This is a genomic window from Streptomyces sp. NBC_01481, from assembly GCF_026339995.1.
Lineage (GTDB): Bacteria > Actinomycetota > Actinomycetes > Streptomycetales > Streptomycetaceae > Streptomyces.
On record NZ_JAPEPT010000004.1, the window covers coordinates 746976 to 860546 of the forward strand.

100 protein-coding genes and 21 pseudogenes (1 of these 121 cut by a window edge) are annotated in these 113571 nt (G+C 68.6%); 74 read left to right on the forward strand and 47 right to left on the reverse strand.

The window, feature by feature from the left end; translation table 11 throughout:
* Positions 1-812, reverse strand: the 5' portion of a protein-coding gene (locus OOK40_RS25085) for an FAD-binding oxidoreductase (protein WP_266486109.1). 793 nt of this gene lie to the left of the window's left edge; the window shows 812 of its 1605 coding nt (coding positions 1-812); its start codon is at positions 810-812; its stop codon lies beyond the left edge, outside the window.
* A 65-nt stretch (positions 813-877) separates the two neighbouring features.
* Between OOK40_RS25085 and OOK40_RS25090 the strand changes: the two genes are divergently transcribed.
* Both OOK40_RS25090 and OOK40_RS25095 read left to right on the forward strand, forming a co-directional pair.
* A complete protein-coding gene (locus tag OOK40_RS25090) occupies positions 878-1516 on the forward strand; it encodes a TetR/AcrR family transcriptional regulator (RefSeq protein WP_266486111.1) in 639 nt (212 codons plus the stop codon).
* A gap of 139 nt (positions 1517-1655) precedes the next feature.
* Positions 1656-2072 (forward strand): annotated as a pseudogene (locus tag OOK40_RS25095) (SRPBCC family protein).
* 120 nt (positions 2073-2192) lie between these two features.
* Here OOK40_RS25095 and OOK40_RS25100 read toward each other — a convergent pair.
* Complete coding sequence (locus tag OOK40_RS25100; protein ID WP_266486113.1) at positions 2193-2591, reverse strand: DUF6221 family protein; 399 nt, start codon at positions 2589-2591, stop codon at positions 2193-2195.
* A gap of 149 nt (positions 2592-2740) precedes the next feature.
* Here OOK40_RS25100 and OOK40_RS35475 point away from each other — a divergent pair.
* A pseudogene (locus OOK40_RS35475) lies at positions 2741-2842 on the forward strand (transposase); the annotation flags it as partial.
* A 155-nt stretch (positions 2843-2997) separates the two neighbouring features.
* On the opposite strand, the gene OOK40_RS25105 reads toward OOK40_RS35475, so the two are convergent.
* Positions 2998-3588: a flavodoxin family protein gene (locus OOK40_RS25105; protein WP_266486115.1), complete on the reverse strand. Its 591-nt coding sequence runs from the start codon at positions 3586-3588 to the stop codon at positions 2998-3000.
* 110 nt (positions 3589-3698) lie between these two features.
* Between OOK40_RS25105 and OOK40_RS25110 the strand changes: the two genes are divergently transcribed.
* From OOK40_RS25110 to OOK40_RS25130, 5 genes and pseudogenes are all read left to right on the forward strand, one after another.
* On the forward strand, positions 3699-4133 hold the full coding sequence (locus OOK40_RS25110; protein WP_266486118.1) for a helix-turn-helix domain-containing protein: 435 nt from the start codon (positions 3699-3701) through the stop codon (positions 4131-4133).
* Positions 4134-4210: 77 nt separating this feature from the next.
* Positions 4211-4645, forward strand: coding sequence for a VOC family protein (locus OOK40_RS25115; protein ID WP_266486120.1), 435 nt, complete (start codon positions 4211-4213; stop codon positions 4643-4645).
* Between the two features lie 124 nt (positions 4646-4769).
* Positions 4770-4991 (forward strand): hypothetical protein, encoded by a 222-nt coding sequence (locus tag OOK40_RS25120; RefSeq protein WP_266486122.1) that lies wholly within the window; start codon positions 4770-4772, stop codon positions 4989-4991.
* A gap of 265 nt (positions 4992-5256) precedes the next feature.
* Positions 5257-5495: pseudogene (locus OOK40_RS25125) on the forward strand (hypothetical protein); the annotation flags it as partial.
* Between the two features lie 115 nt (positions 5496-5610).
* Complete coding sequence (locus tag OOK40_RS25130; RefSeq protein ID WP_266486603.1) at positions 5611-7143, forward strand: M28 family metallopeptidase; 1533 nt, start codon at positions 5611-5613, stop codon at positions 7141-7143.
* A gap of 382 nt (positions 7144-7525) precedes the next feature.
* Here OOK40_RS25130 and OOK40_RS25135 read toward each other — a convergent pair whose 3' ends face one another.
* Positions 7526-9106, reverse strand: coding sequence for an alpha/beta fold hydrolase (locus tag OOK40_RS25135; protein ID WP_266486125.1), 1581 nt, complete (start codon positions 9104-9106; stop codon positions 7526-7528).
* A 611-nt stretch (positions 9107-9717) separates the two neighbouring features.
* Here OOK40_RS25135 and OOK40_RS25140 point away from each other — a divergent pair.
* Positions 9718-11073: a flavin monoamine oxidase family protein gene (locus tag OOK40_RS25140; protein ID WP_266486128.1), complete on the forward strand. Its 1356-nt coding sequence runs from the start codon at positions 9718-9720 to the stop codon at positions 11071-11073.
* A 63-nt stretch (positions 11074-11136) separates the two neighbouring features.
* Here the strand turns inward: OOK40_RS25140 and OOK40_RS35330 are convergent.
* Positions 11137-11826: pseudogene (locus OOK40_RS35330) on the reverse strand (hypothetical protein); the annotation flags it as partial.
* 86 nt (positions 11827-11912) lie between these two features.
* Between OOK40_RS35330 and OOK40_RS25145 the strand changes: the two are divergent.
* Positions 11913-12116 (forward strand): hypothetical protein, encoded by a 204-nt coding sequence (locus tag OOK40_RS25145; RefSeq protein WP_266486131.1) that lies wholly within the window; start codon positions 11913-11915, stop codon positions 12114-12116.
* A gap of 437 nt (positions 12117-12553) precedes the next feature.
* On the opposite strand, the gene OOK40_RS25150 is transcribed toward OOK40_RS25145, so the two are convergent.
* Positions 12554-13147 (reverse strand): ABATE domain-containing protein, encoded by a 594-nt coding sequence (locus OOK40_RS25150; RefSeq protein WP_266486134.1) that lies wholly within the window; start codon positions 13145-13147, stop codon positions 12554-12556.
* Between the two features lie 86 nt (positions 13148-13233).
* On the opposite strand from OOK40_RS25150, the gene OOK40_RS25155 reads away from it, so the two are divergent.
* Positions 13234-14025 carry an MBL fold metallo-hydrolase gene (locus OOK40_RS25155; RefSeq protein WP_266486137.1) on the forward strand — a complete coding sequence of 264 codons (792 nt, stop codon included), beginning with the start codon at positions 13234-13236 and terminating at the stop codon, positions 14023-14025.
* Positions 14026-14728: 703 nt separating this feature from the next.
* Here the strand turns inward: OOK40_RS25155 and OOK40_RS25160 are convergent.
* On the reverse strand, positions 14729-16216 hold the full coding sequence (locus tag OOK40_RS25160; RefSeq protein WP_266486138.1) for a long-chain fatty acid--CoA ligase: 1488 nt from the start codon (positions 16214-16216) through the stop codon (positions 14729-14731).
* 149 nt (positions 16217-16365) lie between these two features.
* Between OOK40_RS25160 and OOK40_RS25165 the strand changes: the two genes are divergently transcribed.
* The 6 genes and pseudogenes from OOK40_RS25165 to OOK40_RS25190 all read left to right on the forward strand — a co-directional run.
* Positions 16366-17550: a CdaR family transcriptional regulator gene (locus OOK40_RS25165; protein ID WP_266486141.1), complete on the forward strand. Its 1185-nt coding sequence runs from the start codon at positions 16366-16368 to the stop codon at positions 17548-17550.
* Between the two features lie 436 nt (positions 17551-17986).
* Positions 17987-18340, forward strand: a complete 354-nt coding sequence (locus OOK40_RS25170) for a hypothetical protein (RefSeq protein WP_266486143.1) — start codon at positions 17987-17989, stop codon at positions 18338-18340.
* Positions 18341-18923: 583 nt separating this feature from the next.
* Positions 18924-20114, forward strand: coding sequence for an IS110 family transposase (locus tag OOK40_RS25175; RefSeq protein ID WP_266486146.1), 1191 nt, complete (start codon positions 18924-18926; stop codon positions 20112-20114).
* A 15-nt stretch (positions 20115-20129) separates the two neighbouring features.
* A pseudogene (locus OOK40_RS25180) lies at positions 20130-21219 on the forward strand (transposase); the annotation flags it as partial.
* A 589-nt stretch (positions 21220-21808) separates the two neighbouring features.
* Entirely contained in the window at positions 21809-23038 is a 1230-nt protein-coding gene (locus OOK40_RS25185) for an IS110 family transposase (RefSeq protein WP_266479884.1), read from the forward strand.
* Between the two features lie 21 nt (positions 23039-23059).
* A pseudogene (locus tag OOK40_RS25190) lies at positions 23060-23206 on the forward strand (transposase); the annotation flags it as partial.
* 34 nt (positions 23207-23240) lie between these two features.
* Here OOK40_RS25190 and OOK40_RS25195 read toward each other — a convergent pair.
* Entirely contained in the window at positions 23241-24734 is a 1494-nt protein-coding gene (locus OOK40_RS25195) for a transposase (RefSeq protein ID WP_266484976.1), read from the reverse strand.
* 121 nt (positions 24735-24855) lie between these two features.
* On the opposite strand from OOK40_RS25195, the pseudogene OOK40_RS25200 reads away from it, so the two are divergent.
* Positions 24856-25020, forward strand: a pseudogene (locus OOK40_RS25200) (transposase); the annotation flags it as partial.
* Between the two features lie 591 nt (positions 25021-25611).
* A complete protein-coding gene (locus OOK40_RS25205) occupies positions 25612-27309 on the forward strand; it encodes a lysyl oxidase family protein (protein WP_266486148.1) in 1698 nt (565 codons plus the stop codon).
* Between the two features lie 154 nt (positions 27310-27463).
* Here OOK40_RS25205 and OOK40_RS25210 read toward each other — a convergent pair whose 3' ends face one another.
* The gene (locus tag OOK40_RS25210) at positions 27464-27637 is read right to left on the reverse strand and encodes a DUF4260 family protein (protein ID WP_266486151.1); all 174 of its coding nucleotides are present in this window, start codon (positions 27635-27637) and stop codon (positions 27464-27466) included.
* Between the two features lie 540 nt (positions 27638-28177).
* Between OOK40_RS25210 and OOK40_RS25215 the strand changes: the two are divergent.
* From OOK40_RS25215 to OOK40_RS25225, 3 genes and pseudogenes are all read left to right on the forward strand, one after another.
* Positions 28178-28324, forward strand: a pseudogene (locus tag OOK40_RS25215) (transposase); the annotation flags it as partial.
* A 138-nt stretch (positions 28325-28462) separates the two neighbouring features.
* On the forward strand, positions 28463-28966 hold the full coding sequence (locus tag OOK40_RS25220) for an N-acetyltransferase (protein WP_266486153.1): 504 nt from the start codon (positions 28463-28465) through the stop codon (positions 28964-28966).
* A 271-nt stretch (positions 28967-29237) separates the two neighbouring features.
* Positions 29238-30032, forward strand: a complete 795-nt coding sequence (locus OOK40_RS25225; protein WP_266486604.1) for an IS5 family transposase — start codon at positions 29238-29240, stop codon at positions 30030-30032.
* On the opposite strand, the gene OOK40_RS25230 is transcribed toward OOK40_RS25225, so the two are convergent.
* A complete protein-coding gene (locus OOK40_RS25230; RefSeq protein ID WP_266486154.1) occupies positions 29980-30507 on the reverse strand; it encodes a hypothetical protein in 528 nt (175 codons plus the stop codon). The two genes, OOK40_RS25225 and OOK40_RS25230, sit on opposite strands and share 53 nt — an antisense overlap.
* A gap of 119 nt (positions 30508-30626) precedes the next feature.
* On the opposite strand from OOK40_RS25230, the pseudogene OOK40_RS25235 reads away from it, so the two are divergent.
* Positions 30627-31457: pseudogene (locus tag OOK40_RS25235) on the forward strand (IS110 family transposase); the annotation flags it as partial.
* A 191-nt stretch (positions 31458-31648) separates the two neighbouring features.
* On the opposite strand, the pseudogene OOK40_RS25240 reads toward OOK40_RS25235, so the two are convergent.
* Positions 31649-31747: pseudogene (locus tag OOK40_RS25240) on the reverse strand (IS5/IS1182 family transposase); the annotation flags it as partial.
* A 46-nt stretch (positions 31748-31793) separates the two neighbouring features.
* Between OOK40_RS25240 and OOK40_RS25245 the strand changes: the two are divergent.
* The 5 genes and pseudogenes from OOK40_RS25245 (at position 31794) to OOK40_RS25265 (ending at position 39489) form a co-directional block, all read left to right on the forward strand.
* Positions 31794-33317: a serine/threonine-protein kinase gene (locus OOK40_RS25245; protein WP_266486162.1), complete on the forward strand. Its 1524-nt coding sequence runs from the start codon at positions 31794-31796 to the stop codon at positions 33315-33317.
* 433 nt (positions 33318-33750) lie between these two features.
* Positions 33751-36636 (forward strand): NACHT domain-containing NTPase, encoded by a 2886-nt coding sequence (locus OOK40_RS25250; protein ID WP_266486165.1) that lies wholly within the window; start codon positions 33751-33753, stop codon positions 36634-36636.
* 625 nt (positions 36637-37261) lie between these two features.
* Positions 37262-38056 (forward strand): hypothetical protein, encoded by a 795-nt coding sequence (locus tag OOK40_RS25255; RefSeq protein WP_266486168.1) that lies wholly within the window; start codon positions 37262-37264, stop codon positions 38054-38056.
* Positions 38049-38417: pseudogene (locus OOK40_RS25260) on the forward strand (GntR family transcriptional regulator); the annotation flags it as partial. The gene OOK40_RS25255 and the pseudogene OOK40_RS25260, both read left to right, overlap by 8 nt.
* A 535-nt stretch (positions 38418-38952) precedes the next feature.
* Positions 38953-39489 (forward strand): hypothetical protein, encoded by a 537-nt coding sequence (locus OOK40_RS25265; RefSeq protein ID WP_266486170.1) that lies wholly within the window; start codon positions 38953-38955, stop codon positions 39487-39489.
* A gap of 158 nt (positions 39490-39647) precedes the next feature.
* On the opposite strand, the gene OOK40_RS25270 is transcribed toward OOK40_RS25265, so the two are convergent.
* Positions 39648-40445, reverse strand: coding sequence for a hypothetical protein (locus OOK40_RS25270; protein ID WP_266486172.1), 798 nt, complete (start codon positions 40443-40445; stop codon positions 39648-39650).
* 270 nt (positions 40446-40715) lie between these two features.
* On the reverse strand, positions 40716-41057 hold the full coding sequence (locus OOK40_RS25275; RefSeq protein WP_266486174.1) for a hypothetical protein: 342 nt from the start codon (positions 41055-41057) through the stop codon (positions 40716-40718).
* Positions 41058-41556: 499 nt separating this feature from the next.
* Between OOK40_RS25275 and OOK40_RS25280 the strand changes: the two genes are divergently transcribed.
* The 5 genes from OOK40_RS25280 to OOK40_RS25300 all read left to right on the forward strand — a co-directional run bounded on the left by OOK40_RS25280 (position 41557) and on the right by OOK40_RS25300 (position 45424).
* Positions 41557-41787 carry an SH3 domain-containing protein gene (locus OOK40_RS25280; RefSeq protein WP_266486176.1) on the forward strand — a complete coding sequence of 77 codons (231 nt, stop codon included), beginning with the start codon at positions 41557-41559 and terminating at the stop codon, positions 41785-41787.
* 550 nt (positions 41788-42337) lie between these two features.
* Positions 42338-42865, forward strand: coding sequence for a hypothetical protein (locus tag OOK40_RS25285; RefSeq protein WP_266486178.1), 528 nt, complete (start codon positions 42338-42340; stop codon positions 42863-42865).
* A 191-nt stretch (positions 42866-43056) separates the two neighbouring features.
* The gene (locus OOK40_RS25290) at positions 43057-43554 is read left to right on the forward strand and encodes a helix-turn-helix domain-containing protein (RefSeq protein WP_266486181.1); all 498 of its coding nucleotides are present in this window, start codon (positions 43057-43059) and stop codon (positions 43552-43554) included.
* 92 nt (positions 43555-43646) lie between these two features.
* The gene (locus OOK40_RS25295; RefSeq protein ID WP_266486184.1) at positions 43647-44195 is read left to right on the forward strand and encodes an ImmA/IrrE family metallo-endopeptidase; all 549 of its coding nucleotides are present in this window, start codon (positions 43647-43649) and stop codon (positions 44193-44195) included.
* Positions 44192-45424, forward strand: a complete 1233-nt coding sequence (locus tag OOK40_RS25300; protein ID WP_266486186.1) for an MAB_1171c family putative transporter — start codon at positions 44192-44194, stop codon at positions 45422-45424. The genes OOK40_RS25295 and OOK40_RS25300 overlap by 4 nt, the downstream gene beginning before the upstream one ends.
* 315 nt (positions 45425-45739) lie before the next feature.
* Here OOK40_RS25300 and OOK40_RS25305 read toward each other — a convergent pair whose 3' ends face one another.
* From OOK40_RS25305 to OOK40_RS25320, 4 genes are read right to left on the reverse strand one after another with little or no spacing between them, the layout of a single operon-like run.
* Entirely contained in the window at positions 45740-46759 is a 1020-nt protein-coding gene (locus OOK40_RS25305) for a 3-oxoacyl-ACP synthase III family protein (protein WP_266486188.1), read from the reverse strand.
* Entirely contained in the window at positions 46756-47409 is a 654-nt protein-coding gene (locus OOK40_RS25310; protein WP_266486190.1) for an SRPBCC family protein, read from the reverse strand. The genes OOK40_RS25305 and OOK40_RS25310 overlap by 4 nt, the downstream gene beginning before the upstream one ends.
* Positions 47381-49144, reverse strand: a complete 1764-nt coding sequence (locus OOK40_RS25315; RefSeq protein ID WP_266486193.1) for a thiamine pyrophosphate-binding protein — start codon at positions 49142-49144, stop codon at positions 47381-47383. Before OOK40_RS25315 ends, OOK40_RS25310 begins: the two co-directional genes overlap by 29 nt.
* A complete protein-coding gene (locus OOK40_RS25320) occupies positions 49141-50157 on the reverse strand; it encodes a GlxA family transcriptional regulator (RefSeq protein ID WP_266486196.1) in 1017 nt (338 codons plus the stop codon). Before OOK40_RS25320 ends, OOK40_RS25315 begins: the two co-directional genes overlap by 4 nt.
* Before the next feature lie 356 nt (positions 50158-50513).
* Here OOK40_RS25320 and OOK40_RS25325 point away from each other — a divergent pair, with 356 nt between their 5' ends.
* The gene (locus tag OOK40_RS25325) at positions 50514-50639 is read left to right on the forward strand and encodes a hypothetical protein (protein WP_266486199.1); all 126 of its coding nucleotides are present in this window, start codon (positions 50514-50516) and stop codon (positions 50637-50639) included.
* Between the two features lie 542 nt (positions 50640-51181).
* Here OOK40_RS25325 and OOK40_RS25330 read toward each other — a convergent pair.
* On the reverse strand, positions 51182-51568 hold the full coding sequence (locus OOK40_RS25330; protein ID WP_266486202.1) for a cupin domain-containing protein: 387 nt from the start codon (positions 51566-51568) through the stop codon (positions 51182-51184).
* A 123-nt stretch (positions 51569-51691) separates the two neighbouring features.
* On the opposite strand from OOK40_RS25330, the pseudogene OOK40_RS25335 reads away from it, so the two are divergent.
* Together OOK40_RS25335 and OOK40_RS25340 are read left to right on the forward strand one after the other, a co-directional pair.
* Positions 51692-51888, forward strand: a pseudogene (locus tag OOK40_RS25335) (hypothetical protein); the annotation flags it as partial.
* A 117-nt stretch (positions 51889-52005) separates the two neighbouring features.
* A pseudogene (locus OOK40_RS25340) lies at positions 52006-52239 on the forward strand (VOC family protein); the annotation flags it as partial.
* 34 nt (positions 52240-52273) lie between these two features.
* Here OOK40_RS25340 and OOK40_RS25345 read toward each other — a convergent pair.
* The gene (locus OOK40_RS25345; protein WP_266486205.1) at positions 52274-52705 is read right to left on the reverse strand and encodes a nuclear transport factor 2 family protein; all 432 of its coding nucleotides are present in this window, start codon (positions 52703-52705) and stop codon (positions 52274-52276) included.
* Between the two features lie 87 nt (positions 52706-52792).
* On the opposite strand from OOK40_RS25345, the gene OOK40_RS25350 reads away from it, so the two are divergent.
* Together OOK40_RS25350 and OOK40_RS25355 are read left to right on the forward strand one after the other, a co-directional pair.
* On the forward strand, positions 52793-53359 hold the full coding sequence (locus tag OOK40_RS25350) for a PadR family transcriptional regulator (protein WP_266486208.1): 567 nt from the start codon (positions 52793-52795) through the stop codon (positions 53357-53359).
* Entirely contained in the window at positions 53346-54164 is an 819-nt protein-coding gene (locus tag OOK40_RS25355; RefSeq protein WP_266486211.1) for an SGNH/GDSL hydrolase family protein, read from the forward strand. The genes OOK40_RS25350 and OOK40_RS25355 overlap by 14 nt, the downstream gene beginning before the upstream one ends.
* Positions 54165-54575: 411 nt before the next feature.
* On the opposite strand, the gene OOK40_RS25360 is transcribed toward OOK40_RS25355, so the two are convergent.
* Positions 54576-55703, reverse strand: a complete 1128-nt coding sequence (locus OOK40_RS25360; protein WP_266486213.1) for an NADH:flavin oxidoreductase — start codon at positions 55701-55703, stop codon at positions 54576-54578.
* A 363-nt stretch (positions 55704-56066) separates the two neighbouring features.
* Here OOK40_RS25360 and OOK40_RS25365 point away from each other — a divergent pair, with 363 nt between their 5' ends.
* On the forward strand, positions 56067-56306 hold the full coding sequence (locus tag OOK40_RS25365; protein WP_266486215.1) for a hypothetical protein: 240 nt from the start codon (positions 56067-56069) through the stop codon (positions 56304-56306).
* A 137-nt stretch (positions 56307-56443) separates the two neighbouring features.
* On the opposite strand, the gene OOK40_RS25370 is transcribed toward OOK40_RS25365, so the two are convergent.
* Positions 56444-60247, reverse strand: coding sequence for a WD40 repeat domain-containing protein (locus OOK40_RS25370; RefSeq protein ID WP_266486218.1), 3804 nt, complete (start codon positions 60245-60247; stop codon positions 56444-56446).
* A 244-nt stretch (positions 60248-60491) separates the two neighbouring features.
* On the opposite strand from OOK40_RS25370, the gene OOK40_RS25375 reads away from it, so the two are divergent.
* Both OOK40_RS25375 and OOK40_RS25380 read left to right on the forward strand, forming a co-directional pair.
* Positions 60492-61106: a peptidase inhibitor family I36 protein gene (locus tag OOK40_RS25375; protein WP_266486221.1), complete on the forward strand. Its 615-nt coding sequence runs from the start codon at positions 60492-60494 to the stop codon at positions 61104-61106.
* 295 nt (positions 61107-61401) lie between these two features.
* Complete coding sequence (locus OOK40_RS25380; protein WP_266486223.1) at positions 61402-62148, forward strand: TipAS antibiotic-recognition domain-containing protein; 747 nt, start codon at positions 61402-61404, stop codon at positions 62146-62148.
* 214 nt (positions 62149-62362) lie between these two features.
* Here the strand turns inward: OOK40_RS25380 and OOK40_RS25385 are convergent, their stop codons facing one another.
* Entirely contained in the window at positions 62363-63016 is a 654-nt protein-coding gene (locus tag OOK40_RS25385) for a flavin reductase family protein (RefSeq protein ID WP_266486226.1), read from the reverse strand.
* A gap of 129 nt (positions 63017-63145) precedes the next feature.
* Between OOK40_RS25385 and OOK40_RS25390 the strand changes: the two genes are divergently transcribed.
* The 4 genes and pseudogenes from OOK40_RS25390 to OOK40_RS35340 all read left to right on the forward strand — a co-directional run bounded on the left by OOK40_RS25390 (position 63146) and on the right by OOK40_RS35340 (position 64926).
* On the forward strand, positions 63146-63832 hold the full coding sequence (locus tag OOK40_RS25390) for a helix-turn-helix transcriptional regulator (RefSeq protein ID WP_266486605.1): 687 nt from the start codon (positions 63146-63148) through the stop codon (positions 63830-63832).
* A 103-nt stretch (positions 63833-63935) separates the two neighbouring features.
* Positions 63936-64466, forward strand: a complete 531-nt coding sequence (locus OOK40_RS25395) for a GNAT family N-acetyltransferase (RefSeq protein ID WP_266486228.1) — start codon at positions 63936-63938, stop codon at positions 64464-64466.
* Positions 64467-64515: 49 nt separating this feature from the next.
* Positions 64516-64749: pseudogene (locus OOK40_RS35335) on the forward strand (transposase); the annotation flags it as partial.
* Between the two features lie 30 nt (positions 64750-64779).
* Positions 64780-64926, forward strand: a complete 147-nt coding sequence (locus OOK40_RS35340; RefSeq protein ID WP_323136119.1) for a hypothetical protein — start codon at positions 64780-64782, stop codon at positions 64924-64926.
* Between the two features lie 195 nt (positions 64927-65121).
* Here OOK40_RS35340 and OOK40_RS25405 read toward each other — a convergent pair whose 3' ends face one another.
* Complete coding sequence (locus OOK40_RS25405) at positions 65122-65421, reverse strand: hypothetical protein (RefSeq protein ID WP_266486232.1); 300 nt, start codon at positions 65419-65421, stop codon at positions 65122-65124.
* Between the two features lie 59 nt (positions 65422-65480).
* On the opposite strand from OOK40_RS25405, the gene OOK40_RS25410 reads away from it, so the two are divergent.
* Complete coding sequence (locus tag OOK40_RS25410; RefSeq protein WP_266486234.1) at positions 65481-66302, forward strand: DUF427 domain-containing protein; 822 nt, start codon at positions 65481-65483, stop codon at positions 66300-66302.
* 891 nt (positions 66303-67193) lie between these two features.
* Here OOK40_RS25410 and OOK40_RS25415 read toward each other — a convergent pair.
* Positions 67194-67805 (reverse strand): dihydrofolate reductase family protein, encoded by a 612-nt coding sequence (locus OOK40_RS25415; protein ID WP_266486236.1) that lies wholly within the window; start codon positions 67803-67805, stop codon positions 67194-67196.
* Positions 67806-68033: 228 nt separating this feature from the next.
* On the opposite strand from OOK40_RS25415, the gene OOK40_RS25420 reads away from it, so the two are divergent.
* The 3 genes and pseudogenes from OOK40_RS25420 to OOK40_RS25430 all read left to right on the forward strand — a co-directional run.
* Positions 68034-68606 (forward strand): dihydrofolate reductase family protein, encoded by a 573-nt coding sequence (locus OOK40_RS25420; protein ID WP_266486238.1) that lies wholly within the window; start codon positions 68034-68036, stop codon positions 68604-68606.
* Positions 68607-69052: 446 nt separating this feature from the next.
* Positions 69053-69529, forward strand: coding sequence for a VOC family protein (locus OOK40_RS25425; RefSeq protein WP_266486606.1), 477 nt, complete (start codon positions 69053-69055; stop codon positions 69527-69529).
* A 279-nt stretch (positions 69530-69808) separates the two neighbouring features.
* Positions 69809-70345 (forward strand): annotated as a pseudogene (locus OOK40_RS25430) (sensor histidine kinase); the annotation flags it as partial.
* A 63-nt stretch (positions 70346-70408) separates the two neighbouring features.
* On the opposite strand, the pseudogene OOK40_RS25435 reads toward OOK40_RS25430, so the two are convergent.
* Positions 70409-70684: pseudogene (locus OOK40_RS25435) on the reverse strand (hypothetical protein); the annotation flags it as partial.
* A 58-nt stretch (positions 70685-70742) separates the two neighbouring features.
* On the opposite strand from OOK40_RS25435, the gene OOK40_RS25440 reads away from it, so the two are divergent.
* The 4 genes and pseudogenes from OOK40_RS25440 (at position 70743) to OOK40_RS25455 (ending at position 73813) form a co-directional block, all read left to right on the forward strand.
* Positions 70743-71018 (forward strand): Imm21 family immunity protein, encoded by a 276-nt coding sequence (locus OOK40_RS25440; protein WP_266486607.1) that lies wholly within the window; start codon positions 70743-70745, stop codon positions 71016-71018.
* A 101-nt stretch (positions 71019-71119) separates the two neighbouring features.
* On the forward strand, positions 71120-71725 hold the full coding sequence (locus OOK40_RS25445; protein ID WP_266486241.1) for a hypothetical protein: 606 nt from the start codon (positions 71120-71122) through the stop codon (positions 71723-71725).
* Positions 71716-71988 (forward strand): annotated as a pseudogene (locus OOK40_RS25450) (PadR family transcriptional regulator); the annotation flags it as partial. The gene OOK40_RS25445 and the pseudogene OOK40_RS25450, both read left to right, overlap by 10 nt.
* A 106-nt stretch (positions 71989-72094) precedes the next feature.
* Complete coding sequence (locus OOK40_RS25455; protein WP_266486244.1) at positions 72095-73813, forward strand: acyl-CoA dehydrogenase family protein; 1719 nt, start codon at positions 72095-72097, stop codon at positions 73811-73813.
* A gap of 383 nt (positions 73814-74196) precedes the next feature.
* Here OOK40_RS25455 and OOK40_RS25460 read toward each other — a convergent pair whose 3' ends face one another.
* Positions 74197-74412 (reverse strand): hypothetical protein, encoded by a 216-nt coding sequence (locus tag OOK40_RS25460; RefSeq protein ID WP_266486246.1) that lies wholly within the window; start codon positions 74410-74412, stop codon positions 74197-74199.
* A gap of 509 nt (positions 74413-74921) precedes the next feature.
* Here OOK40_RS25460 and OOK40_RS25465 point away from each other — a divergent pair.
* Positions 74922-75830, forward strand: coding sequence for an SMI1/KNR4 family protein (locus OOK40_RS25465; RefSeq protein ID WP_266486248.1), 909 nt, complete (start codon positions 74922-74924; stop codon positions 75828-75830).
* A 67-nt stretch (positions 75831-75897) separates the two neighbouring features.
* Here OOK40_RS25465 and OOK40_RS25470 read toward each other — a convergent pair whose 3' ends face one another.
* On the reverse strand, positions 75898-76866 hold the full coding sequence (locus OOK40_RS25470; protein ID WP_266486250.1) for a hypothetical protein: 969 nt from the start codon (positions 76864-76866) through the stop codon (positions 75898-75900).
* 367 nt (positions 76867-77233) lie between these two features.
* Here OOK40_RS25470 and OOK40_RS25475 point away from each other — a divergent pair.
* A pseudogene (locus tag OOK40_RS25475) lies at positions 77234-77380 on the forward strand (IS5/IS1182 family transposase); the annotation flags it as partial.
* Between the two features lie 133 nt (positions 77381-77513).
* On the opposite strand, the gene OOK40_RS25480 reads toward OOK40_RS25475, so the two are convergent.
* Together OOK40_RS25480 and OOK40_RS25485 are read right to left on the reverse strand one after the other, a co-directional pair.
* Entirely contained in the window at positions 77514-78368 is an 855-nt protein-coding gene (locus OOK40_RS25480; RefSeq protein WP_266486252.1) for a murein hydrolase activator EnvC, read from the reverse strand.
* Between the two features lie 36 nt (positions 78369-78404).
* Entirely contained in the window at positions 78405-78935 is a 531-nt protein-coding gene (locus tag OOK40_RS25485) for a helix-turn-helix transcriptional regulator (protein WP_266486254.1), read from the reverse strand.
* A gap of 94 nt (positions 78936-79029) precedes the next feature.
* Between OOK40_RS25485 and OOK40_RS25490 the strand changes: the two genes are divergently transcribed.
* Positions 79030-79617 (forward strand): transposase, encoded by a 588-nt coding sequence (locus OOK40_RS25490; RefSeq protein ID WP_266486256.1) that lies wholly within the window; start codon positions 79030-79032, stop codon positions 79615-79617.
* A gap of 687 nt (positions 79618-80304) precedes the next feature.
* Here OOK40_RS25490 and OOK40_RS25495 read toward each other — a convergent pair.
* The 3 genes and pseudogenes from OOK40_RS25495 to OOK40_RS25505 all read right to left on the reverse strand — a co-directional run.
* On the reverse strand, positions 80305-82041 hold the full coding sequence (locus OOK40_RS25495; RefSeq protein WP_323136108.1) for a DUF1996 domain-containing protein: 1737 nt from the start codon (positions 82039-82041) through the stop codon (positions 80305-80307).
* 598 nt (positions 82042-82639) lie between these two features.
* Complete coding sequence (locus OOK40_RS25500; protein WP_266486260.1) at positions 82640-83809, reverse strand: hypothetical protein; 1170 nt, start codon at positions 83807-83809, stop codon at positions 82640-82642.
* A gap of 268 nt (positions 83810-84077) precedes the next feature.
* Positions 84078-84191 (reverse strand): annotated as a pseudogene (locus OOK40_RS25505) (transposase); the annotation flags it as partial.
* Between OOK40_RS25505 and OOK40_RS25510 the strand changes: the two are divergent.
* A complete protein-coding gene (locus tag OOK40_RS25510) occupies positions 84156-84695 on the forward strand; it encodes a hypothetical protein (RefSeq protein WP_266486617.1) in 540 nt (179 codons plus the stop codon). The pseudogene OOK40_RS25505 and the gene OOK40_RS25510 overlap by 36 nt on opposite strands.
* The gene (locus tag OOK40_RS25515) at positions 84692-85093 is read left to right on the forward strand and encodes a hypothetical protein (protein ID WP_266486262.1); all 402 of its coding nucleotides are present in this window, start codon (positions 84692-84694) and stop codon (positions 85091-85093) included. Before OOK40_RS25510 ends, OOK40_RS25515 begins: the two co-directional genes overlap by 4 nt.
* Before the next feature lie 48 nt (positions 85094-85141).
* Here the strand turns inward: OOK40_RS25515 and OOK40_RS25520 are convergent, their stop codons facing one another.
* The 3 genes from OOK40_RS25520 to OOK40_RS25530 all read right to left on the reverse strand — a co-directional run bounded on the left by OOK40_RS25520 (position 85142) and on the right by OOK40_RS25530 (position 87391).
* A complete protein-coding gene (locus OOK40_RS25520; RefSeq protein ID WP_266486265.1) occupies positions 85142-85732 on the reverse strand; it encodes an isochorismatase family protein in 591 nt (196 codons plus the stop codon).
* Positions 85733-86255: 523 nt separating this feature from the next.
* The gene (locus OOK40_RS25525; protein WP_266486268.1) at positions 86256-86798 is read right to left on the reverse strand and encodes a DapH/DapD/GlmU-related protein; all 543 of its coding nucleotides are present in this window, start codon (positions 86796-86798) and stop codon (positions 86256-86258) included.
* A gap of 128 nt (positions 86799-86926) precedes the next feature.
* Positions 86927-87391 (reverse strand): hypothetical protein, encoded by a 465-nt coding sequence (locus OOK40_RS25530; RefSeq protein ID WP_266486271.1) that lies wholly within the window; start codon positions 87389-87391, stop codon positions 86927-86929.
* A 469-nt stretch (positions 87392-87860) separates the two neighbouring features.
* On the opposite strand from OOK40_RS25530, the pseudogene OOK40_RS25535 reads away from it, so the two are divergent.
* The 6 genes and pseudogenes from OOK40_RS25535 to OOK40_RS25560 form a co-directional block, all read left to right on the forward strand.
* A pseudogene (locus OOK40_RS25535) lies at positions 87861-87950 on the forward strand (IS5/IS1182 family transposase); the annotation flags it as partial.
* Between the two features lie 198 nt (positions 87951-88148).
* Positions 88149-88832 (forward strand): urease subunit gamma, encoded by a 684-nt coding sequence (locus tag OOK40_RS25540; RefSeq protein ID WP_266486273.1) that lies wholly within the window; start codon positions 88149-88151, stop codon positions 88830-88832.
* On the forward strand, positions 88816-90633 hold the full coding sequence (locus OOK40_RS25545; protein WP_266486275.1) for an urease subunit alpha: 1818 nt from the start codon (positions 88816-88818) through the stop codon (positions 90631-90633). The genes OOK40_RS25540 and OOK40_RS25545 overlap by 17 nt, the downstream gene beginning before the upstream one ends.
* Positions 90634-90711: 78 nt before the next feature.
* Positions 90712-91386 carry an urease accessory protein UreF gene (locus OOK40_RS25550; RefSeq protein WP_266486279.1) on the forward strand — a complete coding sequence of 225 codons (675 nt, stop codon included), beginning with the start codon at positions 90712-90714 and terminating at the stop codon, positions 91384-91386.
* Between the two features lie 26 nt (positions 91387-91412).
* Positions 91413-92108 (forward strand): urease accessory protein UreG, encoded by a 696-nt coding sequence (ureG, locus tag OOK40_RS25555; protein ID WP_266486282.1) that lies wholly within the window; start codon positions 91413-91415, stop codon positions 92106-92108.
* The gene (locus OOK40_RS25560) at positions 92105-93067 is read left to right on the forward strand and encodes an urease accessory protein UreD (RefSeq protein ID WP_266486285.1); all 963 of its coding nucleotides are present in this window, start codon (positions 92105-92107) and stop codon (positions 93065-93067) included. Before ureG ends, OOK40_RS25560 begins: the two co-directional genes overlap by 4 nt.
* Positions 93068-93257: 190 nt before the next feature.
* Here the strand turns inward: OOK40_RS25560 and OOK40_RS25565 are convergent, their stop codons facing one another.
* Entirely contained in the window at positions 93258-93629 is a 372-nt protein-coding gene (locus tag OOK40_RS25565) for a hypothetical protein (protein ID WP_266486288.1), read from the reverse strand.
* Positions 93630-93688: 59 nt separating this feature from the next.
* On the opposite strand from OOK40_RS25565, the gene OOK40_RS25570 reads away from it, so the two are divergent.
* Both OOK40_RS25570 and OOK40_RS25575 read left to right on the forward strand, forming a co-directional pair.
* On the forward strand, positions 93689-93871 hold the full coding sequence (locus OOK40_RS25570) for a hypothetical protein (RefSeq protein ID WP_266486291.1): 183 nt from the start codon (positions 93689-93691) through the stop codon (positions 93869-93871).
* Between the two features lie 94 nt (positions 93872-93965).
* A pseudogene (locus OOK40_RS25575) lies at positions 93966-94810 on the forward strand (SDR family oxidoreductase).
* 486 nt (positions 94811-95296) lie between these two features.
* Here OOK40_RS25575 and OOK40_RS25580 read toward each other — a convergent pair.
* Positions 95297-97012 carry an MFS transporter gene (locus OOK40_RS25580; protein ID WP_266486294.1) on the reverse strand — a complete coding sequence of 572 codons (1716 nt, stop codon included), beginning with the start codon at positions 97010-97012 and terminating at the stop codon, positions 95297-95299.
* A 245-nt stretch (positions 97013-97257) separates the two neighbouring features.
* Here OOK40_RS25580 and OOK40_RS25585 point away from each other — a divergent pair, with 245 nt between their 5' ends.
* Together OOK40_RS25585 and OOK40_RS25590 are read left to right on the forward strand one after the other, a co-directional pair.
* Positions 97258-99924: a LuxR C-terminal-related transcriptional regulator gene (locus OOK40_RS25585; RefSeq protein ID WP_266486296.1), complete on the forward strand. Its 2667-nt coding sequence runs from the start codon at positions 97258-97260 to the stop codon at positions 99922-99924.
* Between the two features lie 60 nt (positions 99925-99984).
* Positions 99985-100251: a hypothetical protein gene (locus tag OOK40_RS25590; protein ID WP_266486298.1), complete on the forward strand. Its 267-nt coding sequence runs from the start codon at positions 99985-99987 to the stop codon at positions 100249-100251.
* Between the two features lie 773 nt (positions 100252-101024).
* Here the strand turns inward: OOK40_RS25590 and OOK40_RS25595 are convergent.
* The 6 genes from OOK40_RS25595 to OOK40_RS25620 all read right to left on the reverse strand — a co-directional run bounded on the left by OOK40_RS25595 (position 101025) and on the right by OOK40_RS25620 (position 104612).
* Positions 101025-101396, reverse strand: a complete 372-nt coding sequence (locus tag OOK40_RS25595) for a nuclear transport factor 2 family protein (RefSeq protein WP_266486300.1) — start codon at positions 101394-101396, stop codon at positions 101025-101027.
* A 38-nt stretch (positions 101397-101434) separates the two neighbouring features.
* Positions 101435-102343 carry an oxidoreductase gene (locus OOK40_RS25600; protein ID WP_266486303.1) on the reverse strand — a complete coding sequence of 303 codons (909 nt, stop codon included), beginning with the start codon at positions 102341-102343 and terminating at the stop codon, positions 101435-101437.
* Between the two features lie 15 nt (positions 102344-102358).
* Positions 102359-102922: an NADPH-dependent FMN reductase gene (locus tag OOK40_RS25605; RefSeq protein ID WP_266486304.1), complete on the reverse strand. Its 564-nt coding sequence runs from the start codon at positions 102920-102922 to the stop codon at positions 102359-102361.
* Between the two features lie 27 nt (positions 102923-102949).
* Positions 102950-103477: a YceI family protein gene (locus tag OOK40_RS25610; protein WP_266486307.1), complete on the reverse strand. Its 528-nt coding sequence runs from the start codon at positions 103475-103477 to the stop codon at positions 102950-102952.
* Between the two features lie 83 nt (positions 103478-103560).
* Complete coding sequence (locus OOK40_RS25615) at positions 103561-103980, reverse strand: nuclear transport factor 2 family protein (protein ID WP_266486309.1); 420 nt, start codon at positions 103978-103980, stop codon at positions 103561-103563.
* A 128-nt stretch (positions 103981-104108) separates the two neighbouring features.
* Complete coding sequence (locus OOK40_RS25620; protein WP_266486311.1) at positions 104109-104612, reverse strand: MarR family winged helix-turn-helix transcriptional regulator; 504 nt, start codon at positions 104610-104612, stop codon at positions 104109-104111.
* Positions 104613-104757: 145 nt separating this feature from the next.
* Between OOK40_RS25620 and OOK40_RS25625 the strand changes: the two genes are divergently transcribed.
* A complete protein-coding gene (locus OOK40_RS25625) occupies positions 104758-105525 on the forward strand; it encodes a pirin-like bicupin family protein (protein WP_266486313.1) in 768 nt (255 codons plus the stop codon).
* A gap of 170 nt (positions 105526-105695) precedes the next feature.
* Complete coding sequence (locus tag OOK40_RS25630; protein WP_266486315.1) at positions 105696-106352, forward strand: NADPH-dependent F420 reductase; 657 nt, start codon at positions 105696-105698, stop codon at positions 106350-106352.
* 189 nt (positions 106353-106541) lie between these two features.
* On the opposite strand, the gene OOK40_RS25635 is transcribed toward OOK40_RS25630, so the two are convergent.
* From OOK40_RS25635 to OOK40_RS25650, 4 genes are all read right to left on the reverse strand, one after another.
* The gene (locus tag OOK40_RS25635; RefSeq protein ID WP_266486317.1) at positions 106542-107183 is read right to left on the reverse strand and encodes an alpha/beta hydrolase; all 642 of its coding nucleotides are present in this window, start codon (positions 107181-107183) and stop codon (positions 106542-106544) included.
* Between the two features lie 29 nt (positions 107184-107212).
* The gene (locus OOK40_RS25640; RefSeq protein ID WP_323136120.1) at positions 107213-107851 is read right to left on the reverse strand and encodes an alpha/beta hydrolase; all 639 of its coding nucleotides are present in this window, start codon (positions 107849-107851) and stop codon (positions 107213-107215) included.
* Positions 107852-108334: 483 nt separating this feature from the next.
* On the reverse strand, positions 108335-110170 hold the full coding sequence (locus OOK40_RS25645; protein ID WP_266486320.1) for a glycoside hydrolase family 15 protein: 1836 nt from the start codon (positions 110168-110170) through the stop codon (positions 108335-108337).
* 359 nt (positions 110171-110529) lie between these two features.
* Positions 110530-110856, reverse strand: a complete 327-nt coding sequence (locus OOK40_RS25650) for a hypothetical protein (protein WP_266486323.1) — start codon at positions 110854-110856, stop codon at positions 110530-110532.
* A 233-nt stretch (positions 110857-111089) separates the two neighbouring features.
* On the opposite strand from OOK40_RS25650, the gene OOK40_RS25655 reads away from it, so the two are divergent.
* Genes OOK40_RS25655 through OOK40_RS25670 form a run of 4 tightly spaced genes read left to right on the forward strand, consistent with a single transcriptional unit; the run spans position 111090 to position 113349 of the window.
* Positions 111090-111392 carry a hypothetical protein gene (locus OOK40_RS25655; protein WP_266486325.1) on the forward strand — a complete coding sequence of 101 codons (303 nt, stop codon included), beginning with the start codon at positions 111090-111092 and terminating at the stop codon, positions 111390-111392.
* A gap of 1 nt (position 111393) precedes the next feature.
* The gene (locus OOK40_RS25660) at positions 111394-112155 is read left to right on the forward strand and encodes an SDR family NAD(P)-dependent oxidoreductase (RefSeq protein ID WP_266486327.1); all 762 of its coding nucleotides are present in this window, start codon (positions 111394-111396) and stop codon (positions 112153-112155) included.
* Positions 112156-112211: 56 nt separating this feature from the next.
* Entirely contained in the window at positions 112212-112739 is a 528-nt protein-coding gene (locus OOK40_RS25665; protein ID WP_266486329.1) for a YceI family protein, read from the forward strand.
* Between the two features lie 28 nt (positions 112740-112767).
* A complete protein-coding gene (locus tag OOK40_RS25670) occupies positions 112768-113349 on the forward strand; it encodes an NADPH-dependent FMN reductase (RefSeq protein WP_266486331.1) in 582 nt (193 codons plus the stop codon).
* Positions 113350-113571 lie beyond the last annotated feature (222 nt).

The window sequence follows — 113571 nt, forward strand, 5'->3', positions numbered from 1 at the left end:
TCCGTGATGATCGCGAGAGTGCCTTCGGAGCCGAGGAGGAGTCTGTCGGGGGAGGGGCCCGCACCCGAGGCGGGCAGCCGCCAGGATTCACTGGCTCCTAGGGGTGTGATGGCACGCAGTGACTCGGTGAAGTCGTCGATGTGAGTGCGCAGGGTGGCGTAGTGGCCGCCTGCGCGGGTGGCGAGCCAGCCGCCTAGCGTGGAGAACTCGAAGCTCTGGGGGAAGTGGCGCAAGGTGAGTCCGTGGGGACGCAGTTGGGCTTCGAGGGACGGGCCGAGCGTACCGGCCTGAATGCGCGCGGCCAGGCTCTCCTTGTCGATCTCCAGTACCCGGTTCATGCGGGTGAGATCCAGCGACACAACTGCGGCGTGCGCGTCACCGCGGTATTCGACGCCGCCAGTCACGGAGGACCCGCCGCCGTAGGGGACAACGGCGGCTCCCGCCTCTCCCGCCCACTCGAGCAGGTCGGCTATGTCCTGGTCGGTTTCCGGATGGGCCACGAGGTCGGGCACTCTTCCGGACCGACCGCGCAGGGCCCGCATCACGTCCCGGTATGCCTTGCCCATCGTGTGCGCAGCGCGTTGCTCCGGGTCTGCGGTGACCAGGTGGCTCAGGGAACGCCGGACCGCGACGGCCGGTGCCGGGACACGCAGGGAGGCTACGTCCGGCAGCGGCAGCGGACGCGCGAGTGTGCCGGGCAGTTGCCTGCCCAGCGCGATGCATTCGGCTTCGCCGAGCTGGGCATCGGCCCAGCCCCAGCCCCACCAGGAGCGTGCACGGCGGGGTGGGTTCGATGACTCTGATCCGGTCACAAGAAGCTCCCGTCACCATCGGTAATTTACCTAGAGGTAAATTACCGTAGGGTAAAATCAGTGCTGTGTCTTCACCTCAGCGCAGAGCCGGTACGAAAGGCGTTCCCCGGGAACGCCGCGAGCAGGACATCCTGGGCGTCGCGACCGAGGAGTTCGGCCGACGCGGTTACGAGGCGGCCTCACTGGCAGCCATCGCACAGCAGGTCGGTGTCACCAAGACCCTTCTGCATCAGTACTTCGGCACGAAGCAGGGCCTGTACATCGCCTGCCTCACCCCCATCGGTGAGCGACTTCTCAACGCGATCCGCACCGCCATGACAGGGAGCCGCAACACTGCGGACGTGCCCCTGGCCGTGCTGCACGCGGTCTTCACGGCCCTGGAAGGCAGCCGGGAAGCATGGCTCGTCCTCTACGACAACCGGCTTCCACCGGACAGCGAGGCCGCCCGCATCGCAAAGGAGTACCGGGTCGGCATCGACGACCTAGCAGCCGCAGGTTCAGCCGACATCTTGCGAGCAGCCCGTCTCACCGACCCCCTCGACGCCGACGCCCTCAAGTACGCCTGGCGTGGCCTTGTGACCGCACTCGTCAACTGGTGGATCCGGCACCCCGAACAGTCCCCACAAGCCATGGCCGAACGCTGCGCACGCCTGTTCACCTCCGCCGGCATGGCCTTCGGCACCGCACACGCCCCAGGGTCGTGACCCGCAGCGAGGGGATGAGGGTCTCAGGTCCGGTGACTGTGTCCCGTGAACCGGCCCGCAGACGGGTCGTGTGCGCGGCGCATCGGCGGGGCACCCGGTGGACGACCCGGAATCCAGATCATCAGGAGGGGACCCCTCCATATCGGCATCGCTGATCGAAGCCGTCGACGTCAACGCCCCCGCTCCGTGAGTCGGGGTCTGTGGCAGGACGTGACTGCATGGCCGCGGTTCCTCAGCCACGTCGAGCGCGTCGACCGGCTCGACGAGCGTCGGTTCGCGTGGTGGCTTGCGCTGCCCGGTGCGGACAAGCAGTTCATCGCCGAGCTCACCGAAGGACCGGATCACGGAATACGGTCGCCGGGTTTCACCACGCCGGCGTCGTGACGTTCCACCACTCAGCGACACGACCAGCTGCGTCACGCTGCAGGTCCAGTACGAGCCCGACGGCTTCGTCGAACACTTCGGTGCGCTCACCAACCTGGACAAGACGCTGACCAACTATGACTTGGGCCAGTTCAAGCGTATGGCCGGGGAGTTCGCCGGCCGGCATGTCTGACGCACGGCCACGGCCCCGGAGATCTGTCGGGGCCGCGGCGGCCGACCAACACGGCAGCCGTACGACTCGCGCTCTCCTCCGTGCAGCACGGCGGAGGGCGTCGGCATGCCGGTACGAGCGCTACCGGGTGAACCGGGGGAGCCATTTCGCCTTGTAGCCGGGATGCCAGGCATATTCGGCGGCCAGTTGCCGCACCGCGAAGCCGAGTCCGACTGCTCGGCCGGAGGCGAAGTCGTCGGCCGGCCGGTCGACGTCCCGGTCCGCCACCTCCAGATACTCGCCGAGCAGGACGCGATTGGTCTCGAGGCGGGCCAGCGCGCGAGCCGGGTCATGGAGCGCGATGTGCTGGTCGTAGTTGGCTCCTCTCACAGTGAACGCGATGCCGGACGTCCTGTCATGGACTTCTCCGGGCGCATCCGCCGGGCACCTCCAGTTCGCGCCGCCGGCGTTCCGCGCGACCTGTTCCTCCTCGGCAAGTCGCGCTTCGATGAAGGCCATCATGTCTGCGTTGCCGGCCATGCGCCTGAGCTTCCTTTCGTGACGTACTGTGCGGACTGCGCAGTCATTCTGGGGGACCTGGGACCCCGTGATCCAGTCCGCAGTGGCTCATCGCCGCCGAGGCGTTGCCGATTACGACGCGGATATGCGACCAGCTGGCGAAGATCGGGGTGGAACTGTTCTACCTCCCGCCCCGCAGCCCCGAACTCAACGACATCGAACGCGTCTGGCGCTCGGCCGAGTACGAGGGCTATCCACACCGCGCTCACACCAGCATCGAAGCCATCGGCACCGCCGTGGACCAGGCGCTGACCCGCAAACGCAGCAGTTGTCTGTTGGTGAATGGGACCCGCACGGACTGGTCCGCACGAGAGCGCCGCTGTGGTGGGCGCGCGGGACCGGCCGTTGGCAGCGGCCGTGTACGGCGTCAGGCGGCGACGGCTGCCTGGCCTGCGATGAACGTGCGAGCGGTCTCCGCCACGCGGCCGCCGAGGTGCTGCGCGGTCGCGATGTCGGCCTTGTGTACGCCCTCCGGACCCTCGTCGGAGTTGGTCTGGGCTGCGGCGCCGAAGAAGAAGCCGAGGCGGTTGAGGTCGTGCTCGGAGCCCTCGGTGGAGTTCCATCCGGGCTTCAGTCCGAGATTCACCCAGTGCATGCCGTGCTGAGCGGCAAGCGTCGCGAAGTACTGCAGGGTGTGCAGCTTGTCGCCGCTCTTGGAGCCGGAGTTGGAGAAGCCGGCCGCCAGCTTGTTCTTCCAGGCGTCGGTGAACCAGCGCTTGGAGGAGTCCTCGGCGAACTTGTGGAACGCGCCGGAGGCGGTCCCCATGTAGGTGGGTGACCCGAAGACGATGGCGTCGGAGCCGTCGAGCAGCTCCCACTGGGCTTCGTCGATCGCGTCGACCTTGATCAGGTGGACGGCGGCACCGGCGGCTACTGCTCCGTCGCGGACGGCCTCGGCGATAACGGCGGTGTGGCCGTAGCCGGAGTGGTAGGCGATCGAGATGACAGGGGTGGTCACGGTAGGGGCTCCTCGAAAGCGATGTGCTCGTCGTTGGTGACCTCAGCGAAGCACTAACTTTTATAAAGCGCAACCCCATGGTTAGCGCTGTGCGCGAGTATGGTTGCTGTATGGAGAGCAGCGAGACCAGCACCCAGGAAGAGAACGGCGGAGCCGGTACGGCCGATGACCTCGCCTTTGACGTGTTTTCCCGCAACTGCCCGTCGCGCGGCACACTGGAGCACGTCACCGGCCGTTGGGGCAGCCTCACGCTCGGAGCCCTGCACGAAGGCGCGTTCCGCTTCAACGAGCTGCGCCGCCGGGTCGACGGCGTGAGCGAGAAGATGCTGTCCCAGACCCTGCATGCCCTGGAGCGCGACGGTCTCGTACAACGAGAGGCGCAGCCGACGAACCCGCCGCGGGTCGACTATGAGCTCACCCCACTGGGGCACGAGGTCGCCGATCGGCTACTGGGCCTCATCCACTTCCTGGAGGGCCGGATGCCCGAGGTGCTGGCGGCGCGGGAGCGTTACGACGAGATGCGCGAGGGCCTCGGCAGCCGCTGACAGCGGGCCGTCCTCCCGACAACATGCGGATCCACACCGGTGAATGAGTAAGCAAGCCCCCCTGTTATGGTGCGCCGATGTCATCGATCAAGCAGTTCCAAGTCACCTTTGACTGCGCAGAACCTGAGCGCGTGGCTCGTTTCTGGTGCGAGGTGCTGGGGTACGTCGTATCGCCGGTGCCGAAGGGGTTTGACACGTGGGACGACTACCATCGCTCGCTGCCGCCTGAGCATCAGGTGCAATGGTTCTCCTGCATTGATCCCTCAGGTGTGGGCCCGCGGCTGCTCTTCCAGCGCGTTCCCGAAGGCAAGGTCGTCAAGAATCGGGTGCATCTCTGCGTGCGGGCCGGCACCGGGCTCGTGGGTGAGGAGCGCCTCGCCACACTCCAGGCCGAGTGCGCACGACTGGTCGCGCTCGGCGCGGTACGCGTGCGAACGCTGCTTGCCGATGGCACCAACGAGTCGTGCATCGTGATGCAGGACATCGAAGGCAACGAGTTCTGTCTCGACTGAGCATCCTCCGAGCCGGCGAGGTGGGGAACCGTCCTCCTTGGGCCTCTCTTGAAGGTGGTCTCCTGTGGGGCGGGAGTCATTCGACCGCGCCCGACCGGACGCCACCCCCGCATGGGTGTCCTGGATGTCCCCCGCAGACCTCGCCGTCGACGCCGGACGCTGCTGGCTCGACCTCGGCAACGCCGACCGGGCAGGCAAGGTTCTGGACAAGGGACTTCAGCTGTTGGCCCCCTCCCGCGCCCGCACCGTTCAGTCGTCCTCGCCCACCGTGCCGAAGGAGCCCTGGCCCGCCACGACCTGCCCGGCGCGGCCGCGGTCGCCCGCGAGGCCCTCGACACCGCGCTGACTACCAACGCCGTGCGCTGCATCGACCTCGCCCACACCACCGTCAACCGTCTGGCTACCCACGACAGCCCCCCGGCGGTCAGGGTCCTGCTCGCCTACCGCGAGAGTCGGCACAATCCCCGCCACGCCAGACCCTGATGCCGGCCCGTCTGCTGCCCCGTACGGACGTGGCCCTGGGGGCCCGACTGCCAAGAGCCGGTCGCATCCAGAATCGACGTGGCCGACACCAAGGAGATGATCGGACGGCTCGCGTTGCACCGCCGCAACTCGGCCGCCGTATCTGCACCCCTCCGCCGGGACGCCGATGCGCGAGGCGGCCGGGGCCTACGGGGAGAAGGGCTCCTACCGGTCGGCGCCTGACATCACCGGACCGGAGTCGCTGGCCAAGGTACGGGCGCACAAGCAGGAGATGAAACGTGCGGCAAAGACTGCACCGGCCGCGAAAAAGGTCCTGATCCAGGACATGTTGAAGTGGATGCTTCGGCTCCGCGTGCCAATTGCATGAAATCAGCCGTCAGTTACGGCTCAGGTGTTCCCAGAACCCGCAGAGATCGCTAGCTTCCCCTCAACCTACGTTCGCACCGGGAAGGACCTCTGTGAACGCATCCCAGCGCAGAGCCGTGGCCACCCTGGCCGCAGCCGCACTCGCCACCCCGCTCCTGCTGGCATCGGCCTCCCCCTCCGCAGCACACCAGGACCCCGCCGACCGGGCGGCCAAGGAGGCGTCGAAGCTGGCGCGGAAGCTGGTCGAAAGGTCGTCCGCGCAGGACGCCTTCAAGCACCTGCAGAAGTTTCAGCAGATAGCGGACACGACCGGCGGACACCGCGCCGCCGGCTCGCTCGGGCACGACGCGTCCGCCGCGTACGTGTACCAGCAGTTGAAGAAGCTCGGGTACGACGTCTCGTACCAGCGCTTCGAGTTCATCTACACCGAGACGCTCGCCCAGAAGCTTTCGGTCGTATCGCCCGCGCCCCGCGACGTCGCCATCCAGGCGATGACGTACACCAAGTCCACCCCGGTGGGCGGCGTCAAGGCCGATCTGGCCGCGGTGCCGGTGGATGCCACCACCGGCTGCGAGGCCACCGACTACGCGTCGGGCATCTTCACCGGCAAGATCGCGCTGATCAAGCGCGGCGGCTGCACCTTCGCCGCGAAGCAGGCCGCCGCGGCCGACGCGGGCGCGATCGGCGCGATCGTCTACAACAACACCGAGGGCGCGCTCTCGGGCACCCTCGGCGACGCGGCGGCCGGCAAGATCCCGACCGGTGGCATCACCCTCGCCGAGGGTGAGAAGCTCGCCGCGGACCTCGCCAACGGTCCGGTGAACATCTCCTTCGAGATCCGCCAGCTGCAGGAGACGCGCAGCACCAACAACGTCATCGCGGAGACCCGCCACGGCAACGCAGCCAACACCGTGATGCTCGGCGCGCATCTCGACTCGGTCACCGCGGGCCCCGGCATCAACGACAACGGCTCCGGCTCGGCGGGTCTGCTCGAGGTCGCCGAGGAGCTGGCCAAGGCGGAGAAGCGCCCCGCCAACAAGGTGCGCTTCGCCTGGTGGTCGGCCGAGGAGGTCGGCCTGCTCGGCTCCGAGCACTACGTCGCGAACCTGAGCGGCCTGGGCAAGAAGGAGATCAAGCTCTACCTGAACTTCGACATGATCGCCTCGCCGAACTACGGGCAGTTCGTCTACGACGGCGACGACTCGGATGGCGTCGGCGCCCCGGCGGGCCCGACGGGCTCGGCCCAACTCGAGTGGGACATCAACGAGTTCCTCGGCAAGCGCGGCACCCCGCACGAGGGCACGGACTTCACCGGCCGCTCCGACTACGGGCCGTTCATCGAGGTCGGCATCCCGTCCGGCGGCACCTTCACGGGCGCCGAGGGCATCAAGACGGCGGCGCAGGCGGCGAAGTTCGGCGGTACGGCCGGCGTCGCGTACGACGTGAACTACCACGCCAAGGGCGACGACCTCAGCAACATCAACATGACGGCGTTCAAGGTGAACATCGGCGTCATCGCCAACGCCGTGGGCACCTACGCCCAGGATCTGAGCTCGCTGCGCAAGCCGGTCGACTCCGTCCCGACGGACGGTGACACGGGCAGCGGCGGCGGCCTGCACGGCGGTCACGACCACGAAGTGACCGAGTAACACCCCCGGCGCGGCGCGCCGCGGGCTCATCGCCTGCGGCCGCCGTCCCGAAGGGCGAGCGCGCATCGCGGTGTGCTGCGGCAGATCGGGACGGTGTACCAGTTCCGACACCTCGACCGGCAACGCCATCTCGCCCAACAGCCCTGGCCACGCGACGTGCGATGTACGTGTTCCAGCCGGGCGGCACCCGCGCCCTCAGGTTCACCCACGGCAAGACCTGGGTGGAACGGGACGCGGGCACCAGCGCGCAGGTTGGGACTTGGGCACACAACTCAGTTGCCACAGCCAACTCGTCGGACCGGAGGCATCCGGTACTGCGCTCCCCGATGGTGGAGCCCGCCGCAGGCGGAGGGCCCCAGGTGGTACTCATCTTGTCCAGGGTTCAGAAGCGGCTGACCGTCCCCGGGATACCGTGAGGCGTCGGAAGCGGCAGCAGGTTGGCGCCGCTGCGCTCGCGTGCTGCCGAAGCGGCCTGGCAGGTCACCTCCTTCGCCGGCAGCTTGCCGGTGGTCAGGTAGGCCGTGGCCGTCTTGTCCGCGCACGACTTGGAGCCGTAGATGCCGTGTCCGACACCGCCGACGACCGTGACCATCTTCGAGCCCTTCATGACGCGGCGCATGCCTTGACCGCTGGTCAACGGTGTCTGGGGATCCCACTCGTTCTGCAGGATGAGCGCGCCGACCTTGTTGTCGATCGTGGTGGCAGGCTCACTGCCGTTCTTCTTCCAGAACGCGCACGGCTTGATGTTGGATGCGAAGTCGCCGTACAGCGGGTACTTGCCCTTGTCCCGGATCGCGTCGCTGCGGTACTGCTCGGGATCGCGCGGCCAATTGCGAGTGTCGGCACATACGACGGACCAGAAGCCGGCGTCGCCGTTGTCCGAGGGCACGGTGCGGCCGAACGACGGCGGGAGCGGCGTGGGCGTCTTGGGCTCTCGCACAGCGGACGGGGGCTTTCCCGCGGCGGCCTTCTTCAGCTCGACGACCGACTCGGCGGCGTCGCGCACGCTAAAGAACATGCCGCGGCTGCTGGAGCGGATGTCGTCACCGGTCAGCACAGCGCCGTCGAGGTCGATCGGCTTGCGGTCAGCCTGGGCGACCAGGTCGTAGAAGGTCTTGCGGACCGCCTCGGGAGTCTTACCCAGTTTGTACGTGGAGTTCCGCTTGGCGGTCCACTCAGTCCACCTGGTGAAGGCGGGCTCGGTGCCCTCCGCCCAGACCTGGATCATGCCGCGCCAGACCCGAGCCGGGTCGACAGCGCTGTCCAGCACGAAGCGGTCGGCGCGCTCGGGGAACATCTGCGCATAGACCGCGCCGAGATAGGTGCCGTACGAGTACCCCAGGTAGGAGATCTTCTTCTCGCCGAGCACGGCACGGATCACGTCCATGTCCCGGGCGGTGTTGCGGGTGGTGATGTGGCGCAGCTTGTCGCCCTGCTTGGCTGTGCACTTCTCGGCAACGGTTCGGGCCCACTTCACGTCCTTGGCGAACGTCTCGGCCTTGTACGCCCGTTCCCAGTTCTGTTCCTTGGGCGTCAGGCCGCAGCTGACGGGGGAGCTCTGGCCGATGCCTCGCGGGTCGAAGCCTATGAGGTCGTACTTGCCCTTCACGGTCTTCGGTAGCTCGCTTGCCAGCTGCTGCGGCATGTCGATGCCCGAACCGCCCGGGCCACCCGGGTTGAGCAGGAGCACACCGCGGCGCTCCTTCTTGGTGCTCGTCTTCAACCTCGATATCGCGAGATTGAGCGTCTTGCCGCCGGGGCGGCTGTAGTCGAGCGGCACCTTGATCGTGGCGCACTGGAAGGCCGCCGGCATCGCTGTGTCACAGCGATGCCATGCCGGCTTCTGCTGAAGGTATTGGCTCAAGGGATTCTCTGCGGCGGATGCCGTAGCTGGTGCGAGCGCGGGAACCAGGGCGGCGACGGCGCTGGCCGCCACGAAGGGGGCTATTCGACTACTTCGCACGTGGGGAGGTCCTCGGGGTTGGTGCCTATGGGACGCACCAACCCTTTCGTGTAAAGGAGTTGGGCGAATCCATCAAAGAGACAAGGTTCTGTCCAACCATGGACTGACAGGCAGGAGCGACGGATGGTCCCGGAGTCGCACAACCACGACCGGCTCCGCGACGTCTTGCTGAAGCGGTCTTCGCCGACTGCGCCCCGACGTCGTCGTGATGGACAACCGGAAGCCGCCTCCTGGACGGCATCGAGGCCACCCGGCAGCTGGCAGGACCCGCATCGAGGAACCGGCCAACGAGGGACCGCGGGAAGCTCAAGTGCGACCGGGCCGCTTCTCTCGAAGCGCCGGGCTTGTTCTCGCTTGCTGCGCAGGAAGGTGAGGGTGTCTGCGTGCCGCTCGCGGCACTGGCGCCGGAGGCCACGGAGCCAGCCGCCAAGCAGTTGATTTTGCTCAGCAAGGTGGCCACGTCGTGGCCTGGAACGGCCCATCGAGTGGAGCCTCGACGGCAGCACGTGGGTGGGAAGAACCCGGCGAGGTTGCAGAGCCGGAGCAGGGCGTGTCGCGGTCAGCCCATAAGGTCATTCCTGCAGCTTGCTCTCTGAAGGGATCTCTTCAGCATGAACTCACCGGACGGCACGGGACGCCGCCGATTGCTCGGCTCGGCGCTCGCGCTGGCCACCACCGGGTGGCTGGCATCCTGCACCGCAAACAAATCGGGGCGAGCCGGCGGATCCAGGCGCGATGGCCTCAGCAACGCCGTGGACCCGGTGGCGTACTTGCGCACTTCGTGGTCGACTGATCCTTTCGCCCGCTGCTCTTATTCGTACCTCGCGCCCAGCACGCTGGGCGCGAGGGCACGCACTCTGCTGGCCGCGCCAGTGGCCGGCCGGTTGTACTTCGCCGGCGAAGCGACGTCCTCAGAGGCACCTTCCACAGCGCACGGCGCCTTGGAAAGCGGACGCCGTGCGGCCGCCGAAGTCATCAACGACGCTGAGAGCGGGGAGCACTTCGTGGTCATCGGGTCCGGGTTCGCCGGGCTCGGCTGTGCCCGCGCCCTTTCCGATGAGGGCTTTCAGGTGACGGTCCTTGAAGGTCGAGACCGGGTCGGCGGTCGTGTTTGGACGCGACATCTCGCAGGAGTCCCTGCCGAGATGGGCGCCTCGTGGATTCACGGCTCCTCGGGCAACGTGATGACCAAGGTGCTCAAAGAGACCGGCGACCCCAGCTACGCGTTCGACTACGACAATTCCACCGGCGGGGACGAGCACGCGATGGGGGAACTCGCCCGCTATCAGAAGAAGCTAGAAGACGTCGAAGACCCGGACACCGCCACCGTTGCCTCGGTGATGCCCCGCCGGCCGTCCGCTGCATTGCGCAACGCGCTGAACATCAACTATCCCCTGGAGTTCGCTGCCGAGCCCCGTCAGCTTTCGGTGACCGCCACCTTCGAAGGCCGCGACCTCAAAGGTCCCGATCTGCTGCTGCCGAGGGGCTACGACCGGCTGCTCGCCCACGTCCGCGGCGACATCCCGGTTCGCACGCAACAGGTCGTCACCGGCGTGCGCCACAGCGGGGATGGGGTGAGTGTGACCTTGAACAAAGGCGACACCGTGCGCGCCGACCGCGCGGTGATCACAGTCCCGATCGGCGTACTCAAGGCCGGGACCATCGACTTCGATCCAGCCCTGCCGAACGCCAAGCAAGAAGCCGTCCATGCGCTTGGAGCCGGCCTTCTGGACAAACTGTGGCTCGAATTTCCCAAGCCCTTCTGGGACAAGGACATCGACGTCATCGAATGGTTCGACCGTGACAACCCTGGCCTTTGGTCATGGTGGGTGAACGGATACAAAGCCTTCGGCAAGCCCGTCCTGCTCGGCTTCAACGGCGGCGACCACGCCCATAAACTCGCCCAGGTGTCCGACGACGAGGTCGTCGACAGCGCGATGAGAGCACTGCACCGCATGCACGCCTGAGCGGCCGCGCACATCAACGAAGACGTCGGGGTCGTTGGCGATCGCCGGGATGTCGATGAGGTTGTCGGCGTGGCCCAGGATGCCGGTCAGCGGGTTTTTGAGGTCGTGGCTGACCTGTCCGGCGAACTGCTGCAGGGCGCAGTTGGAGCGTTCGAGTTCGGCGCGTGCCGCATCGGCGGCTTGCAGTGCCTGCTGAAGCAGCGTCTGGTGACGGTGCAGGTCGAGGACGTCGACGACCACGCGGGCCAGCTTGTCCAGCGCGCCGCGCTGCGGGGCGGTCAGCTGGCGGACCTGCATGTCGAAGACGCAGAGGGTGCCGAGGACTGGGCCTTCGGGGGTGCGAAGTTGGGAGGCGGCGTAGAAGCGGATATCGCCGAGGACGCCGCTGACGTAGGGGTTGTCCGCGGAGCGGGGGTCCAGCGTGGCGTCCGGGACGAACACCGGGGCCGGCTCGACGATGGTGACCGCGCACATGGAGTCGCTGCGCGCGCATTGCGTCGGTTCGAAGCCGATGCCTGCGATCAGGTTGGCGTGCTCGGCAGAGATGATGTTGATCAACGCGTGGGGGACCTGGCAGGTATGGGCGGCGAGTTCCACGATCGACGCCAGGTCCGGCGGGGCCGGTGCCGTCAGGATGCCGTACCGCTCAAGGACACGGAGGCGCTCCGGCTCATCAGCGGTCACCGGGAACGATGCTGTGGCCACGGTGGTCGTCCCTTCCCTGCCTGGTGGTGTCGAAAGATCGTTCCCCATACGACGCCAGCAGCCACGGTGGCAACCTGCGGATCACCCGACGGACCGACTTTGATGGATGCCCAGGTGTTGAGCGACTCGCTGACTTGGGGGAGCTTTTCGTCCGTAACCCGCGACGCAGAGCCTCAAAGGACGCCGGCGTTCACGACGCGTTCGCCGATGTTCTGGACTCCGCCGCGGCTGCCGTCATGCATGGCGTCGATGACCCGTACGACTTCGACGAGCGCCTGGAGGCCGACAACCTGAGCGGCGCGGCATCTCAGGTCCGCGACGCCTTCCGCTGGCTGTAACCGGAATCGGTCCGCGAGAAATCGGTCCGGGGGAGCCCTCATGGCGCATCGTCTGACCCCCAGGCGACTGGCCGCCCGCCGCGCCGCTGCCGCGCACCCGATGGGCAATATCACCCCGCGCATCGAGATAGCTCCCGGGTTGAAGGCCTGGCTGACGGCCGCAGACGAGATCGCCCTCGAAGAGCTCGGCCTTGGCGACTCGATAGACGACTGCGGCCATGTCCAGGGCAGCGCCGACCCTACGGCGAACACCGCACGCACCCGGCACCTCTTCCGCATCACGGCAAACGGCCGCCAGCCGTCGCGGACGCCATCTGACGCAACTGGACCACCTGGCTTCGTTGGCGAGATCGGACAGCAGATTTTCAGCACTTTGAACAGCAGTGAGCCTGGGCGTTGTTCGATTCAGCGCTGGTGGTCGCTGGGTGGCTGCAGCGTCATTGGGAGGTGGTACGGCGGGCGTAGGCGCGGGCGGCGCGGGCGCGGTCGCCGCAGCGGGTGGAGCACCAGTGACGGCGGCCGTAGCGGAGCAGGTAGCGGTTGCAGGGTGCAGAGCCGCAGGCGGTGAGGCGGTCCGCGTCGGGGCCCGTGAGCAGGTCGGAGGCATCAGCGGCGAGGGTGGCCAGGGCGTGGTCGAGGATCGCGGTGGTGGGGTGGGGGGTGGCGCGGTAGGGGCCGGTCTTGTCGTCCCACTGCAGCAGCGGGGCGGTGGGGACGCGGGTCATCGCGTCGTTGATGGCCCTGACCGCGGCGGGGAGGGCGGGCAGACCTTCGGCGCGGGAGGCGAACAGCGACCTGATCTGTTCACGCAGCGAGCGCAGCTGTGTCGCGCACATCTCCCGCATGCCGGCGTCGACCGGAGCGAGACCGCGTTCTGTCAGCCAGTGGTTCGCCTGCGCGGGAGTGCCCAGAAGATCGACCGCGTGCCCGCCGGCCAGCGCAATCGCGCTGTTGGCAAGGGCGAGAGAGAGGTGCTCTTCCTCGCCCTCTGCGGGCGTCAGGCCGGGCTGTTCGGTCACGGGCTCCTTCATGTTCCTCATGGTACGGCTTGCACGCATCCGTGAGAAGCGGCTACGGTCGTCTCACGGTTCGACGATATCCATCCGTGAGGTGCTTCGTGTCTTCTCTCCCTGCAACGACCAACCCCTTCCCTGTCCGCGTCTTCGGCGGCCCGACCGCCCTCTTCGAGTACGGCGGCCTGCGCTTCCTGACCGATCCGACCTTCGACGCCCCGGGCGACTACGTTCGTCCCGGCGGCACGTTCCTGACCAAGACCGCCCACTCCAGCGGAGCCCCCGCCGACCTCGGCCCCATCGACGTGGTTCTGCTCTCGCACGACGAGCACCCCGACAACCTCGACACCTCCGGCCGGGCCCTGCTCGCCGACGTCCCGCTCACCCTCACCACCCCCGGTGGCGGACAGCGCCTCGAGGAGAAGGCCAAGGGCCTGGCCGACTGGGAGTCCATCGAGCTGAACCGCCCCGACGGCGGCACGATCACCGTGACCGGCGTCCCCGCCGTCCACGGCCCCGGCCCGCGTGAGGAGGTCGAGCCGATCACCGGCCAGGTCGTCGGCTTCATACTGACCGGAGAGGCTCTGCCGACGGTCTACGTCAGCGGCGACAACGCCTCCCTCGACGCGGTCAAGGAGATCGCCGAGCGCTTCGCCCCCATCGACACCGCCCTCCTCTTCGCCGGCGCCCCCCGCTTCCCCGTACTTTTCGACAACCAGCTGATCGTCCTGAACAGCGCCCAGGCCGCCGAGGCCGCCCAGCTCCTCGGCGCCCGCCGCGTCGTCCCCGTCCACTACGACAGCTGGGCCCACTTCACCGAAGGCCGCGACGAGCTGATAGCCGCCTTCACCGCCGCCGGTCTGGCCGACCGCCTGGACTGGGGCCAGCGAGACTGACCTCCGGCGCCTGAAGTGTCAACGGCAACGGTGAGACCTCCACGCCGCTCACAGCCGGGGGCGTCAGACGGCCGTGCTGCAGACCGGCGGCGTCCATCAACTGGTGGGCGAACACGGGCAGGTCGTCGTCGTGCGCGGACGGCTCGGTGGGGCTGTCCTCTCCAAGCTGCTGCCGCCAGCGAAGGGAGCAGTACGAACTCCACTGGCCTGAAGGTCGCGATGTGTCGGGGTGACGGGAGCCGCTTCCATGGGTGAGCGACGTGCGCCGGCACGCGAGCCAAGCCTCCTGGCACTGGCGAAGGAGCTGCGCGCCATCGGAGAGCTGGGCGCCGTCCTTGCCGACAAGGACTGTGAGCGGTCTAGTTGTTCTCGGAATCGCCGAGACCCTGGCTACGAATGACTGGGCAGGGCCGTTGCGGCCGAGAACAGTGACCTCCTTCAGCGTTGCCGCTCCAGGGTGAGGACGGCCGCGGCGATGGACGACATTCGATTGGCGCTGCAATGGGCTTGCGGAAGACCCCAGGCTCCAGAAAGGGCGGCACCAGACGGTCCCGGACATGGGTCAGGGGAGGGCAAGTGGCACCCGAACAGGCGTAACCGCTCTGCCCAGTTGCCTGGTGCCGCCGTCGGCCGGGGAGCCGTCGAGAACCTGGGAACGCGTCGGCGTTGCTGCTCGTCACCCGGCTGACTCAAGCACACGGCCTCACCCCGCCGGCGCGCTGATCTCCCGTTTGAGAATCTTGCCGCTGGGGCCGGTCGGCAGCGTGTCCACGAGCCACACCTCGCGTGGGTACTTGTACGCCGCCACCCGCTCCTTGACGAACTGCCGGAGCTCGTCGGGCGTGACCTGCGCCTTCGGGCGCAGCACCACCGCGGCCGCGATCTCCTCGCCCAGAAGCGCGTCGGCCACGCCCACCACCGCGGCCAGCGCAACGGCCGGGTGCTCGTGGAGCACCTCCTCGATCTCGCGCGGGTAGACGTTGTAGCCGCCGCGGATGATCATGTCCTTCTTGCGGTCGACGATGTACAGGTAGCCGTCCTCGTCCTGGCGCGCGAGGTCGCCGCTGCGCAGCCAGCCGTCCGGAATCGTGGCCGCCGTCTCCTCCGGGCGGTTCCAGTAACCCTTCATCACGTTCGGCCCGCGGACGGCCAGTTCGCCGATCTCGCCGGGAGCCACGTCTTGGCCCTTGTCGTCGAGGAGCCGCACCTCCACGTCCTTGATCGGGGTGCCGATGGACCCGGCCTTGCGTGGCCGGTCGGGGTGGTTGAAGGTGACCACCGGACTGGTCTCGGACATGCCGAAGCCCTCCAGCACCACGCAGCCGAAGCGGCGCTCGAAGCCGTGCAGGATCTCCACCGGCAGGGAGGCTCCGCCGGAGACGCACATCCGCAGCGTGGAGACGTCGGCGTCCGACGGGTGCTGGAGCAGCGCCGCGTACATGGTCGGTACGCCCTCGAAGATCGTCGCCCGGTCGCGGGCGATGGCGTCCAGCACGGTCTGCGGGTCGAAGCGGGGGATCAGGGTGAGCGAGGCACCGGCGCGGATGGTCACGCTCATCGTGCAGATCTGGCCGAAGATGTGGAACAGCGGCAGACAGCCCACGACCACGTCCTGCGCCGTCATCCGCTGCACTTCGACCGCGTTGACCTCGGTGTTGTGCCGCAGTCCGGCGTGGGTGAGCGTGGCGCCCTTGGGGCGGCCGGTGGTGCCGGAGGTGTACAGCAGCACGGCCACGTCCTCGCCGTCCGGCTCGCTCACCTCTGGCAGTGGCTCGCGTGCGGCCAGCAGGCCCGCGAAGGGTGCGGGCTCGACGGCCAGGTGCCGCACTCCGGCGGCGGCCGCGCCCTGCGCGCCTTCGCCCGGCGCCTGGTGCCACTCGAAGAGCATCTCCGCGCCCGAGTCGCGCAGGTGGTACTCGGTCTCCCGGGTCTTCAGCAGCGGGTTCATCGGCACGACGACCGCTCCGGCGCGCAGCACGCCGTAGTACAGGACGACGAACTCGGGAACGTTGGGCAGCATCAGAGCGACCCGGTCTCCCGGTCGTACGCCCTCCGCGCGTAGCAGCGCGGCGGCGCGGGCGCTGCGCTCGTCGAGCTCCGCGTAGCTGGTGACCTGGCTCCCCAGTCGCAGCGCGGGGCGTTCCGGCTGCCGCCGTGCCGTCTCCACCAGGAACTCCGCCAGATTGGCCATGACCGCCTCCACGAACGTCGCCGTTGAAATCCGCTGTTCACGTTGACGACATCGTGCAGACGTCGATGGCGACGGCCTATGTGCGGTCTGACAGCGTCTGCCCTCCCGGATTGTTCCCGAGCACAAAACAGGGGCGTTACGCTGCGGGAATGAACCTCTCAGGGGTGGTCTCGGCGCTTCATGCGAGTCTGCCGGAACTGGGCGAGCGGATGGCGCAGCGCATCCGCTCGGACGTCGATGCCTACAAGGACGAGTCGCTGATCCCCTTCGACTCGCTGCGCCGCTCGTGCACCGCCAACGCGGACCTGCTCCTGAACCAGCTCGGCCGCGCCGGCGCGCAGGACCCGAGCCCGGCGCGGGAGACCGGCCGCCTCCGCGCTGAGCAGGGCGTGCCGCTGGCGGACACCCTGCACGCGTACCGGATCGGCTTCGAGCTCCTGTGGACGGAGGTCCTCGCCGAGGCACGCAACCGTCCCGAGGTCACCGACGCCCAACTGGTGTCCCATTCCGCGGAGATCTGGGCCCTGTTCGGCCGCTACGCGGAGGCAGTGGCGGCGGCCTACCGGGAGACGACCGCCGAGCTGACCTCGCGGCGTCAGGCGCGCCGCTCGGCACTGGTGGAGGCGCTGTTCACCGGCGTCATCGCCGACCGCACGCTGTGGGAGGCCGCCCGCGAGCTGGGTCTGCCCGACCGCGGTCCCTACGTGGTCGCCGCGGCTGCGGCCGACGCTCCCGGCGAGGAGCCGCTGGCGGGGACGGAAACGGCATTGCGTCAGGCCCAGGTCCACTTCGCTTGGCGGCTGCTGCCCGACCAGCAGATCGGTCTGGCCGCCCTGCCCACGGCGACGGCGGAGAGCACCTGCCTGCGCATCCTGCGCCGCGCGGGCGCCCGCGTAGGTGTCAGCCCGTGCTTTCACTCGCTGCGGGACACCCCCCAGGCTCTGCGCTTCGCCCGTCTGGCTCTGGCCGGCCTCCAGGGCACCGGCCCCGGCGTCGCGCGGTTCGACGACAACCCGCTGGCCATGGTTGTCGCCGCCGCCCCAGCTGAGGCGGCGCACCTCGTGGAGGTGGTCCTCCAACCCCTGCTCGATCTCCCGGCCGCGGAGCGTTCCCGTCTCCTGGAGACCCTGGAGCACTGGTACGCCGCCGCCGGCTCCGCCACGGACACGGCGCGCAGCCTCTTCGTCCACCCCAACACCGTCCGCTACCGGCTGCGCCGCGTCGAGGAGCTGGCGGGCCGCTCCCTGTCCGATCCGCGAGCGGCGGCCGACATCGGCGCGGCGCTCCTGGCGGTCCGCCGGGCGGGCGCGTCATTCAGTGACGTCGTTCAGTAACTCGACTGCGTTGTGGTCTTGGTCGGCTCGTACAACGTCACCCAGTCGCGGCAAACCGAACGCGCTGCCGACGCGCCGCCACACTGACTGCAGCCCCCGCCGCCTCCCCCGTCGGCGGGGGCTCTTGCATGCCCGGCGAAACGGCTGTCAGGGCGGCGCGCCCCCCGGAACGCGAAACGCCCCCGCCCAATGGGAGGGGCCGTTCGTGGTGCTGACCCTGGCTCAGTCCGCGTCGCGGTCGACGCGGCGGCGCTGGGAGCGGGGCGGCTCGCTGCCGGTACGCAGCGCCAGCCGGACCGCAGCGCGGTCCCACTTGTGCGCGGCCCGCTGAGCTTGTTCTTTATGGTCTGCCTGGTCACAACAGTAGGCTGCCGGACACCGAGATGTCGGAGGTCGGCAGGAGACCCCGCACCGGCCGGAATGAGTCGAGGAGCCGATGCAGCGACGGCGGGCAGTCTCTCCCGAGAAGCGGTACGAGCAGCTGGTCGCGCAGTTCGCGGAGCTGGACGGGGTGACCATCCCTGGCGACGAGCCGGGACGGGAGGGAAAGTTCGGCGCTGCTGCGCTCAAGGTCGGCGGGAAGATTTTCGCGATGCTCGCGCAGGGCCGTCTGGTGGTGAAGCTCCCGCGGGCCCGGGTCGACCAGCTGGTGGATGCCGGTGAGGGCGAGCGCTTCGACCCGGGGCACGGGCGGCTCATGCGCGAGTGGCTCAGCCTGGACCCCGGCTCGGAGCTCAGCTGGGACGCACTGGCCCGTGAGGCCCTGGACTTCGTCAACCCTACCCACTGAGCCGCACAAGGACGGCTTCCCAACCCAGGCGACCCGCAGGCCGCCGATCTGGCGGCAGCGCGTATCGATCGTGGGCGTCTCAGCTTGTTCTTATCAACGACGGACCTGCCTACGGCGGTCATTGACGCCGGACGCTCCACACAGCAACCGTGGTCTCTAAGCTTGTTCCTTATGGTCTGACCTCGAACGATGCCTCGAACGCACTCGCTCATATGAGGATTCTGGGGACGTGAACACGGCCTTCGTCTGATCCTGTGCTCCGACCAGAGGCACTTGATCAGTACAAAGGCCGTGGGGGAATGAGTCTGCTGCAACCTGACGTTCGGCGGGAAGCGTTCGCGGTGGCGTCACACTTCCCTACGTTGTTCGGCGGGACGTGGTGAGCCCTTCGTATGGTTGACCCGCCCAGGGGCGTCGGGTGTGGCTTTCACACTTCTGCCGCCTGTGGCTTGTCCGGATTGGCCACCCGACGCCCCACGACGACTCGGCTGCCAATTAGGAATTGCGAATGATCGCTGAGTAGGGAATCGACAGCGAGGTCGTCCGTGGGAGGCACCACCGGCACACCACACGGAGGCACCACATGACCGCGATCTGGGCCGGCATCGACGCAGGAAGAACCCATCACCACTGCATCGCGATCGACGAGAGCGGCAGACGGCTGCTGTCGCGACGCGTTGCCAACGACGAGCCCGAACTGCTCGAACTCCTCGCCGACGTCCTCGCCCTGGGCGATGAGGTGACCTGGGGCATCGACCTGGCCGACGGCGGAGCCGCCCTGGCCATCGCGATCCTGCTCAACCACGACCAGCCGGTGCATTACATCTCCGGCAGGGCCATCCACCGCGCCTCCGAGGGCTACCGCGGCGAAGCCAAGACCGATGCCAAAGACGCGGCCGTCATCGCCGACCAGGTCCGCGTCCGGCACGACCTGCACTCCTTACGCACCAGCGACGAGACGGTCACCGACCTCAAGATCCTCACCAATCGCCGTCTCGATTTGGTTGCTGACCGCACCCGCACCGTCAACCGTCTCCGCGCCCAACTCACCGGCATCTTTCCCGGCCTGGAGCGTGTTCTGGACCTGGCCAACACCGGCCCGCTGATCTTGCTGACGGGGTACCAGACCCCGGCTGCCCTCCGCCGGATCGGGGCCAAGCGGCTGGAGTTGTGGCTGCGCAACCGCAAGGTCACCCGCGCCGACCGGCTCGCGGCAGCAGCTGTCGAAGCAGCCGAGCGCCAGCACACCAGCCTGCCCGGGGAAAAGCTGACCGCCCAGATGGTGCACACGTTGGCGACAGAGGTGATGGACCTCAACCGACAGGTCGCCGAGCTCGACAAGCTCATCGAGGCCCGGTTTCGTGACCACCACACCTTCGACGTGATCACCAGCATGCCCGGACTGGGCATCGTGCTCGGCGCCGAGTTCCTGGCCGCCACCGGCGGCGACATGACCGCCTTCCGAACCCCCGACCGCCTCGCCGGCTTCGGCGGCGTCGCCCCGGTCCCGCGCGACTCCGGCAAGATCAGTGGGAATCTGCGGCGTCCTCAGCAATACAACCGGCGTCTCCAACGCGTCTTCTACACCTCGGCGCTGTTCAGCATCCGCTACTGCGAGGACTCGCGACGGTTTTACGAACGCAAGCGCGCCGAAGGCAAGCGCCACACCCAGGCGGTCCTCGCCCTGGCCCGCCGTCGCGTGAATGTCCTTTGGGCCCTCCTCAGAGACGGGCGGTGCTACCAGCCCACACCGCCCATTGCCCTGGCTGCTTGACAAACACCATTAGGAATCCGGGACGACTTCTTCGACTGCCTGCCCGTGCGCGGGGACACGCTGTTCGAGCTGACCGACGCGTTGCTGTGCGCGGACGGCCCGGTGACCACGCCGGTGGACCTCACACTGACGGCCGAGCACCGGCGCGGGCACGGCGCGATGTACGACGCGCTCAGCTGCGGGAACGTGGATGTGCCGCAGTTGCGGCAGGTGCTGGCCGGGCTGCCGCAGCCCGAGGCCGCCGACGGGCGTCTGGTCCTGGCGGTGGACGTCACCCACTGGCTTCGGCCGGACGCACCGACCAGCCCGGACCGCCTGTTCTGCCACGTCTACGGCCGCAGCGGCCGGTCCTCGGACCAGTTCGTGCCCGGCTGGCCCTACTCGTTCGTCGCTGTGCTGGAGTCGGGCCGGACCTCGTGGTGCCAGATCCTGGACGCGCTGCGGCTGGGGCCGGCCGACGACGTCGCCGAGGTCACCGCTGCCCAGGTCCGCCGGGTGGTCGAAGACCTCATCGACATGAGCCGTTGGCAAGCGGGTGATCGCGACATCCTGGTCGTCTTCGATGCCGCCTACGATGCGCATGGCCCATCTACTGGAAGGACTGCCGGTGGAAGTCCTGGGGCGGATGCGCACGGACCGAGTGATGCGCAAGCCCGTCCCGGTCCCCTGGATCTCGCCGCCGTAAGGCGGGCGCCCGCCGAAGCACGGCAAGGAATTCCGCTTCGCCAAGCCCGACACCTGGGGCGAGCCTGATGCCGCGACGGTGCAGCTCACCGACCGCTACGGCACCGCTCGCGCGATGGCCTGGGACCGCATCCATCCTCGCCTGACTACCCGCTCCGCGTGGATCGACCACACCGGCGAACTCCCCGTCATCGAAGGCACGTTGATCCGTCTGGAGGTCGACCGCCTGTCCGGCGGCCACGATCCACTCGCCGTCTGGCTGTGGTCGTCGGCAACCGGTCTGTCGGACGAGGGCGTCGACCTGCGCTGGCACGCGTTCCTGCGCAGATTCGACCTGGAACACACTTTCCGCCTGTTCAAACAGACCCTCGGCTGGACCTGCCCGAAGATCCGCACCCCCGAGGCGGCGGACCGCTGGACCTAATTCCTTCTTAAGCACTCCGGTGGCTCCGGGTGGGGTAGCCGGGGTGTTCGAGTAGTGAGGTCCGTTACGCCTGATTCGAGCTGGGCTGGTGAAGCCTCTGGTTAGAGCGTGCGGGCGGGCCTTGCGCTTGTGGTGGTGGCTGCACGGGCACCGGACGGATGCCTTCGCTCAACCCGGCGTGAACGCCTGAGTGAAGAGTGGCGGCGTCCGGCGCCTCCGCGGCCGCCACCACTGACGCAGTGGGTGGCGATGTTCCATGGGCGCCGAGCGGACGTCTCCGCTGGACCTGGCCTCGATGCCTCTAGCCAGAGCGACGACGCTCGGCACCTATGAAGCGTCAACACCTACTCGCTTGATCACTCGTTGGTGTTGGTGGTGCGAGCCCTCCGCACGGTGACCTCTTGTTGCCCCCGAGCCGTATGAGCTCCCGAGTAGACCGAGGCCCGCGCGGTGCGCTGGTGCCACGAACACGGCTAGTGAGGCGTCGGTCCAGCCTGTGCGGTTGAGACCTGGAATTAGGTAGCCGCGTGGCCCGCATGCGCTCGTGACCAGCGCAAACACCTGCACCATCGGGGAAGGAACTACCTTGATCTACTGCGGAATCGACTGGGCGGAAAGGACGCACGACGTCGCCCTGGTCAACGACTCCGGCGAGTTACTGGCCAAGCGGCACATCACCGATGATGCCGCCGGCTACAAGATCTTGTTGGACCTGCTCGCCGAGTACGGCGACACCGAAGACGATCCGATCCCGGTCGCCATCGAAACCTCCCGCGGCCTGCTCGTTGCGGTGCTGCGGCAGGGAAAGCGGAAGGTCTTCGCGATCAACCCGATGGCCGCGGCCCGCTATCGCGACCGTCACTCCGTCTCGCGCAAGAAGTCCGACCCCGGCGACGCCCTCGTTCTCGCCAACGTGCTGCGGACCGACATGCACGCCCACCGTCCTCTGCCCGACGACAGCGACCTGGCCCGCGCCATCGCGGTCCTTGCCCGCGCCCAGCAGGACGCGACCTGGAACCGGCAGCAGATCGCCAACCAACTCCGCTCTCTCCTGCGCGAGTACTACCCTGCAGCCCTGGACGCCTTCTCCACCTGGCAGAACGGACTGTGCCGGCCGGAGGGTCGCGAGCTGCTCAGGCTCGCCCCCACGCCGGCCAAGGCCGCACGGCTGACCCGCACGCAGATCCAGGCCGCGCTCAAGCGAGCAGGCCGCCAGCGGGGCATCGCCGACGAAGCCGCGCGGCTCCGTGAGGCCTTCCGCGCCGACTGGGCCCACCAGTCCCCCCTCGTCGAAGACGCACTCGGCAAGCAGATGCTCGCCCTGTTGGGCCAACTGGAAGCCGCCTGCACGGCGGCCGACGACCTGGCGAAGGCGGTGGAAGAGACTTTCCCTCAGCACCCGGACGCTGAAGTGATCTTGAGCTTCCCGGGTCTCGGCGTCCAACTGGGCGCCCGGGTGCTGGCCGAGATCGGAGACGACCACGCTCGCTTCGCGGACGCCCGCGGTCTGAAGGCATACGCGGGCGCCTCGCCCATCACCCGGGCCTCCGGCAAGAAGTCCAGCATCACCCGACGGCGGATCAAGAACGACCGCCTCAACCACGCCGGCTACCTCTGGGCCTTCGCCGCCCCGAACGGCTCCCCTGGCGCCAAGGCGCACTACCGTCGACGCCGAGACGAGCACGGGGATTGGCACGCGTCCGCTCTGCGCAACCTCTTCAACCGAATGCTCGGTCAGCTCTACCACTGCCTGCAGGGCCACGAGCTGTTCGACGAAATGACGGCGTTCCCCACTCGGCTTGCCGCTGCGGCTTGACTCTTAGCTTCGTGAGGCGTCTGGCTGGTCATCGCGGCCCACACCCAACTTCGCCTCGCCCGGCCGCTGGCCGCTGACCTCCGCCGCCCATGGGAGAAGCCGGCCGAGCCCGGCCGACTCACCCCCGCCCGTGTCCGCCGGGGGTTCAGGAACCTCCGCCCGAACTTGCCGAGGCTGTCGCACGGCTCCGGCCCGGTGAAGGTCAAGAGTGCTTCTTGGGCGTGTGATTGATGAGCTTGTTGAGGTTGTGTACCGTGCCGAGGAGCTTGATCTCGGCGTCCACCGCCTGGCGGCCGCGGTAGTTGAGGTGTCGTCCGAAGCGTTGGAAGATCTGGGCGAATCCCGGCTCGACCAGGGCACTGCGTTGACGGTACTGGGCCCGTCCTGTTGGGGTGGCGAGGCGGGCCGCCATGTCCTGCTGGCCGGCAGGGGCCTGCTGACGTTTCGCGGGAAAGCCTGCCTGGTCGGCATCGCTGGTGACCGAGACCAGTAGCGGGAGGTCGGCGAGGGCCTCGAAGGACGCGGCGGAAGCGTACCCACTGTCGGCGAGCCAGAGTTGGATGTCGCCGGGGAGCCGTGCGGCCTGGTGATTGTGCTGGGTCTTCTTCACCATCAAAACGAGGGCCGTCCTGTCCGAGGGATTGTCGTGCGCTTCGATAGCCAGCAAGAATTGACGGCGGGCGCACACGATCTGGATGTTGTATCCCTGTAGGTAGCCGCCGCGTTTGCCGGGAATCAGCCGGGAGTCGGGATCGCTCAGGCAGGCACGGGACTCCGGGGAGGGGGCCGGTCGGGGTGTGCGGGCCCGCTCCAGCCAGGCCCGCATCTTCACCAGTCGCGTTCGCTGGCGAACGAGGACGGTCTTTTGCTCCATCGGGACCGGCGGCCGTCCGTTCGCTCCACGACGTCCTGCCGCCCGGTCCTCTCGGACGCGGAGCTCGTACTTCTTCAGCTTCTCCTGGTGAGCCTCGGTTTCGGCAGCCAGGCGCTTCTCCGCGCGGGCCACCATCCGCTCGGCGGCTTCGACCTTGATCCGGATCTCGGTGGGTGAAGGCATAGCCCGTTCATGCAGTCTGTCCCTGGCCAAGTGGGCCCGGGTGAGCCGGTCGCACAGCCGGGACAGGCGAGGCCAGTTGTCGCACGCGTCCTCGCCATCGCCCTGTGCTGCCGAGCCATCGGCCTCGACGCTCAGCGCGTGGTCGACTACATCCTCCATCAGCGCGTGGATCTCTTTCTCGCACTGGGAGATGGTCTCCTCCAGGCGCTGGAGCCGCTGGTTGGCGTCGCGTGAGGCGTTCGCCTCCATCGGTGAGCCGTCCACGGCCACTGCCGAAAGATCGACCAGGCCACGTCGGCCGCACAGCGACAACACCTGCACGAACAGCGAGTTCAAGGCGGCACGGTGGCGTCGTACGAACCGCGCGACGGTGGAGTGGTCCACTCGGCGGTTCGCGGTGATGATTCGGCAGCCCACGTCGTCCCAGCAAGCCTGCTCGATGCGACGGGAGGAACGCACTCCCTTGCTGTAGCAGTACAGGAGCAACGCAATCAGGCTCGCGGGAGGGTAGGCCACCCCGCCCCGCCCGTCGTCACGGTAGCTGTTCTCGAACGCCGATAGGTCAAGTAGCTCGACGACGTCGAGAACCTTCCAGCACAGGTGCTCGGGCGGCAGCCACTCCCGGACATCCCGCGGCATCTCAAGATCACATTCACGGTCGCACGACAAGAAGTTCCGCCCCACCAGCCAAGATTCCGACGCTTCCCTAATCCTCGGAACCGAACAACGAATCGCTCTTGACCTTCACCGGGCCGGAGCCGTGCGACAGCCTCTGCCCTGCCCGGCCCGTGCACCGAAACCCAACCGGCCCGGTCCCGGCAGACCGCTCGGCTCGAAGAACCGTCACCCCGCCACCCACTACGACGTGGGCAAAACGGTCAGGCGGCCCGAGACCATCGCCGAACGTGACCAGGTCAGACCATAAAGAACAAGCTGAGTGCCCGTTTCTCAACCTCCGGTATGGATCTTTGGGTGGGCTGGTCTGGTTTTTGTGGCCGGGGTCAATGGGCCTGTACGCGGACGGCGTTGTCTGGGTTGCGGTGACTGGTTGAGGCCGGTCCGGTCCGCGGGCGGTGTTCTGCTCGGGGTGTGCCGGTCCAGGCAGTGGCGTCGTCTGCGGCGGGTGAGGCTGCGGGCGGCCGCGCTGGCGTGGGGCGAGGGCCAGCGGGTGTGGGGCGGTCTTGGGGTGGCCGGGGTGGGATCACCGCGGCAACGCGGTGTACTGCTGGTCGCGGTGTCGCCGCAGGGCCGACGGCCACCGCCGAGCCCTACCACAACTGACGGGCACGCAGGGCAGAAACCGCACCAGCACGGCTTGATCCAGGGTTCATGACCTGTTTTCGGTCAATGATCCGCGATCCGCGAGCTCACGGACAACCCAGGGCGGGTGCCTCCTCCTTTCACAAGATGGAAGACCGTCTCGCGCCCAGAGTCCGTCGCGTCGCATCCGGCCCAAGCGGTGTTCCGTGCGCTGCTGTCCGTCCACCGTCCCATCAGGCACTCGCAGAACCGAGGAATGATGACCAGATCCCTCCTGTCCCGGCCATGGCGTCCGGCGATAGCCGTCGCCGCGGCAATCGCTGTGACCGCAGGCGTCGTCGCAGCCGCCCCCGACGCCAAGAAGGCGCAGCCCACGCCGAAGCTCAGCCTGATCGCTGCCTCCAACTCGGTGACTCTGGACTCATGGAAGGAATCACCTGGCGTCTACCTGGACCTTGGTACGTACGTCACCGCCGAGAACGGGCCCCTCGAACTCAAGGTGACCCGCAAGTCCTACCAGGACCCGGTCGTCGCCACACAGATCATCCGTGCGGGGAAGAAGGTCCGGACGAAGGCCCTTCCCAAGGGTCTGGTGAAGGACTTCTCAGGGCTTCCGAACTTCGCCGAGATCACCATCACCGACGCGGCCGGCAAGAAGGTGCTGACCAAGTCGGAGGCGTTCTGTCCGAACAACGCGTCCGGTCGGGTGCGCCCCGACGCCCCGGCCAAGTCGAAGTACCCCCAGAGCTGTCCCGTGAACCCCTTCACGCTCGGCTCGGTGTGGGGCGTCGAGAACGGCTGGGCGTCCAACACGTACTCGGGCCACTACTCCGCGCCGGTCGTCCTTCCGGCCGGGAAGTACACCGCCAAGGTGTCCGTGGCCAAGCGCTACCGCGACCTGTTCGACATCGCGGACACGCCTCAGACGGTCAAGGTGACCGTACGCGAGCTCAGCGATGAGGGACCCGCGGGCAGGTCGGCGGCGGGCAGGAGCCACGGATCCCACGGGGCCGGGCACTCCGGTCACACCGCGACCCCCATGCCCGCGCCCGCTCCCGCGACGAGCGGGGCGGGGCCGTCGTACAACGTGGGCCACGGGCCTCACACCCCGGCGCCGCCCGCCCTGCCGTGGGCACTGAAGAAGGCCGGATTCAGGTCGGCACAGGTGGGTGACGGGTCCGGACAGACGGACGGCTCCCGGAAGGCGCCCGCGGCGGCGCCCAACGCGAAGCGGCCGACCGGCAGGGCTACCGTGCCCAACGTTCCCAAGCCCGACCTCCGCTCTCTGCCGGCGTATGGCATCCAGATCAGTGACGGCGGTGCCGACGTCCCCGGGAAGGACTACCTCGCCTTCAGCGCCAATGTGTGGAACGCGGGGCCCGCGAAGCTGGTGGTGGACGGATTCCGCTCGCCCGGCAAGAAGCTCATGGACGCCTACCAGTACTTCTACGACGCCACCGGCAAGCAGGTCGGCTACACGCCGACCGGCACCATGGAGTGGGACCCGCGCCCGGGGCACGAGCACTGGCACTTCACGGACTTCGCCAGCTACCGGCTGCTGAAGGCCGACCAGAAGGAAGCCGTGCGCAGTGGCAAGGAGGCCTTCTGCCTGGCCAACACCGATGCCGTGGACTACACGGTGAAGAACGCCAACTGGGACCCGGACAACACGGACCTGTCCACCGCGTGCGGCCAGGAGAACTCGATCTCAGTCCGCGAGGTGCTCGACGTCGGCTCGGGCGACACCTACAGCCAGGACCTCCCCGGCCAGTCCTTCGACATCACAAACCTGCCGAACGGCACTTACTACATCCAGGTTCTGGCCAACCCCGAGAAGCGGCTGAAGGAGACCAACCTCAGCAACAACAGCGCGCTGCGCAAGGTCGTTCTGGAGGGTCGGCCGGGCGCGCGTACGGTCACCGTGCCCGCTCACGGCCTGGTCAACGCCAACTGACCTCCGCTGAGGGGAACGCCTCGTGAAGCCGGGGCGTCCGCTGTCTGCCGGACGTGGTTGAGACATCCGGCCACGGAGCGCGACGTCGCCCCCGGGCGTGTTCCCGGGGGCGACGCAGCGACAAGGTGCGCGGCGCGTCGGTGCGAACCCCGGATCAGTACCGCAGGCCGTCCGGTCGGCGCGGGCCGTAGCCGAATGCGTGGTCGACGGCGATATGGGCGAGCCAGCCGAAGCCCGCAACCGCCGGTGGGCGGCCGCGGGTCGCGGCCGCGAACGCCAGCAGCGTGGCCGGAATCGCGGGCGAGCGCAGCACGTTGTACGGGCGCACCGCGTACGACGGAAGGCGTTCGAAGTCGGGCGCGGCGGCAATCCGTAGAGCAACACGATGTCCGGGAGCACCGTGGTGGCCCACAGCAGCTTGCTGCGCCGACCGCCGAGCTGGGCGCCTGACCGGCCCGGCGACACCGACGGCTGCGCTCAACGCCCGTCCGGCGGGGGCGTGGTAGGTCCAACGGAGACCTCCGGCGCTCGGCGCGGGCCGCGCCGCGGCCGCCGCTCCGTGCCGGCGGCGGTGGCAGGCTCTGTGCGGCCCCGGGTCACAGCTTGTCCTACCTTCCAGGCGTGGGTCGGAGTCGGTCCTGCCTTCCAGGCGTGGGTCGGAGTCGGTCATTCGTAAGATCGGCGGGCCCAGGGGTTCTGGGTATGGCTGTGAGCTTGTCGCCGTCTGATGGCTCAAAGAACTTGGCGGCCCGGAGCCCCGCGACGACTCGACCGCTAATTGGGATACGCGACTTGATCGCTGTGTAGGACAACGTCGGCGAGGTCGTCTGCGGGATCGATCTGTGACGACGAGCTGGCGGAGGTGACCGTGCCCCAGATCTGGGCCGGAGTGGACATCGGCAAGGAACATCATCACTGCGTGGTGATGGACGCCCAGGGAGAGCGTCTGCTCTCGCGCCGAGTCCTCAACCACGAGCCGGATCTGCTGGAGCTGATCTCAGAAGCCGTTGCCATACCGATCATGGAGTCTGTCGATCGAACGGGAGTCTCGATCGGGTGATCGCGGGCCCTGCCCGGCATGAGAGCAGGACCTGGCGGTATACGGGGAAAATCCAGGGGAGCGGACGGCCTCGCGCTGCTACGGTCGGGCGCCATGAGCTGGCTTCCCGATGACTTCGTCCACCCCGTCCTGGTACCGCTGCCGGGCGCTGGCCATCACCTGCGGCCGATACGGGAGGCGGACACCCCGCTCGACTATCCGGCTGTGATGGGTTCGCGCGAGCGGCTGTGGACCATCTTCGGCCCGGCCTGGGGCTGGCCCGCGGCCACCATGACCTACGAGGCCGACCAGGCCGACCTGTTGCGGCACGAGAAGGAGATCGCCGCACACCAGTCCTTCAACTACGCGCTGTTCGACGCGGCGGAGACAGCTCTGCTCGGCTGTGTCTACATCGACCCACCGGAGAGGGCCGGCGCGGACGGCGAGATCTCCTGGTGGGTGGTGGACGAGCTGGTGGGCAGCAAGGTCGAGCAGGCCCTCGACGCGCTGGTGCCGCAGTGGATCGCCGCCGACTGGACGTTCGAGCAGCCGCGCTTCCTCGGCCGCGAGATCTCCTGGTCGGACTGGCTCGCCCTGCCGGAGCATCCCGACACGTAAGTGGTTGTTGCCCGTACCGATCTCGAAGGCTGTCGATCGAACGGGAGTCTCGATCGGGTGACTGCGGCGGTTTCCGCGCGTGAAAGCAGGGCCTCCAGGTAGCTCGGGGGTGCGATCCCATTCCGAGTGGTGCACGGAGGCCCTGTTGTCTTTGTTGTACGTGCCCGAGCATGTTGACTTCAACTCGCCCGCCGTGTCGTGCGATTGCCTCGCGCACGTGTACGGCAACGCGGCCGACCATCCGGACCGGGTGCGCCGGTATCCGTCGGACATGACGGACGCGGAGTGGGCGGCCGTCCGGCCTTTGCTGCCGGTGCCGGCCTGGTTTCAGGGGCGGGGTGGACGGCCCGAGGGCTACTGCCACCGGCAGCTGTTGGACGCGATCCGCTACCTGGTCGCGGGCGGGATCTCGTGGCGGGCGATGCCCGCGGACTTCCCCGCATGGGCCCGGGTCTACGCCTTCTTCCGCCGCTGGCGCGAGCACGGGCTGATCGCCGAGTTCCACGACCGGCTGCGCGGGACGGTCCGTGAGCGCGAGGGCCGCGAGGCCGAGCCCACAGCGGGGATCATCGACGCGCAGTCGGTGCGGGCCGCCGCGACGGTGCCGGCCGCCTCACGCGGCTACGACGGCGGGAAGAAGGTGCCGGGCCGCAAGCGGCACATCGTGACCGACACCCTCGGCCTGCTCCTGGCCGTCGCGGTCACGGCTGCGAACATCGGCGACCGGGACGCCGCGGCGGGCCTGCTGATGCGGCTGCGCCGTCTGCACCGCGACATCACCCTCGTGTGGGCCGACGGCGGCTACACCGGCTCCCTCGTCGGCTGGTGCCGGGACAAACTCGCCCTGACCTTGGAGATCGTCAAGCGCAGCGACGACATGGCAGGTTTCGTGGTGCTGCCGAGGCGGTGGGTGGCAGAGCGCACGTTCGCGTGGTTGATGAACTCCCGCCGTCTGGCCCGGGACTACGAGACCCTGCCCGCCACCAGCGAGGCGATGATCGGGTGGTCGATGGTCACGCGGATGAGCCGGCGTCTGGGACGGCCACGGTCCGCCGGACGGCACTGAACGCCCCCGACGCCTCCAGGAGGAGCCACCCGCGCTCCGCCAGGCGCCGGGCTTTCGACCGCAGCCCCTCGACCTTCGCCGGCGTCGCGTCAAGGCCCAGCTCCACCGCGATCCCCTTGGCCCGAAGCGGTCCGTGACCCGTGGATCGCTGCCGTTCCAGCACGCCCAGAATGCGCTGATAGTCCGGCGCCAGAACCGTCACCGGCAGCCCTTCCCGCCAGGGCGGCACCGTCGAGCCCGGCACCGGCGCGAGCGACAGCACCGCTTTCTCCTCGGCCTCGGTCCCGGCGGTGGTCTCGGCAGCCGTGGCTGCCAGGGCCTCGACCAGCTCTTCCCGCGCGATCACCCGCCGGTCCAGCTCGATCTCGGCGGCCTCCAACACCTCAGCCAACCGGGCGACTTCCTCCCGTAGCCCTTCCACCCGCACACGGGCCGCTGTCTCCCGCTCCTCCAGCATTCCCAGCACCGACGCCATCGCGCACCCCTCGCTCACGGAGCGGAAACAAGACGCCGGATGCCTCTCTCATTCCGAGCTACACCATGCCTGACCAGCAGAAATCAACGGATCACGTTCGGTTGAGATACGGCTTCTCAGACGTGCTCGCGCTGTCCGAAGAGGCGTTGTGGGCCGTGGACATCAACCACGGCGGCGCCGCATTGCTCATCGGCCTGCTGCTCAGCCACGACCAGCCGATGGTCTACATCACCGGCCTGGCAGTTCACCAGGCGTCAACCGCCTACCGGGGCCAGGGCAAGACGGACGAGAAGGATGCCTTCGTCATCGCCGACCAGGCGCGCATGCGCAAGGACCTCGGCCTCCTGCTGCCCGGCGATGAGATAGCGGTCGACCTGCGCACTCTGACCGCCCGCCGCACCGACCTGGTCAACGACCGCACTCGCCAGATCAACCGTCTTCGAGCTCAACTCCTCGAAATCTTTCCGGCGTTGGAGCGCGCGCTGAACTTGAGCAAGAAGGGCCCGGTCGTACTGCTGACCGGCTATCAGACGCCGGCTGCGATCCGCCGCAGCGGCACCAGAGCGATCGGGACCTGGCTGAAGAACCGCAAGGTCAAGAACGCCGCCACACTCGCCGAGACCGTTGTCGAGGCGGCCCACTCTCAGCACACCGCACTGCCCGGCGAGAAACTGGCGGCCGCGATGGTGTCCCGCATCGCGAACGGGGTGATGGCCCTCGATGAGGAGATCGCCGAGCTGGACGCGCTCATCGAGGCCCGGTTTCACGAGCATGAGCACGCTGAGGTGATCCGCAGCATGCCCGGCATGGGCGCCCTACTCGGAGCCGAGTTCATCGCCGCCACCGGCGGCGACATGGAGGCCTTCGGCACCGCCGACCGCCTGGCCTCATTCGCCGGCCTGTCACCCGTGCCCCGCGACTCCGGCCGAGTCAGCGGCAACATGCGCCAGCTCGGTTTCACCGACTCGGGGAACGAAGCGTCGATCCGGCAGCTCATGATCAGTCTGCCACGCCGGGGGAAGTTGGTTCCGTCACCGTCGTAACACAGCTCCTCGCAGTCGGCGTAGAACGGGCCGGAGAACAGCGGATGCCGGGATGGCTCGTGGCGACCTGGTCGAGCAGGCGCGTGCACGGCGGCCGAGTCCTGGACGCTGGCGGCGGTGACCAGCACGGCAACCCGTAGGCCGATCGTGTCGATCACGATGCTCCGCTTCCTGCCCATGATCTTCTTGCCCGCGTCGGTGGCCGGTGCGCTGAGCCCCGGCCTCGTCCTCTAGCCTGTCGCCATGCAAATGCCGGGGGATGTGATCGACGGGCGGTTCGAGCTGATCGAGCGGCTCGGCAGCGGAGGTATGGGCACGGTGTGGCGGGCTAGCGACACTGTCCTCCACCGCGAAGTCGCCCTCAAGGCGGTCAGACCCGACCGGGAAGCGTCGGATGCCATACGGGAGCGGGTTCTGCGCGAGGCGCGGGCACTCGCGCGGCTCAGCCATCCCCATGTGGTGACGATCCATCAGATCGTAGACGCCGACCCGCATCCGTGGATCGTGATGGAGCTGGTGCCGGGCGACTCGCTCCAGGAGCGGCTCACCCGGGGCCCATTGGCTCCTGCCGAGGCGGCGCGCATCGGCCGACAAGTACTGTCGGCGCTGCGTGCCGCGAACGCGGCGGGCATTCAGCATCGCGACGTGAAGCCCGCGAATGTGCTGCTGCAGCCCGACGGCAGTGCGGTGCTCACCGATTTCGGGATCGCGGCGCTCCAGGGCTCGTCCTCTGTGACCCTCACGGGTGAATTGGTCGGCTCGCCCGAGTTCATGGCCCCGGAGCGGGTCCGTGGCCGCAACGACAACCCCGCGTGCGACCTGTGGTCCCTGGGACTCGTCCTGTACGTGTGCGCGGAGGGCGTCAGCCCACTGCGCCGCTCCACCACGTACGCCACCCTGGCCGCGGTCCTCGACGACCCAGTACCGCCGCCGGTCCGCTCGGGTCCGCTGGCTCCGGTGCTTCAGGCCCTGTTGGTACGGGACGCGGCAGCGCGGCCCGATGCGGCGCGGCTGGACGCGATGCTGGCGCAGGTGGAGTCGGGCACGACGCCGGAGTGGGACCCGCTGACGATGACGAAGGGGCCGGGCGGATTGCCTGCGGAGGCGGTCCCCCTGCCACTGGGCGGGCCGCCCGGCGCGCACGACCCGACGCACCGCGCTGCTCCTCTGGCCGGCGGGCCCGGCAGCTCCGACTCCCGCGGCCCCACCATCCCCCAGCCGCCCGCCCAGCGGCGGAACCGGACGCCCCTGCTCCTCGCCGTGATCGCCGTGGCCGTCGCGGTCGTCGCCGCGACCGCCGTTGTGCTCGCGCTGCGCGGCTCGGGCAAGGACGAAGCGGGCGGCAGCGGGGGCCCGTCCGGCAGTACGGCATCGAGTCCGGCCACATCGACGACACATCCGAGCCCCACACCCACGCCGAGCGAGCCGCCGACCGCCTCCGGCAAGTGGATCGCACAGCTCTTCACCGAGCCCGTCGCATCGGGCACCGGCGTGCGGGGGCAACGTCTCAAGAAGATCCGGCAATCCATCCCCCAGGCTGTCGTTCTCCGCACCGACGACTTCGCCTCACTGCGGCCCGGCTTCTGGGTGATCTACGCTCCCGGCCCGTTCACCGACGGCCGCGCCGCGCTGAACTTCTGTGCTCAGCACGGCCGTACGTCGCCCAAAGACTGCCTCGGCCGCTATCTGAGCACCAGTTCCGCCGACTACGACCTCCAGTGCCGTCCCCCGGTGAGCAGCCCGACCGGCCGCTGCACTCGTACGTAACCGCTAGCGGTGGTTTGTTGACTTCGGCCGGGACCGCAGTAAGTGGACGAGTGGGGGTGGTTTTGATGACTGCTCGTCGTCCGTGTCCGCCGGCACTGGGACCGCTCGGGGAGTATGCCGCGTGCTTTGATGATGTGTTCGTCAGTGCGAAACGGAAAGCCCCGGTAACAGCGGACCCGGCCATAATCGCCGCGGCATGGGGAACACCGACTCCCTGGTGCCGTCGGGACGCGCGTGGCGCAACATGGGCACGAGTCTGCGGGACAGCGACAACCCACGGCTGTCGTGGGTCTTTTGGGACATTCCGCGGCGCGGTGCATGACCGGGGGCCGGGGGAGAACGCATAGTCCCCGAGTTCCCCATTCGTTCCGCGATCACGTGGTCGCTGAGCGTATTCTTCGGGTGGGGACGAGGCGCAACGGGGAGCCGTGCGATGCGGTATGGGCGGCGCGGCATGGACTGGATCCGCACGATTCGCGGAGTGTGGGTCGCGGCCGTGCTCGTCACGGGCCTCGTCTTCGTCGTCGCGGGCGCGAACGGCGATCTCTACGAGACCTCGGGCCTGACCTCCGTACTCGGCCTCGCCGTGTCCGTGACCGGACTGGCCGTCGGGTGGATGCGCGAGCGCGCCACGGGCGACGGCCGGCCCGCGTCGGACGAACGGCTCGACCGCCTGGCACGGCAACTGGCCGACGCCGTCGGCGAGCAGTGGACCGAGGAGTGGCGGCTGCGCAGGCTTCAGGACCCCGAGCCGATGCCCGTTCGGTGGACTCGGGCCGAGGCGTGGCTGGCTGACCATCAGGAGAACATCGGCGGTCCGGCGGACCTGAGCGACCGGCTGGAGAACGTCACCGCCGTCGTCGACCGGGTGCCGTCACGGCGGCTGGTGGTTCTCGGCGGGCCGGGCGGCGGCAAGACCGTGCTCGCGGTGCGCTACGCCCTGGACGGGCTGGAGCGGTGGCAGCCCGGCGCGCCCGTTCCCGTGGTCTTCCCGCTCGCCGCCTGGCAGCCGGACCGCGAGACCCTGAGCGCCTGGATGGCGGCCCATATCGCGCAGACGTACCCGGGTGCCACCTGGGGCGGCGAGCTGCTGGCCGCCGAGCGCATCCTGCCGGTCCTCGACGGTCTCGACGAACTCGCCGCACCCCTGCGGGCCCACGCCGTGCGACGGCTGAACGCGGAGCTGGACCCCGGTAGTCCGGTGCTGCTGACCTGCCGTACGCAGGTGTACGGGGAGGTGGTGGAGGCGGGGGACGTCTTCACCTCCGCGGCTGTGGTCGAGCTCCAGCCGCTGTCGTTCGAGGAGGCGAGCCGCTATCTGGTGCGTACTGCCCGCCCGTTGAGGGGAAGCGACGGACAGCGCTCGACGTGCTGGGACCCCGTCCTCACGCGGCTGCGCGAACACCCCGGGGACCCGTCCGGCGCCGCCCTGCGGCAGGTCCTCGGCACACCGCTGATGGTGGCCATGGCCCGCACGGTGTACGGCGACACCGGCGCCGACCCTATGGAGTTGCTCGACGGCGGGCGCTTCTCCGGCCCGGATGCGCTGGAGCAGGACCTCCTCGACGCGTTCGTACCCGCGGCCTTCGGGGATGCCCCCGACGCGGACCGGGCCGGGCACTGGCTCCGCTTTCTGGCCCGGGACCTGGAGCGGCGGCGGACCCGGGACCTGGCATGGTGGGAACTGCGGCTGGCACTGCCGTGGTTGCTCAGGCGCCTTGGGCCGGTGCTGCTCCTGGGATGCATGGCGACGGCGGTCACTGTCGGCCTGGGTGAGCCCACGACACCCCTCGCCTTCGTCGGCGGGGTCTGTACGGGACTCGTGGTCCTGTCGCGGGGCCGCACATGGGCGGAACCCGGCCGGGCGGCGCGTTCCGGACAGCCAGCCGGACGGTGGCGGATACCGCGCGAGCTGGTGTTGTCGGTCGTGGTCGCCGCGCCCCTGGGGGTCGCCGTCGGGTCCGCCAGCAGTCTCGGATTCGCCTGGGGGGACTTCAACCCGATCTATTTCAACGCGGGCGGACGGCTGGGCCCGGTCTCCGCGGCGATGGCCGCCGGTCTGGCCACCGCGACGATGCTCGCTGTTCTCGGTCTTGCCGGAGACGTCCGCCCGTCCACCATGCCGCTTCTCGGGCGCCAAAGGCTCCGGTCTCCCGTCCTGGGCGTGCTGAGCGTGGCAGCGGTCCTGCTGGCGGCCTTCGTCGCCTTCGTGCTCGGGACCGAATTCGTTTCCGAGCCCTTGTCCTTGGCGATCGGCGCGCTGGCCGGGCTCGTCGTCGCGCTCGCCGTGTGGCCGGGCGTCACCGGCCGGGCGGCGGCACCGGTGATCAGGCGGGAGCGACGCCGTCGTCCCGGCCCGGCCCTGCTGCGGCCGCTGTCCGCCGGCCTGCTCGGCGGTCTGTGTCTGGGTGCCGCGTTCGGCCTGGCCGACGCCTCGACGCAGGGCGCACGGGCCTCCATGAACGCCGACTTCCCGTCCGCCGCCGTCGTGCACCGGACGGCGGACGGAGGCGCGTACGCCCTCACGCCGGGTGGCTGGCACTACGGCCGGCACCAGGACGGAACGCGGTTCGTCCGTACTCCCGGACCGGTGCTCGGAGTCGTCAGCACGTGGGACGGCATGAGTTACGCGAGGTTCGGCGCGGACGAGCTCCGGGCCTGCGAGCACGAGCCGGACTGCACGACCTTCTACGGCCCCATCGAGCTTCACCTCTCCCCTGGCAGCTACACGAACGTGCGCGTGAGGCTGCCCAACGACGTCTTCGCCGACGACACCGGGTACCAGAACGAACTGCCACCACGCGTCGAGGACTGGCTGTACGCCGTCCCTCCCCGTCGCCTCTTCGAAGCCGCGCTGACCTTCGGACTGGCATTCGGCTTCAGCATCGGTGTGATCACCGGTGTCGCGGCCGGGGTGCACCGGTGGCTGGCCACTCCGGTCGACATCGCACGGGCGTCCAGCCCAATGGCGGGCCTGCGCAGCGACAGGGCGACGGCGGTCATGCGGGGCATCGTCGTGCTGGCGTTCGGGACCACTCTCGGCGTCTTCCTGCTCAGGGCGTTGCCGATCAGTCAGGAAAGCATGGGGCTACTCATGGTCGTCTGGCTGCCGGTCGGCCTGCTGGCCATCGCCCTGAGCGCCTGGGGCTGGCTGCTCGTCGCCCGCCTGTGGCTGTGCGGGACGGGCAGGCTGCCTTGGCGGCTCATGGCGTTCCTCGACGAAGCTCATCGGCGGGGCGTCCTGCGCCAGGCCGGGGCCGTCTACCAGTTCCGCCACGCCCGGCTCCAGGAACAGCTCGCCGCCGCCGACCGGACGTGACAGACCGCGGGCCGGGGGAGGTGGCATTTCCCCGGCCCGCAGCCGTGACGCCCTGGTCCTGCTCGCCGATATGCGGAAGTTTGGCGGGACGGATGGAGGTGGACTGTGGACGTATGGGCTCGACCCCGATGGCACGCCATCCACCCCTTGGTGACCACTCACCCACACCGAGAAGATGCGCGTCACCCCGGCTTCGGCGAGTGAATCGAGCTGCGCGTCGAGCGACTGCCGAGCGGTCGAGGCCCGGGCGTACCCGAGACGGACGTGCCCGAACCGCTCGGCGCCGGCGCTCGCGGGCCGAGGGAGCTCGGTCCACACCGAGCCCGGCTAGCGCACGGCGGGCGTCGGCACGTTGAGTGCCTTGGCGAGTTGGAGCGGTCATGCATACAACGTGGATCAGCGCACGAGGGAACGCGCGATGCGGAATCCCACGCCGTCACCGTGGGCTGAGCCGGCCCAGGGGGCACCCTGCCGGAGGGCGTCCCCTCTTTGCGCCGGAGGGAACCCCCTTGTGCCAGAAGCCGTCACCCTTTGCATCGCCTTGTATCGAGCATTTGACACAAGATCCCGACCAGGGCATCTTGTACCCATCGCTTAATACAAGATGATCTGGGGGGATCTCCATATGCTCGACACCGTTCCGCTCCAGTCCCGGTTCCTCGACCACGCCGACTACTACGCCCGCTGGTCCGGTCTGGCCATCGGCATCGTGGTCGCACAGCAGTTGGTCACGATGAAGAGCGACGACATCACGATGCCCCTCGTGTTCGCCATCACCACTTTCGGCCTGTGCGCGGTGGGCGGTGTCCTGCTCGGTGACGCCCTGACCCTGCGTCCCCAGGAAGCGGTACGCACCGCGAGTCTCGCCCCGCGCCTGGTCCGAGACCAAGTGCCGCCCCGTATGGCGCCCCTGCTTCTTCTGCAGGCGGCGTCCCTCGTCACGCTGCTGGTGATCGGTGCGGTCACGGCCTCCTCCGCCCCCGACCGGATAGGCGGAGCGGGGCGTGTCATCACCGTCATCTGCGAAGGGATGCGCGCATCCCTCGGTCCCTGGCCCGGCCTGTACTACAGCGGCCCGATGTTCGCCGCCCTCGCGGTCGGAACCCCTGTCTGCGTCTGGGCCCTGCGCCGTATCGCCCACGGCCCGGGCGACGACCAGCAGCGCCGCGACCGCGCGTGGGCGATCACCGGAGCCTGGGGGCTGCTGGTGTCGAGCCAGGTGCTGCTCGTCGTGCTGATGATCTTCGTCGCGCTCACGGAGAAGGCCTGCGCCGGCCCGCTGGGCGCCGCCACCATCGTGGTGATCTGCCCCATGGGCCTGCTGAGCCTGTTCACCTTCGGATGGTCCCTGGTCACCGTGGTTGCACCCCGGGCGGTCGACGACGAGGCAGTCGGCGATGGGACTTTCGACGATGAGTGAACCCGCCGTCCGCGTCGACACCACCAGCCAGGTACCGCCGTACGAGCAGATCCGCGCCCAGTTGGCCGCGCTGATCCGCACCGGCCGGCTGGCCGAGGGCGAGCGCCTGCCGACCGTGCGCCAGCTCGCCGCCGACCTCGGTCTGGCGCCGGGCACCGTGGCTCGCGCCTACCGCGAGCTGGAGGCCGCCGAGCTGATCCGCACCCGCCGTGGCGCGGGCACCCGGGTCGCGGCGCTCCCGTCCGAGCCGCACCCGCACGATGCCAACCAACTCACCACGCTGGCCCGGGACTTCACCTCGGCCGCCCGAGCGCTCGGTGCCGACACCGAGGACATCCTGACCGTCGTCCGCGACGCCCTGGACCCGGGGCCCGCCTCCTCTTCGGCCACCGCCGACAGCGGAGCGGGTGGCCCCAAGACGGCAGAGGTGTCGGCGCAAGTCACGGGCGTGAGGAACAGGCTTGAGCAGCAGCCGTAAGCAACAGACGTAACAGGCACAGGTAACAGTGGGTGATGAGCCACTTTTACGCCACGGCGCGGCCCCTGAAATGTTCCGTTCCTACGGTCCTGGCGTAGCCCGAGAACCTCAACTCCGGATCGGCCAGAGGAACAGGACCGGCTTCTGTTCTGGACGACCGCGCGGCCGACCTACCGCACTGTGCCCCGCGCCGGATCGAGCTCGACCGCCACGGAGAGGACCGCAGATTTGAAGTGAGGCCTCGCCAGAATCTTCGGGACTACCAGTCGTGGCTGACGACCCAGGCGTGGCATCAGTTCGAAACAGCAGAGCCATGGGACACCTGCGCAGCCCAGCATTTCGTCACTGCGCAGAGATCTCGGTGGGGATGGCGCCCGGCATGCCGAGAGCCGGTTGACCTGTGGTGAATGATGAGGTCGTGATCTCCAGGGAATGCGCTGTCGAGCTCGTCGAGTCCTTCCTGGCCATTGAGCTGCCGACGTGGCAATGGAGGGGGCCTGCTCCCACGCCGGATGTCTACCACGTGCAGGAACGCGTGGTCGGTTGGCTCGTCTTCTGGCGGTCGGCGGAGCAGGCCCGCGCCCGTGACGTGCGCGGCAGTTTCGTCGGCGGCCACTGCCTGGTGGACCGGCACGACGGGAGCATCCACTACGTGCCCGCCGTGTGGTGGGAGGACGAGGGCTGGGAGGAGCAGTACCTCCTGCAGACCAAGGGCATCAGGCGGCCTGATCCACTGGCCTCCGCTGTTCGCGCGCTCGTCCGCTCCGCCGGCGTCGTGGCCGCGATGAGCCACCTGCGCAAGCATGCCCCGCGGCTGAGCTTGCAGGAAGCAAAGGCCTATGTCACGACCGTTCGGGACGGTGGCGAACCACCGGAAGCGCTGGCAAGCCTTACCCGGAAGGGGCCGACGTGGCCGCCTCTGCCCATCGAAACGCTGGCTGGTCCGGTCCAGTAGGGGTCTGGCTGAGGGGCCGAGGCCGAGACCGTGTTGCTGGTCCACGTCGTGTAAGACGTCATTGGGTTTGGCGAGTCTGCTGTGGCAATGAGTGTTCCTGTCCTGTTCTGCGAAGGCACTGCCAACCAGGCTGCGGATGCCGTTGGCGGCGGGTTCGGTCAGCTGCTTTCCCGGTAGTTCATGAACCAGTGAGTGTCGAAATAGCGGGCCATCGTGAACGGGTGGTGCGGGTCAGTGAGGATGCGGCAGACGAACTCCGCGGCCTGGCAGTCGAAGGGGACGTCCTCCCCGTCGAAGGACTGGACCACGACGGGCCAGCGGTCGGGGTCCTCACCGTCGGCCCTCCAGCAGTACAGGTCCTCGTGCTCAGTGCCCGCCCAGATGAGCAGACCGTCCTGCCTGAGATGCGTCCACGGCTCCTGGTTCAGGTCCAGGTATCCGTCGAAGGCGCCCTCGCCGAACGTCTCGACCATGCGCTTGTAGTCGATCGGCAGCGCGTTGCCCAGGCGCGACTCCACCTCCGCCCAGTCCACGTCCGGCCGCTGGGCGGGCTGTGTCCAGCCGGTGATCCGTCTGAGCCGCTCCATCCAGTCGAGGTCCTCGTCCGGAGCAACCGCCAAGGGTTCTGGCATCTCCCGGTGAGCGGCCACCAACACCGGCCGCTCGGCGCCCTCGGCGTCCCGCGCCGTGCCCGTACCGACCCATTGATTCCCGTAAGCCCACGCCCGTATCGTCACGGCGCGGTCCTCGAAGGGGACGAGGAGAGCCGCGCCCCTGGACTCGTCGACCGTCGGATCGGTGAAGCCGTCGAGGACGAGGGTGCGCGGGGCGCCGTACCTGCTGCCGAGCAGGTCGGTCAGGTCCTGCGGGTTCAGGTCGTTGGGCAGGAACGTGTAGCCCTCTCCCGGGCCGAGTTGGGCCAGCAGTTCGTTGACGGTCGCTTGCGTGAGCTCCATGGCGGACAGTGAAGCGCACCGCACTGACAATGGACGTGCACACAGACGTATCTGACGTCAATTCGAGCAGTGTCGGGATGGTTCACACGGCGATTGCCATGCCTAGCCAGGCCTTCGCAGGTCGCCGAAAAGGTTCGCCGCAGCGGCCTCCCAGCGTGCGATCTCGACCGGGCCGGACCGGGACGGGGTGACCTGTGAAGTACGGGACTAGATTCTGACCGGCCGATCATGTGGGGGCAGTGATCAATGCGCTGCCGATGGCAGTCGTCGTTACGCCGGCTCGCGGTCGACCTGATGCAGGTAACTGAATGGGTGCTCATTCCTCGCATGGAACAGCGGGCGAACTTCACGGGTAGCGATGTTGAATCCGATACTGCCCGCTATGCCAGCAACCCACGCGAGATCCGGGACAACTAAGGCACCTGCAGCGGCGGTGGCCACTCCCACCGTGACGGAGATGGACCTGTGCACCCATGCCATACGACTGGTTCGGGCGGCCGCCTGGTAGTCCTCGCGCGCCTGCTTGAGCTCCAGCCGCATACGTTCCAGCACGTCGGCGGGGTGTTCCCATTCGCGGCGCAGATCGCAGAGCATGGTCTGGGTGGCGCCCATCAAGCGTTCCCGCTCGGCGGCATACCTGTCGCGAAAGCCGGTTGCGGCTCGACATGCCGCGGTACAGCGGCAGGCGGGGTCCAGTGCTCCAAGTGGCGTTCCAGGTCCATCCAGTTGGGCTGGCGGGCCATTTCGGCGGCTGCCTGCAGGAGGGTCTCCTCCGGTATGCCGAGGCGGCCAGTGCGGCGGCTGCCCGCGCTAGCCGCTTGCGTCCTAGGGCCTGTCTGACAAATGATCACCTGCTCGCTGAGGTGGTGTGCGGGTAATGGGCTTGCTGGGGTGCGGGGAGTACGGCGATGCTGGGCCCGTGCCTGGGCAGAAGAAGCGGAAGCGACAGGAGCAGGAGGGGCGCCAGCGGGATGCTGCCCGCTTCGCCCCCGAGGCGGGACGCTGGAAGTGCTCCTCGCTGTTCCGGTAGCCGTAGTCGGGACGGCCGCGCCCGTGTCCGCAAGGCGGCGTACTGCGGCCGGACTGCTCCCGACTCGACAGCAGTGCCTACGTGAGGCAGACGGCGGGCGTCGCCGCGAACATGCGCAGCGGCTCCAGTACAAGCTGCGCGATCAAGGGCTGGGCCGATAATCAGGACACCCTCGACTACCACTGCTACACGCGTAACTCCAGCGGGTCCACCTGGACGTACCTCCGGAATGTCACCGACGACAACAAATCCGGGTGGGTGAGCGAATCCCTGCTGCCCGGCAACGGCTCCTTGGTCTACTGCGGCTTCTGACCCGCAGGCTTCACCTGCCGCGGTCATCGCTTGGCGTGTCGGCCTGCCCGGGCCTCGGGCAGGTCGACACGCTTGCACCAGGCGGCAGTCCAGGGCGGCACCGCCCCCGACCGGTTGACCTTCACCCGCTCCCTGCGCGCGCCGCCAGGTCCACGGAAATACCGGCCGATCCGGGCATGCGGCGCGTCCAGCCCGGCCGCCCAGCGATGCACCTCGTCAACCGTGACATCCCCACCTATGACCAGCCCAACGGCCAGCCGGACCGCCAGTCACAGCAACTGCGGCTTCAGTACCAATGGATGGTGTGCGGATGGTCGAGGTGCTGGCGACCACGTGGGGGCGTGAACGACAGGTCCATCAGCACGCCTGGGCCGAGCTTGTGGCGTGATGACTCTGCTCCGCTTGATCATTTTCAATATAGATTGACTCGCTATCGAGAGTTCGTCCATTATTGATCCCGGCAACTCCCGTGTGATGTCGAGTATTTCAGGGGGAGCGCCTACTTCTCGCGTGGTCGCTGACACTCTGATCCATCGGAAGGATTCACTTTATGAGAAAGACACTGTCTGCTGCGTTCGCTACGGCTGCACTCGCGCTCGGCGGCTCGCTGGCCGGCGCCGCCCCGGCTTCCGCGGCGACCGCGGCTCCGGATGTCGCGAGTGCGGCGCAGAACTCCACGGCCGTTCGGAACATCTGCTACTCGGCTCACGTACAGAACCAGGGCTGGCAGGGCACCAAGTGCAACGGGGCAGTGGCCGGTACGACGGGCCAGGCCCTCAACCTTGAGGCGCTGACCATCGCCTCGTCCGGCACCGGTGGGCTGTGTGCCCGCGCCCACGTTCGTAACGTCGGCTGGCAGTCATGGGCCTGCGCCGAGGACGGCACCGCCGTGGTCATCGGCACGACCGGCAGGAACCTGCCTATCGAGGCTCTGGAGCTGCAGGTCGGCACCGGCACGATTGCGGCACAGGCCCATCTGCGCGACGTTGGCTGGCAGCGAGCGGTCGCGGCCCAGTACATCCAGGTGGGCACGGTGGGCCAGGCGCGTGCCATGGAAGCCATCGCCATCGACGTGTAACAGTCCTCTGCGGCGTGCTGCCGACGGCGGGAAGGGGTGGTGGTGCAGTCATCCCCTCCCGTCCCGGCGGTGTCGCCGCGGTCGGTCCGTCATTCCGCGCACGCCGGCCACCAGCTGCCTGTCGCCAACCGAAGAGCTTCTGGGGGATACTGCACCGCACGAATGTGGGGGCATGGAGAGGCGATCGTACGGTGGGCGACACGGGCCGTGTTTCCGGCAACGCCGGGAGGCAGACCACGGACGGTGACGAGGCGCAGCGCCTCGCCGTTCGCCTCGAGTACCTCTTCGACCACGTACAGCCGCTGGGGCGGCGGCATACCCTTCAGGAAGTCGTCGACGGCATCAGATCGGCCGGTGAACCCGACGGGGGATCGCTGAGCGTCGGCCGCCTCTCGATGCTCATGAACGGGAAGGCGACCAATCCGACCATTGGGACGCTGCGTGCGCTGAGCACGTTCTTCGGCGTGCCCGTCGCATATTTCGTCGACGACGCCATCGCCGAGCAGACGATGGCGCAGCTGGCCCTGATCACCGCGATGCGCAGCAACGACGTTCGCGCCGTGGCGCTGCGGGCAGCGGCTGTGGCCACCCTTTCGTCGCAAGGGCTCGATGTGGTGCGCGGCCTGGTCGAGAAGGCCGGTCGCTCGCAGGAGCGAGAACAGGGCGATCCCGGCGAACCAGCGGACTGATCTTCCCCAACTCCCCTTCTGTGCCTGCATATACTCCCCGTGAGTAGCGGGTCGCCTTCGCGCGATTCGTCGCAGGGGCCCGGGGGGATGCCATGCGCCATGAGGCGTGGTCCGACTTCATCGCACGATGTGCACGGATTCTGAACGGCCTTGAGGGGGCTCAGCCGCCGACCGTCGAAGAACTGTGCCAGGCCATCGCCAGACAGCGAGGCCGTTCGCTGACCCTCTCGCCGCTCCCACGGCACGCCGGCGACTCAGCAGGCGTCTGCGGCCTGTGGGTGGGCCTCAGGGACTCGGACCACATCTTCTACGAGGCATCCACCAGTGGGCTGCATCAGCGGCACATCATCCTTCATGAGCTGGCACACCTCTTGCTGGATCACGGCACCGCAGGTGCCGGCGGGTCCCGGGCGGGCGTGGAATGCCTATTCCCCGGTCTGGATCCCGGGATGGTCAGGCGACTGCTCGCCCGGGGGCGTACGGACTACTCGGAGGCCCAGGAACAGGAGGCCGAGGTGATGGCCACCCTGATCCACAGTCGGATCTCAACGGGCGTGACCGGCACGTCCCGTACCTCGGGAGACACCGCCCACGTACTCTCGCGGCTCGAACGGGTCCTTGGGCCGAAGGCGCGCGCGTGACCGCGATCCGGCCCTTTGACCTGGTGCTGCTCGGCCCGTTGTGGGCCGCCACCCTGTACATGGGCCGCAGGGCCCTCACGGCCGGCCGTCATGCCGGACCGATGAGCGGGATGGTCGCGTTGATCACCTTGGCCATCACCCTCGGGGTGCCAGGAGTGCGCCGGGTGATCGACACGATGACGGGCATGGAGTCCGTCACCAATCTGCTGCTCCATCTCCTGACGCTGTCCGCGATCTCCTGCCTGATCGCATTCGTGCACCAGATCTCCGAGGGGACTTCGGCGGCTGGGCGGGCGGGACGCTGGAGGTGGATCCCTCTTCCTGCCGCAGGGATCCTGCTCTGCTGCGCCTTTCTCCTGAGCCCTCGCCCGGACGGTGACCAACACCTCCTGACGCAGACGCCGTCCGCGGCGGGCATCGCGTACTGGAGCATCTACCTCCTCTACGTCCTCTGGGGAACGACCGCCGCGGGACTGATGTGCCTACGCTACGGACGCCGGGCGGACCCCGGCCCGCTGCGGACATCGCTGCGCATCCTCGGCGCCGCATGCGTCTCCAGCCTGATCTACGCCACTCACCGCGCCGTTCATCTGACGGCTCACGGATCCGGCCACTGGCTGTTCCAGGACACGGTCGCGGTGGCCACGACGCAGGCCCTGCTGGCCACCACCCTGCTTCTCTTCGTTGTCGGTATCGCATGGCCGAGCGCGACCGGACTGATGGAACGCAGTGCGTGCCGCCGTCGGCTGCGCGGTATCCGTCCGCTGTGGCAGGCACTGGGGAAGGCGGTTCCTGAGGTGGTGCTGCCGCTGCCTTCGGAGCTGGAGCGCGATCCGAAGGTGCTCCTGTACCGGCGGATCATCGAGATCAGTGACGGCATGCTCGCACTGCACCCCTATCGCAGCGAAGCCGCCAGAGGTGAGGCGAGCCGCCACCTGGTGTCAGCCGGGCTGACTGGACGACGGCTGGACGCAGCAGCGGAAGCGGTGTGCCTGCGGCACGCCATCGCACGCAAGGACGCGGGCTTCGAGGGGAACGCGCCGGAAGCGGCGACCGGTAGCGGAAACTTCGGCGAGGCTCAGGACGACCTGGAGGCACAGGTCGCATGGTTGGAAGTTGTTTCGCGGCTCTACGGGAGCAGGATCGTGCGCAGGGTGTCCGAGGCGGTGGCGAACAGTCATGCGGACTCGGTGGTGGGGGAGTCGGCGCCGACGGGCGGAGGTCCGTAGGGGCGGTCCGACGGCGGCGCGGGGGCATTGCACTGCAGCACCACGGCCACCAATGAGCCGCGACCACGTCGTCGCCGGGATCGCCGCCGCCCTGCGGGCTGGGGCCGCGGCCGCCTGTGTCGGACCACCGTGAAATCCCTCGCCGCAGGTCTGCGCGCGGGATGCGCCACAACGGCGGCCGAGGGGCATGCAGGTGGCCCAGCGCCCCGGCCGTCCCATCTGCGGGGAGTGCGGCGGCAATCTCTTGGGGGGACCGGGGAAGGCGCAAGCCCGCCCCTGCCGGACGCCGGCCGGTGCAGGACAGGGAGGTCCCGGTCATCCCCGTCCGCTGTGCCAGCGGATGGCGGCGGCACCGGCGAAGTCGCCGGCGTGGGCGAATCCCCCCAGCACCACCAGATCGCCGTCCTTGACGTGCTGTGAGTGGATGGCGCGGTCCAAAGTGATCGGGATCGCTGCTCCGAAAAGATTCCCGCATTGATCGAACGTGTGCAGGTGCCGTTCGGACGGCAGTTGCAGCGCTTCACGCCAGTTCCGCAGGAAGGCTCGGTTGGGCTGGTTGGTGATGAAGACGTCGATCTCGGTGGTGGCCACCCCGAGCCGCCCGCACAGGTCTGTGACGGCCTCCGGTACGAGGCGGTTCCCGCGCGCGAGGACCTTGGCGATGCTCGCTTCGGTGAACCCGATCCGCAGCTGGGATTCCCCGGCCTCCCAGTACTTGCGTCCGTCGTCGAGCATCACGGTCATGTCCCCGGCGTAGTCGCCGATGTGCCGGGTCTCCACGTCCAGCACCGGGGCGCCGGCCGAGGTGGTCACATACCCCACGCCGCAGCCGTCGCCGGGGATCGCGGCCTGGGCGAGCCTGCGAACTTCGGACTGGGTGAAGCACTGGCCGGCGGCGCTCTGCGCGTTGCAGATCAGGGCGGTCCTCGCGTCGGTGGTGGTGAGCAGCCGCCGGGCCAGTTTGAGCATGTAGACGAAGGAGGCGCAGCCGGCGTTGGCCACGTCGATCAGCCATTCCGGGTGGAGGTCAAGACGGCGTGCCACTTCGGTGCCCGCGCCCACGAACGGCAGGTCCGGCAGCTGGCTGTGCACCAACAGCACATCCACGTTACGGATCTCATCTCTGCCGTGCCGCTCGATCAGGGGCTGTACCGCCCGCTCGATCATGTCCGCGTTCGTCTCGTCGGCGGCCACGTGGTGCCGTAAAGGCGGGATCTTGAACATGGGATGGTGGCGTAGTTTGTCCTCGGCTCCGGGGTACTCGGTGTAGAACTCGGCGGGGACCGGTTCGCCGGGAAGGTAGCTTGCGACATCGGTGAGGCTGACCGTATTCAACGGACCACCGCCGTCACAGGCGGCACACTGACGGGCAGGCCGCCGCGGTGGCGGTGCTCGAGGATCGCCCTGAGGTTGTTCATCTCCACGGTGTGGCCCGCGTAGAACAGATCCCAGTAGTCGCCGACCCACGGCCGGTCCGGACGGGGCGACATCTCGGGGTGCGGGTTGTCGTCGTAATACGGGTGGTGGCAGTTGGTCCAGGTGATCACCGACCCCGGCTTGTCGAGCACCAGCCGGGCAGGGACGACGCGCATCAGGTAAATCATCCACAGCTTGTCGCCCTGGTCCCAGGAGCAGTGGTAGTCCACGGTCATGGCCTCGGGGTTGACCACCACCTTGCAGTAGATGCTGGTTTCGCGCTCGAGCCGGTCGTGGCCGACCCACAGCCCCGGGGTGGCCGTGGGCGCGAAGCCTCGCAAGCTGTAGGTCCACTCCTCCAGGTGGTGGCCCTGGCGCAGGTAGTCAAAGGCCTGCTCCGGCGGGCAGTCGACATGCTCCTGGATGGTGCAGTACTGCCCGTAGACCTGGTGATGGGGATAGACCGCGTGCGTGAGGTCCATGCAGTGGGCGGTCATCTCCTCCTTGTCGGTGTTCTCGATCCGCATCAGGCCGGGGATGTCAGCCAACATGGACGGGTCCGCGCTCATCGGAACTCTCCTCGTGTTCGGCGCTTTCGGTGCTTTCGGTGACGGACAGGAAGGGCAGGAACGGCGGGATCTCCCGGGGGTCGCAGTCCAGCGCGATGAACGCCGGACCGCTGCCCGCGTTACTGCGCAGCAGCGCCTGGCGGAGCCGCGCTGCGTCGTTTGCCCAGGTGACCTCAAGGGCCGGGAAGGCGGCGGCCACCCCGGCGGCGATGTCGGTCCGGGCGAACAGGTCGTCGCTGCGGACGCCGCCCTGGAAGAGCTCCTCGCGCAGCGCGCACATGGCGTGGGCGTTGTTGTTGAAGATCACGAAGGTCACGGGTGCGGCGTACTCCACGGCGGTGTGCACTTCCATCCCGTGCATGAAGAACGCTCCGTCGCCGGCGAGTACGTAGGTGCGTCGGCCCGTGGCAAGCGCGGCGCCGATACCCGCTCCGAAGGTGTAGCCCATGCCGCCCATGCCGACCGCCACGACGAAGCGGCCGTGGCGCGGTGCGGGAAGCAGATGGATGGCGCTGGCCCCTGCGTTGCCGGCGTCCACGAACACGTGCGCGTCCTGGGGGAGTGCCGCTTCGACCGCGGCGACCGCCTCGGTGTAAGAGACGTTTCCACCAAGGGCCAGTGGAATGGGAGTTGGCGGAGACATCGGAAAGGGGCCGGTGTGCTCCGGGCAGGGATGCGGGCGCGAGGGGAGCCGGCCGACGACTGCGCGCAGCGCGTCCCGCAGGTTCCCGCCCAACGCGATGCCGGCCACGAACGGTGGTTCGGGATCGATGCAGACGACGGGAGTGGCGGCCAGGGCCTGGTCCAGTCCTCCGCGTGCCAATAACGGCAGCCGCGTGCCGACCAGCATGCACAAGTCGGCCCTGCGCAGGCAGTCTTCGACATTTGCGTGACCCATCACTCCGGCCACACCTGCGAACCGGGGGTCCCGGTTGTCGAACACGTCCTTGGCGTCCGGGGTGACCGCCACCCAGGCCCCGAGCCGCCGGGCGAGCTCCGCCAGCTCCTCGCGCGCATCCGAGGCTGCCACGCCCTCGCCGGCGATGACGAGGACACGGCTCGCCCCGCGCAGCGCGGCCGATGCGGCGTCCCGCGCGTCGGATTCCACGCTTGCGGCCGTGGTGGTCGGCGGCGGCACGACCGGCGTCGGCGTCACTCCGGGCACGGGCACTGTGACCTGTGCCTGTTGCAGGTCCTTGGGCAGCAGCAGCACCGCGGGCCCTTTGGGATCGGCCTGTGCCGCCGCGATCGCCTGGGGCAGCAACTCCGCGAACGAGTCGGCGTCTTCGGCCCGAGCGCAGAACCGCGATACGGGCGTGAACACCTCACGGGCGTCGAACGAGCCTGCCTTGCCGCTGGAGTCCTGGAACGCCCCGCGGCCCTCCTGTGCGGTGGGCGGCTGTCCCACGAGGGCCAGCAGCGGCACGCGGGAGGCGTGAGCCTCCGCCAGACCGGGCACGAGATTCATCGCACCGCCGCCCGAGGTGGCTGCGACTACGCCGAGGCGCCTCGTGGCGCGGGCGTATCCGTCGGCCATGGTGACCGCGGAGAATTCGTGTTTGGCGACGACACCGAAGATGGTGCCCGTGCGGTGGACGGCGTCGTACAGGTCCTCGATGTTGGCTCCGCCAACGCCGAACATGTGGGTGACGCCGGCCCGGACCAACTCTGCCGCCAGGTAGTCGACAAGGCGCACACCGCCTTCCTCGGGCATCTCGCGTGGCATGGCTGTCATACGGAGCTCCTGTCCGCTTGGTCGGGCTGGACGACGAGGCCGGACGGCGAGACGACCTGAAAGCGGTGCCGGTACTGGTTCGGAGTGAGCCCCAGGGCTCGTCCGAAGGAGCGGATGAACGTCTCGGGGGCCGCGAATCCGCAGCGGCGAGCCACCTGGCTCGTCGTCAGATCGGTGGTCTCCAGGAGCTCGCGGGCGCGGGCGATACGCGTCCGCTCGACGTACTGGCCGGGGGTCGTGCCCACCTCGCGCCGGAACACCCGGGCGAAGTTGCGCAGGCTCATATTGGCCTGCTGGGCGATCTCGGCCACGGGTAACGGGTCTTGGAGGTTGTCCAGGATCCACTCCTGTGCGGCCCGGATCGGCGCGTGGTCTGCCAACTGGGCGTCCAGGACCGCACTGAACTGAGCCTGTCCTCCGTGCCGTTTGAGGAACAGCACCAGAAACCGTGCTGTCTCCAGCGCAAGCGCCGCGCCGTGGTCCGCCTCCACCAGAGCGAGGGCCATGTCGATCCCGGTCGACACCCCCGCCGAGGTGACGAACCGGCCGTCCCAGACGAAGATCGGCTCCGGGTCCACGGTCACGTCCGGGTAGCGGCAGGCCATCTCCTCGCAGTACGCCCAATGGGTGGTGGCTCGCCGCCCGTCGAGCAGGCCGGCCTCGGCCAGCAGAAACGATCCGCCACATACGGATGCGACTCTCCGCGACCGGGTGGCTGCCTGTCCGATCCACGCGACCAGCGCCCGGTTCTTCAACGCGTCCCGCAGGCTCCATCCCCCCGGGACGAGGAGGGTGTCGATAGGGCCATGCCCTGCCTCCAGCGGCGCGGCTTCAATCATCACTCCCGAACTGGTGCGCACCAGTGGTGCATCGATGGAGACGAACTCGATCCGGTAAGGGGCACCCGATCTGGGGAGGAGCCGGTTGGCCGTATCGAACACTTCTATGGGTCCGGTGATGTCCAGGGCCTGCGCACCGGAGTACACGACCACCACAACGCGTCGCTGTAACACGGTCACAGCCTGTATCCGACGCCGAACCGGCCGCAATGACAGCTTGTTGACGAATTCGGCCAACGGACAGCCATCGACTGCTGGTTGGCGGCGCTGACCAGGCAGTTCGTGCGCATGACCGGCTGGTGTGGGTGAGGCACGTCACAGGGTCCTTCGTCGCTGCGACGCTCTCATTTCGGGGAGGCGGCCGAGCCGGGCGTATGCGTCGGGCTTGCGGCCGGACCCGTACGGCTGCATGTGCCAACCCGGGTGTGGGGGCTGCAGGTTGTGGGTGTCGGAGAGGTGCTGGGTGTTGGGGAGGACTGGCGCGGCAGTCCGGGGGGCGGGTGGGCCGGCAGGAGTTGGAGAGCTGCCCGGTGAGGGAGTCTGGTGCCCTGCTGGCTGTGTGCGGCGGGGTGTACCGCGCCGTGGGGGAGACCGGCTCCTCCGTGATCATCGGGGCGTTCGCCGGGCTGTACGGCACCTGGCGCATCCGGCGCTGAAAGTTAAAAGAGGCCATTGTCGTTCAGCGTGGGCGCGGCGGAGCACCGGGCAAAGCTGAGAGCGGCGCGGTCCCGTCCGCATCTTCCCCACTGCGGGCTAGTCGCGCTCCTGCCTTCAGGTCCCGGCCGGTGACGTCCCGACGGGCGTGTCCTCGGCGGGCGGGCCGCCGCGTCGCCGGATCACCTGGCTCAGCCTCGCAACAGCGACCGTCACTCCGACGCCTGCGGGTATGACCGGCCAGAACGCGGGGCGGTTCCCGAAGGCCGCGCACACGATGGTGCAGCCATGCACGCCTCGCCTCGGGCGGTTGCTGGAAGGACCTTGGACGCGAGGTCCAACGAAGCACTTCATGCAACGAGCAAGCACGGCGAACCAAGTGTTCTGGCGGTAGTTCATCTCGACGGCCCGATCACCCGCCCCGGCCCGCCCTCGCCGAGGTCGTCAAGATCGAGCCACGCGGCACCGGGTCTGCGGCCTGCTGCCGCAGCTCGGTGATCAGCTTGCCGAACTGACGCGGGTTCAGCTCGGTGAACGGTCTGCCTCAGCCCGGAGTCGGTCCGTCGACGTTGAACGTGGACTTCCCGGTCCCGGCTCTCACGACGATGATGTCGGCGACCTCCGCGGAGGGGTTGCTCTCTCGGTGCACGGCGCCCTTCGGTACGTAGATGAAGTCGCCGGGGCCAGCTTCCACCGTATTCGAGCCGTCCGGGCCGAACTCCATCTTCAGCGCCCCGGTCAGGACGTAGATCACTGATTCGCACTCGCCGTGGTGGTGCCAGCCGGAGACCATCCCGGCTTCCGTGCGGACGTATCCCGACCACGTTCCCTCGGTGGCGAAAGCCTCTTGCCGGTCCATCCCCGGAGTGCGGGGCCCCGGCTTTCTGTCACGGGGAGTGACGACCAGAACCTGATCTCGCTGAGGGTCCATGACGACTCCTTCCGCTCGGGCCTTCGAGCCCTGGTCCGGACTCGACGCCGTGCTACGTGGGTGGCCGCTTCCCACTCGAAGCCTAGCCGGGATCACGGTCCGTCCCCGCCCTGCTGGTCGCAGCAGGTTGTCGCGAGCGCACTGTGGGCCAATCTGCACGGCATCGCCCAGCTGGGGGATGGGGCAGCCTCCAGCTCGCGACTGGCACCGACGACGTCGAACCGCTGCTGCGTACGGTCCTGGAAGCCCATCTCGGTCCGGACGTCCTGCCGATGGCGGAGCTCCGACCGCTCGCCGGGCTCGGCCCACGGCAACGGTGACAGGTCATCAACTTCGTGCTCTACGACGGTTGCCCTGCAGGAGCGGGCTCGACCGCGAGGGTGGGGAGGCCACGGACGTCGCCGAACGCGACCACCTGGTCCGTAAGAACAGTCGTGGACCGCGTGGTGGGGCTCGAGGTCGTCCGGGCGGAGATCGCGATGGTGAAGACCCCGGACGGCCACGGACGGCTCGAGCTGACGAAGTTCCACACCCCGGCCGTCGTCGCTGGACTGCGAGCCCTCGGCGCGGAGTTCGTTGGCGACGTGGAGCGCTACGACGACAGCTATCGGCTCTGCTGCGTTCGCCGCCCGGAGGGGATCATCGTCGAGCCGGCGGAGCAGATCCGCTGAGGGCTCGGCCCGGCCCTCCCGCCTCGTGGCATCTCTAGCGGTCGGCGGGCTCGGGGACGAGGCCGTCGGCGACCAGGCCCGCGAGTACCGCTTGCCCCAGGGCCTGCGCGGCGGAGTGGGGTCGAACCATCACGGTGAACTCCTTGATCCGGCCCGTCTCGTCGAACTGGAGCAGGTCGATGCCGTGGATCTGCTTACCGCGCACGGTGGCCCGGAAGAGCAGGATCGCCGACGGAGCATCTTCGCCGTCGGCACTGGTCTCGGCCGTGCCCTCGAAGTGTCCGATGTAGCGGAAGTCCTCGAAAGTGCGCAGCAGGACGCCGAAGAGTCCCAGCACCAGGGGCTTGCCCTCGAAGGGGGTGAACTTCACGGGGCTGTAGAGGCGGATGTCCTCGGTGAACAGGTTGTCCAGTGCGGCGAGTTCGCCCTTCTCCACTGCAGCGCGGAAGCGCTCAGCAGTCTCCATGAATTCTCCTTATATGCAAGAATGTGATTAATCATTTTCTTGAGTATGATGCAGTGGCGGACGAGGAAAGGGAAGGGGGCTGCTTCGATGGCCTTGAGACATGCCGTGCTGGCGGCGCTCCTGGACGGCGAGTACAGCGGATACCAGCTGGCCAAGGCGTTCGACATCGGCGTCGCGAACTTTTGGCACGCCCTGCCCCAGCAGCTCTACGCCGAGCTGACCAAGCTGGAGAAGGAAGGGCTGGTCACAGGGCGGGAGGTGGTTCAGGAGACCCGACCCAACAAGCGTCTGTTCCGGGTCACCGACGCCGGGCGCGCCGAGCTGGGGAAGTTCGCGGCAGCCGTATCGAAGCCCTCGTTCATCCGCGACGATCTGCTCGTCAAGGTCCAGGTCGCTGACCGCATCGGCACCGCGGCGGTGATCGAACAGCTCGAAGAGCGGGCGTCGGCAGCTGAAGCCAAGATCGAGCTTCTCGGCGAGCTGCTGCGGCGGATGCGCGGCGATGCGGACGAGGAGGAGTTCCTACGCCGAGGCGAGCGGATCGGGCCGTACCTGACCTGCCTGCGCGGCCTGGCCTTTGAGCAGGAGCACCGGGACTGGTGCCGGCGGATCGCAGCCGTCCTCAAGGAAAGGACCACTCATGCCGCGCGGTGAATACCTGCGCTATGTCGCCCTGGGTGACAGCCAGACCGAAGGGCTCGGAGACGGCGACGACACCGCCGGCCTGCGGGGCTGGGCCGATCGGCTCGCCGAGCACCTCGCGGCCGTAAATCCCGGGCTCCGGTACGCCAATCTGGCCGTGAGAGGACGCGTCGCCGACCAGGTCCGCGCCGAGCAGTTGGGGCCCGCCCTGGCCCTGCGCCCCGACCTGGCCACCGTCGTCGCCGGGGTCAACGACCTGCTCCGGCCCCGGTTTGACGCCGCAGAGGTGGCCGGGCACCTGGAGGAGATGTTCGCGGCGCTCACGGCCGCCGGAGCCCACGTGGTCACCCTCACCTTTCCCGACGTGGGGAAGATCGCGCCCCTTGCCCGGCCGATCAGGTCGCGCGTGTTCGACCTCAATGCCCGCATCCGCGCCGCGGCCGACCGTCACAACGTCACGGTTGCCGAAACCGCCCGGCACGCCGTCGCCGCCGACCCACGGCTGTGGAGCGGGGACCGACTCCACGCCAGCCCCCTCGGCCATGAGCGGATCGCCGCGGCCGTCGCGCACGCGATCCACCTGCCCGGAAGCGACGATGCCTGGACGCTCCCCCTGCCGCCACGGGCAGTGCCCGCTCGCCGGCAAGCGGTAGCAGCTGAACTGCGCTGGGCGGCCGCATTCCTCGGCCCCTGGCTCGGACGCCGACTGCGCGGCCAGTCCTCCGGCGACGGCCGCACCGCAAAGCGCCCCCAGCTCCTGCCCCTCAGCGCCACGCCCGACTCCCCGGCCGACACCGGTCAATGGGAATCTTCGTAGGGAAAGCATCGGCCCCCGTGGCGTAACTTCTCTCGAATTGCCCGGCGTTGTGCAGTGGGCCGGAGTGGGCACGTTCACGCGTACGCGGCTGGGCTTTTCCGCGGCAGTGGCAAGATTTTCGTAGCCGGAGACCATCCTGCGGGACGGCCGTCGGCTGGTCCGCGTATCGGCGGTCCATAACGCTCGCACTCCCGGCGGACTGTCGCAGCCGGGGTAGGACCGCCGCATCGCTGCGGCGGTCCTACCGGGGAGCCGTACGAGCGCGTCGGCTGCGCATTCGGCTCAAGCCGCCCGAAGGTCGCACCGGTCAGGTGAACCCGCTTGGCCTTGTCGTCGCCGGCAGCGGATGCGCCGTCCGCGTCGTGCCCGCGGCCGTGTCGTCTCACCAACCCAATTGCCCGGGTAATACACCTAGTTCAGCGTCTTCAGCGCCGCCGCGTCGTACGGCTTCAGCTCCTCGAACCGGTCCCCGAGGACCTTCGCCGCCCACTCCGGGTCCTGGAGCAGGGCGCGGCCGACGGCGACCATATCGAATTCGTCGCGCTCCAGGCGGTCGAGGAGGTTGTCGATGCCCCGGACCGGGGCGCCCTCGCCCGCGAACGCGCGGATGAAGTCGCCGTCGAGGCTGACCGAGCCGACGGTGATGGTGGGCCTGCCGGTGAGCTTCTTGGTCCAGCCCGCGAGGTTCAGGTCCGAGCCCTCGAACTCCGGGAGCCAGTAGCGGCGGGTGGAGGCGTGGAAGGCGTCGACGCCGGCCGCCGCCAGCGGGGTCAGGATCGCCTCCAGCTCCTCCGGGTCCTCGGCGAGCCTCGCGTCGTAAGCCTCCTGCTTCCACTGCGAGTAGCGGAAGATCACCGGGAAGTCGGGCGAGACGGTCTCGCGGACGGCAGCCACGATCTCGGCCGCGAACTTCGTACGGGCCACGGGGTCGCCGCCGTAGGCATCGGTGCGGCGGTTCGTCCCCGCCCACAGGAACTGGTCGAGGAGATAGCCGTGGGCGCCGTGCAGTTCTACGCCGTCGAAGCCGATGCGCTCGGCGTCCGCGGCGGCTTCGGCGAAGGCGCCGATGACGTCGTCCAGGTCGCCCTTGGACATCGCCTTGCCAGCGCGCTCGGTGCCGTCAACGCGGATGCCGGAGGGACCGACGGCGGGGGCATCGGCGTAGGGCGGGTCGCCCTGCTTGCGCACCATGCCGATGTGCCACAGCTGCGGCACAATCGTGCCGCCCGCCGCATGAACGGCCTCGGCGACCTTGGCCCACCCCGCCAGCTGCTCCTCACCGTGGAACCGCGGCACGCGGTCACTCTGCCCGGCCGAGTCGTGGCCGACGTAGGTCCCTTCGGTGACGATCAGGCCCACGCCCGCGGCGGCGCGACGGGCGTAGTACGACCGCACGTCCTCACCGGGGACGCCGCCCGGGGAGAACATGCGCGTCATCGGCGCCATCACGATGCGGTTCGGGACGGTCAGGCCGTTCAGCGCGACGGGCCGGGACAGGATCTCGGCCGCGCGGGAGGCGGAGGACGCGGTGGCGCTCACGGGGGTGCTCCTTGAGGTACCAGATGGTATGTGCATATGCATTGAATGCGTGCTGGTATCAACCGCCCCGGATGGTCACTACATTCCGCTCGTCCCGCGAGCCGCCTGTGATCCCGGACACTCGTCGAGCCGGGGGCTGTCAGTGCTTCCGCGGCCAACGGAGCATCAGCCTGAGCCATCAACGCCCAGGTGCGGCTTGAGGCCGAAGGTCCGCCAGGTCCGGGGTTCCGTCGACTGGGACAGCCCGGTCTGCCGGGCCACCCCCGCGTCGACCAGTGCGTCGCGCACGATGACGGTGGGCGACCCGATGCGCCCTTTGGGCAGTGGTGCTCTCCTCGCCCAGATCGAGGCGTTCCGCGAGGCATGCCCCGGATCAGGCCACAGCCGAGGAACTGGTCGCCCCCGCTCGACGAGCTTCTCGCCCGGCCGCTGGAGCGGATCGGGGGACCGGAACGTCGGATGGTCGCCGACGCCGACGACATCGGCGCGTTCTGGCGGTCCGTCGACGGCACGATCGACATCTACGACGATGCGCGTCGGCTGCTGGTCGTCGGGGAGAGCGAAGCGCTGTACATCGTCTTCACAGGGAACCTGGGGGCCTGACATGCGATGTCCGCAGAGCGCGCGCCCGGCCTAGTCGTCGGTGGCGGGAGACAGGCGGGCCAGGAAGGAGCGATCCCCGATCACGCAGCGGGCCGTGCCCGTGCCCGAGCCCACGGGTTTCCGTCTCACTAGGGGAACTATTCCTGGGCTGAGCCCTCCCGCAGACGTGCCGCGCAGTGCGGGTCGTATGGGGCGGACGGAAGGTAGGCCGCCCATTCCCCGCGGGTGAGATTGCGGCCGGTCGTCGCGCAGATGTGCGCCCGGGCCGTGTTCATGTCCAGCGACCAGCGGATGATCCGGGTGTCCTCTCCGCCGGAGAGGAGCGCACCCTCCGGGGTGAAGGCGAGGCTGCGGATTCTCGCGGTATGGCCGGTGAGTGTGGCGACGCGGCGCCGGGTGGCGACGTCCCAGACGATGACCGTGTGGTCGTCGCCGGCGGAGGCGAGCATGCGGCCGTCGCGGCTGAAGGCGAGAACCTGGACAGGGGCGGTGTGTTCGTGGAGCACGGCAATCTGCTGATGGGTCGCGGCATTCCACAACTTGATCGTGCGGCTGTCGCCCGCCGTGGCGAGCAGCGTGCCGTCGGGGCTGATGGCGAGATCCTGAATCGTGCCCTGATGCGTGTCGGTCCTGTTGAGATACTTGCCCGTCGTGACCTCCCACTCGTTGAGGACGCCGCCTTGATTGGACGTCACGAGGCGCCGGCCGTCCGGGGTGAAGACCAATGACGTGGCGAATCGGGTGGCGGAGTCCTTGAGGGTCAGCGGGGACGGCGACGTCACATCGTGAACGTCCCAGACATACGCGCCGAGCGTGGCGGCCGCGAGGAAGCGGCCGCTGGAACCGAAGGCGATATCGGTCGAGGCGCCAAGTCCCGTTGTGGGGAAAGGCCCCGTCACGCGCTGGCGGCGTCGTACGTCCCACAGAGTGACGGTGTTGTTCCGGGTCACCGCGGCAAGCAGCCGCCCGTCCGGGCTGAAGGCGACCGACTGGACGCGGTCGGAGTGCCCGGCGAGCGCCGCGACCTCGTGCCCTTGGTCGTCCCAGAGCCGCACCGTTCCATCGCTGTCGGCAGATGCGATCACGGTGCCGTCGGGACTGACCTTGATGTCGTTCACCTGCGCGTCGAATCCGCTGAACGGCGGGTGCCGGAGGTCGTGCAGCACGATGCTGCCGTTGAATCCGGCGGAGGCGAGCAGCGCTCCATCCTGGCTGAGGGCCACCGAGGCTGTTTCCGTGCGGCCCCGGTCCCCGAACGTCTGGACAGGTTGGCGACCGCGGAGGTCCCACAGGGTGACCGCGCCGTTCTCGTCGGCCACCGCGATACGGTCGCCGACAGGGGCGGAAGTGCTCCAACCGTAGGAGCCCTGCAGGGGGAGTGACGGAAGCACAACGGGCCGGTCGCCGGCGAGGTCCCACAGGTGGACTCCTCCGTCGTCCGCGGCTCCTGCCAGGATGGACCCGGAAGTCCCGAAGACTACCGAAGCGACGTGCTCAGCCGGCAGCTCGGCGAGCACTTCGCCACTGGCCACGTTCCAGACGATTGGATGCCCTGTTCCGTCCGCCGAAACCAGCAGCCTGCTGTCGCGGCTGAACGTCAGGGAACGGACTGCGCGTCCGTGACCTCGCAAGAGACGGCGCGAGCCGGTGGAGACATCGCGTACGGCGATGTCGCCGTGGGCGCCGACACTGACGGCGATCATCCTGCCGTCGGGACTGAAGGCCATGCCCAAACCCGCCTGCTGCTCGGTCATTGAGGTCACCAGCCGATGCGTGCGGGCATCCCACACGGCGATCGTCCCGGTGGTCCCGCTGAAGGTACTTGCGGCGAGGCGTGTCCCGTCAGCGCTGAAAGCCACCTGCATGGCCCGGTCGGCGTGGCCGGTCAGGGACGTGATCCGAGTGCGCCGCTCCGGATCCCAGAGGCTGACCGTCCCGTCACGGGCGGCTGAGGCCAGCAGCAGATGGTCAGGGCTGAACGCCAGGGAGTAGACAGCCTGGCCGCCGACGTTCAGCTCGCTGCGCCGCTGCGCCGCCGCAGCGCTCAGGACGCCGCCCCGGGTTTCGGCGTCGGAGTGCAGATGATCCGCCTCCACGGCCAGCAGCCCGGCCAGGTCGGGGTCGGTGGCGAGCAGGGAGCGAGCTTGCAGGGACAGCTGATCGGAGAGGGCGACGAGTTCCTGCCGTTGGGCGTCCTGGCGCTGTCGTACGGCGATGCCGCCGCCGAGAAGGGCAAGGAGCAGCAGGACCGACATGGCGGCCACGAGGCGCTTCAGCAGGCGTGCACGGCGCCGTGCGCTGTCACGTGCGGACTCTTCCGCAGCAGTGCCGGCGTTCAGGAACGAGCTCTCGAGCTGGTTCAACTCGTCGGGATGGTCCTCGGCCCAGGAGCGGGCGACTGCCAACTGGGTGCCGCGGTACAGGGCCCCGGCGTCACGCTCCAGTAACTCCCAGGTGTGGGAGGCGTCGGTGAGCCGCCGGTGGACCAACAGGCTCCCGCGATCGTCGGTGAGCCAGCGATGCAGCCGGGGCCAGGCACGGATCAGTGCCTCATGGGCCACCTGGACCCTGTACTCGTCCAGGACGACAAGGCGCGCTTCTGCCAGGCGGTTGAGGACGTCGGAAACGACCGGCTCGTCGGCGATGCCGTCGAGTTCGCTGCGGGCTATGGGCCGCCGGGTGTCATCGGTGCCGTCTCCCAGCGCGGTGAGCCTGAGAAAGATCTTGCGTGCGGCCTGCCGCTGCGCGGGCGGCAGTTCCCCGTGCACGCGCTCGGCGGTCTGCGCCACGGCACCCCGCACGCCGCCGCTGGCGTGGTAGTCCACCAGCCGCAAAACGGATCCTTCACGACGGTTCCAGACCTCCCTCAGGACGTGGGCGAGGAGCGGCAGGGCGCCGGGCTGATCGGCTGCCTCGGCCGACACCGTGGCCACCAGGTCGGCATCCACGCTCACGCCCGTGCGCACGGCCGGCTCAATGATGATGTCGCGCAGCCCTTGGCAGGCCGGAGGGCCGATGGGCAACTGGACACCCTGGCGCAGCGCAGCCACCAGCTCCGGATGCGAGGAGCAGTGGGAATAGAAGTCGGCCCGTACGGCGATGACGGTCCGGATCCGGTGATCGGGAGTGCGGGCCAGATCGGCTATGGCGCTAAGGAAGGCATGTCGTTCGGCTGCGTCGATGCAGAGGGTGAAGACTTCCTCGAACTGGTCCACCACGAGCACGACCCTGGTCCGGTCCGGTTGTCCGGCGAGCCAGGTTCTCAGGGAGACCTCCAGAGCCTGCTGGTCGTCGGCGAACTGACGGCGCGCGGAGCCGGAGCCGATGCCGGTGAGCGAGGCCACTGCCACGGCGAGTTCGGTCAGCGGGTGCGCCCCGGCGGTCAACAGCAGGGGGTGCATATCCGGCGACAACGCGGGCAGCAAACCGGCCCGCAGCAGGGAGGACTTGCCACTGCCCGATGCGCCGAACACGGCCAGGAGTCCGGCGCGTGCCGTCTGTTCAATCTGTTCGAGCAGATCCTTCACGAGATCATCGCGGCCGAAGAACATCTCGGCGTCCTCGGTGCCGAAAGCCGCGAGCCCCGGGTATGGACACTTCGAGCCCTGTTCGCCCAGGAAATGACCGTCCGCAGACTGCGCCAGCTCCGATGACGCCGCGCGCCACCTCGCCTCCCACTGAGCCGCATTCCCGCCGCAGGCTTCGACGTAGGCGAGAGTGACCTCCAGCGTCGGAAACCGGTCGCCCTTGGCGGCCTCCGCCAGTGTGCTCGCGGAGTAGTGAGCCGTCTTCGCCAGCGAGCGGTAACTGGGCGCCCCGGCCTTCTCCCGCAAGTGCCGCAGTTCGAACGCCAGCCGCTGCACCGGACCCGCCTCGGGATCCACCGGCCGCTGCGGCCTGCCCGCGCGTGATCTTCGCCGTGACTCGTCCGTACCTGCCACACCGCCACCTCCGGCCGAATCCCCCCGGGCACGTGTGCCGGGCAACGCCCCCACATTGTTCGCATTGTCTGTCCGATGTCACCTGCGGTTTCGGACAATTCCCAGCCGTCCCACAGTCAACCGACATGGCAGGCCGTCACCGTGAACACGGGGTCCCTGAGCCGGCGTGCCGCAGCCGAACCACCCACAACAGCGCGGTGACCGCCCCACGGCGGTCACCCCTCGGAAGATGAGGATCGGTACTGTGATCAGATTCAGCATCCGGACCAAAGCAGCACGGATATTCGCCGCTTGTACGGTGGCCGCCGCGGCAGTCATCGCGGGAGCGGGAGCGACCGCCCAGGCCGCTCCGCAGCCAGCCACCGAACGAGGTTCGAAAGCCGGCCACGGGGTGGTCGCTTCGCTGCGCGGAGAGCGGGTCGACCTGTCAAAGGGCTGGCAGGGCGCGAAGGCGTGCGTCGTCCTCACCCACACCGACGTCCGCTGTTACGCCTCCTACGCTGAGGCGAACGCGGCCTCACCGGCGAACAGCCACTCCTCCCAGACCCAGGCGGCGACCCCCAACCGTGTGCTCGGCACCGCCAACTGCCCCAGCGGCTGGGTGTGCATCTACGAACACGGCAACTTCGACGGCCGCCGACTGCAGTTCAGCGATGAGTACTGGATGAGCCTGGCCCCGTACGGGTTCGAAAGGATGACCTCGTCCTGGCACAACAACCAGGACTGCGCCTGGTGGCAGGGCAAGAGCGACGCGGGCACCCTGGGCAACGGTTCCGGCTGGAACCTGGGCATGCCGGCCTGCTCCAGGGCCACGTCCATCGGCTCCTACAACGACGTGGCGGTTGACATCCACGGCTGACCCAGTGGCTGCCTGACACGCGACAATGACGGCCCGCATGGCCCGCTGTGGCCCTACGGGCCGTCATTGCTCCGCCGGGCATCCAGGTGGCCGACCGTTCTCAGCGTCCGGGTGCCGGGGGAAGGCAGCCTCCACTGCCTCGGCAAGGTCATCCGCAGCGGTGCAGGCGGCCCGGACCGGTGGCGGGGCTGGCAGGCCGCCGCCCTCGCTGACCAGCGGGCTGCACCAGCCGCCGAGGGGCGAGTTCGGATCGCCGGTTGACCTTTACGTAGCGTCAACTTCTACCGTTGACGTCATGGAGTGGTCGATCCAGGACATCGCGCGGCGCGCCGGTACCACGAGCCGGACGCTGCGGCACTACGGCGAACTCGGGCTGCTCGTTCCGAGCCGTGTCGGAAGCAACGGCTACCGCTACTACGGCCAGGACGAGCTCGTGCGCCTGCAGCGCATTCTGCTGCTGCGCCAGCTCGGGCTCTCTCTGCCCGCAATCGCCGAGGTCCTTGCGGGGCAGCAGGAGACAGCCGCCGCCCTGCGGACGCACCTGGAGCTGCTGGAACACGAGCGCGCGCGCATCGGCCGGCAGATCGCCGCAGTGCGGACCACCCTCGACAAGACGAGGCGAGGAGAGCAGCTCATGCCCGAGGAAGTGCTGGACGGCTTCGATCACACCCAGTACGAGCAGGAGGTCACCGAGCGCTGGGGCCGGGACGCCTACGTGAACGGCGACAACTGGTGGCGGTCCCTCACGGACGAAGAGAAGCGGGACTTCAAGGAGCGCCAGGCGGCGATCTCGACGGACTTCGTCACCGCCTTTGAATCCGGGAAGGCCGCGGACGACGACGAGGTGCAGGACATCGCCCGGCGCCACTGTGCGTGGCTGTCCGGACCGGTGCGTGTCAGTCGCTCGTACGTCATTGGGCTGGGTGAACTCTATGTCGCCGATCCCCGGTTCACCGCCGTGTACGACCAGCACGCCGAGGGAGCCGCCGTGTTTGTCCGCGACGCTCTCAAGGTCTACGCGGAGCGGCATCTGACCGACTGACGAGTCGGCGCTCCTCGCCGCGTCTGAGCGCCCAGCAGTGTGTCTGTGGCACACCGCAGCGACACGACTGCCCGTCCTGGGGCGAGTGGTGAGGGCTGCCAGGGACGTGCCGACCGTCCGGCCCGAAGACGGTACCGATGGCCGGCTCAGGCGCCGCCAACTCCCACCACACCATCCGGACTGGCGCGTTGCACTGCTATCTGCGCCGGCGCGTCTACGGCCGTGAGCCCGCGGTCTCCGAGCGGAAGCCGTGCCCGAGTTCCGGGCGCCCGAGGCCGAAGTAGTGCCGGAAGTTGTAGATCAGCGGACTCCAGGCCGCAGGGTCAATGTGCTGGGTGCCAGGAACCACTACGGAGGCAGCGGCGTGGATTCGTACGACATCGCATACCACGATCCGGAACCCGCCCTCGGGGCCAGCCGGCGTGATGGTCCGCACTGTGGCCTCCAGCTGCAGCGGGCACTCGGCGACGCGTGGTGGCCCGACCACCTCCGAGTCCTGGGGATGCAGTCCGGCGGCGGCAAACTTATCCGGCTCATGGCGGTATATGCCTCGTTTGGCGGCCGGTACCGGGGTCGCGCCGGTGAGCGGGGCGAGGCGTTCCACCGCCTCCCACAGTTCGGGCGAGGGAAGATTGATGACCAGCTCCGGGCGGTCCGCGAGATTGGTGACGGTGCGGCCCTCCGCGCCCAGGCCGAGGACGACGGTGTGGCCCAGTGCCCAGAGTGAGGAGATCGGGGCGAGGTTGGCCGTGCCGTCGGGGTTCGCCGTGGTCAGCAGGGCGACGGGGGTGCCGAAGTACAGAATGCTGGGGGACAGGGGGAGATGGTCGGTGGCCGTGGTGGCCCTCGGAGTCGTGGCACTGTTCATGATGCAGCACGCTAGAGCGCCGAAACTTCGGTGCCCGCCGAAGCATCGACCGGCCAGAATAGCCGCCATGAGCCAGTCCCAGCCCCCGAGTCCGACAGCGGGCAGCGTCGCCAGCCCCGACCTCGCTTCCTGGCAGGGTTGCTCGCCGACCGCACCCGGGCAGCGATGTGCCTGGCCATGCTCGACGGACGCGCCTGGACCGCGACCGAGCTGGCCCGGCACGCCGCGGTCGCACCCTCAACGGCCACCGGGCATCTCCATCAACTGGTCGCGGGCGGACTGCTGGCGGAGGAGCGGCAGGGACGGCACCGGTATCTACGCATCTCCGGCCCCGCCACCGCGGAGATGATCGAAAGCCTGGCCTCACATGCCCCTCTGCAGACCGTCCCGGTCCGATCGCTGGCCGACGCCCACCGGCGCCGCGCACTGGCGCACGCCCGGACCTGCTACGACCACCTGGCGGGCGCGGTCGCCGTAGCGATCACCGACGCCATGGCCGAGCGAGCCCTGCTGACCTGGGACTACGGACCTTCGCTCACCGAGACGGGCAAGATCTGGCTGCGCGACCTCGGCATCGACGACCACCGTCCCCGTGGGTCCAACCGCGCCCATATCCGAACCTGCCTCGACTGGACGGAGCGGCGCCCGCACCTGGCGGGCGCCGTGGCTGCCGCACTCTTCCAACACGCCCTCGATGACGGCTGGGTCACACGCAAGGGCACGACCCGCGTCATCGCTCTGACAGACGCAGGGCGCGCCGTACTGCGAGAGCAGCTCGGGCTCAGGGACGCGGTACTGAACGCTCCCGCCTCCTGAGAGCCGCCAACGGGTAGCCGCCGAACACGGCCACCACCACCCGCGGCGGTGCGCTGGGGATATTCGCTGGTCGCCGCTTGTGGGTGGTATCCATATTGCCGCCATGGATCCCGTGAATCTTGAGACCGGCCGTCTGGTGCTGCGAGCCGTCACGTCTGCCGACGCGGATGCGATGTACGAAGCCTGCCAGGACGAGGACATCCAGTTCTATACGCCGGTGCTGGTGCCGTACCGGCGTGAGGACGCGGAGAAGCGTATCGGTGAGGAACTGCCCGCGGGCTGGGCCACGGACAAGAACTACACCCTTGGCGCCTTCCGCAAGGACAGCGGCGCCCTGGTCGGGTCGTACTGCCTGTTCATCGTCAGTCCGGGCGTCTACGAACTCGGCTACTGGGCGGTCATGGAGCAGCGCGGCCGCGGGTATTCGGTCGAGGCCGCCCGGGCGCTGTGCGACTGGGGCTGCGCCACCCTCGACGTCCACCGCATCGAGTGGTGGGCCATGGCTGGGAACACCGGGTCGCGTGCCGTCGCCGAGAAGCTCGGCTTCACCGTCGAAGGGACTCTGCGTAACCGCGGTATTGCCAACGACGGCAAGCCGCACGACTGGTGGGTGGGCGGACTGCTGAGGCCTTGAGGCTTGAGCCACTGATCATGGAAGATGCGCCGATGACCAGTAACAGGAGTTGGTGGTCCGGGCCCAAGCCGAGGGGCTGCAGCTGACCGGCGAAGGAGGGTTGTTGCAGCAGCTGACGAAACGGCTGCTGGAGTCCGCTCTGGAGGGCGAGGTCACCGACCACCTCGGCTATGACCGGCACGATCCGGCCGGGAAGAACGGCGGCAATTCCCGCAACGGGACCCGTTCCAAGACCGTGTTGACCGAGGTCGGGCCGGTGGAGATAGCCGTGCCCCGCGACCGCGTCCTCGTCGACGGCACCGACGCCGTCCTGATGGGGCACGTGTCAGGGACCGTACGCGCGACGGGCAAGTCCTTCGAGGGCCCGTTCGCGCTGCACCTCACCGTCGACGACGGCCGGATCACCCGGCACCACCTGTACGAGAACTGCCTGTCGATCGCCGAGGCCTGCGCCACGTGAAGGCGTGCGCCGCGGTCCCGCAGTTTCGCGACTGCAGGGAGCACCTCGCCGCCGTGGGCGAAGACGAGCAGCCGGTACCCGTCCTACTTGGGCTCGAACACGATGCCGCCGGGCAGCGCCCCGGGCGAGGTCTGCCGATCGAGGGCCTGCGCCACCCATGGGCACGAGCGGTGGGTTGATCGTCACGTTCCCGCACTACACGCCCCGGCCGTCGCGGTAGCGAGGGTCACCCTGCATGGCCGCCTCGTCACGAGCTGCAGGGCTCCTGCCGGCCTGCTTCTTGGCTGCGGCCTGCGTGGCCGCCCCGGCCGCCGTCGTCTTCTTCGAGGCCCGCCTCATCGGGCCCGGGATGCCGTGGGCGGTGTCGTCCTGGTCGTTCTCACCGCGGGATACGCGGCCCCTGACCACACGCTTGTTCAGTCGGCCCATGAGGTCGACACCGGGGGCGTGCGGGGCCTCGTGTTCGGCGGCCGACGCGGCCTCGAGCACCCCCATGACCGGTCATGGCGCGACACTGGGTTCAGAGACAGCTGCCGGACTGAGGAGGTAGACCGATGGCCACAATGCACGAGGGCTCGGAGGCCGTGCCGGTCGTACGCCGTCGGCCCGATTCGATCGACTGCGTGGTCTGGGAGCCGAGCGAGCGCTGGGTGCGGGCGACCAAGGGCCAGAACACGGTCGTGGACAGCCGCCGCGCGGTTCTTGTGTGGGAGCCCGGCCGTCCCGTACCCCTGTACGCCTTCCCGGCAGCAGACGTCAGGATGGATCTGCTGCGAAGGACCGAGCGGCCCGCCAACCCCCGGCGTCATGCGGGAGCGACGGTCTTCTACGACCTCGTGCTCGCGGATCAGACCGTCCGTACGGCGGCCTGGACCTATCCCGGTGAAGAGCTGGCCGGATACATCAGCTTCGAATGGTTCGGCCACGAGGTACTCGACCACTGGTACGAAGAGGACGAGGAGATCTTCGTGCACCCGCGTGACCCGCACAGCCGGGTGGACACGCTGCCCAGTACCCGGCACGTACAGGTCGAGATCGAAGGCACCGTTGTCGCCGATACGCGTACGCCGGTTCTGTTGTTCGAGACGCATCTGCCGGTCCGCTGTTACCTCCCGCGGGAGGACGTCCGCCTTGATCTGTTCACCCCGACCAGCACACGAACCCGTTGCCCGTACAAGGGCGTGGCGACCGAGTACTGGTCATGGGCGAACGGCGCCGACCTAGTTCCCGACGTCGCCTGGAGCTATCCCGATCCGCTGCCCTCCGTGCGGATCATCAAGGACCTCGTGGCCTTCTACAACGAGTCCGTAGACATCGTCATCGACGGAGAGCGGCAGCAGCGTCCGGTCACCTTCTTCAGCAAGCCTTCGCGGTAGAGGACCTGCCAAGAGCACGAGGGGAGGACCGGGCAAGGCCGCGGAGCCCGGATGAGGGAACTGGGACGAGGCGCCAGCCCTCCTGGAAGCGCTGCGTGCGCAGGGTGAGGCGGCCGGCACGGCTGGACGCTGCACACTTCGCTCCTCCCCACTGTGCAGCCCGCTCTGGTCCCGTCCGTTGAAGCAGCAGGCAACTCACGGCCGCAGGCATTCTCTCTGCGGGTCAAAGCAGACGAGTCCGGGCTCGCGTGCCAAAGGTTGTCTCATACCTGTTGGGGCTTGGTGTGCGTTGGTCGGGTTGTGCAGGTGCTGACAGCTGAACGTGGCGACGTGATCGACGCGTTCACCGAGCTGGCGCCGGTCCGGTTTGGCGGCTGGTGCGGGTGGGGGAGCAGGCCGGCGGGCCGGATCTGGGGGAGGGGAGGCCGGGTCGGCCGTGGTCGCTGCCGTTGGCGGACCCTGTCTGGGTCGACGAACGCGAGCGCCGTCTGTTCGTTGCCCAATTCGATCCGGAGTCGATCCGGTGGGCGGCCGACGGCAGGTCAGCCGGCCGTGCCGTGCTGGCGGCGCTGCGGGCGGCTGGGTTCACCTACAGCGCGCGCCATCACCGGCCCACCCTCCGCGGCCCGCGGAGGGTAGATCTGCCCTGGAGCTATCTCGGCGCGGATCCTCATGCGGGCGCCAACTACGCCGGACAGCCTGCCGTCGCCTCGTACTACCGACCGGCCGTGCCGGGGAAGGGCGGCATCATGGCACGTGGCTTTCCGGTTGGGGGCCCGTGTTGTCAGCCTGGTGGGGGCCGCGGCGCGTGATCGGGCTCCTGCGCGACGTCGACGGCCACCGGGTGAGTGGCACCTTCACTCAGATCGGGATCACTTCGGCACGGTGGACCTATGCGTCGGCCCCGTACGTCCCGTACTGAGGATGTCCCCTCGATTCGTAGACGTGGACCGCGAGTCCGCGCGGTGTCGTCTCATTGCGGACGAGGCGCAGGCCGGCCGGGGTGCCGCCGTCGGGGAACAGGCGCCGGCCGGTGCCCACGACCACCGGGGCGATCACGAGGCGCAGCTCGTCGACCAGGCCGGCGGCAAGCAGGGACTGGGCCAGCCGGGCGCTGCCGTGGATCTGCAGCTCGCGGCCGGGCTGCCGTTTCAGTTCGGCGACCTGTGCGGGGACGTCGCCGGAGAGGATCGTACTCGGGTGCCACTCGGCCTTGGTCAGGCTGTGGGAGGCTACGTACTTCGGCAGGTGGTTCATGATGCTGGCGAGCGGGTGTTCGGTCATCTGGGGCCAGTCCCGCGCGAAGTTCGCGTAGGTGCGGCGGCCGAACAGGAATGCGTCCGCCTGTCCGAGCCAGGTGCCGGCCTGCCGCTCGAACTCCTCGTCCAGGTGCGGCACGAACCAGCCGCCCCGGGTGAATCCGTCGCTGGTGTCCTCGTCCGGGGAACCGGGGCCCTGGGAGACGCCGTCCAGCGACAGGAACTCCTGCAGTACCAGTCTCATTGCGCACACTCTTCTCTCTCTGGCACGGGGACACCCCTCCACTTCAGACCTCGTGCCGCGCGAAAACTCATCGGTCCGAGCGCCGGCGATGATCGATGAATTTTTCCGCGATCCGCAGTCAATCAGTCAGAGTTGGTGTACTGCAGCCGCGAGGCCGGTCGCAGCCGGTCGAAGCCGACCGACCGCAGCTGTTGAGAACCAGAACACGAGATACCGAGGAGACCTTCGATGCGCACCCTGATCAGCACCGCCTTCCTCTCGCTCGACGGCGTCGTGGAGGCCCCGGGCGGCGAGCCGGGCTACCGGAACTCCGGCTGGACCTTCAAGGACGTCGAATTCCTCCCCGAGGCATTCGACATCAAGGGCCGGGAGCAGCAGGAAGCCACGGCGATGCTGCTGGGCCGGGCCAGCTACGAGGCGTTCAGCCCGGTCTGGCCAGAGATGGAGGACTTCGCCGACTACAAGGTGATGCCGAAGTACGTCGTCTCCACCACCCTCACCGAGGACGACCTGGTGTCGAACTGGGGCCAGACCACGATCCTGCGGTCGCTCGAGGAGGTCGCCGCACTCAAAGTGACCGAAGGCGGCCCGATCATCATCCACGGCAGCGCCGCCCTGAACCGCAATCTCTCGGACGCCGGCCTGATCGACCGGTACCACCTGCTCGTCTTCCCGCTCCTGCTCGGCGCTGGCAAGCGTCTGTTCAGCGACACCGACAAGGACACCCAGAAGCTGCGGCTCGTCGAGCACGAGACATACGCCAACGGCGTGCAGAAGAACGTCTTCGACGTCATCCACTGATGCTCCCGCGCCCGCCCACCCGCGTGCCGCGACGCGGAACCACCGCACGCCCCCACACCTGACACCCGTCGTAACGCCCTTGTGCCGACGCGCCACCGCGCGAAGATCTGATGGCGTGCGCCGTGGGGTGATTGCGGTCCGTTCCTGCCGATCAGAAGGCATCGGGGCCGTGTTGCGGGTCCCTGGTCTGCTTGCTCATATCCCGCACGGGACGAGTCACGCGCAGCGACCGCCGCCTCACCACCACAGTGGACGGCGAGCAGCACATCACCGATCTGGCCACGGAGACCGAGGTTCGAGCCGCGTACGACGAGGGCTTCGAGATCCGCCTGGAGCCGGTGCCCCACCTCTGGGAAACCGGGTGGCCGGGTGGCGATGAGTTCCGGGCGGTGCGACGGTCCACACAACGAGCGGAGAACCGCAGCACCGGCGACGAGGAGAGTGCAATGCCCCGCATCACGCCCAATCTCTGGTTCGATACCCGGGGTGAAGAGGCCGCGAAGTTCTATGTCTCGGTCTTCCCGAACTCGAAGATCACGAACCTCTTGTACTACGGCGAGGCGGGCCCGCGCCCGGCGGGCACTGTCCTGACGGTCGACTTCGTTCTCGACGGCCAGCCGTACACCGCGATCAACGGCGGCCCCGAGTTCACCTTCGACGAGGCGATCTCGCTCCTCGTCGAATGCGCCGACCAGGAGGAGGTCGACTACTACTGGACGAAGCTGTCCGAAGGCGGCGAGGAGGGTCCGTGCGGCTGGCTGAAAGACAAGTACGGCCTGTCCTGGCAGGTCAGTCCCGCCGCGCTCGGCGAGCTGCTCACCGACCCGGACCAGGGCCGCGCCCAGCGCGCCATGAAGGCGATGCTCGGCATGAAGAAGATCGACGTGGCCGAGCTCTACAGGGCAGCCGACGCCGAAGCGTAGGAACATGTCCGCCCCGCGGAGACCGCAGCGGCGCAGCGCCGCGGCGGGCGAGAGAGACCCGGCCGCGGCCGTGAGTCTCCGTAGCCCCGGTTTCGCAAGCTGGCCTGCACCGGCTGTGCGCTCGAGCTGGCCGTTCGCGAAGTCAATGACGCCTGCGGGATCGTCGGAAGACCGTTCGAGCTGGTGGTCCGAGACACCGCGGCTGATCCGGGTGTCGGTGGTCGTCGAGGCCTGCTCGGCGCTCTAGGTGTTGGCGTCGCCGAAGACGAAGTCGCCCAGGTACTGGAACACGTCGCGGTGGCCCACCATGGGGCCGCCGGTCCGGCGGGCGTCGAGCTTGCGATCGAGGCAGCCGAGGAACTCGAGGTGCACGCCGATCCGGTGCGGTTGCGTCAGGTGATCAGCAACCTGGTCTCCAACGCGGTCAGGCACACACCGAGCGGGGGCCGCGTCGTCCTGCGGTCCCGGGTGGAGGGCACAGAGCTGGTCGTGGAAGTCGCCGACTCCGGGAGTGGTATCGATGCGGCGGACCTGCCTCATGTCTTCGACCGGTTCTGGCGGGCGGACAAGTCCCGCAACCGGCAGACCGGCGGCAGCGGACTCGGGCTGGCCATCACCCGCAAACTGACCGAGGCACACCACGGCACCGTCTCGGTCGTCAGCACACCCGGCGTCGGCTCCGTGTTCACCGTCCGACTCCCGTGCGGTGACGCCCCCGACGAAGGCGCACCACGCGGGTCATCCCCGGAGGTGAACGCCGTGCGGACACCGTGCGGTCCTGATCCGCCACGATCCGCTCGGCCATCCACCTTCTGACAGCACCCCTTTCGCCCCGGCCTCGCACAGAGCTCTTGTCACATACCTCCTTCCCCATGGCGTCTTGCCTGATTCGGCGGTGAGGAGGTTGGTGCCGAGGCGGTCGAGCGGGGCCATCAGGTCCGCGCGGCTCGACTCGGTGAGGCCGACGACCGCGACCATGGTTGCGGTGGAGAAGGAGTTCCCTCACGCCTCCGCCGCCGGTGCGACCGCGCGGGGCGTCTTCGAGGCGCCCGGCGTTCGGATACCGACCCCCGCGGCCAACAAGTCCGAGATCGGCGCTCTGATTGCCGGGTTGAAGAAGGCGCCGCAGGTGGCGAGTGTTTCCGAGCCGTTCACCAGTGGCCCGGTGAGGGGGGACGGAACGATCGCCTACGCCCAGGCCATACCGGCGCCCGTGAGGGACGGGGCGGTCCGGCACGGATGCGACCGATGCGGACGACTGCGACAGGGCCTGTGCGGTGGACGATCTGGCCGGTGCCATCGCCGTTGGTTAGAGCGGTGTTCAGGCGTTGGTGTTGGGGGAGGAGCCGCCACCAGCTGCTATCTGCGCGAGCATCGAGCCTTCCTGCACTGGCTTGCCGCCGACTCCGCGGCTGGGCTGAAGGCCGCGGCCGAGGCTGTCCTCACGGATCCCGCCACCCGGTGGGAGGAATGCCGCACATTCGGTTGAGATACGGCTTCTTATGTCACGCTTTAACGCGTGAGTCTGGGCTGATGAAGGCTTGGGCAGTAACGGGGCTGGCGTGTCATAGCCGGCCGAGGGGGGACACGATGAAGTGGTCGGAGCTGACACCGGGCGGGCTGTACATCATGCGGCAGCGAGACAACCGCGACCGTGAGCCGCAGCTGACGATCGTTCGGATCAGCGAGTCCCGGCGCCTGTGGCGGTGGGATGGCGAACGTGCCTATGTGGTCGTCAAGGACGCCAAACGCCCGGCTCGGACGAAGGGCATCGGTCATCTCGCCGTCCGGCCGCCGATGTCATGGCCCGCGTCAGCGGGCACGGGCGCCATGCTGAGGCGCAGCGTCCAGCGCTGGGCCAGGCCGCTCATCGTGATGCGCAGCCCGCTGCCCGACCCCGCGGAGGAACGGAAGGTCTGGCACGACGTACCCACGTACGAGGAGGAGCTGCAGTGGTGCCTCTATGACCCGAAGGACATCGTCTGCCCTCACATATGGCCGCACGAGTTTGAGAAGCGCATTCTCGACAGGCTGGCTGCGCTGGGTGTGGAAGGGCACGCCGCGCAGTTCCCGCCGCTGCCCCAGGACCAGCCGGAGCACACCGACCTCCACCGCGCCTCACTGCCGCTCGACATCTTCGCCGAACTCCTCGATCGCATCCCTGAGTCGTCCCGCGATGCCGGGGCCTCGCCGTGAAGATCCGCGGCGCGGCCTTCGATGACCCGGCCGCGCTGGTCCGCGAGGTCGAGCGGCACCACCAGGCGCACACCCACCGCCTCGCGCACTATCTCGCGGGGGAGCTGCGTGACTTCACCGGACCCGAAGCCGTCGGAACGCTCGACGCCGGGCGGGAGCTCCAGCACGTCGTGCTCCGCGGCGGCATCGCGTACGAGCGGATGACTCTCGCCTGGCTCGACGACGTGCTCGCCACCCTCCACCGGCTCGGTCCCGATCGCTGAACCGGCGCCGGCGAGCCACACGCCCCGACGGCGACGCCCTCACCCGCACCTACTGAAGTTGTCCAGCCCACAATCCTTCAACCCCCGAGCCGGAAAGGCGAACTCCATGGCCGACCCGCTGCTGTTCAACCCGCGCACCTATGACCCTGCGCACTTCGACCCCGAGACCCGCAGGCTGCTGCGCGCCACCGTTGACTGGTTCGAGGACCGTGGCAAGCGCAGGCTGATGGAGGACTACCGCTCCCGTGCCTGGCTGGCGGACTTCCTCGCGTTCTCCGCCAAGGAAGGGCTGTTCGCGACCTTCCTCACTCCGGTCTCCGGAGCCGGGCAGAACGACAAGCGGTGGGACACCGCTCGGATCGCCGCCCTCAATGAGATCTTCGGCTTCTACGGGCTGGACTACTGGTACGCGTGGCAAGTCACCATCCTCGGCCTCGGACCCGTCTGGCAGAGCGACAACACCGCCGCTCGCACCCGCGCAGCGGAACTCCTCTCCCAGGGTGAGGTGTTCGCCTTCGGCCTGTCCGAGAAGTCCCACGGCGCCGACATCTACTCCACCGACATGCTGCTGGAGCCTGACGGTGACGGCGGCTTCCGGGCCAGCGGCTCCAAGTACTACATCGGCAACGGCAACGCCGCCGGGCTCGTCTCCGTCTTCGGCCGCCGCACTGACGTCGAAGGCCCCGACGGCTATGTCTTCTTCGCCGCCGCCAGCCGCCATCCGGCGTACCACCTCGTGAAGAACGTCGTCGACTCCTCGAAGTACGTCAGCGAGTTCCGCCTCGAGAACTACCCGGTCCGCGCCGACGACGTACTGCACACCGGCCGTGCCGCGTTCGACGCCGCCCTCAACACCGTCAACGTCGGCAAGTTCAACCTCTGCACCGCCTCGATAGGCATCTGCGAGCACGCGATGTACGAGGCCGTCACCCACGCGCACAACCGGATCCTCTACGGCCGCCCCGTCACCGCTTTCCCGCACGTGCGCCGCGAGCTGACCGACGCGTACGTGCGTCTCGTCGGGATGAAGCTGTTCAGCGACCGTGCTGTCGACTACTTCCGCTCCGCCGGCCCCGACGACCGGCGCTACCTGCTGTTCAACCCGATGACGAAGATGAAGGTGACCACCGAGGGGGAGAAGGTCATCGACCTGATGTGGGACGTCATCGCCGCCAAGGGGTTTGAGAAGGACACCTACTTCGCCCAGGCCGCCGCCGAGATTCGAGGGTTGCCGAAGCTGGAGGGCACAGTCCACGTCAACCTGGCGCTGATCCTCAAGTTCATGCGCAACCATCTGTTGGACCCGGCTGAGTATGCGCCCGTGCCGACCCGTCTCGACGCGTCCGACGACGCCTTCCTCTTCCGGCAGGGACCGGCCCGCGGCCTGGGCTCCATACGCTTCCACGACTGGCGCACCGCCTACGACGCGTATGCCGATGTGCCCAACGTCGGCCGCTTCCGGGAGCAGGCGGACGCCCTGTGCGAGTTCGTCACCACCGCAGCCCCCGGCGAGGAGCAGAGCCGCGACCTCGATCTTCTTCTCGCCGTCGGCCAGTTGTTCGCGCTGGTTGTCCACGGCCAGCTGATTCTGGAACAGGCGCGCCTGAAGAGCTTCGAGGAGGATGTTCTCGACGAACTGTTCTCCGTCCTCGTACGCGACTTCTCCGCGCACGCCGTCGACCTGTACGGCAAGGACTCCGCCACGGCGGAACAGCAGCGCTGGGCGCTGGGCGCGGTCCGGCGCCCGGTCGTCGACGACGCCCGCACTGCCCGAGTCTGGGAGCGTGTCGAGGCACTGTCCGGGGCGTACGAGATGGCGCCGTAACAACGGAGCCGACCGGGCTGTCCGCCAGCCGTGTCGCCAGGCTGGGCCGCCGTCCACTTGCGTCGGCGGCTGCCGCCGGGGCCGATTGCCCGCCGGCGACCGCCCGTCTCGGACCGCAGGAGCCCATGGCGCTCCCCGCGGCTCCGAGCCGGCAGTCACGCCCTGGCGGAGAGGGGCGTACGGGGCAGTGCGATGGAGACCGGATGCCGAGGCGGGCGGCGAGCATCTTGGCCGGGTGAGGTTCGTCGGCGCCGATCAGCACGCCCATCTCAGGCAGCCTGACCAGGCTCTGCCAGTTGGCCGCGGAGCCGACAGCCCCAGTCACCGCGGATCCAACACCCACTCATGTGTGCTCGCTCCAGGGGTCGCGTGAGCCGACGCGGTTACGGGCACGGGTGCTCCTCGCCCTTCGGTCCCCACGTCGTGCGTTCATCGCCGCGCGCCACCGTGCCGCACAGCAACTCGGTCGCCGGCTCGTCACTGCTGCCCCGCAGCACCGCAAGCAGCTTGTCCTCCGTCAGCCGTCCCCCGCCCGCCGCGCCGTGCGCGTCGATACGGCCGGTGGCGCCGCGGGATCCGTACGACGAGACGGGGAACAACTGAGGGTTTCGTACGATGGGTCTCAGGGCCGGATGCCGGTCGCCGACAGCAGCTGAGGGGCGTAGCAGTCACACGCCAGGACGGTGGCCGGTGAGGCGTTCCCGGTCGGGACCTCGATCAGTGCGGTCATGCTGCTGAGTTCCTTTAGGCCGGCTCCTGCGCACCGCCCAGCCCCAGCCCCAGCCGCTGCCGGGACTGCGGCAACCGCATCGAACCGTCTGCGGGGTTGCTCGGCCGGCCTTCCTCGAGCCGCTGCCGCCCAGCCGGTCGTCGAGGAAGGAGGCCAGGACGTACTCGGTCTTCGCGTCGCGTGCAGGTCATGGAGCGCACTTCCGGACCGGCACCGGTCAGCTGCGCCACCCCGCCCCACCCGAAGAACCAGCAGGCCGGCGGCCGACCCGGACCGCAGCCCGGCCCCATACGTCCGGGCTCCGGTAAGGGCCAACCGGCCGCCGCCGCTCCGGGGTCTGAGAGTCTTGGGTATCCGGCTACTGACGAGGAGCAGGCTGTGGCTGTTGAATTACCGGCGGACATACAGGAGCGCTGCAAAGAGCTGGGGAAGGGCGTTGGATACGCCCTGAAGGTGCTGTGCAGGCAGCTTGAGGACAACCCCCTGCTGGGCAGTCCCCTGGGGGTCCCGTCCCTGTACGTCGCGCAGATCGACGGCGAAACCTTCGAAGACTGCCCGGAACTGAACGTGCATTACGCCTACGGCCCTCCCCAGCTGGGGGAGGGCCAGGTACAGATCCGCAGCGTCGAAGCAATACAAATGCCCACCCTCGAGCGCGAGGTGCGGGGCGACGACCAGGCGCCGGACCCCCACCTGGAAGGACGCCAGGTCACTGCCGCGTGGCAGCGGATCGAGGCGTGGCTGCGTGCCCACGCTCCCGCTTCGTACGCGTCACTTAGAGCAGGCGCGTCCGAGGGCGAGATCTCCGCGCTGGAGGACACGCTGGGCGTCCGGGTCCCGGCGGGACTCAAGGCACTGTGGTCCCTGCGCGCCGGTGTCCACGACATGCGCGGCGCAGGGTTCCTGCTGGACGATCAGACGCTGATGGACTTGGACGCGGTGGCCGCGTTCTACCGGCAGCAGATGTTGTTTCAGCAGCGGAACAGGGATGAAGAGTCCCCGACATGGCGGCCATCGTGGATTCCGTTCTGCTCGTTCTGGGTCGATGACCGCAGCTTCGGCCTGTACCTGGATACCGACAGCGGGCAGCTCTGCCACTTCAGCCGGTATGCGGAACGCTGGCCCAAGTACGCGTCGCTGACCGTCTACCTGGAAGAGATCGCCGACGCCCTTGACGCGCCGTCCCTCGCGTCGGGTTCCAAGCCGGGACTGGCGGGCGGAGCCCTGGTGTGGGGACCGCCGACCCATCCCGACCCGCAGAATCCGTGGGTGGCGTACACCGGGTGACAGCCCGGCCGCAAAGCAGATGGGGACCAGCCCAAGGCTGGTCCCCACGTGCGTTCACGTAGTGCTATCAGACCTTGCGCCAGGTGCAGACGGTGTCAGCATTCGCGCAGTGCTTGAAGCCGGGGTTGCTGACAAAGACCCCGTCATCGTCCAGCAGACGCCACGACGGCGCCGGGAACTCGTGGAACGCACCCGAGTTCTGGACGTCTGGGATCGACGCCCGGCCGCAGCGCTCCTTGCCCGTGGGCCCGTTCCTGGCGGTGCGAGTGTCCGCCAGCAGACCGAAGTTGCTGCTGCCATCGCCCATCTTGTCGGCATACAGCTGGGCGCACTGGTCGCCGGACGTCACCTGATTGAGTCCGCCGGGGAAACCCCCGCTCTCGTGGGTGGTGGCCATGGCGTACTCGTCGCAGGACAAGGTGCCCAGCGCCGCATCGGCCGGGTGCTTGGCCCAGCCCTTCGGACAAACTTTGCCGCGACTGTCCGCTGACGACCACGGTTCGCCCTTGTCGTTCTTCACCGTGGTGTCCGGGCCGAGGTAGTGCAGGAGGGAGTCCCACTTCACCGAGCCGGCGTGGTCGGGCATCTTCTCCTGCATCAGCCAGTAATAGGCACCGGCAGCGGGGTAGAAGTTGGTGTCGACGGTGTAGGTCGGCTTGAAGAACGGCAGCACGCAGCCGGGCGCGCTGCTCTTGAGGAGGTCGTCGCAGCGCGGGGCGAGTTCCCTGACGCGCACGTCACCGCTGGTTCCGAAGTCAGCGGTCGCACGCGCGGTAGCGCTGGCATCGACGCTGCCGGTGATCGACCAGCCCAGATCGATGATCTCCTTGCCCGTACCGGACCAGGTCGTCTGCACTCTGCCCCAGCGACCGCCGTACGGGCCCGCTTCCGAGGCGATCCAGTGCGCGTCAGACGGGTTGTTCTGGTTGTCCGCCCACTTGGTGGACGACGTCACGCAGGAGTTGCACGCCGTGCCCACGTTCCACTTCAGGGTCACGCCCTTCAGCGCGGCGTCGATGTGATCCGGCACCAGCACGATCTGCTGATCGAACTCACCGAAGTCGGATCCGCTGTCACCCTTCTTCCTTGCGTTACCGGCCGCGCCGTCTACGCGTGCAGGACGGGCACCCGGACGCGGTACCCGCTCCCGCCGCAGCCGTCTTGGTGAAGGCTGCCGCGTTGGCCGCAGCACCCCCGCCCAGCTGGGCTGGGCCCCTGGACAGCAAGTCTTCCCTTGCCTTTCAGGGCGTCGGCGACGTCCTGCGCGGACGAGAACACAATCTGTGCGGCGATGTTGTCCTGAACGGTCCGCGCCAGGTTGTCCGGCGCCGTCACCACCGGATCAGCGGAAAGCTCGGCCGTGACGGCCGCTACTGCCGGGCAACGAGGCGGACAATGCCGAGCATCGCAAGGTCCGCGCCCGCGTGGAACATGCCTTCGCCAGGATGAATAACTACAAGATTCACTGTGACTGCCGGCAGCGCGGCGACGGCCTTCACCACGCGGTCCGAGCCGTCGCCCACATGCACAACCTCGCCCTGGCCGCGTGATCAGAACACACGAATCCGGGCCCTGGCCTGCCAATTCGCAGCCCTTTGCAACACGCTCCGCATCGAGACCGGCCTACAGATGGTGCAGCCACACGGTGATGCCGCGGGCGATGGCGGCGGTGCGCCCCCGGATTCAGACGCAGGGCGCCGTCACCGGCGTCCCGGCCGCCTCGAACGTCTCGCCGTTGCGCGGGACACCGACGCCCCGCCAGGTGAAGGAAGTGCCGTTCGCGGTGTTCGGGTCGGCGCCGTCCATGAGTTGGAAGTGGAGGTGGGGCTCGGTGCTGTTACCGGAGTTGCCGCACCGGCCCAGGGGCTGCCCGGTGCGCACCCGGTCGCCCGGGCGGACAGTGAGCGAACCACGTCTCAGGTGGGCGTAGAGCGCATACGTACCGTCGCCGAGGTCGAGGATCACATGGTTGCCGATCACCCGACGGGCGCCGCCCAGTGAGCGGACGATGGCCTCGAGGACGAAGAAGTAGAGGAGCGCGAGCCAGGACGTGCGGCTGAGGTGGTCGCGCTGACGGTCGTCGGCGTGGACGACGGTGGCGTCGGCGACGGCGAGCACGTCTGCGCCGAAGGCCGGGAAGGCCTCGCTGCGCCGGGCAAGGGGCCACCAGCCGAAACGGGGCCGGGCGCCCGCGCCCGGCTCCGCCACGATGTCGATGGCGTACGCCTGCCCGTAGGCCCGCGTGCCATGGCTGGGGACCTTGTCGGCCGGGCTGTTCAGCGCCTTCCAGCGGCCGGTGACAGGCACGGCGACCTCCACCGCTTCGGCGGCGGAGCCGGTCACCGGGTGCTCCTCCGCGACGGCCGCCCGGCGGTTCACGCCGAATCCGATCAGCACCCACAGGCCGAGCGGGATCCACGTCCACCCATAGGGGAAGTGGGCGAAGAAGCTCGCGACGACCATCGCCAGGTAGACCAGCAGGCAGGCACGGGCGGCACGATTGGAGATTTTGCGCAGGGACAGGGACCTGGGCTTCATTTTTTTGCGTTTCCCCCTTGAGTCGACCGGGCGGCGTCAGCGCCCGGCGGCAGTCAGCATCACCAGCAGCGGTACGACGCGGTCGGCCGGCACCTCGTACCGGCCACGGGCGGCCGTCTGCAGCCAGCCAGCGGCGCTCAGCTGCCGCAGGTGGTGGTAGATCTGGCCGGTGGTGCCTGTGCCGTCGAGCTCGGTGAGTTCGACGGCGGTGCAGCGGCCACCGAGGATCTCGCGCAGCAGTCGCAGCCGTATGGGCTGGCCGAGCGCTGCGAACGACTCGGCTGCGTCCGCCCAGTCACCGTCCAGCACCGTGTCCGTGACCAGGCCGTACTGCCATTCGTAGCGCTTCCCGGTCGGCGTCCTGACGGCGCCGGTGAACAGCACCCCGCCGTTGTCGGCGCCCAGCCCGGCGAGCTGGTCCTTGAGGCCGTGCAGGGCCCACAAGTCATCACCGGGCTCCCGCACCGGCGAGGGTGCATAGTCCGGTCGGCCGGCCGCTTGCTCGGCCGCCTGCTCCAGAGCGGCCAGGCGATGCTCCAGCTCGACGACACGCTGTTCGAGATCCATGGCTAGAGATTACGTAATTACGTAATCTCTAGCAAGTGGTCGGCGTCCAGGGGCTGTTGCGAAGACAGATCTTGGTTGTGGATGGTCACGTGCCGTGCGGCGTGCTGATCTGACGAACGACCAGTGGGCCCGGCTGGAGCCGTTGCCCCCACAGGGCATCAAGTCCGGCCGTCCGCCTGTGTGGGCCCGGCGGCAGTTGATCGACGGCATACGGTGGCGGACCCGAACCGGTGCGACATGGCGCGATGTGTCCGAGCGGTTGGGCCGTGACCGGGTTAACGACTTCTTCCGGCGCTGCCGGCGGGACTCCACGTGGGCCCGGATCGTCGCCCAGCTCCTGGCCCAGGCGGATGCCAAGGGCCTGATCACCTGGGACGTGAACCCGGTGGACACCATTTTTGTGCACACCCTGGACCGGCTCGGCCGCAACCTGCGCGAAGTCCTCACCCTCGTCCACGACCTGAGCGACTGGCAGATCGGGTGCGCTCGCTGGCCGACCCGCTGCCGATCAACACCGCCGACGAGGGCATGGGCCGCATCGCCTTCCTGCTGCTGGCTCTGTTCGCCGAGAAGGAGCGCACCTTCAGCGCCGAACGTGCCGCCCACGCCTGCACCCGGATCGATGGCGACCGCCTCTGCTCTTGCCGCGCATCGGAACCACGTGGCTACACAACTCCGGTAAGCGACTGGCCAGATCGTCGGCCGCAACCAGTGTCCCGATAGCGGCCCTTCTTCTTGAACCTCCGATAGCCGGTCCTCCTCGCCCCAGCCCGACGCCGACATGCGACGGAGGTCGACGGCGGAGGCCGCCGCCGTCGAAAGCCATCGTGTCGTAGGCGCGCAGCTACGCGACTGGGGGATCCACCATCGTCAGCGCGGCACCAGCATCACGGGCACGGTGCCGTCGGTGCTGGAGGAGCGTGCCCATCGCCCCGGCGAACCACGGCGGCCGCCGAACCGGTGGCGGCCAGGGCCTCGGCGACCGCACCCGAAGCTCCGGTCAGGACGTCGGAGACCGCGTCGGAGGGATACCGGCGAGCGCTCGCCGCGCACCAGGAACTCACTGACGACGGGTTGCTGGGCATCCTGCCCCGCGTCGTACTGGCGACGTTTCACCGCGCCGCAGGCGATGCGCAAACGCCGCGACTGGGTTGCGGGTGCCGGCCGTCGAACAAGTGCACTGGCCGAGTCTCGATCGCCAGCACGGTGATTTCGATCGGTGTGTGGCGTCCACAGTAAGACCTCGGCGTGCCAGTGGCGTCGGGCGCTCGACGCGGCCCTCCGGAAACAGCAGAAGCCGACTCGGGATCGGCGCCCACTCTGGCCGGACCTGAGGTGTAGGTCCGGCCAGGGCGGGAGTGGCGCCGCGCTATCGATGACGGGCGACCCTACGTGGGGTGCGACGCGTCCGGAGAAGCACGATGCCTGCGATCAGCAGCACGGCTCCGGCCGCAGAAGGCCAAAGCTGGGCGCCGGTAGCGGCAAGTCCGCCCTCTCCGGCCTGCTGCTCGCCGCCGCCGTCAGGTACCAGGTCGTTCTTGCCGATGGGCGGAGTCCTTTGCGCGCTCGGTGCGTTGGCACCGGGTCCAGTCGCATTCTTGGGCTGTTGGACGTCACCCGCGGCATTGGGAGTGTCGTGTGGGTGCGGTGTGGTGGTACCCGGCCCGGCTGCATCCTTGGGCTGCTGCACCTCACCCGCGGCATTCGGAGTGCCTTGCGCGTTCGGTGTGCCGATACCCGGCCCAGCCGCAATCTCGGGCTGCTGCACGTTGTCGGCTGGAAGGGCGCCGGGGGCGCCGGGGCCGCACTCTTGTCCGTCGTTGATGCAGCTCACCATGTTCCGCATGAGGTCGTCGTCGAAGACATTGATGAAGTCCCCGTGATCGGTCACCGGCTTGTGCAGCTGCTCGGGGAAGGAATCGACCGCGAACACTGCCGGGTTGTCCCCGTCGAACACCGGCGACGGCACGTCGTAGACGATCCGCTGCACGAGCTGCGGAATGGCCCGGAAGCCGTTGGGGCAGCGGCCGTTCTGGTCGGTGAAGGCCACGTGTGTGCGGTGGTTGGCACTGTCGGTGTTCTGACCGTCCCAGCAGCTCTGGAACTTGAAGGTCCGTACCACCTTGCTACCCCCGGGGCAGATCGGGTACTTGTCCTTCAGCTGGCGGTCCTCGAAACCGGTGCAGCTCCAGGAGGCATTGGCGTTCGCGGTGCCGTTGACGAACGCCTTGGCGTCACCGGTGATGATCCGCAGGAAACGGGGCATGGCCGTGACCTTGCCGACCGGACTTCCCGCGAAATTCAGCGTGACCTGGGCGGGAGTCTGGATCTCGCCGACGTTCTTGTCCTTGCCGCCGCCGTCGGCCTGGGCGTCGTTCTCGTTCTGCCCGTTCTGCAGGCGCAGCACGGGCCAGTAGTAGGTCGACCTGTCACCCGGGTTGCGGCACGTGGTCTGACCGTTGGCGAGATCGTCGTCGCTCGCGAACGCGTCGTTGGCCTGGTTGCCCACGTAGTCGTGCATATGGTGCGCCCCATTGTTCACGCCGGGTGCAACGATCACGTTGTCGGGATTGAATTTGCCATTCGCGTTTACACCGCAGTCGGTCGAGAAGGTACCGCGGGAGGCGTCGCGGACCGTGCGGGGAACCTGAACGTTGGGCTGGACGGACTGGATGTCGACGAAGTCCGAGGCCTCCGGCCCGTTGCCCGCCAGGCCGCCGCTGCCGTTCTCCTGTTGGCCGTTGCCCTGCTCGCCATTGCCGTTGTTCTGGCCGCCGTCGCCGTTCTGGCTGTCGCCCTGGTCCTGCCCCTGGCCACTGCCCCGATCGGTGTCGGCCTCGTCTGCGTCATCGACTTGCAGAGTGCAAGGGGCCATTGACTCCAGTCCTTGCGGACGCTGCCCGGTCACACGGCTGATGGCTATGGCTATGCGGCCGATGCTCGCGGCGCGCTTGTCCTTCAGCGGCCCGAGGACAGCGTTCTGGGCGAACAGCGGATCCCGCTCCACTTGTTCCTTCTCGTCGACGAAACGCTGGTAGGCCTCAGTGATCTGGCTGTCCAGCGTGGCAAGTTCGCGGTCGACTTCCGCCCTGGCTGCATCCGGCACCTCGGGTAGCCCGTTGGCAACCTCAGGACACTTGATGGTGGACGCAGAGGGGCCGGCGCTCTGGGTCTGACTCTGCTGTTGCTCGTTCCGTTCTCCCGGCCATGGCCCCCATCCTTCGCTCGCGGAGGCGTACGAGTTGGTCGCGATGAGGCCACCCCCGCCCAGCATGAGCGCGATCGAGGCAGCGACGACTCTGTTGCCCTTTTTTGAGCGTCTTCGGGATGTATTTCTCAAAGGGGACTCCTATGCTGCGTTGCCGGTCGACCGCCAGGGTGAGCGACTGTGGGGGAAGTGCCGTGCTACATACGGAAGAGACCCGCGGAATGTTCAATGCGAACAGCAATTCGTCGCAACCCTCAGCAAGGGGGGTGCCCGGGGCAGGAATCAAGGGCTGTGCGCGGGGCGCGCGGGAGACTCCACTCACCCCCGAATCGGCCCGCCATGCGCCAGACGCTCGTCCGCCGCGTTCTGGTGCTCTCCGCCCGGCCCGCCAGGCATGCGACGTGGCAATGCCATGATCAACGATGAACACATGACCGGTTGGCATTCATCTGCACTCTCGCGTTGGTCTGGGAGAAGATGACGGCGGCAGACCGAGTCAGGACAGGAGGACCTCGATCTCATGCTTGGCGAAGAACTCCAGGATCTGCTCGAAGGTTGGGGACGCGTCGTGTGTAAGGGGGCTCGGACCGAGGCAGGTGCGGGCGATGTGGTGGTCGTCCCAGACGAGAGTGAACGGCCGCTGGACTCCGCGGTTTTCCTCGAGGCAGTACTCGATTGTGCCGAAGCACGAGCCGAAGTACCCGCCTGGTCCGCTCACGGCCTCGCCGAGGGCAAGGCTGAAGGCCAGTACGTCGGTGACGTACCTGCCGTCAAGGTGGTACGCGGCGCCCGGTAGCGCGTCGAGTGTAGGTCGGGCACGCAGATTACTCTGCGCGGCCCTTGACCACGCGGCGCGGCCGGCCGTGCCAAGTGCGGCCCAGAGGTTGGGTTCGGTCGGCGGTCCGGCCGTCCAGAGCTCATGGGCTTCGCGGGCCCCGGCGGTCCGGAAGTCGTCGCACGAGACATTCAGCGTGAGGTCGACCTGGCCGGTTCCGGGAGTGGAGTACGACCACGACTCGACGTGCAGGCATGTCCAGTGCTCCTCGATGGCGCGGCCCATGCGGTCGAGCGGGCACAGATAGGCCCCGCCCAGGTCGAACTGGTCGTCACCTGATTCCAGTGCAGCGAGTAGTCGCCCGCTCGGCTCGCACCTCAGCAGCCGCAGCGGTATCGGGTCGGGCTCAGGCTGCTTGTCGATCAGGGCCACTTGCCTGCACGATCCCCAGGGCTCCTCGTCCCTGCCGTAGAGGTGGAAACCCTGGAACAATGGGGGCACCTCCGGAATCTCCGGCTGCTCGTTCACCCCAGCCGCCACAATGTCCTCGCGTCCCTCGACAGTGATGTCGACCAAAGTCCGGTCGCCGAAGCTCGGGCGAACGTTCAGCACCCGCGCATCCCCGAGGCACCACACGTCCCAGATGGGCTCGACACGCTTCCCGTTCCGGTCCAGGGCACGCAACGTCAGCAGACCGAGCGGCGCAGAGCCGTCGTTCTGTGCCTTCGCCGCCGCACTCGCCAGCTGTCCCTCAGGAGCGCAGTCCCGAAGTTCGTAGTGGTGGCGGGCGGGATACGGCGGGTCCACGTAGTACGCCTCAGCCTGTGCGCAGAGGGCCAGAGTCTCCTCGGGGTCCCCGTTCTCGGTCTCGCTGGTTATCCGGAACTGCACTTGCGGGCTCACCTCGCTGCCAAGGGCGTGTACGTCGGGACGATCTCCCTGCCGAACGGCAGCATTGAGACGCAATCAGCGTGAAGTCGGTGATTCCCAACGGGACTTGAGATGATCGTAGTGTGGAAGCCAGCGGGATGCCGGGTGTCGGGGTGTGTGCTCGAACGACACGGAGTGGCAGCGAGGAAAGCCGCCCGGCACGTATTGAGTCGTCCTGATGTTCTGCCGTTTCGGCCCCCTTTGAAGCAGGGGCCGGCGGCGGGCCGGTGCGGGCACCGGCGGCGTGCTGGTGCGCGCGCACGATCGTGGAGTCGACCGAGATGTCCCAGTCGATCTCACCCGCGGCATGAACCTCGGCCTGGACCTGCTGCAGCAGTCGTTCCCAGTGCCGTCGGCGGACCACAGCCGGTGCCGTTCATACTACTGGGAGTCCACCGCCGAACGCCACGGCTACGGCTACCACTGGCAGGCCCCGGCCGATGTTCTGTCCAATCTCATCGAGGACTTCACCGAGATGAGGCATCTCCTCGCGCGGCCGCAGACCGACAAGAGCCGAATCCGGCTCTGCTACGTGACAGGCCAGATGGCGGGCATGGTCGCCATCGTCCTCCACGACATGGGCGAGCACCGCGAGGCCCACCGCTGGTTCGCGACTGCCGGCCGGGCGGCCGAGCAGTCCGGCGACCGCCTCCTCCACGCCTGGGTCCTGGGCCGTGAGGCCATGGTGCCGCTCAACTACGGAGCCCGCAGGCCGCCGCCCAGCTCGCCGAGAAGGCCCGACACCTGGCCGGGGACAAGCCCAGCGCAGCCGCTGCCCTCGCGGCCGCCGTCGCGTCCCGGGCGTATGCCAGCGGCGGCCGCACTGATCAGGCACTGGGGGCGGTGACCGCCGTGGAAGAGCTGGTGGAGCAGCTCAGCCCCCAGCAGCGTGTCAACACGTGGTTCGGATATCCGACGCAGAAACACTACGTCCACATGAGCCAGGCCCTCACCCTCCTCGGCCAGACGTCCCGTGCGTACGAGGCCCAGACGCGGGCGCTGGACCTCTCGCGTGCCCCGTCGTTGATGACGCGAGCGCTGATCGCCATCGACCGCGCAAGCTGTCTGGCGCACGACGGCGAGCGGGCACAGGCAGCCCATGTCGCCGCCCAGGCTTACGGCGACTTGCCCGCCTCCTACCGGGCAGGCCTCACCCGCACCCGAGCCGTCGCTTTCTACCGAGCGCTCCCAGAGGACACTTCGGGTCGGAGAGATCTGGCCGAGGTACTGGAAGTTGCCGCGTAGCTAGGGCTACAGGGCCTACCCAGGAGTCCGTGATGCGGGGACGGCCTTTCAGGTGGCGACGACAGGTTCGCCGCTCAGCGCGACACCTGCCCGGCGCAGCTCGGCGAGTGCGGTGCGCGTGGTGTCGGCGGCGACGCCGGCGGTGTAGTCGAGCAGGACCCGCACCGTGAAGCCCGCGCGCACTCCGTCCAGTGCGGTGGCCTTCACGCAGTGATCGGTCGCGATGCCGACGACGTCGAGGTCGGCGATGTCGCGGGCCTTCAGCCAGGCGGACAGTGTCGTGCCATCCTGGGCCGAGCCCTCGAAACCGCTCTTCGAGGCGGAGTGCGCGCCCTTGAAGAAGACCTCGTTGACGTGCCCGGAGTCGACGGCGGGCGCAAAATCCGGATGGAACTCGCCTCCCTCACTGCCGACGACGCAATGCACAGGGAACGAGTCCTGGAAGTCGGGGTTCTCGGAGAAGTGGGCGCCCGGGTCGATGTGGTGGTCACGGGTGGCGACGACGAAGGCGTACTGCCCGTCGGCGCGCCGGACCAGCTCGGCGATAGCGGCGGCCCGGTCCGCGCCGCCCTTCACCGGAACGCTGCCGCCCTCGCAGAAGTCCTTCTGCACATCTACGATGATCAATGCACGACGCATGGAAAGCCCTTCCTCGGCTGAACCTTTCCCAGATGGTCGCCCTTCCGCCGACGGGTGGGCGCGCCACTCGCGGGTCGATCACCCGACCGGCGCAGCGCCCAGCCACGCAGCGGGAAGTTCGAGACGGACGTCCTCAACCACGGCAAGCGATGACTGCCGGGCCAAGAATGTCGCGTACCGCAACCACTTTGCATCAGTCAGGAAGGCGAGCACAGGACCATCGCCCTCTCGGACTTGGGCGCGGGCCCTGGCGGTCGTCACTCTGTTGGCGAAGTACGCGAGAGCCGGCACATCCTTCTCTGCGCCCTTTTTGCCGGATGCGGCGAAAGGCTCCCGCAGCCACCGCGAAATGACTCTGACAGAAACGGGCACTGCCAGGTGACCGTGCGAACTCGGCAAACCACTGGTGGCTTTCGGATTCTGGCTTGTGGTGGGCAGTTGGGTGCTTGGCTACAGGTGAGAGGTCGTTTCCTCCCGGTGTTTCATCCCAGGATCTGCGGTTGGTGGGGTTTCGGAGAGGTCGTCACCACCTTCGGTGCACGGTGGCTTTGGTGCCGGTCACCAGGCTTGCCGGTGGAACGTCATCGGCCACGACCGCGCCAGCGGCGATCACGGCATCACGGCCAATGCTGACGCCGGGCAGGATCGTGGCACCGGCACCGATCCACACGTTCTCTGCAACGTCGATGGGCGCGCCGGTGAGGTACAGCCGCCGCTCCTCGGGATCGACCGGGTGGCCGCTGGTGATGAACGTGGCCTTTGGGCCGACCATCACGCGCTCGCCTAGCCGGATACCGGCGTAGTCCAGGAACGTGCAGTTCTGGTTGATGAACACGCGCTCGGCGAGGTCGAGGTGGAGACCGTGGTCCGTGTAGAAGGGCGGATAGATCGTGACTCTCGGCGGCAGCGGCCTGCCGAGTATCTGTTCCAACAGTTCGGCCTTGCCCGCGTCGTCCTCGAAGGGCAGGACGTTCAGGCGGGAGGTGAGCTCAGTGACCCGCAGGACCCTCTCGGCCATGGCCTGGAACTCGGCGCTGTGGATGCGCATGAAACGGTCGCTGGACATGCCACGATCCTGTCTCGTGTACGTGTAACTGGACAAGATCCATTCAGAGGTCTTTCCTCCCGGCGCTTCATCCCGGAACAAGATTTTTAGGCCGGAGCGTCGGGCCGCGCCAGGAGATGGTGTCTTCGCTAGTGCCGCATCAGGCAACGTTCGCCCTGTCCTGAGTTGGTCCCTGTGCCTTGCGGTTGGTTGGGCAAGCTGGAAGGCTCTGGATTATGTCGATCTTGGTCAGGGCCGCCGAACGGGACGATGTGCCCGCGCTTGTCCGCCTGCGTCTCGCGAATGCTGAAAGGCATATCCAACTCGACCCGGCCATCTATCGCGTGCCCAACATCGAGGCAGTGCGCAGGCACTTCGCGGAGATGCTTTCGGCCGATTCCAAGGTAGTCATCCTGGTCGCCGAGGCGGTGGGTGAAGTGGTGGGCATGGTGGAGGTGGTCCTGCTGGCAGATCCCCCGGACCATCAGATCCTGGCTCCCTGCCGCGCGGCCGAGATCCACCGTCGTCCTGGACGGGCATCGCGGCGAGTGTGTGGGGTCGGCCTTGTTGATGGCGGCGGAACAAGCCGCCGCGGAGCGCGGTGTCTGGATCATCTATGCCGGCATCTTCGCGCCGAACAGCGTACACCTCCAGATCGGCGGGACGCCGTTGCCGAACACATCTCCAACCGAGACGGCTGCCGCCTGAGCCGATCTCGACAACGAACCGCGACAACAATTCAGGCCAGTTGCGCAGCTGTCGGCTCGCCAGCGGCGTCCAGCTCGAAACGAAGTCTGGGACGCCGCGGGTAGCTGCCGGACCGGGGGTGCACCTGGGGAGCCTGGGCACGACCGCGTCCTGTGCCGGCCGCCTCACGCCACGGTGCCCAAGCGCCCTGGAGCTGCTGGCTCCAGGGCGTACGTCGGGGTGTTATGCGAATTGGGCGTTCATGCGGTCGATGAACTCACCGAAGGTCTCCCTGAGTTCAGCCGTCGGCCCTCATCGTCATCGATCTCGCGAACCCACACACGCTCCGCCGTCACGCGCTGGCGAAACGTTGTCATGTAGGCGTCAGACGCGCTTCTGAAGCCGTTTCTGCCGGTGAGCAACGGGCGTTGTGGCCGATGGCGGGATCACAGGCAGGTGATCAACGGGATCCTGCACCAAGTAAGAGGGGTACGAGGACATCAGAGGTGTGTCCTCTGGCGCCCGCCTATGTCCCTATTTCACTCCTTTGGTGGGGTGTTTCTCCCCCGTCTCGTTTGTCCTGCCGTCGATGATCAACCTGCGGCATCCGGCGCCAGCACGCATCACGCTGCCCTGTTGAGTCTTCGCCGCCCAGGTCAAGCGATGAGTAGGAAGGGGGACTGTATGCACCTGACTCCGCATGAGCAGGAACGTCTGCTGGTCCATGTCGCGGCGGACGTTGCCCAGCGGCGCCGTGAGCGGGGGCTGCTGCTGAACTATCCCGAGGTCATGGCGCTGTTGACGGCGCACGTGTATGAGGAGGCCCGGGCCGGTGCGACGGTGGACTCGGTCATGGAGTCCGGCCGCTGTGTGCTGAAGCGCAGCGAAGTTATGGAAGGCGTCGCGGAGATGATCGCCAACGTGCAGGTCGAGGCGACGTTCCCGGACGGGACGAAGCTGGTGACCATTCACGATCCGTTCGACGAGGCGGCCGAGGACGTGGATGTCCATCCGGGCAAGCTGGAGCTTCGTCCGGACGACGAGGATTCCGCGGTGGAGTTCAACGAGGGCCAACAGCCCGTGGAACTGCTCGTGAGCAACCCGTCGGACCGCCCGATCCAGATCGGCTCCCACTATCACTTCGCCGAGGTCAACGAAGGTCTCCTCAAGGTCAACGAAGGTCTCTGCTTCGACCGGAAGGCGGCACACGGCATGCGGCTGCACATTCCGTCCGGGACCTCGGAGCGGTTCGAGCCGGGTGACGAGCGCACCGTGCGCTTGGTGCCTATCGCGGGGGACCGCATCGTCAGGGGACTTCAGGCCGGGAAGAGCGAAAAGGATGTGCACCTCGATGCGCGGCGCGACTGAATATGCGAGCCCTCTGAAGCGGTCCACGTACGCCGAGCTTTACGGCCCGACAACCGGCGACCGGGTACGGCTCGCCGACACCAACCTCGTCATCAGGATCGAGGCGGACTGGAGTGGCGGGCCCGGTCGCAGCGGCGATGAGATGGTCTTCGGCGGTGGCAAGGTGATCCGCGAGTCGATGGGCCAGTCGCACGTTCCGCGGGACGATCCCCGGACGCCGGTGGACACGGTGATCACCGGTGCGCTGATCCTGGACCACTGGGGCGTAGTGAAGGCCGACGTCGGTCTGCGCGACGGACGGATCCAGGCGATCGGCAAGGCGTACAACCCGGAGACGATGTCACCGAGGCCCAATAGTGACGAATATGCGTCGGACTTCGTCGTCGGGCCGGAGACGGAGGTGATCTCCGGCAACGGGCGGATCCTGACCGCGGGCGGCGTCGACACCCACGTGCACTTCTTGTGCCCCGAGCAGATCCACGAAGCACTCGCGTCGGGTGTGACCACGCTGATCGGCGGCGGCACCGGGCCCGCCGAGGGCAGTACCGCCACCACCGTGACGCCCGGCAAGTGGCACATCCAGCGGATGTTCGAGGCGCTGGACTCATATCCGGTCAACATCGGTCTGCTCGCCAAGGGCAGCACGGTCTCGGAGAAGGCGCTGCGCGACCAGGTCGCCGCCGGCGCCCTCGGTTTCAAGATCCACGAGGACTGGGGTGCCACGCCTGCGGTGATCGACGCGGCTCTGAGGGTGTGCGACGAGACGGGCGTTCAGGTCGCCCTGCACGCCGACTCGCTGAACGAGTCCGGGTTCGTGCGGCACACCCTCGCCGCGACCAAGGACGGCAAGGGGAAGTACCGCAGCCTGCACGTCTTCCACGTCGAAGGTGCTGGCGGCGGTCACGCACCCGACATGATCAGTCTGGTGGGCGAGCCGAGCGTGCTGCCCGCGTCGACGAATCCGACTCGGCCTTTGACGGTCAACACCGTCAAGGAGCACGTCGACATGATGATCGTGTGCCACCACCTCAATCCCGAGATCGAGGCGGACATGGCGTTCGCCGACTCCCGGATCCGGCCGTCCACCATGGCCGCCGAGGACCTGCTGCACGACATGGGCGCCATCTCGATGATGTCCTCCGACGCGCAGGCCATGGGGCGCATTGGCGAGATGATCATGCGGACCTGGCAGACCGCGCACGTCATGAAGTCCCGCTACGGACACCTCAGCGAGGACACCTCCGAGGCGGACAACTTCCGGGCCCGGCGCTACATCGCCAAGTACACGATCAACCCGGCCATCACCCACGGAATCGACGACGAGGTCGGCTCCGTGGAGACGCGCAAGCTCGCGGACCTGGTGCTGTGGGAACCCAAGTTCTTCGGTGTGAAGCCGCACATGGTCATCAAGGGCGGTCAGATCGCGTACGCGCAGGTCGGTGACGCCAACGCGTCCATTCCGACGCCGCAGCCGTTCCTGCCGCGCCCGGTGTGGGGGTTCAGCGGCCAATCTCCAAAGAACAACTCCTTCAACTTCGTGCCGGAGTTGGCCGTCGAGGGCGAGCTGTCCCAGATCGGCCTGCTCAAGCCGCTGCGCGCGATCAAGTCCACGCGCCAGGTGACCAAGGCCGACATGGTGCACAACGACGGCCGGCCGGAGATCGTCATCGACCCGGACACCTTCGACGTCACCATCGGCGGCGCCACCACCTCCGACGTACGCACCACGGTGAACGGGCAACAGATCGGACGGCACTACGCCACCGAACTGCCCATGGCCCAGCGGTACTTCCTGTTCTGATCCCGCTTTCCCGTTATCGGCTTGGCCGCGCCTTCTGGCCGGGCCGCCTGTCTCCGTGAAAGGCGGGCCTCTGCCCCCATGAGCCGTGCTGCCCTGCTCGTCCTGGCCGATGGCCGCTTTCCCGCCGGCGGGCATGCCCACTCCGGCGGTGTGGAGGCCGCCATCGCCTCTCACGGCGTGTACGACACGGCAAGTCTGGAGGCTTTTTGCCGGGGGCGCCTGCATACCGCCGGGCTGACCGCGGCCGGGCTCGCCGCCGCAGCCGCCACCGGATACGACCTTCTGATGCTGGACGAGGCTGCCGATGCCCGCACGCCCGCGCCGGCGCTGCGACAGGTCGCCCGCAGGCTCGGCCGGCAGATGCTGCGGGCGGCGCGCGCCGCCTGGCCCTCGCCCGACCTCGACCGGATCGCCCGCGTCCTGCCGCAAGGAGCGCACCAGCCGATCGTCCTCGGCCTTGCGGCCCGCGCCGCAGGCCTGACGCCGTTCGATGCCGCGCAGTGCGCCGCGTATGAGAGCGTCAGCGGGCCGGCGACCGCAGCAGTACGACTGCTGAGCCTCGACCCGTTCGACGCGACCGCCCTACTCGCGCGGCTCGCCGGTGAACTCGACGAGATCGCCCGAACCGCAGCCGCCGCGGCCGATCACCTCGTCACCGAAGGCGTCGGCGTGCTGCCCGCCGCGTCCTCACCGCTGCTGGACATCACCGGCGAGCAACACGCCGCCTGGAGCGTCCGCCTCTTCGCCTCCTGACCTGCCGCTGCCGACCTGGAGTCGCCGTGCACCTCGACCATCCCACCACCATGCCCCACCGCCACACCCACAGCGCCGATGCGCAGCACCCCGACGGCAGCCGCCGCGCACTGCGGGTCGGGCTCGGCGGGCCCGTGGGCTCGGGCAAGACCGCGACCGTCGCGGCGCTGTGCCGTGCACTGCGGAACCGGCTGTCCATCGCCGTGGTCACCAACGACATCTACACGCGCGAGGACGCCGAGTTCCTGCGCCGCGAGGCCGTGCTGCCGCCAGAACGGATCACCGCCGTGGAGACCGGCGCCTGCCCGCACACCGCGATCCGCGACGACATCTCCGCCAACCTCGAAGCGGTCGAGCAGCTGGAGCAGACACTTGGGCCGCTGGACCTGATTCTCATCGAGTCCGGAGGGGACAACCTCACCGCCACCTTCTCGCGCGGACTCGTCGACACCCAGGTGTTCGTGATCGACGTGGCCAGCGGCGACGACATCCCGCGCAAGGGCGGGCCCGGCATCACCACCGCCGACCTCCTCGTGGTCAACAAAACTGACCTCGCGCCGTATGTCGGTGCCGACCTGGACACCATGGCAGCCGATGCGAAGAAGCAGCGCGGCATGCTGCCGGTCGCCTTCACCAGCCTCGCCTCGGCCGACGGGATCCGTCCCGTCGCCGACTGGGTCACTGGGCGTCTGGCCGCGTGGCGCGCCGGGGCCGCCGCGTGACCGGCGCCACGCAACTGCCGGCCACGACACGGGCGCCGGCCGGCCACCGGCCGGGAACTGCTGCAGAAGACGAGGCGGACAACGGGCGGGCAGACGAGACGCCCTCCGCGGTTCAGGCGCACACGCCCGGCACCCACCCCAGTGCCCAGAGCCGCCCACCCGAGGACCACACGTCCGTCCTCCACCCCACCGGCGTCCACGCCACAGCCCGTATCCGTGCCGCCCACAACGGCCGCACCACAACGCTCCCGCTCCTGCACAACGACGGTCCCTTCCACCTGCGCCGGCTGCGAGCCCGCGCCGGGCGGGCACGGGTCAGCGTGATCGGGGCAATGAGCGCACCGCTCGGCGGGGACCGCCTCGAACTCGACATCGCGGCCGAGGCGCGATCCGAGCTCGAGGTGACCACTGCCGCCGCCACCATCGCCCTGCGCGGCTCCACCACCGCCCCCGCCACCTACGACGTTCGACTCACCGTCGGCGAGAACGCATCCCTGAACTGGCTGCCACAGCCGTTGATCAGCACCCGAGGCAGCACCCTGCACCAGTCCTACACGGTGGAACTCGCCTCCACCTCCCGCCTGCTGCTGCGGGAAGAACAACTCCTCGGCCGCACAGCCGAGCCCCCCGGTCATCTCTCCACCCGCCTGACCGTGCGGCGCGACGGTCAACTGCTCCTCGACCAGCACACCACCTACGGTGACCCGGCACCGGCCTGGGACGGCCCCGCAGTCCTGGGCGGCCACCGCGCCACCGGACAACTCCTCGCCGTTTACCCTGAGCTAACCGCAGATCAAAAGCCATGTGTCATCGGTGACGACCCGGTGGAGGGATGCGCCGTCCTCACCCCTCTCGCCAACGGGCCGGGAATGCTCGCTACCGCCGTCGCACACACACCGGCTCACCTGCGCCGCCTCCTCGACACGGCCCTCGCACACGCCCTGATCGCGCAAGCATGAGCGGCCGATCCTGGACGGTGCTGCCCGGCGCGCGCCCGACCTCGAAGCCGGCCCGCTGGGCAGCACCAGCTTTCTGATCCGGCTGAATCTGCAGGGGGAGTCAGGGGAGGCATTGGCCGCCCGCGAGGTTGCGGCACCCCGGGGTCTGGTCGCGGCCCCGGGCTGCCTCTCCAGCGCGTCGTGCGGCCCGTCAGCGAGCCCAGGCGCGCAGCTGGGCGGCTACCTCGCGCAGGGTGAGGGTGCCGTTTCGAAGGCCTTTGACCAGTTGGTTCATGCCGCCGGCGGGGGGTTTGACGGGCTCGCCTGATTCGCGCAGGTAGCGGACGGCGAGGGCGCTGCCGACAAGACCGTTGTAGTCGGTCAGCGGGGTGGTAGCCACGAACATCTGCAGGAGGACCGCGGCGCGGACGGGGGTTTCGACGTAGAAGGGGTCGCCTGCGTGCAGCTCGTATCCGTGCCGGTACACGGCGGCGGCGAGGGCGCCCCAGTCGTCGATGCCGACTTCGCGCCCGGTGTTCTCCTCGAACTGCTGGAGGGCTTCCTCGATCCAGCGGGCATCCACGCGGAGAATCAACGCTTACCCAGCGGCACGTCCGCGTCGGTGTCCCGGAGCCGGGAGGCGTGGACACCGAGCTGGGCTCGCACAACAAGCCCGAAATCCAGGGCGCGATGATCACGCCCTTCTACGAGACGACCGAGGTCCTCGCCCCCGAGGACATCGCCGACGGCGTCGCCTACATGGTCACCCGGCCCCGCCATGCCGCCATCGGCGAGCTGTGGATCATGCCCACCGACCAGGCATGACCGCGTATCCGCCGAGGCAACTCCATTGGCGACAGCACGCATCATCACCACACCGCACCGGGTGCCGGGTCCGGTGCCTGAAAGGGAATCCCTCATGAGCAAGGTCATTTTCGTCACCGGTGCCGGACGCGGTCTGGGCACTGACATCGCCCGCGAGGCCCTCACGCGGGCCATCAGGTCGTCGCCACCGGCCGCCGCCCCGAGGAGGTCGAGAAGGCCCTGGGCGGACCGCAGGACAGCCTGCTGGTCACCAAGCTGGACGTCACCAGCCTGGACGACCCCCAGACAGCCGGGCAGGCAGCGGTCGACCGCTTCGGCCGCATCGACGTCCTGGTCAACAACGCCGGAAACTTCTTCGCCGGCTACTTCGAGGAGATCACGCCCGCGCAGATGCGCCAGCAGATCGAGACCAACCTCTTCGGTCCCATGAACGTCACCCGCGCCATCCTGCCCATCATGCGGGGGCAGCGCGACGGCCACATCATCACCCTCTCCTCGTCGGCCGGACTGATCGGCCAGGAGTTCTGCGTCGCCTACACCGCCTCCAAGTTCGGCGTCGAGGGCTGGATGGAGTCACTGCGCTACGACGTCGAGCCGTACAACATCCGCACCACGGTCGTGGAGCCTGGCTTCTTCCGTACCGAGCTGCTCGTGGACGCCTCCACCACCTGGCCCGAGCCGACCATCGACGACTACGCCGAACGCACCACCGCGACGATCGAAGCCTGGAAGAGCATGAACGGTCAGCAGACCGGCGACCCCGCCAAGCTCGCCCGCGCCCTGCTGGCCATCGCCGACCAGCAGCAGCCACCGCTGCGCTTCGTCGCCGGCGCCAACGCCATTGAGGGTGTGAAGGCCAAGGCCCAGGAACTGCTGGCGCAGGCCGAGGCATCCCGCGCGCTGGGCGGCAACCTGGCTTACGACAACACCAGCGTCTGAAGACCGGCACCCGGACGCGAACCCCTCCGGATCGGCGGCACGCTGGCTGCGGATGGGAGCTGGCACACCACACGTGCCAACCCGCTCGCGAACCCATGACCTGTCACAACCCGCGAGCAGGTTCCCTGTTGTAGCGATCCAGGAATCCGCCAACCTATCCTGGCCCATGCCTTCACCGGGACCCGGCTGGCGACGTGGGCGGCGGTGAAGGAGCCGGCGCTGGTCGTGGCGCAGTGGTCGGCGCGCACTGCGAGCGCATAGTCGAAGCCGAGCCGCCGGGGTCTTGCGACGCAGGTCGCGCCCGCCGTACACCTCGTCGCCGGTCAGCCAGCGCGCAGCGATGTCCCACGCTCGACAGCCCAACCGCCGACTTCTGGTACGTGTGCGACGGCAAGATCCAGGAATTCAACTGCCACCCCGGATCACCACCGCTCAGCAGCCGCGCACTTCCCTGCGCTCTTCTCCCCGGTGGTGACGACGCGTCGGCTAGCAAAGCCGGCAAGGACGGGCTGCCGCGGCGAGGGCGGCTCGGTCCTCCTGCTGCTGCACAGTCACGGGCTGTTGTGCCATGGGCTGCGATACCGCGGGCTGCGGCGCCGTCTCTGGCCGCGCGGGCACGGCACCGGACAGTTCCTGGCGCGGGACCCGGATGGTGGTGATCGCGATGAGCAGGCCGAGCAGCCCGATCCCCGCGGCGACCAGGAACGCACGGGAAAAGCCGACCGTCAGCGCGTGGTCGTAGATGGACGCAGGCGGGGGCGTGCCCGGCTTCGGCAGCGGCCGGCCCGCCTGCGCGACCTGAGTCCTGACGCTGTCCGCAGTGGTCGTCCAGGCGACGGTGCCGAGCAGAGCGAGCCCGATTGCGCCGCCGACCTGCTGAGCGGCGTTGAGCAAGCTGGAGGCGACACCGGAGTCCTGCTCGGCCACGTCGTGCAGGGCGACCAGGGCCAGCGGGACGAACACCAGGCCGAGCCCGAACGAGCTGACGAGCATCGGGCCGAGCAGCTGGCCGGCGTAGCCGGCGTGCTCGGTCAGCATGGAGAACCAGAACATCCCGCCCGCGACCGCGGCGGTGCCGGCCACGATCAGCGGCCGTGAGCCGAACCGCGGCACCAGCTGCGAGGCCAGCGCGGAGGCGATCACGACCCCGATGGCGAACGCCAGGTAAGCGATGCCCGTCCGGATCGCGCTGTAGCCGAGGACGTTCTGTATGAAGAGGGTGAGGAAGAAGAACAAGCCGAAGAGCCCTGTGGAGACGCACAGCATGATCAGGTAGGCACCCGACCTGTTGCGGTCGGCGAGTACCCGCATCGGAAGCAGCGGGTGCGAGCTACGCCTCTCGACCAGCACGAACGATACGAGAAGCACCACGGACGCGGCCAGCGACGCCACCACCTGCGCATCACCCCAGTGCGATACCCCGTCGGGCCCCGTGGCGGCCTTGGACAGGCCGTAGACCAGCAGCGCGACGCCGCCGGTGCCGGTGATCGCGCCGGCCACGTCGATGCGGCCCGGCCGGCGGGGCGATTCGGTCAGCATGCGCGGCGCCGCGGCCGCCACCAGGATCCCGATCGGGACATTGACGAACATCACCCACCGCCACGACGCGTAGGTCGTCAGTATGCCGCCCAGCAGCAGGCCCACCGCGCTGCCGGCGCCGGCCATCGCCGCGTAGACGCCGAACGCCCTGTTGCGTGCCCCGCCTTCGGGGAAGTTGGTGGTGATCAGCGCCAGCGCGGTCGGCGCGATCACCGCGCCGCCGACTCCCTGTACCGCCCTCGCGGTGAGCAGCCACGACTGGCTGGTGGCGAACCCGCCGAGCAGCGACGCTGCGGAGAACAGGAGCAGGCCGAAGACGAACATCCGCCGCCGGCCGAGGATGTCGCCGGCGCGGCCGCCGAGCAGGAGCAGGCCGCCGAAGGTGACCGCGTAGGCGTTCACCACCCACTCCAGGCCGCTGCCGGAGAAGCCGAGCGCCTGCTGGATGTCCGGGAGGGCAACGTTCACGATGGTCGCGTCGAGCACGACCATGAGCTGGGCGGTGGCGATGACCAGCAGAGCCAGGCCGAGGCGGTGGTCCCGGCCGCCGGCCGGGGCGGAGGGTGAGGCCGCACGCCCAGACTCGGATCGCTCCGACCGGGTGGTGGGCGCGTAGTCGGGTGGGTCGGAGGCGCTGCCCGCGCCGGAGGCTGGCGAGGTCACGGTATCTCCCCTGGATCTCGGAGCACGTCCCTGGCGGCCGTGCGAGCGTTCGCTACGGGCCCAGGCTTGCCGCCAGGCGGGTGAGATGCCGTCACCCGATCCCGGTGATTGCGAGGCTGCGGCTGATCCGGGGTTCGCGCGCAGTCGTCATCAGGTGCGCGCTAGCCTGGTACCGACGGGAAGGTGCCGGGGCTGGGTGACCGGTGCCAGGGTGTCGGGCGTGGATAGAAGGCGGGCCTTTAACGGTGCCTCCAGCAGCTCCCCGGCTGATCGACCGGGATGATCTCGTCGCTGCCCTGGATCGCGCGGCGGCGGGCAAGGTGACGGTCATCTCGGCTCCGGCCGGCAGCGGGAAGACATCTCTGCTGCGCGCCTGGGCCGACCGGCCGGGTCAGCCACGTCGGCTCGCCCTCGTGCAGGTGCCGCGCGGCCAGCAAGACGCCCAGCAGTTTTGGCTGGCCCTGCTCGGTGCGGTTCGTTACGCCGTCGGCGCGGACGGCGGTGCGGACAGCGGCGAGGCACGGCCGGCAGCGACACCCGACTTCGACGCGTCGGCGATGGTCGACCGGGTGTTGTCGGAGCTGGCCGACGCCCACGGCGGCGTCACGCTGGTCATCGATGATCTCCACGAGCTGCTGTCGCCAGAGGCCCCCACTGAGCTCACCCGGCTGCTGACCAGCCTTCCCCCGCAGGCACACGCGATACTGACCATGCGTCACGATGTCCGGCTGCGGCTGCACCGGCTGCGCCTGACGGGCGAGCTCGCCGAGATCCGCGCGGCGGACCTGCGTTTCTCCGAGCGCGAAGCCCGCGAACTGCTCGACGCCTCGGGCATCGCGCTCTCCGACTCCGGAGCGGCGCTGCTGCACCGGCGGACCGAAGGGTGGGCCGCGGGCCTGCGGCTGGCGGCGCTTTCCCTGGTCGGTCATCCCGACCCCGAGCGGTTCGTCGCGGAGTTCTCCGGCAGCGACCGCACGATCGCCGAGTACCTGATCGCCGAGATGCTCGAACGCCAGCCCCCCGACGTCCAGGATCTGCTGCTGCGCACCTCCCTGCTGGATCGGGTCAACGGCGAGCTGGCCGACCTGCTGACCGGCCGCCCGAGTTCGGAACAGGTCCTGCTGAGTCTCGAAGACGCGAACGCGTTCGTCGAATCGCTCAACCCCGAGCGCACCTGGTTCCGCTACCACCACCTGTTCGCGGATCTCCTGCGGCTGGAGTTGCGCCGGACGCTGCCCGAAGAAGTACCCGCGCTGCACCGGCGGGCCGCCGGATGGTTCACCTTGCAGGGCCAGGTGGCCGAGGCCGTCCGGCACACCCAGGCGGCCGGCGCCTGGGCTGACGCGGCCCTGCTCCTGGCGGACCATGCGTTCAGCCTGACGCTCGACGGGCAGGCGCAGACCATGCAGGCGCTGGTGCGGGCCTTCCCGCCGGGCGAGGACCGCCCCGAGCTGGCCCTCGTGCGCGCGATGGGTGACCTGGTCCAGGGGCGCCTGGACGAGGCGGCCGCGCATCTGGCGGTCGCCGAGACGTACGCCGCGACGACGACGTCGGAGCGCCGGCGCCGCCTCGGGGTGGCGATCGCGTCCCTGCAGCTGTCACTGGCCAGACGGCGAGGTCACCTGGCCGGCGTCGTCGAGAACGTCAGGTTCCTCGACTCCCCGGTATCAGGGCAGTCCGACGAGGACATTGCCTTGGACAGCGACCTGCGCGCGGTGGCGCTGATGAATCTGGGGACGGCCGAGGCGTGGTCGCTGGGGTTGCCAGACGCCGTACGCCACCTCCGGGAGGGCGCCGTGCTGGCCCGGGAGATCGGCCGGCCGTACCTGGAAGTCGGCTGCCTCGCGCAGCTCAGTTTCGCGTATATCTTCCATAGTGCTGATATGCCGAAGATCGATGCGTTCGCCACGACCCAGCGACGGTGCCGCGAGGCGATAGAGCTCGCCGAACGGTACGGCTGGGGCACGGAACCGGTGATCGCACCCGCGCTGATGACGCTCGCCGGCACGATGGTGTGGCTGGGTGAGTTCGACGAGGGCGAGCGGTGGTTGCGGCGCACCGAACGGGCTCTGCGAACAGACACCGGGCCCGACATCAGGCTGCTGCTGCACCAGACGGCCGCGATGCTGCACGCCGGTCGCGGCCGCCGCCGCGAGGCGCTCGAGGAGTTCGGCGCGGCCGAACACCTGGTATCGCGCTTGGAGGGATCGTGGGCGCTGGCGAGCCAGATGACCGGCTGGCTGCTCGCCACGCAAGCCCGCCTCGGGCTGCCCGGCGAAGCCCGCTCCGCCCTCGCGGCGCTCGATGACGAGCGGGCCGGCTCCGGTGAGATCCATAACGCCCGCGCGGCGATCTGCCTCACGCAAGGCGATCCGGCAGGAGCCCTGGATGCGTTGCACGATGTTCTCGGCGGCACGGCACCGGTCCTCGGTTACGTCACGGTCCTCGAGGCGCACCTGCTCGCCGGGCTCGCCCATCGTGAACTCGGTGACCAGCACGCGGCGAACCAGGCCGCGGAACAGGCGCTGGCCATGGCGGAGTCCGACCGGCTGGTCCTGCCGTTCGCGATGACCGGCTCAGCAGACCTGCTCGAGGCGCTGCCCCGGCACCAGACCGCGCACGCCGCGCTGCTCGCCGACATCCTCGACGTCCTCCACGGCTCATCCCCGGCAGCCGAAGAACACTCCGCGCAGCCGCCGGCGGAGGAGCTCAGCCCGACCGAACTCAGGGTGCTGCGTTTTCTGCCGACCAACCTGTCCCGGCCCGAGATCGCCAGCGAACTCTCCGTCTCGCCGAACACCGTCAGCACGCACCTGCGCAGCATCTACACCAAGCTCCAGGTCCGTGACCGGTCCTCGGCCGTGAAACGCGCCAGAGAACTGCGGCTGCTGGCCGGCCGCCGCACGCGCTAGCCCGGCCGCCACCGGATCCCGGTGATGCGGGGTCACCTGCCCGCGCTCGACCATGGCGCCATGGACTCGGCACCCGCCCCGTACATCATCCGGATCGACGGGCATCTCGGCGCCACCATGCTGTCGGCGTTTCCGGCGCTGGTGCCGCAGCGTCGCGGCCCGCACACCCTGCTCACCGGCCTGCTGGACCGGTCGGCGCTGTACGGCGTGCTGGCCGAGATCGAGGCGCTCGGCCTGGACCTGCTGGAGATCCAAAAGCTCACCCCGGACCGCCCGGACCGCCCGGACCGCAAATCGCCGGCACCAGGTGACCGCCGCTCACCTTGACGGCCACTACCTTCGGGCGCACTCGATCAGCCAGTTGGCTGCTGGCACATCCCAGTGCGGGGCGCGATCTGCATCACGGAGGACCAGCCGTGAGCACGACTGCCACCCCTGACCGCTTCGCCACGCTGCCAGATGAGCATGCGCTGGCGTCGACTGTTGCGGCGCTGGAGGAACACGGATTCAGTGTCCACGATCGAGTGGATCGAACGCCGAAGTGCGCGGGTTCGCTGAATCTTGGAGGCCCAGGTAGGCGAACTCGCACGTGGATGCGACCTGGCCAACCGGCCCTGTACAGGTTCGGGCGGTTCGGCGGTGGTCGAAGCTTGACCTTCGAGTCGACTTAACGTCAGCGGTCTGACGACACGTGGACGCGTGGCGGGACGCCCCGGTCGCCTGCACGCTCGGCGCCCTGGCCGAGTAGCGCGAGGAGATCGACGACGGGCTGCGGCTGTCCTCCCACCGGACGCCGAGCGCGCCAGGCAGCTCGTGGTGCTCGCCGCGGCCGAACAGGGCTGCTGCGCGTTCCTTCGACCTCACCCCGTACCTGGCCCCCGATGCCCTCAGCTGAGCGTGATCGCGCCCGAGAGCACCGCCGGGATGGTGGCTGATTTGTTTGGAGTCCCCCCATTCTGATCTCTCGTCACGGACGGATTACCACGGCCTTCGCATACGTGCCTCGCCATCGCGACCCCAGCGTTCGCGCCCACGTGGTGGACGGTCGCCGCGGAGCGCGTCGGCTCCTCCCGCGCGGACGCGCAGAACCGGCCGGGCGGTCAGGATGGTTGGGGGGCCTCGGTGACGAGGGTGTAGAGCTCGACGACGACGGCGTCCTTGCAGTGGGCGATGTCCATTCCGCTCACGACGGGCGGTTGGCCCGAAGGGCCGTACCGGAAGGCGAGGTGACCGAGGTCGTCGTTGACCGAGACGGGGCCATGCGGCTGAAAGACCCAGTCCGGGGTCTGCTCCCGCAGCTCCGCGGCGCGGTGCGCGAGAGCCTCGCGCCCGCGGACGATGCGGTCGGGCTCGTGCCAGACGACGTCCTCGGCGTAGGTCTCCGCGATGGCCGCTGCGCGGCGTTCGGGGTCGGGTTCGTTGAAGACGTCGAGGAGGTTGCGGCGCATCAGGTCGGCGACGGTGTTGCCCATGAGGGTCCTCCGGGTCGTGGCGTTGCTGGGGTCGCTGTTCAGGCAGGGCGGTTCGGGGGCGGGAACTCCCGGGCCAGCTCATTGCGTGACGTCTCGTCGAGCCGTACCGACGCGATGGTGAGGTTCTCGGCCAGGTGCGTGCGGGTGCGGGTGCCGGGGATGAGCAGGATGTTGGGTGCGAGGTCGAGCAGCCAGGCGAGGGCGAGCTGCGCCGGGGTGGCCCGCAGCCGCTTGCCGAGGTCGGCGAGGACGGGGCTGGAGAGGATCCGGTTCCGGATGCCGCGCGGCCACCCGAGGGGGCAGAAGGGCACGAACGCAATCCCTCTGCTCGTGCACTCCTGGAGTACGTCGAGGGAGCGCTGGTCCGCGAGGTTGAACAGGTTCTGGACGCAAGAGATCTGCGTCTGCTCGGCGGCCCGCAGCAGGTGTTCCCGCGAGATGTTGCTGAGGCCGATCCCGTCGATCAGGCCCTGGTCGCGGGCCCGGGCGAGCTCCGCCAGCTGGGCGTCGAAGCGCTTGCCCGGCGCGGTCGTTGCGTCGACGATGCGGAGGTTCACCGCGGCCAGCCGGTCGACGCCGAGCGTGGTGAGGTTCTCCTCGATGCCCTCGCGCAGCTGGAGCGGTTCGTCGTAGGGCAGGACGGCGCCGTTCTCGTTGCGCCGGGCGGCGACCTTGCTGACGATGGCCAGGTCATCCGGGTAGGGGTGCAGCGCCTCGCGGATCAGTTCGTTGACGACGCCGGGGCCGTAGTACTGCGCGGTGTCGATGTGGTTGACGCCCCCGGCGACCGCGGCGCGCAGCACGCGCAGTGCCTCGTCGCGGTCGCGGGGCGGGCCGAAGACGTTGTCGCCGGCCAGTTGCATCGCGCCGTATCCGATCCGGCGCACCTGCCAGGAGCCGAGTGCGTACGTGCCTGCGGACGCGAGGGGAGGGTTCTGCTCGGGCATGGTGTCTCCAGCCGCTCAGTCGCGCAGCGTCTTCATCGCCGTGGACCACGCCTCTAGCTCGTCGAAGAGCTTGGTGACCGCGGCGTCGTGGTGCTCGACCGGCTTGAAGAGCGAGAGGTTCTCGAAGTCGGTGAACAGCGAGAAGGCCAGCTGCTGGTTGACGTGGGCGAGCTGGACCGCGCTGGCGATGGTGCGCAGGTGCTCGGCGGCCCGGATGCCGCCGACGGTGCCGTAGGAGACGAAGGCGGCGGCCTTGTTGTTCCACTCGGCGTAGGCGAAGTCGATTGCGTTCTTCAGCACGCCGGGGATGGAGTGGTTGTACTCCGGGGTGACGAAGACGTAGCCGTCGAACTCGGCGACCTTGGCGCCCCAGACCTTGGTGTGCTCGCCCTGGTACCGGCCCATGGACGGCGGCAGCGGCTCGTCCATGAAGGGCAGCGGCCAGTCGGCGAGGTCGACCAGCTCGTACTCGGCGGCGGTCCGGGCGCCCGCGCGGTCGATGACCCAGTCGGCGACCGCCTTGCCGTTGCGGCCGGGGCGGGTGCTGCCGAGAATCACGGCGATCTTGAGAGTGCTCATGACGTTCACTCCTTCCGCGGCCCGGCCCTAGGCGGGGCTGCCGTCGGTGCGGCGGGCGCGGACGGTCGCGGTCAGCCGCAGGCGCCGTCCGGCCACACCCTTGAGCTTGGTGACACCGTGGGCGTAGCGGTCGACGGTCGCGGTGGCCTCTACGGCGATCTCGTCGCCGTCGGCCTCGGCCCTCGCCACGGTGAACGTGACAGGTGCGCGGACACCATGTGCGGTCAGCAGCCCCGGCAGCGCCCAGGCGCCGGCCTCGTCCAGCTCGGCCCCGGTCGATGTGAACGTGATGTCGGGGTAGTCGGCGGTGTCCAGCAGCGCCTTGGACAGGACCTGGCGGTCCCGGTTCTTGTTGCCGGTGTCGAAGCTGGCCGCGTCGGCGACGGCGTCCACCCGGCTGCCGGTGAGCGGCTCGGCGAGGGAGACCGTGCCGCCGCGCAGCCGGAAGCTGCCGCGCACGGTACCGAGCCCGAACATGTGCTTGGTGGTGAAGGTGATCTCGGAGTGGGGGACGTCGATGGCGTACTGTCCCGGCGTTGGCGTTGCGGTGGTCATGATGACCTCCTCATAACTTGACCATTCAAGTCAAACTCTAACCCTGCCAGCTTGAACACTCAAATGAAGCTTAGGTCGGTTGTTCAGGCGAGGCCGAGCTGGGCGGCGATGACCGTGCCGGAGGGGTAGCAGTCGAAGCGCTTGATCTTGCCGTCGACCAGCTCGAACACGTCGCAGCAGGGGGCGTCCATGCGCTTGCCTGTGGGCGGGATGGTCCCGGCGGGCAGCTCCAACGGGCCGAGGTGGGTGCCCTGCAGCCTCAGCTGCACGATCACGACGTCGCCGGTGACGTAGAACCGCTCGAGCTCGCGGTGCATGTCGGGAAAGGCCTTGGCGTAGACCTCGACCGTCTTCCCGAGTTCGTCGGCGCCGCGGTAGGTGTACGGGATCGACATGTCGGTGAAGGTCCCGTCCTCGGTGAACGCCGCGACCCAGCCGGCGACATCCTGCTCCTCGGCGACCTGGTACGCGCTGCGGATGATCTTCTCATTGTCGAGCGACATTTCAACTCTCCTCTCGCAATGGCGATGCTTTCTGCATTCACTTTAACATTCAAGTCAATGTCGCGCGCAAGCCCTGCGATGGCATCGAAGTTCCAAGAAGGAGCTAGAAGGTCGCTTGACGTGTCAAGTCAGCACGCGGGCGAGTCGATACGCTGCAGGATGCGCTCGGCATCCTGGCCGAGGCGGCGCAGGCGCTCGCCGGAGAGGTTGTCCACGACCAGGTGACGGACGTAGGCCACGTGCGCCGGAGCGGCGGACTCGAGCTTTCCCATGCCGACGGGCAGGAGGATGGCGTTGGTGAAGCGCCCGTCCGCCGGGTCCGGCTCGCGGCGGACGTAGCCGCGGCTCTCCAACCGCTTGACCATGTGCGAGAGCCGCGACAGCGACGTGCTGGTGTTCTCGGCGAGCACGCTCATGCGCAGGGTCCACTCGGGGGCCTCGGACAGCATGGCCAGGGTCATGTACTCGACCATGCTCAGGTCGGCGTCGCGCTGCAGCTGTGTGTCGATGGCCCACGGCAGGCGGGTCATCAGGCGTACCACCGACAGCCAGGAGGTCAGCTCGCCGGGGGCGAGCCACAGGTCCGCATGCTCGTCTGCCGGCGCCTGGGGCGCCTCGTCCTGGGGGGTCACTCTGGGAGCGTATCAGCCGCACCATGCGGATGACATGGGTCAGTCTTGGGGCTCCTTGATGGGCGCCATTACTTGAATGTTCATGTGATGACGACGTACGCTCAAAGTTGAATGTCGAACATCCTGAATCGAGGGGAGGCACCTGATGCCCGGACTGCTGACACCCACGGTCGAGGTGCGACGGGCCGGTGAGCGGCAGACGAGTCGGCTGTCATGGCTCGACTCCAAGCACTCGTTCTCACTCGGCACCGGTCGGCCGGATCCGGCCAACACGCACCACGGCCTGCTGCTGGTCAACAACGAAGACCTGGTGCAGCCCGGCACGGGCTTCGAGACGCACCCTCACCGGGACATGGAGATCGTCACCTGGGTGCTCCATGGCTCGCTCGTCCACCAGGACTCCGGCGGCCACTCCGGCGTGATCTACCCCGGCCTCGCCCAGCGGATGAGCGCCGGAACCGGCATCCTGCACTCGGAGAAGAACGACACCTACCGGCTGACCGGCGAGCGCCCCACCAACCCCGTGCACTTCGTCCAGATGTGGGTCCTGCCCGACGAGGCGGGGGTCACGCCCGGCTACGAGCAACTGGAGATCGACGACGAACTGCTCAGCGGGTCGCTCTTCACCGTGGCCGCGGGCATGGACCGACACCGGGACGCGACCGCGATCCGGATCCACAACCGGCACGCCGCCCTGCACGCGGCGCGGCTGCGCCCCGGGCAGCAGGTCACGCTGCCCGAGGCGCCGTTCCTGCACCTCTTCGTCGCGCGCGGATCGGTGGACATCGAAGGTGTGGGCGTCCTCGCCCAGGGCGACGCAGCCCGCTTCACCGCCACCGGTGGACAGGGTGTCGCCGCCGTCGAGCCGGCCGAAATTCTCATCTGGGAGATGCACGCCGCCCCCACCCTCTGATGGGTCGGCCGAGCGCGGATCGTCGACGAGGACGGATGGTCATCAAGCAAGGGGATCGGTCGACTGGGTGAGGGCATATCAGGTATTCGGACCCCTGCGCGGCGACGTCCAGGACATCTGAGACATCGGAGCTAGAACTGGTTCAACGTCAACGGAAGGGAAGGCTGAGGATGACCACTGCAATCGTAGGGGTCGGCAACATCGGAAGTGCCGTCGCCCGGCATTTGGTAGCCGGGGGCGAGAGGGTCGTCCTGGCGGGGAAGGGCGCGTCGCGTGCGGAGGAGCTCGCGGACGAGCTCGGGCCGCTTGCACGCGCCGCGTCCGTGCAGGACGCGATCACGGGTGCCGACACCGTCGTGTTCGCCATCTGGCTGGATGCCATGAGGGAGCTGATTCCGCAGGTCCGACCGCTGCTTGAGGGCAAGGTCGTGATCGATCCGTCGAACCCGATCGCGTTCGACGACAAGGGCCAGGTCGGGCGGTCGCTGCCCGAAGGGCAGTCGGCAGGATCGGTGATCGCCGCCCTGCTGCCTGCGAACGCCCACTACGTGAAGGCGTTCGGCACCCTGGGCGCCGATGTGCTCACGGCAAGCGCGAACCGCTCGCCGCGCCGTGCGGCGCTCTTCTACGCCACCGACGACAGCAGCGCCGCAGTGACGGCCGAGCGGCTGATCCGCGCGGCCGGCTTCGACCCGGTGAAGGCCGGCGGCCTGGCCGACGCCGAACGCATCGAGGCACCCGGAGGTGACCTGCACCAGTTCGGGCTCAACGGCCAAGTCGTCGACCTCGACCAGGCGCGGGCCGAGCTTGACGCCGGCCACCAGTGAAGCGAGACGCGAAGGAGCGGAGCAGAGCATGACCGCGGCGGCGTGATCCTCGGAAGCACCCAACCCGGTGCGCCCCACGGGGATGGGCGCGGCCGGGGGCGGGGTCTTGGGTGGTCAGGCGAGCTCTACATCGTCCGGGGCGCCGGTCCACTCGACGCCGTTCTGCGCGCGCACGAACACCGTGGCCAGTCAGGGTGAGGCGCGTTCGCGAATCCATGACGCGGCCAAGGTTGTCCAGGTCTCCACGTCCCCCGCGCCTTCGGCCAGGCCGAGACTGTGCGGCCCGTGCGCGAACACGTGAACGGCGTGTGGGACGTTGTGGTCCGCCAGCGCGGCAGCAAGTCGGTAGGTGTGTTCGGGAGGGACGTAGACATCCTCCGCGGTGTGCCACACGAAGAACGGTGGTGACTCAGACGTCACTAGTGCATCCAAGGATGTGGAGCGTCGCAGCGCGGGGCTGGCGTTCTCCCCCAGCAGGATCAGTCTGGCGGGGCGGTAGGTCTCGGTCTCCATCGACGTGATCGCATATCCGAGGACCACGAACTGCACGGGTTGCCCCTCGGCACCAGGTTCGAGGGCCGCAAGGCCGGCCAGGTGACCGCCCGCGGAGAAGCCCATCAGACCGATGCGCTCCGCTCCACTCGCGCGGAGGCGCCGGATCTCGGCACGGAGGGCATCGAGTGGCACCGGGTGCCTGGCGTTGAGCGGATAGCGGAAGACGCTCGCCTGCACACCGAGCCCGCTGAGCCAGTCGACGATCGGCTCGGCCTCGTGCGGCGCATGCTCGGTGTACCCACCGCCCGGGAGGACGATCACGTGAATTCTTGCCACTGGCGGTCCCTCGGCTCCAGTAGCTGCGGCTAGGGCGCCACGGCAACCGCGGACGCGGCCCGCTTGATGAGGTCGGCCACAGCAGCCGGTTGTGACACGAAGATGGAATGGCTGCCCACGGCCTCGACGGTGGTCGAGCCGGCTCGGCCGGCCATCGTGCGCTGGGCAGGCGGGGGGATCATCTTGTCCTCGGTGGTGAACATGTACCAGCTCGGCTTGGTCCGCCAAGCGGCCTCCGTGACCTGCTGGCCGAGGGCGTCCACCCCCCAGGGGACCTGCGAGTCGGCCATGAACGCGGCCTGGTCGGCGGACAGGTCACCGGCGAACGCTGCGTGGAAACTGTCCCGGTCGAGGAAGAGGAAGCCATCCTTGGGCGGCAGGATCGGCGGTCCGGGCACGTCGGTGGGGAAGCCGCCGAGGAGCGTGTTGACCGACTCGCCCGCGTCCGGCACGAACCCCGCGATGTAGACCAGAGCCGCCACGTTCGGGCTGGTGCCCGCTTCGGTGATGACTGCGCCGCCGTAGGAATGACCGACCAGCACGACCGGGCTGTCCTGCGCGTCGATGATCAGCCGCGCTGCGGCGGCGTCGTCCCGCAGCGACAGGGTCGGGTTCTGCACCACGCAGACGCGCCGTCGCGGGTGAGCAGGTCGTAGACCGGCCGCCAGCCGGACCCGTCCACGAAACCGCCATGTACTAGAACGATTGCGGGCCTGTCAGCCATGGAAACGGTGTCCTTTCGGTGGAGCCGAAGGTGTCGACTCACCAAGCAAATCTCGACCGGGCGGCCACCGCACGCTGAGCCCCGCCGGGAGGCAGCTGAAAGACGGGCTTCGCCTGCGCCTCCTTCGGCATCACCGCGGCCCGCCACCCGGACTGCGCAACACCGCCGAAGCCGTCATCGGCGCCGTCACCGGCTCCCGGCAGTTTCCACCCAGTCAGATATGGCAGCCGGGAGACGTTTGTCAGTTTTGAAGGCAGCAGCCAGGTTGCTGTGTCTGTCAGCGCCTGCAGACAGGATCACCGGCATGACACCGTTGCTTCTCACCGACATCGAACGAGCCGCTCGCAGCAGTTGGAGTGCGCCGCTGCCCACAGCCGTCGACCCGCAGCAACACTTCGGGTACCTCCGTCCCGGCGGTGATGCTGCGTCAGCCCAGCGCGCGGTCGAGGTTGAAGGCGGCGCTGATCAGCGAGAGGTGGGTGAAGGCCTGGGGGAAGTTGCCCAGCTGTTCTCCGGTCGGGCCGATCTCCTCGGCGAACAGACCGAGGTGGTTGGCGTAGGTGAGCATCTTCTCGAAGGCGAGCCTGGCCTCCTCGAGCCGGCCGGCGCGGGCCAGCGCCTCCACGTACCAGAAGGAGCAGATCGAGAAGGTGCCCTCGGGGCCGTGCAGGCCGTCCGGGCTGGCGGTCGCGTCGTAGCGGTATACCAGCGAGTCGGAGACCAGGTCCGTGGTGAGCGCGTCCAGGGTGGAGAGCCACTTGGGGTCGGTGGGCGAGATGAACTTGGCCATCGGCATCATCAGCAGCGAGGCGTCCAGCACGTGGTCGTCCAGCCCCTGGACGAACGCCCCTCGCTCGGCCGACCAGCCGCGCCGCATGATTTGCCGGTAGATCGCGTCCCGGGACTCCCGCCAGCGGGGCAGGTCCGCAGGCAGACCGCGGCGGTTCGCCATGCGCATCGCGCGCTCCAGCGCCACCCAGCACATAAGCCGCGAGTACACGAAGTTCCGCCGGCCCGCCCGGGTCTCCCACACCCCTTCGTCGGGCTGGTCCCAGTGCTCGCACAGCCAGTCCACAACGGCACCGACCTCGTCCCAGCGGTCACTGCTGATCGGCTGCCCCCACTTGTCGTAGAGGTAGATCGAGTCGATCAGCGCACCGTAGATGTCCAGTTGGAGCTGGCCGGTGGCGGCGTTGCCCACCCGGACCGGTGCGGAGCCGAGGTATCCCTCCAGGTGCGGAAGCTCATATTCGGGCAGCTCGATGCGCCCGTCGATGCCGTACATGATCTGCAACGGACCGCTCTCCCCCGTGCCCCGCAGAATGCCCCGCTCGGAGATGAACCCCATGAACGCCTCGGCCTCCGAGGTGAACCCCAGGCGCAGCATCGCGTAGACGCAGAAGGCGGCGTCGCGGACCCAGACATAGCGGTAGTCCCAGTTGCGCTCGCCGCCGATCTGCTCGGGCAGGCTGGTGGTCGGTGCGGCGACGATCGCACCGGTCGGCGCGTAGGTGAGCAGCTTCAGCACCAGCGCGGAGCGGTGCACCATCTCCCGCCACCGCCCGTGGTAGCGCGAGGCGGCCAGCCAGTTGCGCCAGAACCGGACGGTCGCCTCGGCCTGCTCCTGCGCCTCGGCGCGCGGGCACGACCGGGGCGGGACGTCGTCGCCGATATGGTCGAGGGCGAACACGTTGGACTCGCCCTCAAGGAGCTTGAAGCGCGACCACACGTCCAGGCCGTCGGTTTCCAGGGGTGCGGTGGCGGTCAGCGCGAGCGTCAGTGACGGGGAGCGGAACACCGCCGTGTGGCCTTCGAGGTGCGTGGTGTGCGCTTCGGCGCCGTAGCCGAAGCGGGGGGCGATCCGCGCCCTGAACGGGAGGGTTCCGCGGACACAGATCACCCGCCGGATCAGCCGGTGCCGGGCCGCTTCGCGCGACTCATCGACCACGGGCATGAAGTCCTGGATCTCCGCCACCCCGTCCGCGGCGAAGAACCGCGTGATCAGCACATTCGTGTCGGGGAAGTAGAACTGCCTGGTGCGGGTCGGGACCTCGGCGGCCAACTCGAACGACCCGCCCCGGTCGGCGTCGAGGATGGACCCGAAGACGCTGGGCGCATCGAAGCGCGGGCAGCAGTACCAGTCGATGGTGCCGTTCGTGCCGACCAGGGCGGTCGTACGGAGATCGCCGATCAGGCCGTGCTCGGAGATCGGGATGTAGCGGGAGTTGCCTGCCTGCTCGAAACCAGTCGTGTCGAACGCCATGTCGGCCTCCCCGCCGCTGCCGCGCGGGCTCGGAGATGAAGCTTGCCTCTTAATGCTAGGTCGCTACTCGATGCGGGCTTGGCGGAGCCGTGCCGACAGGATGCCGGCCGCCTCGTCCCAGGCAGCCTGCCAGCGCTTCTGGGTGTGGCTGACGGGGCCGATCCGCGGAGGAGGTCGAGGATGTCGGTGAGCAGCGCGGCATGCGCCGAACAGCGCCGGGGCATCGCCTCCAGCAGGTCCCCGGCGCCGACGATCATGAACGGCAGGACCAGCCTCTGCGGCTCGGCGAGCGCGAAGGGAGTCCTCGACAGCCCGCTCGGCTTCCCGTTGCTCCCCGAGTGCGTGGTGCGCAAGCGCGGTCAGGACCTGGGCTTCGACCACCGTGGCGCTGTGGACGGCGGGCGCGGTTCCGTCGAGGCTGGCGTTGCCGCAGTCAGGTCCGCTGTCGGGTCGCCCTCTGCCAGACGGATGACAGCTTGGGCGTTGCGGATCTCGCCGGTGTCGGTCCGCGGGGCGTCGAGCGTCTCCAGGATCGCGCGGGCTTCGCGCTGGACCTGGGCGATCGCCGGCTGGTGTCCCTCGTCGCGACGGTCGGCCCAGGCACGCACCAGCGACGACTGCCCGCTTCCCGCCGACGCGGTGGTGATCGTCACCGGTCCGGCGGGCGCCTGGTCCAAGGCAGCCACCAGTTCGTCCCTGTCGATGAGCCGCGACCGGCCGGTCCCACTCAGGTCGCGGCGGGGTGTCCGCGCTTGTTCGCCTGCGGTCCGCGACACAATCCACTCGGCATCAGGTGTGTAGGTGGCCTGCCAGCGACGCCGAATCACCAGGTTCCGGTGATGAGCACTCACCTGCCTCGGCGCGAGTCTGACCCCGTGGCCCCTCAGATCTAGACCGCCAGAGACGAACGGAGCAGACGATGAGTGATCGAGTGGCGTTCGTGGCCGGGGCGGGCGGTGTCCTCGGCCGGGCGGTCGGGGCAAGGCTGGCCGACGCCGGGTTCACCGTGGTGGGGGTCGACCGTCTCGCGTACGCCGATGCGGTGCCGACCACGGCGCTGGCGGTGACCACCCAACTCTTCTGTGACTGGGCCTCGCCGCTGGCAGGCCCGGCGCGCGAGGTCATCTGCTGGTACTTCGACGAGGTGCCGAAGCTGACGGACCAGGTGGGTGTCGCGGAGGCGGAAAAGCTCGCTGTGGCGGCTGCCAAGGAAGGGCAGTGAGATGACGGGCCGTCTGGCAGGAAAGGTCTGCGTCGTCACGGGCACGGGCGGCAGCATGGGACGCGCCACCGCGCTGGCCTTCGCCCGGGAGGGCGCGCTCGTCGTCGGTTGCGATGTGGCGGTCGAGCCGGCGGAGGAGACGGTCGGGCTGGTCCGGGCGGCGGGCGGCTCGATGGTGTCCCTGCAACCGTGCCGTCTGTCCGATCCCGCCGAGTGCTCACGGCTCGTCGATGTCGCGGTGGGCGAGTTCGGCCGGATCGACGTGCTGTTCAACCTCGCCGCCCGCAACCGCTTCGCCTGGATCGAGGAGGTCACCGACGAGGACTGGGACGGCGCCCGCCGGGACGAGGTCGACCTGGTCTTCTACCTCACCCGTGCGGCCTGGCCGTACCTGAGGGCCAGTCGCGGCGTGGTGGTGAACATGGCCTCCCTGAACGGCTCCCTCAGCTTCAAGCTGCTGCCGTCGCTGTCCCACACGACGAACAAGGCCGCGGTCATCGGGATGACCCGTCAACTGGCCCTGGAGGGAAGCGAGCACGGAATCCGCGTCAACTCCATCTCGCCAGGCCTCATCGAGAGCAACGCCACCCGAGGAGACCTGGCCGACGGCGAGTGGGCCCGCCAGATGACCAGCCGCACACTCCTCGGTCGGTTCGGCCGCCCCGAGGAGGTGGCCAACGTCGCGCTGTTCCTCGCGTCCGACGAGAGTTCCTACGTCACCGGCATCGACCTGGTCGTCGACGGCGGCATGAAGGTCTGGTGACCGGCGCCGTACCAAACTCCTCGCAGCCATGAAGGATCAATCGACAGGAGACCATGATGACCACCACAGACCCGAAGCCGGGCCGGTATGACATCGATGCCCTGCGCTCCCAGATCAGCTTCACCACCAAGCACATGTTCGGACTCGGCACAGTCCGCGGCAGCTTCCGACTGCGCGGCGGCACCGTCTCCCTCGCCGAGCCGCTGACTGCGACCCGCGTTGACGCCGTCGCGGACGCGGCCAGTTTCGACACCGGCAACAAGAACCGGGACCGCCAAGTCCTGTCCAAGACGCTGCTGGACACCGCCACCTACCCGGACATCGTCTTCACCTCCATCGGGGCCGAACAGGACGAGGCCGGCGCGTGGACGCTCCAGGGGCTGCTCACCGCGCACGGTGTCCGAGAACCCGTCACCTTCACCGTGGCGAAGGCCGAAGTCGACGGGGAGGAGATCGCGGTGGAGGCCACCGCGACCGTCGACCGCTACGCCCACAGCATCACCAAACTCAAGGGCATTGCCGCGCGGCGCCTGCAGCTGACTGCGACCGTCCGCGCCCGACGCACCGACAGCAGCCCCGCCTAGCGCCCCCGCTGCGGAAGGAGTCAACGTCATGAGCACCCTCAAGATCGGCATCATCCTCGGCAGCACCCGCCCCAACCGCAACGGCGAACAGGTCGCGAAGTGGGTTCTCGATATCGCCTCGCGCCGTAACGACGCCACGTTCGAGCTCATCGACCTCCGCGACCACCCCCTGCCGCACCTCGACGAGCCGCTCCCGCCGATGCTCGGCCAGTACGAGCACGAGCACACCAAGCAATGGGCGGCCAAGATCGCCTCGTTCGACGGGTTCGTCATCGTGACACCCGAGTACAACCACGGCATCCCCGGCTCACTGAAGAACGCCATCGACTTCCTCTACGCCGAGTGGAACAACAAGGCGGTCGGCTTCGTGTCCTACGGCGGTGTCGGCGGCGTCCGGGCCGTCGAACAGCTGAGGCTCGTCGCCGGCGAGCTCCAGATGACCGACGTACGCCAGCAGGTCACGCTGTCGATGATCACCGAATTCGAGAACTTCAGCGTCTTCAAGCCCGGCGACCACAACCTGCCCGCCCTGAACACGATGCTCGACCAGGTCATCGCCTGGAGCACCGCGCTCGCACCGCTGCGCATGGCCTCGGCCGCCGCAGCCTGAGCCACCCGCCGGGCTCCGTTCACCCATTTTGCGGCGTACAAGAAGTCCCGCCATGTCCTACGAGCCGAGACGTCCCATTGCACCGAGAAGGCACGCCTGTCCGCAGATGATCGGTCCTGCGGGTGCCCCGGCCGTGCGAATCACCGTGATCCGGTGATGCCTCATCACCCGCCTGGTGGAAAGGATCGCAGTGGCCCGCCTCCCGGGAGGAGGCCGCCGACC

Coding starts and splice junctions, on each gene's coding strand:
- OOK40_RS25100 (WP_266486113.1), bottom strand. CDS start 2,591: ATGGCCGGCAACGCAGACATGATGGCCTTCATCGAAGCGCGACTTGCC.
- OOK40_RS25110 (WP_266486118.1), top strand. CDS start 3,699: ATGGAGAGCAGCGAGACCAGCACCCAGGAAGAGAACGGCGGAGCCGGT.
- OOK40_RS25115 (WP_266486120.1), top strand. CDS start 4,211: ATGTCATCGATCAAGCAGTTCCAAGTCACCTTTGACTGCGCAGAACCT.
- OOK40_RS25120 (WP_266486122.1), top strand. CDS start 4,770: ATGTCCCCCGCAGACCTCGCCGTCGACGCCGGACGCTGCTGGCTCGAC.
- OOK40_RS25140 (WP_266486128.1), top strand. CDS start 9,718: ATGAACTCACCGGACGGCACGGGACGCCGCCGATTGCTCGGCTCGGCG.
- OOK40_RS25150 (WP_266486134.1), bottom strand. CDS start 13,147: ATGAAGGAGCCCGTGACCGAACAGCCCGGCCTGACGCCCGCAGAGGGC.
- OOK40_RS25160 (WP_266486138.1), bottom strand. CDS start 16,216: ATGGCCAATCTGGCGGAGTTCCTGGTGGAGACGGCACGGCGGCAGCCG.
- OOK40_RS25165 (WP_266486141.1), top strand. CDS start 16,366: ATGAACCTCTCAGGGGTGGTCTCGGCGCTTCATGCGAGTCTGCCGGAA.
- OOK40_RS25170 (WP_266486143.1), top strand. CDS start 17,987: ATGCAGCGACGGCGGGCAGTCTCTCCCGAGAAGCGGTACGAGCAGCTG.
- OOK40_RS25175 (WP_266486146.1), top strand. CDS start 18,924: ATGACCGCGATCTGGGCCGGCATCGACGCAGGAAGAACCCATCACCAC.
- OOK40_RS25195 (WP_266484976.1), bottom strand. CDS start 24,734: ATGCCGCGGGATGTCCGGGAGTGGCTGCCGCCCGAGCACCTGTGCTGG.
- OOK40_RS25205 (WP_266486148.1), top strand. CDS start 25,612: ATGATGACCAGATCCCTCCTGTCCCGGCCATGGCGTCCGGCGATAGCC.
- OOK40_RS25220 (WP_266486153.1), top strand. CDS start 28,463: ATGAGCTGGCTTCCCGATGACTTCGTCCACCCCGTCCTGGTACCGCTG.
- OOK40_RS25225 (WP_266486604.1), top strand. CDS start 29,238: ATGACGGACGCGGAGTGGGCGGCCGTCCGGCCTTTGCTGCCGGTGCCG.
- OOK40_RS25230 (WP_266486154.1), bottom strand. CDS start 30,507: ATGGCGTCGGTGCTGGGAATGCTGGAGGAGCGGGAGACAGCGGCCCGT.
- OOK40_RS25245 (WP_266486162.1), top strand. CDS start 31,794: ATGCAAATGCCGGGGGATGTGATCGACGGGCGGTTCGAGCTGATCGAG.
- OOK40_RS25250 (WP_266486165.1), top strand. CDS start 33,751: ATGCGGTATGGGCGGCGCGGCATGGACTGGATCCGCACGATTCGCGGA.
- OOK40_RS25255 (WP_266486168.1), top strand. CDS start 37,262: ATGCTCGACACCGTTCCGCTCCAGTCCCGGTTCCTCGACCACGCCGAC.
- OOK40_RS25270 (WP_266486172.1), bottom strand. CDS start 40,445: ATGGAGCTCACGCAAGCGACCGTCAACGAACTGCTGGCCCAACTCGGC.
- OOK40_RS25275 (WP_266486174.1), bottom strand. CDS start 41,057: ATGGGCGCCACCCAGACCATGCTCTGCGATCTGCGCCGCGAATGGGAA.
- OOK40_RS25285 (WP_266486178.1), top strand. CDS start 42,338: ATGAGAAAGACACTGTCTGCTGCGTTCGCTACGGCTGCACTCGCGCTC.
- OOK40_RS25295 (WP_266486184.1), top strand. CDS start 43,647: ATGCGCCATGAGGCGTGGTCCGACTTCATCGCACGATGTGCACGGATT.
- OOK40_RS25310 (WP_266486190.1), bottom strand. CDS start 47,409: ATGAGCGCGGACCCGTCCATGTTGGCTGACATCCCCGGCCTGATGCGG.
- OOK40_RS25315 (WP_266486193.1), bottom strand. CDS start 49,144: ATGACAGCCATGCCACGCGAGATGCCCGAGGAAGGCGGTGTGCGCCTT.
- OOK40_RS25330 (WP_266486202.1), bottom strand. CDS start 51,568: ATGGACCCTCAGCGAGATCAGGTTCTGGTCGTCACTCCCCGTGACAGA.
- OOK40_RS25345 (WP_266486205.1), bottom strand. CDS start 52,705: ATGGAGACTGCTGAGCGCTTCCGCGCTGCAGTGGAGAAGGGCGAACTC.
- OOK40_RS25350 (WP_266486208.1), top strand. CDS start 52,793: ATGGCCTTGAGACATGCCGTGCTGGCGGCGCTCCTGGACGGCGAGTAC.
- OOK40_RS25355 (WP_266486211.1), top strand. CDS start 53,346: ATGCCGCGCGGTGAATACCTGCGCTATGTCGCCCTGGGTGACAGCCAG.
- OOK40_RS25365 (WP_266486215.1), top strand. CDS start 56,067: ATGCCCCGGATCAGGCCACAGCCGAGGAACTGGTCGCCCCCGCTCGAC.
- OOK40_RS25380 (WP_266486223.1), top strand. CDS start 61,402: ATGGAGTGGTCGATCCAGGACATCGCGCGGCGCGCCGGTACCACGAGC.
- OOK40_RS25385 (WP_266486226.1), bottom strand. CDS start 63,016: ATGAACAGTGCCACGACTCCGAGGGCCACCACGGCCACCGACCATCTC.
- OOK40_RS25395 (WP_266486228.1), top strand. CDS start 63,936: ATGGATCCCGTGAATCTTGAGACCGGCCGTCTGGTGCTGCGAGCCGTC.
- OOK40_RS35340 (WP_323136119.1), top strand. CDS start 64,780: ATGGGGCACGTGTCAGGGACCGTACGCGCGACGGGCAAGTCCTTCGAG.
- OOK40_RS25405 (WP_266486232.1), bottom strand. CDS start 65,421: ATGGGGGTGCTCGAGGCCGCGTCGGCCGCCGAACACGAGGCCCCGCAC.
- OOK40_RS25410 (WP_266486234.1), top strand. CDS start 65,481: ATGGCCACAATGCACGAGGGCTCGGAGGCCGTGCCGGTCGTACGCCGT.
- OOK40_RS25415 (WP_266486236.1), bottom strand. CDS start 67,805: ATGAGACTGGTACTGCAGGAGTTCCTGTCGCTGGACGGCGTCTCCCAG.
- OOK40_RS25420 (WP_266486238.1), top strand. CDS start 68,034: ATGCGCACCCTGATCAGCACCGCCTTCCTCTCGCTCGACGGCGTCGTG.
- OOK40_RS25425 (WP_266486606.1), top strand. CDS start 69,053: ATGCCCCGCATCACGCCCAATCTCTGGTTCGATACCCGGGGTGAAGAG.
- OOK40_RS25445 (WP_266486241.1), top strand. CDS start 71,120: ATGAAGTGGTCGGAGCTGACACCGGGCGGGCTGTACATCATGCGGCAG.
- OOK40_RS25455 (WP_266486244.1), top strand. CDS start 72,095: ATGGCCGACCCGCTGCTGTTCAACCCGCGCACCTATGACCCTGCGCAC.
- OOK40_RS25480 (WP_266486252.1), bottom strand. CDS start 78,368: ATGAAGCCCAGGTCCCTGTCCCTGCGCAAAATCTCCAATCGTGCCGCC.
- OOK40_RS25485 (WP_266486254.1), bottom strand. CDS start 78,935: ATGGATCTCGAACAGCGTGTCGTCGAGCTGGAGCATCGCCTGGCCGCT.
- OOK40_RS25510 (WP_266486617.1), top strand. CDS start 84,156: ATGAACCTCGGCCTGGACCTGCTGCAGCAGTCGTTCCCAGTGCCGTCG.
- OOK40_RS25520 (WP_266486265.1), bottom strand. CDS start 85,732: ATGCGTCGTGCATTGATCATCGTAGATGTGCAGAAGGACTTCTGCGAG.
- OOK40_RS25525 (WP_266486268.1), bottom strand. CDS start 86,798: ATGTCCAGCGACCGTTTCATGCGCATCCACAGCGCCGAGTTCCAGGCC.
- OOK40_RS25530 (WP_266486271.1), bottom strand. CDS start 87,391: ATGATCCAGACACCGCGCTCCGCGGCGGCTTGTTCCGCCGCCATCAAC.
- OOK40_RS25540 (WP_266486273.1), top strand. CDS start 88,149: ATGCACCTGACTCCGCATGAGCAGGAACGTCTGCTGGTCCATGTCGCG.
- OOK40_RS25545 (WP_266486275.1), top strand. CDS start 88,816: ATGCGCGGCGCGACTGAATATGCGAGCCCTCTGAAGCGGTCCACGTAC.
- OOK40_RS25550 (WP_266486279.1), top strand. CDS start 90,712: ATGAGCCGTGCTGCCCTGCTCGTCCTGGCCGATGGCCGCTTTCCCGCC.
- OOK40_RS25590 (WP_266486298.1), top strand. CDS start 99,985: ATGGACTCGGCACCCGCCCCGTACATCATCCGGATCGACGGGCATCTC.
- OOK40_RS25595 (WP_266486300.1), bottom strand. CDS start 101,396: ATGGGCAACACCGTCGCCGACCTGATGCGCCGCAACCTCCTCGACGTC.
- OOK40_RS25600 (WP_266486303.1), bottom strand. CDS start 102,343: ATGCCCGAGCAGAACCCTCCCCTCGCGTCCGCAGGCACGTACGCACTC.
- OOK40_RS25605 (WP_266486304.1), bottom strand. CDS start 102,922: ATGAGCACTCTCAAGATCGCCGTGATTCTCGGCAGCACCCGCCCCGGC.
- OOK40_RS25610 (WP_266486307.1), bottom strand. CDS start 103,477: ATGACCACCGCAACGCCAACGCCGGGACAGTACGCCATCGACGTCCCC.
- OOK40_RS25615 (WP_266486309.1), bottom strand. CDS start 103,980: ATGTCGCTCGACAATGAGAAGATCATCCGCAGCGCGTACCAGGTCGCC.
- OOK40_RS25625 (WP_266486313.1), top strand. CDS start 104,758: ATGCCCGGACTGCTGACACCCACGGTCGAGGTGCGACGGGCCGGTGAG.
- OOK40_RS25630 (WP_266486315.1), top strand. CDS start 105,696: ATGACCACTGCAATCGTAGGGGTCGGCAACATCGGAAGTGCCGTCGCC.
- OOK40_RS25645 (WP_266486320.1), bottom strand. CDS start 110,170: ATGGCGTTCGACACGACTGGTTTCGAGCAGGCAGGCAACTCCCGCTAC.
- OOK40_RS25655 (WP_266486325.1), top strand. CDS start 111,090: ATGAGTGATCGAGTGGCGTTCGTGGCCGGGGCGGGCGGTGTCCTCGGC.
- OOK40_RS25660 (WP_266486327.1), top strand. CDS start 111,394: ATGACGGGCCGTCTGGCAGGAAAGGTCTGCGTCGTCACGGGCACGGGC.
- OOK40_RS25665 (WP_266486329.1), top strand. CDS start 112,212: ATGACCACCACAGACCCGAAGCCGGGCCGGTATGACATCGATGCCCTG.
- OOK40_RS25670 (WP_266486331.1), top strand. CDS start 112,768: ATGAGCACCCTCAAGATCGGCATCATCCTCGGCAGCACCCGCCCCAAC.